This window comes from Psychrobacillus psychrodurans (assembly GCF_050209195.1).
Lineage (GTDB): Bacteria > Bacillota > Bacilli > Bacillales_A > Planococcaceae > Psychrobacillus > Psychrobacillus psychrodurans.
Genome location: NZ_CP189791.1, coordinates 634386 through 749728, shown reverse-complemented (window position 1 = coordinate 749728; position 115343 = coordinate 634386). Strand labels below are relative to the sequence as shown.

116 protein-coding genes and 1 riboswitch (2 of these 117 cut by a window edge) are annotated in these 115343 nt (G+C 38.3%); of the genes, 19 read left to right on the top strand and 97 right to left on the bottom strand.

Features of this window, described 5'->3' with window-relative positions; all coding sequences use genetic code 11:
• The 11 genes from ACQCPR_RS03690 to ACQCPR_RS03640 form a co-directional block, all read right to left on the bottom strand.
• On the bottom strand, positions 1-28 hold the 5' end (the start) of the coding sequence (locus ACQCPR_RS03690) for a hypothetical protein (RefSeq protein WP_340928603.1). It extends 347 nt beyond the left edge of the window; only the first 28 of its 375 coding nucleotides appear in the window; the start codon lies at positions 26-28; the stop codon falls past the left edge of the window.
• 185 nt (positions 29-213) lie between these two features.
• A complete protein-coding gene (locus tag ACQCPR_RS03685) occupies positions 214-1116 on the bottom strand; it encodes a DMT family transporter (RefSeq protein ID WP_340928601.1) in 903 nt (300 codons plus the stop codon).
• A 15-nt stretch (positions 1117-1131) separates the two neighbouring features.
• Positions 1132-2580: a sodium/pantothenate symporter gene (gene panF, locus ACQCPR_RS03680; RefSeq protein WP_241595183.1), complete on the bottom strand. Its 1449-nt coding sequence runs from the start codon at positions 2578-2580 to the stop codon at positions 1132-1134.
• Entirely contained in the window at positions 2580-2837 is a 258-nt protein-coding gene (locus ACQCPR_RS03675) for a YhdT family protein (protein ID WP_427138207.1), read from the bottom strand. Before ACQCPR_RS03675 ends, panF begins: the two co-directional genes overlap by 1 nt.
• 625 nt (positions 2838-3462) lie before the next feature.
• Positions 3463-4722: an efflux RND transporter periplasmic adaptor subunit gene (locus ACQCPR_RS03670; RefSeq protein WP_427138206.1), complete on the bottom strand. Its 1260-nt coding sequence runs from the start codon at positions 4720-4722 to the stop codon at positions 3463-3465.
• Positions 4719-5399, bottom strand: coding sequence for a hypothetical protein (locus ACQCPR_RS03665; protein WP_427138205.1), 681 nt, complete (start codon positions 5397-5399; stop codon positions 4719-4721). Before ACQCPR_RS03665 ends, ACQCPR_RS03670 begins: the two co-directional genes overlap by 4 nt.
• Positions 5400-5415: 16 nt before the next feature.
• Complete coding sequence (locus ACQCPR_RS03660; protein WP_427138204.1) at positions 5416-6789, bottom strand: S41 family peptidase; 1374 nt, start codon at positions 6787-6789, stop codon at positions 5416-5418.
• 116 nt (positions 6790-6905) lie between these two features.
• Positions 6906-7718, bottom strand: coding sequence for a flagellin (locus ACQCPR_RS03655; protein WP_427138203.1), 813 nt, complete (start codon positions 7716-7718; stop codon positions 6906-6908).
• A gap of 628 nt (positions 7719-8346) precedes the next feature.
• Positions 8347-8787 (bottom strand): transcriptional regulator, encoded by a 441-nt coding sequence (locus ACQCPR_RS03650; RefSeq protein WP_427138202.1) that lies wholly within the window; start codon positions 8785-8787, stop codon positions 8347-8349.
• A gap of 280 nt (positions 8788-9067) precedes the next feature.
• Complete coding sequence (gene ltrA, locus ACQCPR_RS03645) at positions 9068-10342, bottom strand: group II intron reverse transcriptase/maturase (RefSeq protein ID WP_427138201.1); 1275 nt, start codon at positions 10340-10342, stop codon at positions 9068-9070.
• A gap of 541 nt (positions 10343-10883) precedes the next feature.
• A complete protein-coding gene (locus ACQCPR_RS03640; protein WP_427138200.1) occupies positions 10884-11264 on the bottom strand; it encodes a hypothetical protein in 381 nt (126 codons plus the stop codon).
• A 159-nt stretch (positions 11265-11423) separates the two neighbouring features.
• Between ACQCPR_RS03640 and ACQCPR_RS03635 the strand changes: the two genes are divergently transcribed.
• The 3 genes from ACQCPR_RS03635 (at position 11424) to ACQCPR_RS03625 (ending at position 16252) form a co-directional block, all read left to right on the top strand.
• A complete protein-coding gene (locus tag ACQCPR_RS03635) occupies positions 11424-11822 on the top strand; it encodes a helix-turn-helix domain-containing protein (protein WP_427138199.1) in 399 nt (132 codons plus the stop codon).
• A 141-nt stretch (positions 11823-11963) separates the two neighbouring features.
• Positions 11964-13544, top strand: coding sequence for a hypothetical protein (locus ACQCPR_RS03630; RefSeq protein WP_427138198.1), 1581 nt, complete (start codon positions 11964-11966; stop codon positions 13542-13544).
• The gene (locus ACQCPR_RS03625; RefSeq protein ID WP_427138197.1) at positions 13541-16252 is read left to right on the top strand and encodes a DEAD/DEAH box helicase; all 2712 of its coding nucleotides are present in this window, start codon (positions 13541-13543) and stop codon (positions 16250-16252) included. The genes ACQCPR_RS03630 and ACQCPR_RS03625 overlap by 4 nt, the downstream gene beginning before the upstream one ends.
• 88 nt (positions 16253-16340) lie before the next feature.
• Here the strand turns inward: ACQCPR_RS03625 and ACQCPR_RS03620 are convergent, their stop codons facing one another.
• Positions 16341-16739 carry a single-stranded DNA-binding protein gene (locus tag ACQCPR_RS03620; protein ID WP_090565586.1) on the bottom strand — a complete coding sequence of 133 codons (399 nt, stop codon included), beginning with the start codon at positions 16737-16739 and terminating at the stop codon, positions 16341-16343.
• 257 nt (positions 16740-16996) lie between these two features.
• Between ACQCPR_RS03620 and ACQCPR_RS03615 the strand changes: the two genes are divergently transcribed.
• Positions 16997-17425, top strand: a complete 429-nt coding sequence (locus ACQCPR_RS03615) for a YwpF family protein (protein WP_090565588.1) — start codon at positions 16997-16999, stop codon at positions 17423-17425.
• Between the two features lie 614 nt (positions 17426-18039).
• On the opposite strand, the gene ACQCPR_RS03610 is transcribed toward ACQCPR_RS03615, so the two are convergent.
• The 6 genes from ACQCPR_RS03610 to ACQCPR_RS03585 form a co-directional block, all read right to left on the bottom strand.
• On the bottom strand, positions 18040-18450 hold the full coding sequence (locus tag ACQCPR_RS03610; protein WP_427138196.1) for a hypothetical protein: 411 nt from the start codon (positions 18448-18450) through the stop codon (positions 18040-18042).
• 152 nt (positions 18451-18602) lie between these two features.
• Entirely contained in the window at positions 18603-19043 is a 441-nt protein-coding gene (gene fabZ, locus ACQCPR_RS03605; protein WP_427138195.1) for a 3-hydroxyacyl-ACP dehydratase FabZ, read from the bottom strand.
• A gap of 25 nt (positions 19044-19068) precedes the next feature.
• Positions 19069-19359 (bottom strand): DNA-directed RNA polymerase subunit beta, encoded by a 291-nt coding sequence (locus tag ACQCPR_RS03600; RefSeq protein ID WP_427138194.1) that lies wholly within the window; start codon positions 19357-19359, stop codon positions 19069-19071.
• A 24-nt stretch (positions 19360-19383) separates the two neighbouring features.
• On the bottom strand, positions 19384-20223 hold the full coding sequence (locus ACQCPR_RS03595; RefSeq protein ID WP_427138193.1) for a flagellar hook-basal body protein: 840 nt from the start codon (positions 20221-20223) through the stop codon (positions 19384-19386).
• Between the two features lie 44 nt (positions 20224-20267).
• A complete protein-coding gene (locus ACQCPR_RS03590) occupies positions 20268-21107 on the bottom strand; it encodes a flagellar hook-basal body protein (protein WP_427138192.1) in 840 nt (279 codons plus the stop codon).
• Positions 21108-21182: 75 nt separating this feature from the next.
• A complete protein-coding gene (locus ACQCPR_RS03585; protein WP_427138191.1) occupies positions 21183-22175 on the bottom strand; it encodes a rod shape-determining protein in 993 nt (330 codons plus the stop codon).
• A gap of 423 nt (positions 22176-22598) precedes the next feature.
• On the opposite strand from ACQCPR_RS03585, the gene ACQCPR_RS03580 reads away from it, so the two are divergent.
• Positions 22599-24086, top strand: a complete 1488-nt coding sequence (locus ACQCPR_RS03580; protein ID WP_427138190.1) for a methyl-accepting chemotaxis protein — start codon at positions 22599-22601, stop codon at positions 24084-24086.
• A gap of 512 nt (positions 24087-24598) precedes the next feature.
• Here the strand turns inward: ACQCPR_RS03580 and ACQCPR_RS03575 are convergent.
• From ACQCPR_RS03575 to ACQCPR_RS03415, 33 genes are all read right to left on the bottom strand, one after another.
• Entirely contained in the window at positions 24599-24871 is a 273-nt protein-coding gene (locus ACQCPR_RS03575; RefSeq protein WP_090565602.1) for a sporulation transcriptional regulator SpoIIID, read from the bottom strand.
• 68 nt (positions 24872-24939) lie between these two features.
• Positions 24940-25602, bottom strand: a complete 663-nt coding sequence (locus ACQCPR_RS03570; RefSeq protein ID WP_090565604.1) for a M23 family metallopeptidase — start codon at positions 25600-25602, stop codon at positions 24940-24942.
• A 31-nt stretch (positions 25603-25633) separates the two neighbouring features.
• Positions 25634-26578, bottom strand: coding sequence for a stage II sporulation protein D (gene spoIID / locus ACQCPR_RS03565; protein ID WP_427138189.1), 945 nt, complete (start codon positions 26576-26578; stop codon positions 25634-25636).
• Positions 26579-27121: 543 nt separating this feature from the next.
• Entirely contained in the window at positions 27122-28417 is a 1296-nt protein-coding gene (gene murA, locus ACQCPR_RS03560) for a UDP-N-acetylglucosamine 1-carboxyvinyltransferase (RefSeq protein ID WP_090565608.1), read from the bottom strand.
• 319 nt (positions 28418-28736) lie between these two features.
• Complete coding sequence (locus ACQCPR_RS03555; RefSeq protein WP_427138188.1) at positions 28737-28973, bottom strand: DUF1146 family protein; 237 nt, start codon at positions 28971-28973, stop codon at positions 28737-28739.
• 245 nt (positions 28974-29218) lie between these two features.
• A complete protein-coding gene (locus tag ACQCPR_RS03550) occupies positions 29219-29623 on the bottom strand; it encodes a F0F1 ATP synthase subunit epsilon (protein WP_093493840.1) in 405 nt (134 codons plus the stop codon).
• A 24-nt stretch (positions 29624-29647) separates the two neighbouring features.
• Positions 29648-31063 (bottom strand): F0F1 ATP synthase subunit beta, encoded by a 1416-nt coding sequence (gene atpD / locus ACQCPR_RS03545; protein ID WP_427138187.1) that lies wholly within the window; start codon positions 31061-31063, stop codon positions 29648-29650.
• A gap of 34 nt (positions 31064-31097) precedes the next feature.
• The gene (locus tag ACQCPR_RS03540; RefSeq protein ID WP_090565615.1) at positions 31098-31958 is read right to left on the bottom strand and encodes a F0F1 ATP synthase subunit gamma; all 861 of its coding nucleotides are present in this window, start codon (positions 31956-31958) and stop codon (positions 31098-31100) included.
• A gap of 44 nt (positions 31959-32002) precedes the next feature.
• Positions 32003-33511, bottom strand: a complete 1509-nt coding sequence (atpA, locus tag ACQCPR_RS03535; RefSeq protein ID WP_093493838.1) for a F0F1 ATP synthase subunit alpha — start codon at positions 33509-33511, stop codon at positions 32003-32005.
• A gap of 27 nt (positions 33512-33538) precedes the next feature.
• A complete protein-coding gene (locus ACQCPR_RS03530; RefSeq protein ID WP_427138186.1) occupies positions 33539-34075 on the bottom strand; it encodes a F0F1 ATP synthase subunit delta in 537 nt (178 codons plus the stop codon).
• A complete protein-coding gene (gene atpF, locus ACQCPR_RS03525; protein ID WP_090565621.1) occupies positions 34072-34596 on the bottom strand; it encodes a F0F1 ATP synthase subunit B in 525 nt (174 codons plus the stop codon). Before atpF ends, ACQCPR_RS03530 begins: the two co-directional genes overlap by 4 nt.
• Before the next feature lie 143 nt (positions 34597-34739).
• The gene (atpE, locus tag ACQCPR_RS03520; protein WP_090565623.1) at positions 34740-34964 is read right to left on the bottom strand and encodes a F0F1 ATP synthase subunit C; all 225 of its coding nucleotides are present in this window, start codon (positions 34962-34964) and stop codon (positions 34740-34742) included.
• 63 nt (positions 34965-35027) lie between these two features.
• Positions 35028-35744, bottom strand: a complete 717-nt coding sequence (gene atpB / locus ACQCPR_RS03515; RefSeq protein ID WP_427138185.1) for a F0F1 ATP synthase subunit A — start codon at positions 35742-35744, stop codon at positions 35028-35030.
• Positions 35745-35770: 26 nt separating this feature from the next.
• Positions 35771-36145 carry an ATP synthase subunit I gene (locus ACQCPR_RS03510; protein ID WP_427138184.1) on the bottom strand — a complete coding sequence of 125 codons (375 nt, stop codon included), beginning with the start codon at positions 36143-36145 and terminating at the stop codon, positions 35771-35773.
• A 449-nt stretch (positions 36146-36594) separates the two neighbouring features.
• Entirely contained in the window at positions 36595-37224 is a 630-nt protein-coding gene (upp, locus tag ACQCPR_RS03505) for a uracil phosphoribosyltransferase (protein ID WP_090565628.1), read from the bottom strand.
• 1492 nt (positions 37225-38716) lie between these two features.
• Positions 38717-39976 (bottom strand): serine hydroxymethyltransferase, encoded by a 1260-nt coding sequence (glyA, locus tag ACQCPR_RS03500; protein ID WP_245402334.1) that lies wholly within the window; start codon positions 39974-39976, stop codon positions 38717-38719.
• Positions 39973-40518 carry a TIGR01440 family protein gene (locus ACQCPR_RS03495; RefSeq protein ID WP_241595147.1) on the bottom strand — a complete coding sequence of 182 codons (546 nt, stop codon included), beginning with the start codon at positions 40516-40518 and terminating at the stop codon, positions 39973-39975. The genes glyA and ACQCPR_RS03495 overlap by 4 nt, the downstream gene beginning before the upstream one ends.
• Positions 40519-40533: 15 nt before the next feature.
• Entirely contained in the window at positions 40534-40974 is a 441-nt protein-coding gene (gene rpiB / locus ACQCPR_RS03490) for a ribose 5-phosphate isomerase B (protein ID WP_090565634.1), read from the bottom strand.
• 380 nt (positions 40975-41354) lie between these two features.
• Positions 41355-42659 (bottom strand): methyl-accepting chemotaxis protein, encoded by a 1305-nt coding sequence (locus tag ACQCPR_RS03485; protein ID WP_090565635.1) that lies wholly within the window; start codon positions 42657-42659, stop codon positions 41355-41357.
• On the bottom strand, positions 42656-43102 hold the full coding sequence (locus tag ACQCPR_RS03480; protein WP_090565637.1) for a low molecular weight protein arginine phosphatase: 447 nt from the start codon (positions 43100-43102) through the stop codon (positions 42656-42658). The genes ACQCPR_RS03485 and ACQCPR_RS03480 overlap by 4 nt, the downstream gene beginning before the upstream one ends.
• A gap of 59 nt (positions 43103-43161) precedes the next feature.
• Complete coding sequence (locus tag ACQCPR_RS03475) at positions 43162-43665, bottom strand: manganese efflux pump (RefSeq protein ID WP_241595145.1); 504 nt, start codon at positions 43663-43665, stop codon at positions 43162-43164.
• 63 nt (positions 43666-43728) lie between these two features.
• On the bottom strand, positions 43729-44757 hold the full coding sequence (locus tag ACQCPR_RS03470) for an L-threonylcarbamoyladenylate synthase (RefSeq protein WP_241595143.1): 1029 nt from the start codon (positions 44755-44757) through the stop codon (positions 43729-43731).
• Between the two features lie 68 nt (positions 44758-44825).
• Positions 44826-45356, bottom strand: coding sequence for a stage II sporulation protein R (locus tag ACQCPR_RS03465; protein WP_241595141.1), 531 nt, complete (start codon positions 45354-45356; stop codon positions 44826-44828).
• A 318-nt stretch (positions 45357-45674) separates the two neighbouring features.
• Positions 45675-46538: a peptide chain release factor N(5)-glutamine methyltransferase gene (gene prmC, locus ACQCPR_RS03460; RefSeq protein WP_427138183.1), complete on the bottom strand. Its 864-nt coding sequence runs from the start codon at positions 46536-46538 to the stop codon at positions 45675-45677.
• The gene (gene prfA, locus ACQCPR_RS03455) at positions 46531-47610 is read right to left on the bottom strand and encodes a peptide chain release factor 1 (protein WP_090565648.1); all 1080 of its coding nucleotides are present in this window, start codon (positions 47608-47610) and stop codon (positions 46531-46533) included. Before prfA ends, prmC begins: the two co-directional genes overlap by 8 nt.
• An 852-nt stretch (positions 47611-48462) precedes the next feature.
• A complete protein-coding gene (locus ACQCPR_RS03450) occupies positions 48463-49035 on the bottom strand; it encodes a thymidine kinase (RefSeq protein WP_241595137.1) in 573 nt (190 codons plus the stop codon).
• 128 nt (positions 49036-49163) lie between these two features.
• The gene (gene rpmE / locus ACQCPR_RS03445) at positions 49164-49382 is read right to left on the bottom strand and encodes a 50S ribosomal protein L31 (RefSeq protein ID WP_090565653.1); all 219 of its coding nucleotides are present in this window, start codon (positions 49380-49382) and stop codon (positions 49164-49166) included.
• 158 nt (positions 49383-49540) lie between these two features.
• Positions 49541-50824: a transcription termination factor Rho gene (gene rho / locus ACQCPR_RS03440; protein WP_090565655.1), complete on the bottom strand. Its 1284-nt coding sequence runs from the start codon at positions 50822-50824 to the stop codon at positions 49541-49543.
• Positions 50825-51615: 791 nt separating this feature from the next.
• Positions 51616-52578: a class II fructose-bisphosphatase gene (glpX, locus tag ACQCPR_RS03435; protein ID WP_090565657.1), complete on the bottom strand. Its 963-nt coding sequence runs from the start codon at positions 52576-52578 to the stop codon at positions 51616-51618.
• Positions 52579-52849: 271 nt separating this feature from the next.
• The gene (locus tag ACQCPR_RS03430) at positions 52850-54127 is read right to left on the bottom strand and encodes a UDP-N-acetylglucosamine 1-carboxyvinyltransferase (RefSeq protein WP_090565659.1); all 1278 of its coding nucleotides are present in this window, start codon (positions 54125-54127) and stop codon (positions 52850-52852) included.
• Between the two features lie 19 nt (positions 54128-54146).
• A complete protein-coding gene (gene fsa / locus ACQCPR_RS03425) occupies positions 54147-54794 on the bottom strand; it encodes a fructose-6-phosphate aldolase (protein ID WP_090565661.1) in 648 nt (215 codons plus the stop codon).
• Positions 54795-54879: 85 nt separating this feature from the next.
• A complete protein-coding gene (locus tag ACQCPR_RS03420; protein ID WP_427138182.1) occupies positions 54880-55737 on the bottom strand; it encodes a class II fructose-bisphosphate aldolase in 858 nt (285 codons plus the stop codon).
• Between the two features lie 207 nt (positions 55738-55944).
• The gene (locus ACQCPR_RS03415) at positions 55945-56301 is read right to left on the bottom strand and encodes a response regulator (protein WP_090565666.1); all 357 of its coding nucleotides are present in this window, start codon (positions 56299-56301) and stop codon (positions 55945-55947) included.
• A 172-nt stretch (positions 56302-56473) separates the two neighbouring features.
• On the opposite strand from ACQCPR_RS03415, the gene ACQCPR_RS03410 reads away from it, so the two are divergent.
• Positions 56474-56989, top strand: coding sequence for a DUF2529 family protein (locus ACQCPR_RS03410; RefSeq protein WP_427138181.1), 516 nt, complete (start codon positions 56474-56476; stop codon positions 56987-56989).
• A 1062-nt stretch (positions 56990-58051) separates the two neighbouring features.
• Here the strand turns inward: ACQCPR_RS03410 and ACQCPR_RS03405 are convergent.
• The 24 genes from ACQCPR_RS03405 to ACQCPR_RS03290 all read right to left on the bottom strand — a co-directional run bounded on the left by ACQCPR_RS03405 (position 58052) and on the right by ACQCPR_RS03290 (position 85510).
• Positions 58052-59647: a CTP synthase gene (locus ACQCPR_RS03405; RefSeq protein ID WP_090565671.1), complete on the bottom strand. Its 1596-nt coding sequence runs from the start codon at positions 59645-59647 to the stop codon at positions 58052-58054.
• A gap of 218 nt (positions 59648-59865) precedes the next feature.
• Positions 59866-60399, bottom strand: a complete 534-nt coding sequence (rpoE, locus tag ACQCPR_RS03400) for a DNA-directed RNA polymerase subunit delta (RefSeq protein ID WP_241595131.1) — start codon at positions 60397-60399, stop codon at positions 59866-59868.
• 337 nt (positions 60400-60736) lie between these two features.
• Positions 60737-63994, bottom strand: coding sequence for a fused isobutyryl-CoA mutase/GTPase IcmF (gene icmF, locus ACQCPR_RS03395; RefSeq protein WP_427138180.1), 3258 nt, complete (start codon positions 63992-63994; stop codon positions 60737-60739).
• 39 nt (positions 63995-64033) lie between these two features.
• Positions 64034-64651, bottom strand: coding sequence for a TetR/AcrR family transcriptional regulator (locus ACQCPR_RS03390; protein ID WP_093493806.1), 618 nt, complete (start codon positions 64649-64651; stop codon positions 64034-64036).
• 9 nt (positions 64652-64660) lie between these two features.
• A complete protein-coding gene (locus ACQCPR_RS03385) occupies positions 64661-65800 on the bottom strand; it encodes an acyl-CoA dehydrogenase (RefSeq protein WP_090565677.1) in 1140 nt (379 codons plus the stop codon).
• A gap of 126 nt (positions 65801-65926) precedes the next feature.
• Positions 65927-67063, bottom strand: a complete 1137-nt coding sequence (locus tag ACQCPR_RS03380; protein ID WP_090565679.1) for an acyl-CoA dehydrogenase — start codon at positions 67061-67063, stop codon at positions 65927-65929.
• A 14-nt stretch (positions 67064-67077) separates the two neighbouring features.
• Positions 67078-67929, bottom strand: a complete 852-nt coding sequence (locus ACQCPR_RS03375; protein ID WP_427138179.1) for a 3-hydroxybutyryl-CoA dehydrogenase — start codon at positions 67927-67929, stop codon at positions 67078-67080.
• Positions 67926-69134 (bottom strand): acetyl-CoA C-acetyltransferase, encoded by a 1209-nt coding sequence (locus ACQCPR_RS03370; RefSeq protein ID WP_427138178.1) that lies wholly within the window; start codon positions 69132-69134, stop codon positions 67926-67928. The genes ACQCPR_RS03375 and ACQCPR_RS03370 overlap by 4 nt, the downstream gene beginning before the upstream one ends.
• 157 nt (positions 69135-69291) lie before the next feature.
• The gene (locus ACQCPR_RS03365; protein ID WP_090565685.1) at positions 69292-71448 is read right to left on the bottom strand and encodes a (Fe-S)-binding protein; all 2157 of its coding nucleotides are present in this window, start codon (positions 71446-71448) and stop codon (positions 69292-69294) included.
• Positions 71449-71907: 459 nt separating this feature from the next.
• Positions 71908-72570 (bottom strand): hypothetical protein, encoded by a 663-nt coding sequence (locus ACQCPR_RS03360; RefSeq protein WP_427138177.1) that lies wholly within the window; start codon positions 72568-72570, stop codon positions 71908-71910.
• On the bottom strand, positions 72563-73045 hold the full coding sequence (locus ACQCPR_RS03355; protein WP_427138176.1) for an ECF transporter S component: 483 nt from the start codon (positions 73043-73045) through the stop codon (positions 72563-72565). The genes ACQCPR_RS03360 and ACQCPR_RS03355 overlap by 8 nt, the downstream gene beginning before the upstream one ends.
• A gap of 6 nt (positions 73046-73051) precedes the next feature.
• On the bottom strand, positions 73052-73642 hold the full coding sequence (locus ACQCPR_RS03350; RefSeq protein WP_090565691.1) for a cob(I)yrinic acid a,c-diamide adenosyltransferase: 591 nt from the start codon (positions 73640-73642) through the stop codon (positions 73052-73054).
• On the bottom strand, positions 73626-74027 hold the full coding sequence (locus ACQCPR_RS03345; protein WP_427138175.1) for a bifunctional adenosylcobinamide kinase/adenosylcobinamide-phosphate guanylyltransferase: 402 nt from the start codon (positions 74025-74027) through the stop codon (positions 73626-73628). The genes ACQCPR_RS03350 and ACQCPR_RS03345 overlap by 17 nt, the downstream gene beginning before the upstream one ends.
• Positions 73979-74578 (bottom strand): histidine phosphatase family protein, encoded by a 600-nt coding sequence (locus ACQCPR_RS03340; protein ID WP_427138174.1) that lies wholly within the window; start codon positions 74576-74578, stop codon positions 73979-73981. The genes ACQCPR_RS03345 and ACQCPR_RS03340 overlap by 49 nt, the downstream gene beginning before the upstream one ends.
• Positions 74548-75282, bottom strand: a complete 735-nt coding sequence (cobS, locus tag ACQCPR_RS03335) for an adenosylcobinamide-GDP ribazoletransferase (RefSeq protein ID WP_427138173.1) — start codon at positions 75280-75282, stop codon at positions 74548-74550. The genes ACQCPR_RS03340 and cobS overlap by 31 nt, the downstream gene beginning before the upstream one ends.
• Positions 75283-75293: 11 nt before the next feature.
• A complete protein-coding gene (locus ACQCPR_RS03330; protein WP_427138172.1) occupies positions 75294-76124 on the bottom strand; it encodes a cobyric acid synthase in 831 nt (276 codons plus the stop codon).
• A 9-nt stretch (positions 76125-76133) separates the two neighbouring features.
• On the bottom strand, positions 76134-76664 hold the full coding sequence (locus ACQCPR_RS03325; RefSeq protein ID WP_427138171.1) for a bifunctional adenosylcobinamide kinase/adenosylcobinamide-phosphate guanylyltransferase: 531 nt from the start codon (positions 76662-76664) through the stop codon (positions 76134-76136).
• Complete coding sequence (locus ACQCPR_RS03320; protein ID WP_427138170.1) at positions 76637-77713, bottom strand: pyridoxal phosphate-dependent aminotransferase; 1077 nt, start codon at positions 77711-77713, stop codon at positions 76637-76639. The genes ACQCPR_RS03325 and ACQCPR_RS03320 overlap by 28 nt, the downstream gene beginning before the upstream one ends.
• The gene (cbiB, locus tag ACQCPR_RS03315; RefSeq protein ID WP_427138169.1) at positions 77700-78659 is read right to left on the bottom strand and encodes an adenosylcobinamide-phosphate synthase CbiB; all 960 of its coding nucleotides are present in this window, start codon (positions 78657-78659) and stop codon (positions 77700-77702) included. Before cbiB ends, ACQCPR_RS03320 begins: the two co-directional genes overlap by 14 nt.
• A 2-nt stretch (positions 78660-78661) precedes the next feature.
• Positions 78662-80131: an adenosylcobinamide amidohydrolase gene (locus tag ACQCPR_RS03310; protein ID WP_427138168.1), complete on the bottom strand. Its 1470-nt coding sequence runs from the start codon at positions 80129-80131 to the stop codon at positions 78662-78664.
• A gap of 1 nt (position 80132) precedes the next feature.
• Entirely contained in the window at positions 80133-81116 is a 984-nt protein-coding gene (locus ACQCPR_RS03305; protein ID WP_427138899.1) for a FecCD family ABC transporter permease, read from the bottom strand.
• 4 nt (positions 81117-81120) lie between these two features.
• Positions 81121-82089: an ABC transporter substrate-binding protein gene (locus ACQCPR_RS03300; RefSeq protein ID WP_090565711.1), complete on the bottom strand. Its 969-nt coding sequence runs from the start codon at positions 82087-82089 to the stop codon at positions 81121-81123.
• 123 nt (positions 82090-82212) lie between these two features.
• Positions 82213-82353: riboswitch (cobalamin riboswitch) on the bottom strand.
• A 1069-nt stretch (positions 82354-83422) separates the two neighbouring features.
• Entirely contained in the window at positions 83423-85090 is a 1668-nt protein-coding gene (gene argS, locus ACQCPR_RS03295) for an arginine--tRNA ligase (RefSeq protein WP_427138167.1), read from the bottom strand.
• On the bottom strand, positions 85091-85510 hold the full coding sequence (locus ACQCPR_RS03290; RefSeq protein ID WP_427138166.1) for a DUF1934 domain-containing protein: 420 nt from the start codon (positions 85508-85510) through the stop codon (positions 85091-85093).
• 216 nt (positions 85511-85726) lie between these two features.
• Here ACQCPR_RS03290 and ACQCPR_RS03285 point away from each other — a divergent pair, with 216 nt between their 5' ends.
• Positions 85727-86800 (top strand): diguanylate cyclase, encoded by a 1074-nt coding sequence (locus tag ACQCPR_RS03285; RefSeq protein WP_427138165.1) that lies wholly within the window; start codon positions 85727-85729, stop codon positions 86798-86800.
• 189 nt (positions 86801-86989) lie between these two features.
• On the opposite strand, the gene speB is transcribed toward ACQCPR_RS03285, so the two are convergent.
• Positions 86990-87862, bottom strand: a complete 873-nt coding sequence (speB, locus tag ACQCPR_RS03280) for an agmatinase (RefSeq protein WP_427138164.1) — start codon at positions 87860-87862, stop codon at positions 86990-86992.
• Positions 87863-87866: 4 nt separating this feature from the next.
• Positions 87867-88700, bottom strand: a complete 834-nt coding sequence (gene speE, locus ACQCPR_RS03275) for a spermidine synthase (RefSeq protein WP_093493763.1) — start codon at positions 88698-88700, stop codon at positions 87867-87869.
• A 167-nt stretch (positions 88701-88867) separates the two neighbouring features.
• Here speE and ACQCPR_RS03270 point away from each other — a divergent pair, with 167 nt between their 5' ends.
• A complete protein-coding gene (locus tag ACQCPR_RS03270; protein ID WP_427138163.1) occupies positions 88868-90934 on the top strand; it encodes a transglycosylase domain-containing protein in 2067 nt (688 codons plus the stop codon).
• Between the two features lie 314 nt (positions 90935-91248).
• Here ACQCPR_RS03270 and ACQCPR_RS03265 read toward each other — a convergent pair whose 3' ends face one another.
• A complete protein-coding gene (locus ACQCPR_RS03265) occupies positions 91249-91764 on the bottom strand; it encodes a YwhD family protein (protein ID WP_340928550.1) in 516 nt (171 codons plus the stop codon).
• 66 nt (positions 91765-91830) lie between these two features.
• Here ACQCPR_RS03265 and ACQCPR_RS03260 point away from each other — a divergent pair, with 66 nt between their 5' ends.
• Positions 91831-92016, top strand: a complete 186-nt coding sequence (locus tag ACQCPR_RS03260) for a 2-hydroxymuconate tautomerase (protein ID WP_090564533.1) — start codon at positions 91831-91833, stop codon at positions 92014-92016.
• Between the two features lie 1129 nt (positions 92017-93145).
• Here ACQCPR_RS03260 and ACQCPR_RS03255 read toward each other — a convergent pair.
• The 3 genes from ACQCPR_RS03255 to ACQCPR_RS03245 form a co-directional block, all read right to left on the bottom strand.
• On the bottom strand, positions 93146-93661 hold the full coding sequence (locus tag ACQCPR_RS03255) for a YwgA family protein (protein ID WP_090564536.1): 516 nt from the start codon (positions 93659-93661) through the stop codon (positions 93146-93148).
• 30 nt (positions 93662-93691) lie between these two features.
• Positions 93692-94987 carry an HD domain-containing protein gene (locus ACQCPR_RS03250; protein WP_427138162.1) on the bottom strand — a complete coding sequence of 432 codons (1296 nt, stop codon included), beginning with the start codon at positions 94985-94987 and terminating at the stop codon, positions 93692-93694.
• Positions 94988-95071: 84 nt separating this feature from the next.
• Positions 95072-95299: a DUF1450 domain-containing protein gene (locus ACQCPR_RS03245; protein WP_090564542.1), complete on the bottom strand. Its 228-nt coding sequence runs from the start codon at positions 95297-95299 to the stop codon at positions 95072-95074.
• A 210-nt stretch (positions 95300-95509) separates the two neighbouring features.
• Between ACQCPR_RS03245 and ACQCPR_RS03240 the strand changes: the two genes are divergently transcribed.
• Positions 95510-96133 (top strand): RsfA family transcriptional regulator, encoded by a 624-nt coding sequence (locus ACQCPR_RS03240; RefSeq protein ID WP_090564544.1) that lies wholly within the window; start codon positions 95510-95512, stop codon positions 96131-96133.
• Between the two features lie 252 nt (positions 96134-96385).
• Here the strand turns inward: ACQCPR_RS03240 and ACQCPR_RS03235 are convergent, their stop codons facing one another.
• Positions 96386-97225, bottom strand: coding sequence for a lipoate--protein ligase family protein (locus tag ACQCPR_RS03235; RefSeq protein ID WP_427138161.1), 840 nt, complete (start codon positions 97223-97225; stop codon positions 96386-96388).
• An 11-nt stretch (positions 97226-97236) separates the two neighbouring features.
• On the bottom strand, positions 97237-98181 hold the full coding sequence (gene pta, locus ACQCPR_RS03230; protein WP_427138160.1) for a phosphate acetyltransferase: 945 nt from the start codon (positions 98179-98181) through the stop codon (positions 97237-97239).
• Between the two features lie 154 nt (positions 98182-98335).
• Between pta and hemQ the strand changes: the two genes are divergently transcribed.
• From hemQ to gerQ, 3 genes are all read left to right on the top strand, one after another.
• Positions 98336-99085, top strand: a complete 750-nt coding sequence (hemQ, locus tag ACQCPR_RS03225; protein WP_427138159.1) for a hydrogen peroxide-dependent heme synthase — start codon at positions 98336-98338, stop codon at positions 99083-99085.
• 525 nt (positions 99086-99610) lie between these two features.
• A complete protein-coding gene (locus tag ACQCPR_RS03220; protein WP_090564552.1) occupies positions 99611-100030 on the top strand; it encodes a cell wall hydrolase in 420 nt (139 codons plus the stop codon).
• A gap of 18 nt (positions 100031-100048) precedes the next feature.
• On the top strand, positions 100049-100387 hold the full coding sequence (gene gerQ, locus ACQCPR_RS03215; RefSeq protein WP_090564554.1) for a spore coat protein GerQ: 339 nt from the start codon (positions 100049-100051) through the stop codon (positions 100385-100387).
• A 135-nt stretch (positions 100388-100522) separates the two neighbouring features.
• Here gerQ and ACQCPR_RS03210 read toward each other — a convergent pair whose 3' ends face one another.
• Genes ACQCPR_RS03210 through ACQCPR_RS03190 form a run of 5 tightly spaced genes read right to left on the bottom strand, consistent with a single transcriptional unit; the run spans position 100523 to position 102798 of the window.
• Positions 100523-100903 (bottom strand): DUF423 domain-containing protein, encoded by a 381-nt coding sequence (locus ACQCPR_RS03210; protein ID WP_090564556.1) that lies wholly within the window; start codon positions 100901-100903, stop codon positions 100523-100525.
• Positions 100904-100922: 19 nt separating this feature from the next.
• Positions 100923-101174, bottom strand: coding sequence for a YwdI family protein (locus tag ACQCPR_RS03205; RefSeq protein ID WP_269920779.1), 252 nt, complete (start codon positions 101172-101174; stop codon positions 100923-100925).
• On the bottom strand, positions 101171-101350 hold the full coding sequence (locus tag ACQCPR_RS03200; protein ID WP_090564560.1) for a uracil-DNA glycosylase: 180 nt from the start codon (positions 101348-101350) through the stop codon (positions 101171-101173). Before ACQCPR_RS03200 ends, ACQCPR_RS03205 begins: the two co-directional genes overlap by 4 nt.
• Before the next feature lie 37 nt (positions 101351-101387).
• Positions 101388-102041: a uracil-DNA glycosylase gene (locus ACQCPR_RS03195; protein WP_427138158.1), complete on the bottom strand. Its 654-nt coding sequence runs from the start codon at positions 102039-102041 to the stop codon at positions 101388-101390.
• A 7-nt stretch (positions 102042-102048) separates the two neighbouring features.
• Positions 102049-102798 carry a DUF4230 domain-containing protein gene (locus tag ACQCPR_RS03190; protein WP_427138898.1) on the bottom strand — a complete coding sequence of 250 codons (750 nt, stop codon included), beginning with the start codon at positions 102796-102798 and terminating at the stop codon, positions 102049-102051.
• Between the two features lie 104 nt (positions 102799-102902).
• On the opposite strand from ACQCPR_RS03190, the gene ACQCPR_RS03185 reads away from it, so the two are divergent.
• From ACQCPR_RS03185 to ACQCPR_RS03165, 5 genes are all read left to right on the top strand, one after another.
• Positions 102903-103160 carry a hypothetical protein gene (locus ACQCPR_RS03185; protein ID WP_427138157.1) on the top strand — a complete coding sequence of 86 codons (258 nt, stop codon included), beginning with the start codon at positions 102903-102905 and terminating at the stop codon, positions 103158-103160.
• 69 nt (positions 103161-103229) lie between these two features.
• Complete coding sequence (gene thiD / locus ACQCPR_RS03180) at positions 103230-104063, top strand: bifunctional hydroxymethylpyrimidine kinase/phosphomethylpyrimidine kinase (protein WP_090564568.1); 834 nt, start codon at positions 103230-103232, stop codon at positions 104061-104063.
• Positions 104064-104189: 126 nt separating this feature from the next.
• Positions 104190-104540, top strand: coding sequence for a YojF family protein (locus ACQCPR_RS03175; protein ID WP_427138156.1), 351 nt, complete (start codon positions 104190-104192; stop codon positions 104538-104540).
• A gap of 13 nt (positions 104541-104553) precedes the next feature.
• A complete protein-coding gene (gene bshB2, locus ACQCPR_RS03170; protein WP_090564572.1) occupies positions 104554-105240 on the top strand; it encodes a bacillithiol biosynthesis deacetylase BshB2 in 687 nt (228 codons plus the stop codon).
• A 110-nt stretch (positions 105241-105350) separates the two neighbouring features.
• Positions 105351-106691 (top strand): YjiH family protein, encoded by a 1341-nt coding sequence (locus tag ACQCPR_RS03165; protein WP_427138155.1) that lies wholly within the window; start codon positions 105351-105353, stop codon positions 106689-106691.
• Positions 106692-106707: 16 nt separating this feature from the next.
• On the opposite strand, the gene ACQCPR_RS03160 is transcribed toward ACQCPR_RS03165, so the two are convergent.
• Positions 106708-107667 carry an L-threonine 3-dehydrogenase gene (locus tag ACQCPR_RS03160; RefSeq protein ID WP_090564575.1) on the bottom strand — a complete coding sequence of 320 codons (960 nt, stop codon included), beginning with the start codon at positions 107665-107667 and terminating at the stop codon, positions 106708-106710.
• A 166-nt stretch (positions 107668-107833) separates the two neighbouring features.
• Between ACQCPR_RS03160 and ACQCPR_RS03155 the strand changes: the two genes are divergently transcribed.
• A complete protein-coding gene (locus ACQCPR_RS03155) occupies positions 107834-108472 on the top strand; it encodes a hypothetical protein (RefSeq protein ID WP_427138154.1) in 639 nt (212 codons plus the stop codon).
• A gap of 100 nt (positions 108473-108572) precedes the next feature.
• On the opposite strand, the gene ACQCPR_RS03150 is transcribed toward ACQCPR_RS03155, so the two are convergent.
• The 8 genes from ACQCPR_RS03150 to ACQCPR_RS03115 all read right to left on the bottom strand — a co-directional run.
• Positions 108573-108845, bottom strand: a complete 273-nt coding sequence (locus ACQCPR_RS03150) for a hypothetical protein (RefSeq protein WP_427138153.1) — start codon at positions 108843-108845, stop codon at positions 108573-108575.
• Positions 108846-108848: 3 nt separating this feature from the next.
• On the bottom strand, positions 108849-109037 hold the full coding sequence (locus tag ACQCPR_RS03145; RefSeq protein ID WP_427138152.1) for an NUDIX domain-containing protein: 189 nt from the start codon (positions 109035-109037) through the stop codon (positions 108849-108851).
• Positions 109038-109411: 374 nt separating this feature from the next.
• Positions 109412-110979, bottom strand: a protein-coding gene (locus ACQCPR_RS03140; protein ID WP_427138151.1) for an IS3 family transposase whose coding sequence is annotated in 2 segments (ribosomal slippage) — positions 109412-110328 and positions 110328-110979 — 1569 coding nt in all. Because the reading frame shifts where the segments join, the coding sequence is not laid out codon by codon here.
• A gap of 97 nt (positions 110980-111076) precedes the next feature.
• Positions 111077-112267, bottom strand: coding sequence for a glycine C-acetyltransferase (locus ACQCPR_RS03135; RefSeq protein ID WP_427138150.1), 1191 nt, complete (start codon positions 112265-112267; stop codon positions 111077-111079).
• Between the two features lie 141 nt (positions 112268-112408).
• Positions 112409-113470 carry a hypothetical protein gene (locus ACQCPR_RS03130; RefSeq protein WP_427138149.1) on the bottom strand — a complete coding sequence of 354 codons (1062 nt, stop codon included), beginning with the start codon at positions 113468-113470 and terminating at the stop codon, positions 112409-112411.
• Positions 113471-113548: 78 nt separating this feature from the next.
• Positions 113549-114196 (bottom strand): YczE/YyaS/YitT family protein, encoded by a 648-nt coding sequence (locus ACQCPR_RS03125; protein WP_269920789.1) that lies wholly within the window; start codon positions 114194-114196, stop codon positions 113549-113551.
• 89 nt (positions 114197-114285) lie between these two features.
• Positions 114286-114768 (bottom strand): Cys-tRNA(Pro) deacylase, encoded by a 483-nt coding sequence (gene ybaK / locus ACQCPR_RS03120; RefSeq protein WP_427138148.1) that lies wholly within the window; start codon positions 114766-114768, stop codon positions 114286-114288.
• 16 nt (positions 114769-114784) lie between these two features.
• Positions 114785-115343: the 3' portion of a hypothetical protein gene (locus ACQCPR_RS03115; protein ID WP_427138147.1), read on the bottom strand. It continues 122 nt past the right edge of the window; the window shows 559 of its 681 coding nt (coding positions 123-681); its start codon lies off the right edge, out of view; its stop codon occupies positions 114785-114787.

Here is a 115343-nt window from a genome sequence, read left to right as displayed (position 1 = left end):
GTTGTTTTAATAGTTCTTGAAAGTCCATTTTCTTGCTCGCCCCTTTTGCAAAGTAGCCTTTATGTAAGTATAGGCTATAAGATTCCTTGTGTATATGGACACTTTGCACCTAGAAGGACACAAAATATAACCTTTCAACATGATTTCGTAATTCTAACTCGATACTATTGAATTACATTTAAGCTCTATTAATAGGGTCAAAGTATCATTTTTTCAACTTTGTTTTCGTTTTTTCCATAAATCTTCTACGGCTCCTGAACCTAGCATGACACCCGCTACGATTAAGACAAGTCCGAAGAAATGATTAAGGTGTAACACCTCTCCCAAAAATAACGCAGAAAGAATTAATGCAAACATAGGGTTTAAATTCATGAATATCGCTGCTTTTGTTGCACCAGCTTGTCCTACAGCATAATTGTATATAAGATGGCCAATTGCCGTACATACGATAGCAGAAGCAAAGAAAATCCACCAAAAGGACGGTGTGGTTTCTGCAAATAGTTTAATTGCACCGGGCTCTTGAATGAGACTAATGATAAGTAGGATTACTGCACCGATTAATAGCATATAAGCTGTGAGTAATCTTGGGTCCAGTGTTTTAGAAGCTTTACTTACCACCATAAAACTTAATACTTGAACAAATATCGCTAGGAATACATAGAAATCTCCTAGATTTGCTCCCATAGTTTCACTTCCAACTAGGATCGATACTGCAATGCCAGCTAGACCAAACACTAGTCCTAACCACTGCAATTTTGAAGGGAAATATTTCAAAATGATCGCTGCTGATATTGCTGTCAGCATAGGTCCAGTTCCTAATATTAATCCGCCGTGGGTTGCACTTGTAATGGATAATCCCATATTTAAGAAATAGTGATGAGCTACTACATTGCTGAATGCTCCGAGTAAAATGTATTTCCATTCACTGGACGTTGGTTTACGCAGTAGTTTCATTTCCCATAAAATTGGCACTACTACTAAGCCCGCCGTTAGTATTCTAAATGCAGTCAGTGTTACGGGTGGGACTTCTTCCACCATAAACTTGAGTAATGGTACGTTAGCTCCCCAAGCGAACATGACAAATACAAGCATTACGTATATTTTCCAGTGTTTCATTTGAGGATCTCCTTATTAGTATATATATTTTTTTCTATTGATCAATAAACTGAATGACACATAGGCAATTAGCGATAGGACAACCGGTATTACCACCGTATGTATGTCAAATAGATTGCCGTATGCTTCGTTGTAAAAATGGAGTGCAATATAGGAAACGATTCCAGTAATCATCGATGCGATTGCTCCGTATTTATTGCCGTATGACCAATACAAGCCTAGCACAATTGGCCAAATAAAGGCTGCCTCAAGTCCACCAAAAGCAAATAAGTTTAAGAAGATTAATAGTTCTGGTGGGTTCAATGCTAATAAAAAGACGATAGTACCTAACAGTGTTGTTACTCCAAAACTTAAGTTTTTTACTCTTTTCTCGGTTGCATTTGGGTTTATATAGTTAATATATACGTCTTTTACAATAGAAGAACTCACTAGAATGAGAAGGGAATCTACCGTTGACATGATTGCAGCAAGTGGAGCAGCAAGTACTATCCCAGCAAGCCATGCAGGTAATACTTTCAGTGCAACAAGCGGAATCACTGTGTCTGCCACTTCAATCCCCGGCATTACCGGGCGAGCAAAAATTCCGATAAGATGCATATTCAGCATAATAAAACCAGTGACAAGTGTTCCAATTACTAGCGCGCGGTGCATCGACCGTGTATTTTTATAAGACATTGCACGGACTGCCATTTGTGGTAGTCCCACAACCCCGACTCCTACAAGTATCCAAAATGATGATACATAGGCGGCAGATAAATTGCCTTCATTACCGTATGGAGTAACCAAGTTTGGATTTTCGTTCAAAAGGTCTTGCATAATATTCGGTATTCCTCCGCCGGCGATAATGACTGCGATCAGTAGCACGAGCGTCCCAATGACCATAACTCCACCTTGGACAGCATCCGTCACCGCCACTGCTCGGAAACCACCGATGACTACGTAAACGAGTACTGACACAGCGAAAATAAATAATGCTGTTGTATACTTCATGCCAGTTAGTGACTCGATTAAACGACCGCCACCAACCCACTGAGCTGTCATTGCGGAAAACAAAAAGATAATGATACTAGCAGCTGCAAGTAATACAACCGCTTTACTATTGCTGTAGCGCACTTTCAGAAAATCGATTAGTGTAATGGCATTATATTTTCGAGCTAGAATTGCGAACTTTTTCCCTAAAATAAGCAGGACAAAATAACTCGTCACTACTTGAGTCATCGCAAGTAATACCCAGCCAAAGCCCATTGTGTATGCAGTTCCTGGTCCCCCTAGGAAACTCGAGGCACTACCATATGTTGCAACCATTGTCATGGCCAACACAAATCCTCCAAGCTCACGCCCACCTAAAAAGTACTCCTGTAAAAAGCCACCTGACGACGATTCTAATTTCTTACTTGACCAAAAGCCAATGAAAAAAATAATCGCAAGAAAGATAACCATTGGGATGATTACTTGTATATTCATCATTCATCCCCCTCTTCTTCTAATGAAACATCCTTCAACACAAATTTCACAAGTACAATAACGGTAATTGCCACAAGGATAAAACCAACTATACAGCTATAAAAAAACCAATCTGGAAAACCAAGAATATACGAATACTCCTCTACCGGCTTTGAACCAAGCCCATAAGCAAAGCCAAACCACCATATAAAATGCACAACCGCGAGCGCAACACCAATCAGTGCCTCCCGATGTGCAATCTTAAATCTAGGATCCATCTCTACCACTCCTACCGTTCATATTGATTCACTCTAGTATAACTAAGATAAATTCAGTTGTTAATAGGGGGAGGTGAAAAGATGGAGGATGGAGAGGATTTAGTCTTTTGTGTAAACACCAATTTCATAGTTTACTTGCTCTCGATGATTGTTTACTTGCGTTCACCGTATGTTTACTTGCATTCGATATTAAATACTTGCGGATTGACTCTGATTACTTGCGCTCGTATCGAGTTTACTTGCGTTCAGGATAATTATTCCATAAAATTGCTCACACCGAGATCGAGATGTGGGACACTCACTTATAACCGTTGCATTCTCATTTGGATTGATTCGCTTTCGTAAAAACACCAATTTCATTGTTTACTTGCTCTCGACTGTTGTTAACTTGCTCTCGACTGTTGTTAACTTGCGTGCAACGTATGTTTACTTGCTTTCAAATATTAAATACTTGCGGATGGACTTTAATTACTTGCGCTCGTATCAAGTTTACTTGCGTTCAGGATAATTATTCCATAAAATTGCTCACACTGATATGTGGGACTCTTGCTAGGTTCCCTTGTATAAACGTAAGTCCCTCTCATACAGATTAAAACCGGAAAGCGTAATGCTCTCCGGTTCGTATTTATTTATAAGTTAAGTATTTTACGTAGTCTTTCCAGCTGACAGATTTTATACTGTTCCAGGTCGGAAGGTCTATTGGAAATGGTAGGAATACTTCTGCGTCGTCTGTTTTTTGGTCTGCATTGAGGACGACATTACCATTGCTTAGTCCTTCAGATAGGATGGCATGTTGTTTTAGATCGAATGGGACGGTAACAGGAGTACGGGCGATTTTTCCGTCACTTGTGAGTATGTATACTTCTGCTACTTTTTTGGAACGGTTTAGTAGCCAATTCGATTTTATTTGTACTGCATTTTCTGCATGGTTCGTTATGATTACTGAGTTAAGATTTGCCGCAAAAGGCAAGGTTTCTAGTTGTTCTGCTAGCTGAACACGAACTTCGTAAACAGGTTCGTCAATTTTATGTTCAAATTGTTCGTATGCTGTGAGCCATTTGGATGCGTTTGCGGGTACCTGTGTTTTGCTCGATACGCTTCCTTCTACTACTCCTTCACGATGGGTTGAGTAGTTTTTCACTAAATGACCTTCTTGAATGTCGTGCCATTCGGACTCTTTTACGTAAGTAATGACGGATTTTTCATTTGCATATAAGTGTATGAAATATTTTCCGTTGCGTTCTTCGATAGTCGAAACAGTACCACTTATTGGGCTTAACAAAGAAAGTTGGGATGAATCTTGTGCTAGTTGTGCATCGACGATTTGAAGTTTACGTTCTACTTCAGCCAGTTTTTGCTTTGCTTCAGCTATACCATGAGCAAAGTTACCGTCTTGGGTTACATTGACGTCGACTTGAACATTTACATCCACGATCTCATCTGCCGTTCCTCCAGTTACTTGACCATCTCCTGAGGAACTTGAATCTGCTCGAGAACGCTCTGATTCCAAATCACTAATGATGGTCTGCAGCTCTGACTGCTCCTGCATAAATGCCTGTTGCTCTGTTTCCCATAATAAACGTTGGTCTTCAGCAGAATCAGTCCGCAGTGTAGCAAGGTCAGTACCTTCCTCCACAGGGTCCCCCTCCATGACAACGAAATCATCAATAGCTTCAACATCTATCGTAACAGTTACCTCATTTGTAGGAACTACTATAGCTTCTTTTTCTAGTTCTTGTGCATACGTATTTTCATGCACAACGTTATATTCACTAACGTAAAATGTTCGACTGATTTGGCTTTTATCGGAATAGATTAGGATTGCATTCGCGCCGATAAAGGTAGAGACAACTATGGATATACCAATAGTTAACCATTTATTCATTTGGTTTGCCCTCCTTCAATCCATGATTCAATTGGGAGTACTTCAAAGCCCGCTGTGATTAAGGCCAAAATCACTTGAATTCCTAGTAATAGCAGAAATAGATTACGAGTGGACATCGCAGTAAAAGACCGTAAAAAGTGAAACTGAATAGCGACTATTAACCCTGTAATTAGGGATAATTCGTTAAAGAAATAATTGACATACGACTGTTCTATAAATGTTGCTGCTAGTGGACCAAATGAAAGGACCGAATAATCCGTTGCATAGCCTACAACAGCATATAAGAAATAGTTGAATGCTTTTTCCATTAATAGAAATGCTACGACGAATAATTGTAATATAGCTACTTTTGATAATTCCACTTGTGTAATTTTATGTAAGATAAACGCAATTACAAAGAAATGAAAGCCCATGTATAGTAAAGACCAAAAGATAGTTCCTATTAAAGATATAATTCTAGCGATCGTAAAAGTATCTTCGTAGCCGTTGACAAAAAGAGCCGTTAGTTCTTCCGTATGTAATCCCCAAATGTCTCGTAGGGCAAATAATAGGATTCCAAAGATGGCGACGAACCATACGCGACTCTGAAATCCTCGCATCGTTGCATCTTCTTTTAACGATACAATGAGATCATTTCTATTGAAAAGGTATTTCCAAAATCGAAATTCAAAAAACATTCCAGTGTTCCCCCTCTTATGGTTGAACAGTTACTTCCACATAAGCACCATTTTTCATCATGATTCCTGCATTCGTTTGGAAAGTCGGATGGATGAGTAGTAGATAGGCTGCCCCTTTTTCTAGCGGTGCTGTTGGTGTGACAACGAACTGTTTCGATGATTTTAGTTCAATTGTGACAGGAACTGTATCGGTAGTTCCTAGTTTTACTAATTCCACTTTTTGCTTTGCATTTTGTACTACGTTGCTGGAAAAAGTAATGGTAAATTGTTTCGTTGTCGATACATTATGTAATGCGGACATCTTTTTATAATTTTTATTTACTTCCATTAGTGCATCTCGATGTGCTTTTATTAATTCGTGTCCAACTTCTGTTACAAAGTGCGGCTTTACGCCAGTTTTGTGAATAAGTGTGTCTTTTGGTCCTGTGAAATTTGCAATCGTCAGCTTTAATATAGATCCGTCAGAAAGACTAAAAAATGATTGCATCGAACCTTTTCCATAAGTCTTCTGCCCGTATAGAGATGCTGAGTTTTGGTCTAGTAGCGCTGCTGCAGTCATTTCGGACGCACTCGCGCTATACCCGTTTACTAGGACTTTCGTATTCGCAGGAAATAATGAGTGTTGCTTCGTCGATTTAGTTAAAGTAGACTCACTAGTTGTAACGATTTTGAATGCATCAGGGCTGTTAGGAAATAGTCCAATAAGTTCTTCTGCTGTATGTACATATCCTCCACCATTATTGCGCAAGTCTAATATAAACGAAGTCGCTCCAAGCTTTTGAAGTTCAACTTTTGCCTTTTGAACAAGGTCTGCTCCATTGTCTGAAAATGAATTCATCCCTATATACCCAATATTGCCTGCTAAGAGTTCATTTGTTACGACAGGAATCGTAAATTTCTTACGCATTATGTTATACATTTCTTTCGTATTATTGCTTTTCAAAACCTGTAGCTGGACTATGGTTCCTTCTTTACCCGTAATGATCGAGGAAGCTTGTTGAATTGCCATACCAATTGTAGATATACCATCGATTGAAAGAATAATATCACCAGGTGATATACCAGCTTGCTGTGCTGCTCCTCCTTCAAATGTGCTGACAATTTGAATTCCAGTCACATGTTCTTCAATCGTCACACCAATTCCAGTCGTTGTGTTATTAATAGAGTTCGTGTACGCCTCAAATTCTTCTCTCATAAAATAGGTAGAGTATGGATCTAACTGTTCCATTATATCATCAATAGAATCTATTTCTTCTATACTAGAGGGTATTTCTCCTTTATAGTGCACTCTAACTATATTTTTTACTTCATCTAGCGGTTTCGCTAATGAAGAAATCGGCGCTGAGATCAATCCGATAATGATTACCGCTAGGACAGTAAACCTCTTCATCCCATTTCCCCCTTTTATGTATCTATAAACCTATCTTAACTGAAACTTACTAAAACTGCATAAATTTCTATACAATTAATAAAACAACCGTCAATAACAACGGTTGCCTCACCTGATTATTTGAGTAGTTGCAGAACACCTTGTGCTTGTTGCATATGCAAGCTTAGAACATATTGACTGGCTTGCATTAATATATTAGCTTTAGTGAGCGCCATCATTTCTTTTGCAATATCTACATCTCTAATTCTAGATTCTGCTGCAGTCAGATTTTCTTCCATATTAACTGCATTGTTGTAGGCGTGTTCCATTCGATTTGCATATGCTCCCATTTTAGAGCGTTCATTCGATACTTTTTGAATCGCTTTATCTAGTTCCCCCATCGCCTTATCTGCATCATCTCTCGTGGAAATGGACAAATCCTGTATACCAATACCGGTGGACCCCATATTGCCAAATGACAATTCGATATATTGTCCGGTATTTGCACCAGCCTGAATTTTAAGAGAAGTTTGAGATCCATCTAATAACGGCTTTGTATTAAACTCAGTATCTTTTGAAATTCTAGTTACTTCTTTTTTTAGTTCTTCGAATTCTAATGCTAATTGATCTCGATCTTTGTCGGTTAACGTATCATTTGCGGATTGAACACTTAGTTCTCTCATCCTTTGTAAAATAGAATGAGTTTCATTTAGAGCACCCTCTGCAGTTTGGACAAGGGAAATCCCGTCCTGGATATTCCTTGCTGCTTGTCCCAGTCCGCGAATTTGGGCACGCATTTTTTCTGAGATAGCTAGACCTGCAGGATCATCACCTGCTCGGTTGATACGATATCCAGAAGAAATGCGTTCCATCGACTTATTTACCTGTGACCATTGAGAGTTCATGTTCCGTAAAATAGATAGTCCAGTAGCATTCCAATTTCCAAGCATGATATCAGCTCCTTTTTGGTCCGGTTATCCCGTATGATAACGGTCATTTCTATTTAATTAACCACGTTCTTTAGCAACAATACGTCCTCTTTATAGTAAGACTCACACTTCAAGGGTTGAGTTTACGATCAACTCACCGTAAAATCCAAACTTATTCAGACTACCACGAAGTTGGTCGCTCGAGTATTGCCACACGATGCGATGCTATTTGTCAGAGTTTAAATTAAGAAAAATCTGACTGTTGTTTCCCTTTATTCATTATATCGTCTTTATTGAAAATTCTTTTAACTTTCTAGAACTCTACGAAATAATTTGTCTGATAACGATTAATTCTTTACGGAATTGGGGAGAATAAACGTAACTTTTGAGATAGCTTTACGACAAATATAATAATCGAGTTATTTCCCGGGAAATTGACAGGAAAGGAGCTTTTGTAAATGAAAATCGACAAGTTTGGATTAAATTGGGGGGACATTTTGTTTGGGGTACTTGGATCAAGTGGTTTTGTGTTGTTCCTTTACTTCTTCTCATCTCTTTAAATTGGAATGCACATAAAAACACCTATCGAAATATTCCTATTCGCTAGGTGTTTTCTAATTGATAATGTTATACAATGTAACAGCCCCCATTAGTGTTCTTTATACATTAGCAGTGTGTTGAATAATGACTCATCTCTAGTTGTCAAAGCAAAGTCAATCATGCGCTCTACGTTTTGTTGTACTAGTAATTTGATGACTTCCTCGGTTCCTTCAATTGAGACTTCCTGTGAATCGACTTGGTTTGCTTCTTCTAAAATTGTTTGTAAATGTGTATGAATATCTGACACAAGTAATAATTGATAGAGCGGCAATCTTATAAACCTGTTCCCTTTTTGAAATACGAATACTTCCGACAAATTCTCCACCTGCAACGTTTGTGCATTTAAAATAATTTCTTTGCCCTCCACTGGTATAAAATGAAATAGCTCATCATCTTTCCTTATGGAAAAATACTGATAGGCAAATACCATTTTAATGCTGTTTCCTTCAAACTTCGTATAAAATGGTTTCATTAGTTGTACTAGTATCATATTCTCCTCTCCTTTAATAGAATTTTCTGATTACTCTTAGTTTATCACATTTTCTAATTTTCGTGTAGTTAATGGCATTAAAAATATAATTAGCAAGCAAAATATGATTTACTTGTTTTCCCCACCTAGATACTTCCCCCTATCACTATTTGCTTGCTAAACTGAAGAGTCTTCCACATTGGCATCGAGATGTTTCTCAATCGAGTAGAGGGAAAATAAGTTAATTATTTTCGCCCCTCTCACACCACCGTACATACGGTTCCGTATACGGCGGTTCAATTTATATTACAGAGTGTACTTTTAGATAATGTTCTAAAGCAGATGGAAGTCCTCTTTGCTTAAGCCTTTTATTGGAGATTGCTCTTTGGATGACTTTGGATAGTCCGATGTACCGGTAGCCTTTTCGACAGTAAGTTAGTCCTTTTGCTTCTTCCTTCGGAATTCCTAATTGAACAAGCGATTTGATTTGTTTCTTCGATACCTTCCATTGCTTCCAGATGATAACTCTGATTCTGGAACGAAGCTTCTTATCTATCCCAGTCATCGCTTTTTTCATATTCGAAATTCTAAAGTAATTAACCCATCCAAGTATGACTTGTTTTAGTTTTAAAATTCGGAAGTCCAGCCGGACACTCCAATTTCGTTTGGTTAATTTTCGGAGATTCCTTTGAAATTTTTGTATGGACAGAGTATGAGGTTTAACTTGATATTTGTTATTTAGAAAATCGTAGTAATACCCAAATCCCAAGAATTTTAAGTCTTTTGGACGGGAGATTTTACTCTTTTCTACGTTGACTATCAGTCCTAATTTCTTTTCTATAAATCTCACGAGTGATTCCTTCACTCTATTTGCGGCTTTTTCACTCTTCACAAAGATTAAGGCGTCATCAGCGTATCTCACGAAGTGGAGTCCTCTACTTTCTAGTTCCTTATCCAATTCGTTTAACATAATATTACTCAACAACGGGCTTAGGTTTCCTCCTTGCGGAGTTCCAACTGGTGTTTCTTCATATTTTCCATTCACCATAACCCCACTGGCAAGATATTTTCTTATAAGAGAAATGACATCTCCGTCGTCTATTGTATTAGAAATGATTCGCATGAGTTTATCCTGGTGGACTGTATCGAAAAATCTTTCCAGGTCAATATCCACAACCCAATCATGTCCATCATTCAGAAATTCCAAGCTCTTTATAATTGCCATTTCACAACTTCTTTTCGGTCTAAAGCCGTAACTGAATTCGCTGAACTGCTTTTCGAATATCGGACTGAGTACTTGATGAACCGCTTGTTGAACTACCCTATCCACTACTGTTGGTATTCCCAGTTTGAGCATCTTTCCATTTTCTTTTGGGATTTCCACTCGTAAGGCAGCTTGTGGTTGGTATTTTCTAGTTCTGATGCGCTGACGTATCTCATCCTTGTTCTCTTTCAGATATTGTTTCAGCTCATCAACAGTTATTCCATCGACACCACTTGCCCCCTTATTTCTATAGACACGCAAGTAGGCATCATTCATGTTTTGATTACTAAGGATCTTTTCTAAAAGTTCCACACTCGTTTCTCCTTTCCTCTCACGTAGTAAATGATATCTCCGTTTTGGTTATCCTCTGAGTTACGCTCATACTTTTACCATTAACACATTCGGAGTTCGTCACTTACGCATTCGTGGCGTTGAAACACTATAAATTGTTCAGCCCTTCATGACCTTAGGTCATTACTATGGCTTCTGCTGACTTCTTGCGACTAACCTTTTTCGACTGTACATATGTACATCCGCAAGACCTCCCAGGGTAAGACAGCTATCTTTCCTCTTTTACTCGCCTGATTTACCCTACAAAGTTACGCACACCTTTTGGACTTTAACTTGTTTAGGAGCCTTATCCCTTTGTAGAGCCTTTGTATCAGATTTCTGTTCGTCGAGCCAAGATTTTATTCCACGCTTCCTCTAGCCCTTACCTCACGATAAACACCTTGCGCTTCCTTAGTGGTTGGTCGATGTGTACCCCCACAGTGGACTTTCACCACCTAGATAGTTGCCATGCCTGGCACACTAAAAAAAGGAATGCAATATGCATCCGCTTTTGAAACATAATTTATTTCGCTAGAGTTCTAGGTCTATGCTTTCCTTTTACTATTGTGAAATAGCCGAAAGATTGCTCATTGTATTCAAAGATAAACGTTTGAAATACTTTTTCAAGTATTTTTGTTTGGTTTGACTGCTCTTCATGTTCTAAATAAAAAGATAATAGGTTAGCGTCACAATCTAGTAGTAAATCATAAACAGTAAAATCTTCCGCAACAATTTGATCAATATGTGTCATTTCTTTTTCACGATATCCACTAAAATACTCAATATACTTTTTCTTAACACCAATGACTTTTATTTTTCCCTTCTTTTCCCTTGAATGATTATCCTGAAACTCAAATAAAGACGGTATGTAAAATTGTATTCTTTTGATAGCTATCACTCCCATTTATATTGTATTTATTCCTATATTTCTCATTTATGTTATTCGATGTATATATCTTATACTATATTTGCTTGTACTTTTCACGAATATCTCCAATTTAGCGATTTTTATTCATTTCGCTTCTAATTTCGCTATCCTTGCATTGTATATGGGGGGATGAATATGGCATTTGGAGAGCAGTTGCGTGCTTATCGTGAAAAGCTAGACATAACACAAATGGAAGCTGCTAAAATTCTAGGTATTGATCACTCAGCATTATCAAAATATGAAAAAGGTGATCTTGGTATTTCCATTGAGTTATTAATGAAGATAAAAGACAAATATAATATCCCAGATGATCAATTTTTATATATGCTCCAAGATAAACGCTATAAAAGCAATGATCCTATTTTGGAGGCTAAGGAGAGTAAAACAAGATACATAGAAACTTTTCAAGAAGAGTATGTGAAGGAAATAATTCACTTAAAAGAATATCGGGATTTTACCATGGATATTGTTAATTTTGCCGAAAGTGACAAAGACCGAAGAAGATACATTTTAAATCGGCTGAAAAAAGATTAAAGCTTTTACTTACATCATGATAAGTAAAGGCTTTTTCTATTATTACTATCCTTTTAGTCAAATTGTTTTAGGTTCGGCTTTTAATCAGCAGGTTTTATAAGTATAATGGAAGGAAAGCCTTTTTTCTTAGGAGAGATCCGTTTGAACCCTACTTCTTATCAAAAACTTGCAACCCATTATAATAAACAGATTCACCAGTCTATGGATACGATTGCGAAGAAGCTACATCCTGCTTTATTGGACGATGAGGAGCTTGTCCGTCGTGCCGCTTTTTTTGTGCGTAACGGTGCTGTTTCTATTACTAATTATTTCCCCCAGGAACATCGGGTCGATTTTACGATACGCGATGTTACAAATATTGAAGTGAACTATCATATCTCAAAAGATAACTTTCACTGCCCTTGTCCTATACATAAGCCGTGTAGACATATTGTGGCAGCTGTTTTTTATTTGTATCAACAAAATGATTCTTTGTCTACTTGGATTTCTGAATGGCGTTCGCAGGCTGACCAGGTCCAATTGTCTTTGCTAAAAGATGAGCGTAGTCCAAGAAGTTGGGATATTATTGTTGAAAACTTTTTCCGTAAATTTATTGCTAATTACCCACCTACTAGTTTTTATTTACTTGAATTTGCTATTCATGATTTGAAATCTCAAATTCGGAAGTCTCGTCCATTTGAACGCGAGTGGCAACCTATTTTTGACGTGTATGTGGAACTTTCTATACTCATAAAGTCCTGGTCTTATATTGAACCTCTTGCTCAGTCGAATATGCAAAATCGAGTCCTTCATTTTTTAAACGAATACCTTGAGGAGTTGAATGATCATTTAAACCAACTATCATCGAAGCCTCGTATGTTCGCAGCAGATCCATTTTACGAAGAAATAATGGTTCGAGTTCATCATTTTTACTTCGATATGGAAAACCTTGTACACTATCGAAAGCAAGTATATCTTTCCTTTTGGGATGCGCTCGTAACAGACAAGAATACAAGAATGAAGGAAGTAAAATATTTAGAGGCACTGGAGACTATAGAAGATGATACGCCATTAAATATGGTGCTACCATACTTTTACTTAACCTTGTCCATGACCGATGAGCTATTGTTAGCTGCGGAAAAAATGGAAGGAAACCAGCTACTTGAGTGGGTAGAAGTATGTGAAAAGGCACTTCAGACTGGCAAAAAAGAATTAGGTACTAACCTAGCTCGAAAACTACTACCTCATGTTTCTTATTACTTAAACGAGGTAATACTAAATCCATCTCGTGTTATGCTCATTCGTCGATTAGAGCTATTATTTGAGATGGTTCAATTACAGCCTACGGAGTTAGAAAAAGTATATCAATCATTTGGTCTGTATGGCCTACAGTCTTATTCGAACCTACTTATTAAGGAAAAGCGTTATTACGATTGGATGGCTCTCCATCAATCGGCCAATTCCTCAATAGAATATGCGGAAACTTGTGGACTATCTATTATTAAAGAAGAAGCTCCAGATGTTTTACTTCCACTTTATCATGACTATGCAATGCGTTTCATTCAAGAAAAAAATCGCTATAGCTACAAACAAGCTGTTCGGATCTGGAAAAAAATGAAACAAGTTGCTAAGAAATCGAATAACACTGACTATTGGAATGCTTACGTCGAAAATGTTCGCGAAAAGTATCGCCGTCTTCGTGCACTGCAACAAGAAATAGAGAAAGGAAACCTACCATTATGACTCAGCCTTTATCTATTACAAAAGAATTTTCTTTAAATATTCTTCCGTTAGAAAACGGACAGTTTCGATTAATTTCGATAAATATACCTGCAGAGAAGTGGGTGCCATCCTTATATTTGAATCACCGAGAAAGCTTTTTCGGTCTCAATGCTCAAATTGAGGATAATGCACTTATCGCTTCTCCTGTTGAATTAGTTGAACTTTTTTCTAGAAAAATGAATCCATTCACATTATTTGACGGTGTCAATGAAGATTCAAATAAATGGTTAGAAACATTTAAAGATACAGCAAAAGTTTGGGCAACGCCTGATTTATGGAATTTCATAAACGTAGAAGGAAATGACCTCAAAGTTACTGCTCCAATAGATCATAGTGGGCAAATGCTTCTTGTTAATGCTGTTAAACAAAAGCTGTTCCAAGCTGGGCTATCTATGGAAGACATAGAACCCCTTATACCGTTTTTCCAACAAGGTGGCTGGCCAATCAAATCTCAGGCTACTCATCCAAGCTTATTAGTCGCACTTAGATTGTCAGAACCGGAAGCTATGGAAGATACATGGTTGTTAGAGACGGTAGTTCGAGGGAAAAAAAGCAGTGTATACTGGACACCAGCATACCGAAAGAAATCATTATCCATTAGTAAAGCTCTTCCAGATAAATGGGTTGAATTTAGTGATTTTATAGAGGAAACACAGTCGAAAATGTTTTCTCTTATTTCTTCAATTGATCAAACGAATCCAAAAACATTCTATTCTTCTACATTAACTGATGAAGAAGTGAGGATGTTTCTTCGTGATGACTTAGTGAAACTGCAAGCACTCGGATTCGAGATTGTTCTTCCCGCTTGGCTGAAGGCGGTAAAAGACACAAAAATGCGTGTTAAAACAGTCGCTAAAACGGCCAATTCATATAAAACTACTGCAGGTCTAAATGAAATACTACAATTTAACTGGAGTTTTTCTTTGAACGGACAGGAAATTTCAGCCGATGAGTTTCAACAGATGGTCAATGAAAATCGTTCCTTTATACAGGCTGGCAATGAATGGTTCCGTATCGATTCCGCTTGGATGCATGAAGTTCGAGAGCTTATAAGAAAATCAGAGGATGAGAATTGGACTGTGAAAGAATTGCTGTTCCGCGAAATTCCTGAAGAACTTGCACTTGCGCTTGATGAGGAAGAAGAAACTGATGTGGATCCGTTATTTGAATTTGAGATGCAGAAATCATTGCAAACGATTATGACACAGCTCTCGGAGAAAAAAGGTTTCCCTTCCGTGGAGATTTCTCCTAATTTGTTGACGACTTTACGCCCTTACCAGCAACAAGGATTAGAATGGCTCGTCTTCATGAGAAATGAAAAGTTTGGAGCTTGCCTTGCAGATGATATGGGACTAGGAAAAACAGTACAGTTGATATCTTACTTACTGCATGTCCATGAAAATACTGAGCAGCCAACACCTTCGCTTATAATTTGTCCTACTTCCGTGTTAGGAAACTGGCAAAAAGAAATAGCAAAGTTTGCACCTTCACTTAAAGTGCAGACACACTACGGTTCTACTCGAACAAAAGAAATTGATATGACATGTGATGTTGTACTCACTACTTTTGGAACTGCTATGCAAGATGTTGATTCGCTTTCTGAAATCGTATGGACTAGTATTACGCTGGATGAAGCACAGAACATTAAAAATATGCATACAAAGCAATCACGTGCTATTCGAAGGTTAGCAGGTGCGCATCATATTGCGCTAACTGGTACACCTGTGGAAAATAGATTATCAGAGCTATGGTCTATATTTGACTTTATTCATAAAGGCTATTTAGGTTCGTTCCGTAAATTCCAAGAAAATTATATAGCACTTATTGAACGAGATAATTCTGATGCAACGAAACATAAATTAAGACTTAAAATTCAACCTTTCCTATTAAGAAGAACGAAGCAAGATCCTGAGCTCCTACTTAACTTACCAGAAAAATTGGAACAACGAGAGTACTGTGCACTTACTACAGAGCAGGCTGCTTTATATGAATCACTTATACAAGAAACTGTTAGTAAGCTTGACACACTGACTGGTTTTGAGAAGAAGGGTCTCATTCTGAAAATGCTAAGCAAGCTGAAGCAGCTTTGTAACCACCCTGCTCTCTATTTAAAAGAGCCCTTTGATGATGCCGAGGATATGCTTGAACGTTCCGAGAAGCTAGCTCAAATTGTTACACTTGCTGGAGAAATTGCAGCACGAGGTGAGCAATGTCTAATCTTTACTCAGTATATCGGGATGGGACATTTACTACAGCATTGTTTAACAGAGTTATATGAAATAGATGCCCCATTTTTGACTGGTAGCATGCCTAAAAATCAACGGGATCATTTGGTGGAAGCATTCCAAGCCAATGAGTTTCCCGTATTCCTATTATCTTTAAAGGCTGGTGGAACTGGCCTAAACTTAACTGCGGCAAGCCATGTGCTCCATGCCGATCGGTGGTGGAATCCTGCAGTAGAAAACCAAGCAACCGATCGTGCATATCGTATCGGACAAACAAACTTTGTTCATGTCCATAAGTTCATTACGATCGGAACGATTGAAGAAAAGATTGATAAACTCTTAGTTGAAAAACAGTCGCTATCGGAAGAGTTAATACATTCTAGTCAATGGATCACTGAAATGTCGGATAATGACATAAAAGAGTTGCTTACACTGTCTCTCTAATAGTTTTATTAAAACCCTGACCAAGAAAATTTCGGTCAGGGTTAACTCTTTTGATAATCATTGAATAAGATTGCGGCCTTATCAATCATTAAACTGGTAGTTGGTTTGGTGGTGTTACTGGAAATTCAAAATCACTCTCATTATTCTTATTTGGCTGTTGTACTGGTTGTTCTTCATCTCGTTTCTTTGTTGCTAAAAATCGGATGTCCTCCACAACTATTTCTGTAACGAATACCCTCTCTCCCTCTGCCTTCTCATACGACCTTGTATTAAGCCTACCTGTTATCCCTACAAGAGACCCTTTACCACAATACTTGACGGTTGTTTCAGCGAGCTTCCCCCAAATCGTACATAACACAAAGTCCGCTTCATCACTTTTATAGCTTTTATTCACCGCAACTACGAAACTAGTTTGCGTCCTCCCTTCTAACAAATGCTTTAGTTGTGGAGATTTCGTCATACGTCCGATTATCGAAACAGTGTTCAATCTGTCACCTCCTTTTCTAAAGTTAGCCCAATCATACTGGCAGTTTAAATTGTTGGCAAAAGCTCACAATTCAATTTTAAAGTCCTTTTTAATTACAAAATGAATTTCCTGAAATCTACTTTCTTATAAATTACTTCTATAACAGCTTTTCTAATTTTTCAATTTGCTATTTTTGTAGTTTAGCCTATTATTTTTTCCACCTAAGTCACTATGTTATAATGGATACTAATTAATGCTTTTCCAAAGGGGATTTGTACATGAAAACATTTAAAATGATATCAGTCAGTATTATTTCGGACAATGAAGAAGTTCCAATAACAATAGAGGATGGCATCGTGATTAACCAGGAAAATTCTAGCCGTTCTTGGATATTAGAGCTATTCACTGATCAAAAATACGAAAACTATTTTAATGAATTAAAAACTTCTAATAAGGTATATGATGTGAAAGTTATTATCTCTTATCCAGAAAATGAACCGGCTCATTTTGAAGTGGTAACCTATTCTGTTAAACAAATTGGCAATCACCTCTCCGTTTTGCTTAGAGGTACATTGAAACGAGTTAGAAGAAAATACGCTGAATCATTGCTATCAGAACTAATCGAGGAAGGATTAACTGGGGAAGATTTACTTTCTAAATTTGAAAATGATATGAAAACTCGCCCTGCCTTGAAGAAAGATCAATAAAATCATCAATAAAAAAGGGTTCTTTGTCAAATAACGTTGGTGAACAATTTTAAATGTTGAATTGATGATCATTGAATTATATTAAGGCTGATTAGAAGAATGTCAGGGAAAACTGGCTTTCTAAACAATCTTTTTTTATAGTGAATCGAATACCCTGTTTCTTTCCGTTCCAGATGGCGCTTTCCGCGGGCACGGCTTCAGCCTCCTCGTCGCGAAAACCGCGCTCCTGTGGGGTCTTCAGCTCGCGCTGTTCCCACAGGAGTCGCCATCTTTCACTCCAAGAAACCTAAAGTGTACTTTAAATTGAGTGAAAACTTATAACCTAAAAAGGCAGACTAAGCTACTTCTAAGTGTGGTTGCCTTAAATCAGATTCAACTGGCTTGAATTTTAAAGTGATTTAATCTTGAGTCTTGAACTGAGCATTCTAATATTATTAGTAATTGACAAGTGGGTTCCCTCCAAGATGATGGTTTTCGACGACTTTAGTTCTACGGGGAGCTTCACTTGTTTTCTATTTAAAATAGTTAGTGAAGTTCCATCACCAACGTTATAAAATATAGAACGAAAAAAGATGCTGGCCCTAATTTTTAGGTGCCAGCATCTTTTTCAATTATTATAAATTATTGTCTTTATCATTTGTCATTTCGTCATCATCGTGTTCAGTGCTTGGTTCTTTAATCCATTTACCGTCTGCATTTGGTACATTTCCATCTCCTGTACCTGAGCCAGCACCGCCAGTACCATTCCCACCATCAACATTATCATTGATACCTGGTTGGCCTTCAATTGAACCGTTATTCGTTGTTCCGTTATTGTTTGTTCCATCGTTCATGGTTCCATTGTCTAAGGTCCCATTCCCACCATCATTCATTCCGTTATCTGTGTTTGGCGATTGTGTATTTACATCGTTTCGCACATCCTCCATTGGAGTTTCATTGTTGTCAGGGATGGCATCATCTGTATTATTACACCCAACTAATAAAAAAGAGCATAAAGCTACAGCAGGAACGGCTTTTTTCCACATAAAAAAATTCCTCCTTTCTTAGATATCGTCATCACTTTTTTGTGACTTACGATAGGTTATCCAAGAAAAAAGGAACTATCCTATGGCATTTATGCCTGTTTTTGCAAGATATAATTTAGAGTATAAGTTGAAAAAAATGTGAAAAACTATTATTAGTCGTTATTAACTATTGGACCTAAGGCAAATAATATATCTGCCTCACAAACTAATTCTCCATCTACTGTTGCAATTCCGTGGCCTTTTCCCATAGCTCCGCGGAGTTTGGTCAATTCAACTTCTAGTTTTAATTGGTCTCCTGGCTTCACTTGTCGTTTAAAACGACAATTATCAATTCCAGTAAAGAAAGCAAGTCTTCCTTTATTTTCTGGGATTTGAAGGACAGCCACTGCTCCTACCTGAGCAAGCGCCTCTACAATCAGTACTCCTGGCATTACTGGATATCCTGGAAAATGACCATTGAAGAACTCTTCGTTAATCGTTACATTTTTTAATCCTACCGCACGCTTTCCTTCTTCGATTTCTAGAATTTTATCTATCATGAGAAATGGATAACGGTGAGGTAAAATTGCTTGAACTTGCTCTGTTGTTAACATGGAATCATCCTCCAAAAGAACATTATTATTTGCCATCTTTAATATCAATCATATGCTGGTAAGTATCCCATTTTAATGCGTCCGTTGGTTCACCATCACCTAGTACGCCATAGCCAATCATTAAACCTGCCATAGCTGCTCCAGCAATAAAAAGAATTACCAGTAGTATACGCAACCATATTGGGAACATGCGGATCTGGACCCATTTGGTTGTCCCAGTTGATGTTGCTTGTTCATGTTCCTTTTCTTGTTCCTTTTCTTGTTCCTTTTCTAATCTTCGCTGTTGTCTAGCAGAAATTTTACTTTCTTCTGTCATAAACACAACTCCTTACACAAATAATTATCTAATGCCATTAATAAGACCCAGCATTTGGTCCGCAATTGTAATGGAACGGGCATTGAACTGATAAGAACGTTGTGCTGTCATAAGATCCGTCATCTCTTTAGATGTATCTACATTTGACAACTCTAACATACGATTTGCCATAGCGATTTCTCCACGATCTTCCCCTAAAAGATCAGTCATAATATCTTCTGCATTTAAACCTAGTTCTTCTAGATTATCTGGCATGCCAATATATGTTGCAGATAAATGCTCCACTGCATTCGGCTTTTGAAGCACAGAAACTGCTAATTCACGTTGTTGTGTAGTACCGTCTGGATAAGTTGCTGTAAGAATTCCTGTTTCATTTACAGAGAAATCCGTAACACCGTTAGGAATCGTAATTACTTGTCCATCTGCATTTGCGACTGGATAACCATCACTGTTCACTAACATAAGCTCTCCATTTTCCACTGGTGATACATAAAAGGCACCTTGACGAGTATAGGCCGTCTGTTGTCCATCTACGCCATCTGGCATAATCACTTTAAAATATTGCTTAGGCTCTTGAAAAGCAAAATCTAAATCGCGGTCTGTAGATTGGAGACTACCTTGCTTCCAGTTCATTTGTGTCTGTGCAAGTGTTGCACCAACGCCATAACGAATTCCTGTAGGAGAATCTCGTTCTACTCTATCTAATTTATCATTATTAAATTGTTGATATAATAATTCTTGGAATTTAGCATCCTTAGCTTTGTAACCATGTGTACCCGTATTGGAAAGATTATTCCCTATAATATCTATTTGGCTTTGTAGTTGCGACATTGTATTTGTCGCTGTAATCATCGTGCGTAGCATTTAAGCCTACCTCTTTTCGTTGTTAAAGATTGAAAAAGCTATATTTAATTTACACGGCCCACTTCGTTAACAGCTTTCTCCATACTTCTATCGTATGCTTGCAGTACTTTTTGGTTTGCTTCAAATGCACGATAAGCCGTTAGCATATCTGTCATTGTTCTAGCAGTGTCTACATTTGAACCTTCAATATATCCCTGTTGCATCGAAAAAGTAACATTATCTAAACCATAAGCAGATGGTAAGTCAGTTCCGTCTACTGTTTGGAATAAACCGTTATCCTGCTTTACAAGTGTATTAGGTTGCGTAGAAAATGATACACCAATTTGAGTTACAAAAGCATTGTCTACAAAGATCTGACCACTTGAGTCTACTTGGAAATCATCATTTTGTAGCTGAATCGTTTGTCCCTCGGAATCCAATACATACAGACCTTGGGGATTAGTTAAGTATCCTTCACCATCTAACGTAAAATTTGCATTTCGGGTATATGCTTCCCCTTCAGTGGGATGCTGCAAACGGTAAAATACTGCTCCTGTTTGCCCAGTTTCTTCATCAACTGGTAATGAACCATCGATTAATGCAATATCTGTATTTAAATCTGTTTGCAGGAGTTGTCCTTGGGTCATTAATGCCATTGTTTCTTGCATGTATACACCCGTACTAATTGCACCAACTTCAGAAATATATTTCCCGGTAATTGGATCTTTTGTAGGGATTTGAGTAGGTCCTAGTCTAGACATTAGCATATCTGGGAACGAGCGAATCGTCGATTGATCTGCCTTGAATCCTGGTGTGTTTGCATTGGCCATATTGTTTGTTAAAAGTTCTGTTCTACGCTGTTGTGCAATCATTCCTGATGCAACTGTATTAAATCCACGAAACATAAGAAAGCCTCCAGTTCGGTTTAATGCAAACTTAGTATACGGGTATTATTTTTGCACTCCGTAAACATTTCGCATTTATCTTCTTGATATTTTATCAATATTATCTAACATAATCCCAGTTCCTATTGCAACACAATCCATTGGGTTTTCTGCTACAAATACCGGTACTTTTAACTCTTCCATCAATAAATGATCCATACCATGTAAAAGTGCTCCGCCCCCTGTTATGATAACTCCACGATCAATAATATCTGCGGATAGCTCAGGTGGTGTATTTTCTAACACATTCTTTGCAGCCTGAACAATACCTGTAACGGATTCTTTCAAGGCTTTTTCTATTTCTTCAGATTTAATAGTTATCGTTCTAGGAAGTCCTGTCACCATATCACGTCCACGAATGTCCATTTCCTCGTGACGACTATCAGGAAAAACGGTTCCTATCGAAATTTTAATATTTTCAGCAGTACGTTCCCCAATTAGAAGCTTGTACTCTTTTTTAATATACTGAAGAATGTCATTATCAAAAACATCTCCCGCAATTTTAATCGATTCACTTGTTACGATATCGCCCATGGAAAGTACTGCAACATCTGTTGTACCCCCACCAATATCGACAACCATGTTACCACTCGGTTGGAAAATATCCATCCCTGCTCCGATTGCGGCTACTTTTGGCTCTTCTTCTAGATAAACTTTTTTCCCACCAGATTTCTCAGCTGCTTCGCGTATTGCTTTTTGCTCTACACTAGTAATATTTGTAGGACAGCAGATTAAAATGCGAGGTTTTGATAAGAATCCTTTAACATTTAATTTATTGATAAAATGCTTTAGCATTGCTTCCGTCACGTCAAAATCAGCAATTACACCATCTTTAAGTGGTCGAATTGCTATAATATTTCCTGGAGTTCTTCCGACCATTTTTCTAGCTTCTTCTCCAACTGCAAGTAGCTTTTTTGTACTTCTATCTATAGCAACGACAGAGGGTTCGTTTAAAACTATCCCTTTTCCTTTTACATGTATCAAAACATTTGCTGTACCTAAATCAATTCCAATATCCTTTGCAAACATTACTGTTGTTTCTCCTTCCCAGCTAAACCCATTATGTATATTATTCGATACGTCTCTAACTTTATATTTTATCATAGTTTTAATTGAAATACACTTTATTTAGCAATAATATTTGAGAAAAAATGGTATGTGATTCGTGTCTAAATAACTATTATTTGTGCTACTAAGTATATACACAAGATTTATGTAGGTTTTTAAGAATAAGTACTTTCTGAAACTAATGTACTTCTTAGATATAAGGAACTCTTACTAACCTAGAGTTCCATTCTATCTCCCTGGAGTTGACTTCTGTAAAACTAGAATGTTCGAGAACTGACAGACCACATTCCTCCTAAAGAATATGAGCAAAGCACCGATATATTTAATTAATACTGGATTTAGCGAACAACAAAAAAGTAATACCTTACGAAGAGGAGATAAAAAATGAATAAAATTCAACAGATGCTCGCAGAAGATAACAAAAAGAAAAACACCTTAATGTTTATTGTCTTTACAATTTCTTTATCATTAGCATTAATAAAATCATTATTTTCAGATGAACAAAATACTATTTTTTTATATGCTACAGAGGTTATTTTGTTTGCTGTGGCCTATTTTTTGCTCAGAAAATATAAAAAAGGAGCTTACCTTTTTCCATATATCGCTGTAATCATGGCCAACTTATTTTCCGGTGTTGCCGTTTTTATTACAGGTGGAGGCATCACACTCGTCATTATTACCTTTTTCCTAACAATTTTCGCAGCCATTCACTTTAATAAAAAAGTCTTTACGATTGGATTTACATTAGGACTTATTGTAATAGTTTTGACTGTATACAAAGGAATCAATGATATTGAGGTACTACAAACAAACTTTGGCGCAATGATGCTTCTATACATTTTATCAGGATTAATGCTAAGTGTGCTTATCCATTTAAACAACAAGCAGGAGAAAAAAATTGAACAACTCATCCTTGAGTCCGAACAAATTGCGGTAGAACAAAGAAATCAAAAAGAGCTAATTCAAGAGAATCTGAGCAATATACTAAAAGAAGTGGCCTTCTCGAATGAAAGAATTCAAAATAACCTAATAGCCCAAAATGATATGAGTACTAGCCTAATTGAAGTTTCTGTAGCGAGTCATCAACAGAGTGAGCAGATTGCTAATATTTCAGGTAATGCTAGCGAGACTTATCAGGTTATGCATCAACTACAAAAACGTCTGGATGATCTTTTATCAGAAGCAGAGAAGACACAATCGATAACTACTAATGGTGAGAAAAAGGTAATCTCCTTCAGCAATGAAACCGGCGACATTTATACCTTTGTTGATGATTTAAATAAGACGCTAATCGAATTGACGATTAATATTAAAGAGACCAATTCTTACTCAGACAAAATAAAGGAAATTTCTGAACAAACAAACCTTCTAGCCTTGAATGCATCAATTGAAGCAGCAAGAGCAGGTGATGCAGGAAAAGGTTTCTCTGTTGTGGCAGAAGAAATCAGAAAGCTTGCAGAATCTACTAAGCAGACGGCGGACAGTATTACCGTAAACCTTCAAAAGGTGAATAATGATAACAATGCTTCTCTGAAAAAAATGGAAGTAAGTCAGCAAAGCTTTAGGTCGGTAATGGACTCTTCAGAGGAAATTGTAACGTACTTTAAACATTTAAAAGACGTGTTCGATTCCTTAAAAACAGATTTACAAGCTTCTAAGAGCCTTGCTAATAATGTCTTAGAAAAAAGCCAATCCGTGGAAAAATCCACAATTGACCTAGCAGCTATACTTGAAGAAACAAGTGCAAGCCTTGAGGAAATGAGTGCAACAGTAGAATCGGTCACATGTGATAATGAAAAAATTGCTGTTTCAATGAATACAACTACACTTAATGCCAAAGGACTTTTAGCTGAAACTTCAGAAACCAAATAATTTCAACAAAAGCATAGATGAAAATTTCATCTATGCTTTTCTATTTGAAAAGTATATTCCACCTCCTCGCTCATCATTTCAAAATTCATAACTGCTAACAATATTAAGTAGCTGCCTTTAAAGCTAACAAAATGGTTTGAGTTGCTGCTCAGTGATAACTTCAAGAATTTTATCAATTTCCCGCGTGACGAGTGCCTATCCCTTATACAACTTCCCTTAAGCATAAACAGTTTGATTTGATAAGTTTATTCGTTTAACGTCTGTTCGTATAGTTGAGCCATCCTCTTCCCTTCGTTTCGACTGCTGTTGTTGAAAACTCTTTGGTGATGTCTCTGTTGGTTGAATATGACAGATGAGCTATCTTGTCGGTACCTATGCGATAGCTATTGTCTTCTCTAACGAAAGCATTCCACCCTGGAACAGAAATCAATATTGTCACGATTCACTATTTAATTATTATTTATGAAAATGACTCAGTTTAATAAACAATAAGAAAAAGCCGTGATCAATTACTAATCACGACCTCTTCTATCTTCTTTTTTCGTTTTCCACTTTCTTTTCGTCGCTTCTCCACCTCGTAAATGCCTGACCGATTTATGATACGCTAAAATTTCTTTTACTTCTTTTGCCAGAAGCGGATCTACTAAGTGGAGTCTTTCCGTCAAATCCTTGTGCACAGTGCTTTTGGAATGACCGGTTGTGCTTGCGATAGCACGGACAGTTTTTTTGGTCTCAATGACCATCTCACCTAAACGTATGCATCTATGACGAATCGTTTCGTGCACTAACTCTTCCTTTCGTTAGTAAAGGAACACTTTCCATCAATTTATGCATACGTCTTAGTTATTATGAATTAAAATGCTAGTAAGGTCTCTGGATTTACTAAAACACCATCTTGTAGTACTTCAAACTGTAAATGAACACCAGCAGTCGGGTTCCATTCATTTTCTGTTGCCGTTGCAAGCGAATCACCTTGTTCTACAACGTCTCCAGCTTTTACTAGAATACCAGTGACAGAGCGATATTTAGTTACCATACCATTTGCATGTGACAAGACGATTTCATCTCCAACAAATGGATCTAGATTGACTTCCTCTACTTTTCCACTCATTGCCGCAACTACTTCAAATGGCTCACTATTCATAGATAGAGATACGCCAGTATTCATCACATAACTATGATCGAATACGAGTATCGACTTTTCACGAGTCGACTCATCTGCTTCCATATCGTAATAATGCTGTACGATTTCAACACTATCTAGCAGAGTCTCTTTAAAAGGGTATTTCATCGATTCTGCTTGGGCATTGGTTTCAATCGTTACTGAATCAGGGTCCTTACTTGCATCTGTCCATTCTGAATCCTTGACAGAATCATCACTGACATACACATTGTAGCCCCAAATCATACCTACAAAAGCTACCGAAAATCCGGCATAAATTAGTGGCCAAAACCATGGCTTTTTCGGGTTATTGTTCTTCTTCTGAGAAGTATTGTTCTTTTGTTCTTCTCTCATTTTCATCACCTCTATTTGCATTGTTTGCAAATCAAGGAGATTTTAAACATGGTGAGAATTTTTTTATTTCTGTACCTTTATAGTAATGAAGTAAAATGTCCGCAGCCAGTAAAGATTCGTTGGCGAGTACCTCGGCACCATACTGACTCATCCCTACCCCATGGCCATATCCTACTGTTTCTACTACTACTTTATCAGATTGAAACGTTATGGTGAAATCAGTAGAGGGTAGACCCAAGAGTGTTCGAACTTCTCGGCCTGTCCACGATTTTCCATTCATTTCAACCAATTCTACTCGGTTCGTATCCGACTTTAGTACTTTGATAGTTTTAGGTATGTTTGAATTCCATTTCATATTAAAGGCTTTTGACCATTCCCCATGTGTGAATTCAAACTGCTTTGTCCTATTTGGAGCATACATTTCCTCCGATTTACTTGGCACAGATACTAAGTAAGGAATCACATTCCCACTATAATTTTCCGCACTTTCCGTTTGACCGTTGCTGGAAGAAAAGAACATTGCTGTGATTAGTTGATCTTTGTAGACGATAATTTCTCCTTCTGTCGCTGCAATCACCTTTTTAAGTTTGTCCTCATATTGAGCGAAGGAATCCCCCCACTTCTTTTTCCGATCTTCCTCACCAACATAAACCTGCTTTAATACTGTTTTATCTATTGGTTTTTGACCGTAATTCGTATCTCTTAATACATATGTCCTTGCTGCTATAGATTGTGCCTTCAATGCCTCTTCATGAAACGTAACTGGCATTTCAGCTGCCACCACTCCAAGAACATAAGTTTCTAATGGAATCTTCTCCTTAACCCCTTTCACTTCGATTAGTATTGGACAAGCAATTTCGAGTTCCGATGTTGGCGCTGGCACCGTTTCTTCTTGTGTTGTTTTTTCTTTTATTAATAAAAACGGTAAAAACAAGAGGGCTACGCATAAGATTATAAATAGTATGTTTTGTTTCATAGAGATACTATATGCTCGTTTGGACGGGCTGATGATTTTATTTAGGAGATAAACTACTTATAAGGTAAGTACTCAGATAGATAAGAAACGATGGCTAATTTAAGAGTGAGGAACGTTTACTTGCTTTCGAATGTGCTTTACTTGCGCTCCATAGGAACATACTTGCTGTTTGTTATAAGTTACTTGCCCTCCACGTTCGTTTACTTGCTTTCAATCTTGATTTACTTGCGAAACGTAAAATTTAACCATTTAGAGTGTCAATTTGAAGATAACCATTGGATATGTGAACATCGCCCATCTGTTTGAAATATATATAAGGTGAGATTACATCTTCCTAATCATTTACTTGCTCTCGTATTTAGATTATTTGCGTATATCGGACTTTTACTTGCTCTACTTTCTAAGTACTTGCAATTCTGTATCTTTTACTTGCTCTTATGGACCATTTACTTGCGGAGCGGCTAATTTCGACAAAAATTGCAATTTGTGGAAAATGAAAAAAGCACTACACATGTATACATGCGTAGTGCTTTACATATAGTATTAAACCAATTGAACTTTTTTCTCAGCAGTTTCGCTACCGATGCGTTCAATATCAGCGCCTAAAGCTGCTAATTTTTTGTCAAAATCGACATATCCCCTATCTAGGTGATAAAGCTCTGTAACGCGTGTGATTCCTTCTGCAACTAAACCAGCTATGATAAGTGCTGCTGCCGCTCTAAGGTCTGTCGCTGCAACTTCTGCACCTTGTAAATCGGATGGGGACTCCATAATGACCGAACGTCCTTCGATTTTCATGTTACCATTCATTCTGCGGAATTCTTCCACATGCATGAAGCGATTTTCGAAAACTGTTTCCGTTATGATTCCTGTTCCGTGAGCAGTCATCATCAATGCCATCATCTGGGATTGCATGTCTGTTGGGAAACCTGGATGCGGCATCGTTTTAATGTCCACAGATTTTAGATTTCCTTCAGAGCGAACACGAAGACCTTGTTCCTCTTCGGTAATTTCAATGCCCATTTCTTGCATTTTAGATATAAGTGCTGTCATATGTTCAGGTACTGCATTTTCAATGAGTACATTACCTTTTGTTATTGCTGCAGCAACCATGAATGTTCCAGCTTCGATACGATCTGGTATGATATGGTGTTCTGTGCCGTGTAGTTCTTCCACACCTTCAATACGAATTGTGTCGGTTCCTGCACCTTTTACCATTCCACCCATTTCGTTGATAAAGTTAGCTAAATCGACAATTTCAGGTTCTTTTGCTGCATTTTCAATAATTGTTGTACCATCTGCTAATGCTGCAGCAGTCATAATGTTCTCTGTTGCGCCTACGCTTGGAACGTCTAAATAAATTTTGGCTCCCTTAAGTCGTCCGTTTGTAGTTGCCTCAACAAATCCATGTCCAAAGGATATTACTGCACCCATTGCTTCGAAACCTTTTAAATGCTGATCAATAGGACGTGAGCCTATTGCACAACCTCCAGGAAGTGCTACTCGAGCAAATCCATTTCTCGCTAAAATAGGACCCATAACAAGTATAGATGCACGCATTTTACGCACATACTCGAATTGGGCTTCACTTGATAATTTCTTTTGTGAATCAATGATAACTTCATTCTTTTCTGGATTATAACTGACTTCTGTATTTAAACTTTTCAATACTTCATTTATTGTCAAAACATCTGCAAGTGTTGGTACATCTTTAATAACGTTTTTGCCTTTAGTCGCAAGTAGAGCTGCAGCTAATACTGGTAGGACTGCATTTTTCGCACCTTCTACTCGTACTTTCCCGTTTAACGTTTGGCCACCTTTTACAACGATTTTGTCCACTACTTTCCCTCCGCGTTCATTATCCATTTGCTTTATATAAAAGAATATGTATGATGTCAATTTTAGGTATTCAAAACAATATTCATCATACAATGTAATTCGACTATATACAAGCATCTAAAACACTATTTTTGACCTTTTCCATAATTTTTCTTGTTCTATTATACGTATTACCCAGTCTTTTCGTGTAGATAATTTTAAAATACCCCTAGCATATGCGGGTAAACCTGTTTAAATAAAAAATTTCCCAGGAAATATGTGAAGATTCTACATGCTCATACAAACTTTTCCATAATTTGCATGAGCATATAGGATCTTTTCACTCGAATAAGAATGGCAATTGGTTTGACCAGCTCGTTAAATCCAAGAAAAAGTTTGCAACTACTGAGCCAATCATAATACTAGTTAAAATATAAAATAGTTGAGCTTGAAATACACGATTTTTCTTTATTATTTTGTCCATCATTAGTGCCTGTAACGCATAGAAAGATATTCCAATAAAAAAGATATTGGCAAGTATAGCAATTAATGCTTGTTCACTATTTAATAATCCCATGATAATCCTCCTATTTTAGGCAATAGTAAAAAAAGCAGACAGAATTTTATTCTGCCGCTTCATTTAAATCAAAATCGCCTAGGCATTTAGCTAAGATTTATGTAAGGAGATTAGCCTATGTCATATACACTTCCATAGGCTAATTAACCTTCATCGAGCCACTTTCGTGCTAACACGATAAATTGCCTTTTAAATTCTGTCGCTTCGCCAGAGGCATTAAGATTATCCTATAAAAAGAAATAAGCTTAAATATTACCCTCATGAACGTTGATACGATTCATCGCACGTTTCAAGGCAAGCTCAGCACGGTTGAAGTCAACCGAGTCTGATTTACCTTGAAGACGTTCTTCAGCACGTTTCATCGCTTCTTTAGCACGAGCTAAATCGATACTTGAAGCAACCTCAGCTGATGTTGCTAAGATCGACACCTTTTCAGGTCGAACTTCCACAAAACCACTGCTTACTGCTACGTACTCTGTTTTTGCCTCTTTTTTCAATTTTATTGCACCTGCTACAAGTGGTGCAACCATTGGAATATGGCCAGGTAAAATACCGATTTCACCAGATGCTGTTTTCGCGATAATCATGTCTACTTCAGAATCGTATACCGGGCCGTCGGGAGTGACAATATTGACTGTAAGTGTCTTCATATTTTTACCTCCTGGTCCGATTTATTATACTTCTACGCCCATGCTTTTCGCTTTTTCTACAACTTCTTCAATGCGTCCAACTAAACGGAATGCATCTTCTGGTAAATGGTCATATTTTCCATCAAGAATTTGTTTGAATCCTTCTACAGTTTCTTTAACTGGAACGTATGAACCTTTTTGACCTGTAAATTGTTCTGCAACATGGAAGTTTTGAGATAGGTAGAACTGAATACGACGAGCACGGTTAACTACTAGCTTGTCTTCATCTCCTAATTCATCCATACCTAAGATTGCGATAATATCTTGAAGCTCTCTGTAGCGTTGTAATGTATATTGCACTTGACGTGCTACATCATAATGCTCTTGACCTACGATTTCCGGAGAAAGCGCACGTGAAGAAGAAGCTAAAGGATCAACCGCTGGATAAATACCCATCTCAGATAATTTACGTTCTAAGTTAGTAGTCGCATCTAAGTGAGCGAATGTTGTTGCTGGAGCTGGATCCGTATAGTCATCGGCTGGTACATAAATCGCTTGGATAGATGTAACTGAACCAGTGTTTGTTGACGTGATACGCTCTTGTAATTGACCCATTTCAGTTGCAAGTGTTGGTTGGTAACCAGCAGCTGAAGGCATCCGACCTAAAAGTGCTGAAACCTCAGAACCTGCTTGCGTGAAACGGAAGATATTGTCGATGAATAGAAGTACGTCTGCACCTTGCTCATCACGGAAATATTCTGCCATTGTAAGACCAGTTAAAGCAACACGCATACGTGCGCCAGGTGGTTCATTCATTTGACCGAATACCATTGCTGTTTTCTTAATAACGCCTGAATCACTCATCTCATGGAATAAGTCATTTCCTTCACGCGTACGCTCTCCAACACCAGCGAATACAGAAATACCGCCATGCTCTTGAGCAATGTTATTAATAAGTTCTTGAATAAGAACTGTTTTACCTACACCGGCACCACCGAATAGACCGATTTTACCACCTTTAATATAAGGAGCTAATAGATCTACTACTTTAATACCTGTTTCAAGAATTTCAACTTCTGTAGATAGGTTTTCAAATGTTGGAGCTTGACGGTGAATTGGATCACGACGTTCTCCAACTGGTACTTCTTCCCCTAAGTCAATAACTTCACCAAGTACGTTGAAAACACGTCCTAAAGTTACATCACCAACTGGAACAGAAATTGCTGTACCAGCATCAAATACCTCTGTACCACGCTTAAGGCCGTCCGTAGATGACATTGCAATAGTACGAACTGAGTCATCTCCTAAGTGTAACGCTACTTCTAATGTTAAAGTTGTAGGCGCTTCGTTTGGACGTTCAATCGCTACAGTTAGTGCATTATAGATAGCTGGTAATTGGCCGTTGTCAAACTTAACGTCAACAACTGGACCCATTACTTGTAGTACTTGTCCTTTGTTCACTACTGTTCCCTCCTGTCTTACTTTCTATCTAAAACTATTCTAATGCCGCTGCGCCGCCGACAATTTCCGTAATTTCTTGCGTAATTGCTGCTTGACGTGCTCGGTTGTATACTAATGTTAAATTGCTGATCAAATCAGCTGCATTGTCTGTCGCGGATTTCATCGCAGACATACGAGAAGCATGCTCACTGGCTTTACCATCGAGTAATGCACCGAAAATCAGGCTTTCCGCATACTGTGGAAGTAATACTTCTAGAATTGCTTCAGGTGAAGGCTCAAATTCATAAGAAGCAGTTGTGCCTGTTTCTACTGCAATATCCGTAAGTGGCAGTACCTTTTTCTCCGTTACTTCACTGGAGATAGCACTGACAAAGTGGTTATAGTACATATAAAGTTCATCATATGTACCATCCGTGAACATACCAACAGCTTTGTGCGCAACTTCTTTGATATCAGCAAAAGCAGGTTGGTCTGGTAAGCCGACTACTTCCCCAATTACGTTAGAACCACGCTTTAGGAAGAAATCACGTCCCATACGACCAATTGCGAAGATTACATACTCTTCTTTTGAAGAATGTCTTTCAGCTATTGCATTAGCTACAGCACGAATAACATTACTGTTATATGCGCCAGCCAAACCACGATCAGCTGTGATGACAAGATATGCAGTCTTTTTAACAGGACGAGAAGTTAACATTGGATGTCCACTATCACTAGTACCTGATGCAATTGCACCAACTACTTCTTGAATTTTAGACATGTAGGGAACATATGCTTTCGCATTTTCCTCCGCACGGTTCAATTTAGAAGCAGAAACCATTTGCATAGCTTTTGTTATCTGACTTGTTTTCTTTGTTGACGTAATTTTACTTTTAATGTCGCGTAATGATGCCACTGGTATTTCACCACCTTATTGTTTTTTTCACTTAGACAAAGGAATTATTCAGATATAGCGAAAGTTTTTTTGAATGCAGAAATTGCATTGCTCAAATCTTCATCTGAAGGAAGGTCTTTAGTCGTGCGAATATGATCTAAAACATTTGTGTGGTTTGAATCTAACCAGCTTCCAAGTTCTGCTTCAAAACGAGTAATATCTTTCACTGGAATATCGTCTAAATGGCCACGTGTTAGAGCATATAAAATCATTACTTGTTTTTCCACTTTAATCGGGCTGTTCAAGTCTTGTTTTAATACTTCTACTGTACGCACACCACGGTTAAGTTTAGCTTGTGTTGCAGCGTCAAGATCTGATCCAAATTGAGAGAATGCTTCAAGCTCACGGTATGCAGCTAAGTCAAGACGTAGTGTACCCGCAACTTTTTTCATTGCTTTAATTTGTGCTGATCCACCTACACGAGATACGGATAATCCGGCATTGATCGCTGGACGTACACCCGAGAAGAATAAATCAGATTGTAAGAAGATTTGACCATCTGTAATTGAAATTACGTTTGTTGGAATGTAAGCAGAGATATCTCCAGCTTGCGTTTCAACGAATGGTAATGCAGTGATTGAACCTGCACCAAGTGTTTCATTTAACTTCGCAGCGCGCTCAAGTAAACGGCTGTGTAAGTAGAATACATCCCCTGGATATGCTTCACGGCCTGGAGGACGGCGTAGAAGTAATGAAAGTTCACGGTATGCAGCTGCTTGTTTAGATAAATCATCATAAACGATCAATACATGCTTACCATCGAACATAAATTCTTCTGCCATTGTTACACCAGCGTAAGGAGCTAGGTAAAGTAATGGAGCTGGTTGTGATGCAGATGCAGTTACAACGATTGTGTAATCTAAAGCACCTTTTTTACGAAGTGTTTCTACTACATTACGTACAGTCGATTCTTTTTGACCAATAGCAACGTAGATACAAATCATATCTTGGTCTGCTTGGTTAAGAATAGTATCGATTGCAACTGATGTTTTACCAGTTTGACGGTCACCGATGATTAACTCACGTTGGCCACGTCCGATTGGTACAAGTGCATCAATCGCTTTAATACCTGTTTGAAGTGGCTCATGTACAGATTTACGTGCCATAACCCCTTGTGCAGGACTTTCGATTGGACGAGATTTTGTAGTTGCTATAGGACCTAGTCCGTCAACTGGTTGGCCAAGTGGATTGACAACGCGGCCAATCAATTCTTTACCAACTGGAACTTCCATAATACGGCCTGTTCGACGTACTTCATCGCCTTCTTTGATGTCCGAGTATGGTCCAAGGATAACGATACCAACGTTGTTGGCTTCCAAGTTTTGCGCCATACCTAAAACACCAGTTGAGAATTCTAAAAGCTCTCCAGCCATGACATTGTCGAGGCCATGAGCACGCGCGATACCGTCACCAATCGTGATTACCGTACCAACGTCGCTAACTTTCATCTCAGATTCGTAATTCTCAATCTGCTGCTTAATCAAGACACTGATTTCTTCAGCTTTGATGCTCATGTATGTCACCTCTCATAATTCATAATATTAACCGATCAAGTTACGTTTTAAGCGATCTAATTTAGTACTTAGAGTGCTATCGTAAATGCGGTTTCCGATTTGAACACGCATTCCACCTATAATTGATGGATCTACAATGTTTTGAATATTTAAAGATTGTTTACCTACGTTTTTAGCAAATGCAGATGATACGTTTGCACGTTCTTCTTCTGTAAGTGCACGTGTAGTATATACTTTCGCTTCAGCAATACCTTGTGCTTCATTCGAAAGAATCATAAATTCAGAAATAATGTCGGATACTTCTGCTAATCTCTTCTTATCAATTAGCACTAAAAGTGTATTGATAACAATAGGTTTCGCATTAGCAAAAATTTGACGTACCAACTCTTTTTTCTTGTCTAGAGATAACTTTGGAGAAGTGAATAAAGTTTTCACATCTTTGTTACCATTCCAAACAACTTTAAGTTCACGTAAATCATTTTCGACTGCTTGTACTTCATTCTTTTTTGTTGCTAACTCGAACAAAGAGATTGCATAACGCTTAGCTACAGTTGAATTACTCAATTAACCTCGCCTGCCTTCGCAATCGTTGCCTCGATTAGCGCACGATTATCTTCTTCCGAAACTTCTTTTTCAAGAACTTTCGACGCTGCAAGTACTGAAAGTGAAACGACTTCTTCACGTACTGCTGCAATCGCTCTTTCTTTTTCTGTATCAATTTCACGGATAGCAGATTCTTTCAAACGGATAGCTTCAGTACGAGCAGTTGTGATAATTTCCTCACGAGATGCATCGCCTTGCTTTTTCGCATTTTCTACAATCGCTAAAGCTTCCGTACGTGCTTCTTTAAGTAAGTCACGTTGTTCTTCCAGTAAACGCTGTGATTCTTGGCGACTATTTTCAGCTGCTGCGATTTCACTTGCGATTAACTCTTCACGTTGAGTCATAATCCCCATAAGTGGACCCCAAGCTACTTTCTTTAATAGAGCCATAAGTAAGATGAAGAAGAATAATGTTGCTAAAATATCCCAAGTATTCAATCCATCATGGCCACTAGCACCAAGTACAAGGTAATCAAAAGACACGATTGTTTCACTCCTTTCAAACGCTAATAAGAGATATTGCTTCTATTATTTAAATAGTGATCATTGTTTTCTAGTTCATATGTTTTGTTACTCATAAAGAGAATGGCGGATTAGGACCCGCCATTAAGACTTGCTTGTACTTATTATTTGTTTAATACGATGAACGCGATAACTACTCCGATAATTGGAATCGCCTCAACTAATGCTACCCCGATGAACATAACTGTTTGTAAAGCTCCACGTGCTTCTGGTTGACGAGCGATACCTTCTACTGTTTTTGAAACGATTAAACCGTTACCAATACCTGCACCAAGTGCTCCTAAACCTACTGCTATAGCTGCTGCTAAAAGACCAACTGAACCTACCATTGTGTAATTTCCTCCTTGGAATGTTGTTTTTATTTTTTCTGCTTAAGAATCTAAACAGTTATATTAATGGTCTGCTGACACTTTATGTGACATATAAACCATTGTTAACATAACGAAAATGAATGCTTGGATTCCGCCTATAAATAGTGAGAAACCTTGCCATGCCATTGCTGGGATAATTGCCCCAACAAAACCGAAAGCACCATAGCCTGTTGCTAAACCTGCGATTAGCCCTAAAAGAACTTCACCTGCATAGATATTACCGTAAAGACGAAGACCGAGTGTCAACGTATTTGCGAATTCCTCGATAATTTTTAATGGGAATAAAAACGGCATTGGCTTTAAGTATGTATCTACTGCGTAGCCCTTCATACCTTTCATCTTTATTCCATAATAGTGCGTTAAAATGATAACCATTACTGCTAGCGTCATCGTAACTGTTGGATCTGCCGTTGGGGATTTCCACCATAGAACTCCATCATATGAAATGGAGAATGGAAGCCCTAATACGTTCGCTACTGCGATAAACATAAGAAACGTTATTCCAAGAACATGGAAACGTCCGCCAGTTTGCCAGTCAAAGTTACTTTTAATGATCCCTTTCACGAAGTCCATTATCCACTCCATGAAGTTTTGCATACCAGTGGGCTTCATCTTTAAGTTTCTAGTTGATAAAAAGGCGATCAAAAATACTATCAGTGAAGTCACTGCTAACATTAAAATGTTGGACCAGTTCCCTGTCATCCCTAGAAACTCAAATGTGGGATTTGCATGTTCCACGATTAATTCACCTCTCTTTCACATTCTCATTGCTGATTTTTTACAAGAAACATAATACGTTCTACAACAAGTAAAACATAGGGAATCATTAATCCGATAACTGTACTGATGAGATGGAAATACTCTGGAAGGGCAAGTGCAATTGCTACAGCGGCAACACCCGAAGCGAATCGTAATGTTGTACCTAAACCTGCTCGTCCTTTTCCACTTTCAAGCACACGATCAAATTTCTCCATTCTACGGACTAGAATCCAGAAATTATACAAACCAAATAAAGAACCAAGTGCCAAGCCTGCAAAAATTGTCGAATAAGGTGTTAAACCCCAACCTAGCGCACAAACTGCAAGCGAAAAGAACATATACTTCTTTTGCTTCGTAAATATACTTTGCATTTCTAGCATTGATCTTTAATCTCCTGAATCATATTTTCGAATGGTAGCAACTACTGTTAACTTGCAACTGTAAAGTTTACAAGAAAACATATTACTAGTATTACTGGAGTGGTTCTATTATCCCTTTCATTCACATCTCAGTGAATGAGTTAGAACCGATAAGCTGTGAGAGAATCGCAGAATACAATGCTTTCCCTTTAAATAGGACGTCTAAGTACGACGTAAAAAGAATCCTCACAGTTTTTCCTTATTAAGTAAAAACTGTGAATCTAGTAGAAAGTTAATCTGACGAGTGTTTCAAGCATGAAACCCCTATCATGATTATCCTTTGTAAGCATACAATAGGGGCAAAATGATGTCAATTGCTTAGTGAGAAAAACTTAGAATAGTAAATCTTCCCGACATTTTATTGACAAATTTAAAAATTTCACTACAATTGGATAATTTTTGAAAAAATATTATTTTGTACCAAACAAACGGTCACCGGCATCCCCTAATCCGGGAACAATATAACCGTGATCATTTAGTTTTTCATCTAGAGCTGCGATATAAATATCTACGTCTGGATGTGCTTTTTGAAGAGCTTCCACCCCTTCAGGTGCTGCGATTAAACACATAAACTTGATGCTAGTCGCTCCACGTGTCTTAAGAGAGTTAACCGCTTCTATTGCTGAACCTCCTGTAGCAAGCATAGGATCAACTAAAATGAAATCACGTTCTGCTACATCTGCAGGAAGCTTCACGTAATATTCCACCGGTTTTAGTGTTTCCGGATCGCGGTAAAGACCAATATGCCCTACTTTTGCAGCAGGAATTAACTTAAGAATTCCATCGACCATCCCTATTCCAGCACGTAATATAGGAACTATCCCTAATTTTTTCCCTGCAAGCACTTTAGATTTTGTAAGTTGAACTGGAGTTTCTACTTCTGTTTCCTCCAATGGCATTTCTCGCGTAATTTCAAACGCCATGAGTGTAGCAACCTCATCCACTAATTCACGAAACTCTTTTGTACCTGTTTTTACATCGCGAATATATGTAAGTTTGTGTTGGATAAGAGGGTGATCAAATACAAATACTTTTGGCATACAGCAGCATCTCCTTCTGTTTTATTTAAATTCTATTAATTATACCAAAAAACGTGAGATACAAACAGTAATCCCACGTTTTTAATATTGCGTCTATTTTCTCCAAGTCTAGACGTTTGTAAACCACCATTGAGAGTAAGTTAAAGGTCTTAGTAATATTTTATTCATGACTATGCGCTGCTCAAATCCTAGTGCCTATCTTCTAATGGAAATAACTATTTATAAAGATGAGTATTTTTTTGTAGCATAGAGGATAATGGTGGATTAGAAAAGGTTCTCAAGTATATTTCTATTGAGAGCAAGTAAACAACACAGCACGACAATAAATTATTATCTCGAAGTAAAATTTCTTCTTATTAACACTTCCTGATGGGGTATCCGCTGTCAAAAATCTAGTCACGTTAGAATTAAAGAGCTCAGAGAATAGAGTTACTTTTGTAATAAATTTCCGTTTCGCAAGTAATACCTCTTCGAGAGCAAGTATTTGAATAAGGAAAGCAAGTATCTGATAGGGGAGGGCAAGTAAACTCCTAATGAGAACAAGTAAACAACACGACATCGCAAGTAAATGATTTTTTTGCAATAAAATATCCTATTGGCACCACCTTTTGTGTGCTGCCGCAAATCTAGGGTCGGAATGATTAAATAGCATAGAGAATAGAATTATTTTTGTAATAAATCCCCACTTCGCAAGTAATACCTCTTCGAGAGCAAGTATTTGAATAAGGAGAGCAAGTATCTGATAGGGGAGGGCAAGTAAACTCCTAATCAGCGCAAGTAAATGTTTCTGTTTCAGTAAAATATCCTTTTTGCACTTCCTAATCGGTTTGTGCTGACGCAAATCTATTGACGGAAGGATTAAATAGCATAGAGAGTAGAGTTACTTTTGTAATAAATTTCCGTTTCGCAAGTAAAACCTCTTCGAGAGCAAGTATTTGAATAAGGAAAGCTAGTACCAGCTAGAGGAGGGCAAGTAAACTCCTAATCAGCGCAAGTAAACAACACGGCACCGCAAGTAAATGGTTCTGTTGCAATAAAATATCCGCTTGACACTTCCTAATCGGTTGTGTGCTGCCGTAAATTTATTGACGGAATGATTAAATAGCATAGAGAATGGAGTTACTTTTGTAATAAGTTTCCGTTTCGCAAGTAAAACCTCTTCGAGAGCAAGTATTTGAATGAGGAAAGCAAGTACCAGATAGAGGAGAGCAAGTAAACTCCTAATCAGCTCAAGTAAACAACACGGCACCGCAAGTAAATGATCATGTTGCTATATAATCTCTCCTTATAGATTCAGACTTTCTATAATTAGTAAGGAAATTAGGAAAAAAATGAATAAATTGTCGATTACGCGGTTTCTTCAGGTATTCTGGTGACTTACCTGATTGTTCAGGTGGTTCTCCCCTAGATCCTTCATAACGTTTACCAGCAATATCAGTACACAAAAAAAGCCAGCTACTGTAGTGAAGTAGCCGGCTTTAATACTATTTATTTATTCGTATAATGGGAAGTTGCTTGTTAATGTGGCAACTCTTTCTTTTGCTTCTTTTAGGACTTCTGCATCCTCAGTATTTTTTAATAGTTTTGCAATGATAGATGCGATTTCTTTCATTTCTGCTTCTTTAAATCCACGAGATGTAACAGCTGGTGTACCGATGCGAACACCTGAGGTGATGAACGGACTTGCTGTATCAAATGGAATTGTATTTTTATTGACTGTAATACCAACCTCGTCAAGTACATGTTCTGCTACTTTCCCAGTTAACTCAAGAGCAGATACGTCTAGTAACATAACATGATTATCTGTACCACCAGAAACGATACGGATTCCTTCTGCAGTTAGACTGTCTGCTAACGCTTTAGCATTAGCAATTACTTGTGCTTGGTAATCTTTAAATTCTGGTTTTTGAGCTTCACCAAACGCCACAGCTTTAGCTGCAATTACGTGCATTAATGGGCCACCTTGAATTCCCGGGAAAATCGTTTTATCAATTTTCTTCGCGAACTCTTCTGTAGTTAAGATCAATCCACCACGTGGTCCACGTAATGTTTTATGTGTTGTAGATGTTACGAAATGCGCATGTGGTACTGGGTTCGGATGAAGACCAGCAGCTACTAAACCTGCGATATGAGCCATATCTACAAATAGGTAGGCACCAACTTCATCTGCGATTTCACGGAATTTTGCGAAGTCAATAGTACGAGAATATGCACTTGCTCCAGCAACGATCATTTTCGGCTTATGCTCTAACGCAATAGCACGAACTTCTTCGTAATCGATTAGTTCCGTTTCTTTGTTAACACCGTACTCGATAAAGTTATATTGAATACCACTAAAATTGACTGGAGAACCATGTGTTAAATGCCCACCATGAGACAAATTCATCCCTAGGATTGTGTCGCCCGGCTGTAGTGCAGTCATGTAAACTGCCATATTAGCTTGAGAACCTGAATGTGGTTGCACATTGGCGTGTTCAGCACCGAAAATTTCTTTCAATCGATCGCGCGCAATATTTTCTACTACATCGACATGCTCACAGCCACCATAGTAACGTTTACCAGGGTAACCTTCTGCATATTTATTGGTCAGTACAGAGCCTTGAGCTTCCATTACAGCCTCTGATACGAAGTTTTCTGATGCGATTAACTCAATATTCGATTGTTGACGCTTTTTCTCTGCTAACATTGCCTCATATACTGCTGGATCTTGTGATAAAATTTTCTCCACTATTCGTTCCTCCTCCAAATTCATCCGTAAAATGCACGCTCTCCGCCAATTAGCTTAGGACGTGTTTTCGCAATCGATACGATTGCTTCCCCAATTTTTTTTATGGACAAGCGAATTGGTACAGCTACTGGCTGAAGCTGCATACCAATCAAGGTTTGTCCTATATCAATGCCTGCATGTGCACTTACATGCTCGACTACAACAGGGTCATTAAAATGTGTGTATGCAAATGCAGACATAGAGCCACCTGCACGAACTACTGGAATAACTGATACTTCTGGTAATCTATATAGTAATTGAGTTTTTCTTTCCATTGTTATGGCGCGATTAATATGTTCGCATCCTTGAAAAGCCAAATGGATATTGTTGCGGTTTGCAAATGCTTGTAAAGGGGTGAATAAAACCTCGGCAACTTCTAAACCGCCCGCAGTTCCAATTTTTTCACCAATAATTTCTGAAGTCGAACATCCAACTACAAACAAATCATTTTCATGAAACACTATTTGCTGCTCCACTTCTAAAAGAAGCTGTTCGATTTGTTCTACCCACAAACTTTTTGCTTCCATAAGGAACCCCTTCTTCTATGCGTTTTCTATTTCTGTAATTTTTTCTACTCGACGTAAATGACGTCCACCTTCAAAATCCTGCGCAAGCCAAGTTGAAACTATTTCTCTTGCAAGCCCTGCTCCAATAACACGCTCACCCATTGCAATAATGTTAGAATCGTTATGATTTCTAGTAGCCTTTGCAGAAAATACATCATGAACTAATGCACAACGGATACCTTTTACCTTATTTGCAGCAATAGACATTCCTATACCAGTACCACAGATTAAAATACCACGATCGAAACTACCATTTGCCACACCTTCTGCTACTGGCATTGCAAAGTCTGGAAAATCAACAGAATCATTACTTTTTGGTCCAAAATCTTCATATGATAATCCTAATTCTTCAAGAAGCTGCATAATTTCCTGACGAAGATTATTTCCGCCATGATCGGAAGAAATTGCAATTTTCAACTCGTTCCCTCTTTTCTGTTATCCCGGTTTAACAGTCTGTAGAATCCCCACAATTTTTCAAAAGAAAATTAAAAGAAACAGGTGAAGGATAAACAGCCTGTAAATCCAGATTGATTTAACTAACCATCAATGGAAGATGAAGAAAAATCCACTGTTGGAAGTTTCACTTTATTACTCCTTAACATCATACCATTTTTCTATATAAAAAAACACAACTCACACAAAGTGAGTTGCATTATTTTCGTTAAATTTGACTAGTTTACGAAAGTTTTAATGAAAAAATTTAAAAGAACAAACAATAATCATTAAAAACCGAACATTATATTGTTTTAACCTAATTAAGTTCGTGTTTCATTTCTAACTTTAAATTCCATTCAGAATTAGTTTGTTTTCCGATCAAATTGAGATATTACTTTAAATAACTCTTCCGATTGTTGCTTTAATCCGAATGATACGGATTCAATTTGCTCAATGGAACGAGCTTGTTCATCCGTAGCACTGCGAACCTCTTCTGCTCCTGCGGATGTTTCTTGGGCAATAGCTGCTACTTCTTGTGACTGGCGCGCCGTACTTTCTATATTTGTTAATTGTTTTTCCACTAGAGAGGAAATTTCAACCACCGATTCCGCCATCTCATGAATCTTTGCAGACATTCCTTCAATTGCTTCATTTGTTTCGGAAACACGTTTAGCTTCCCCAACAGCAAAGCTTACTTGGTCCGTCATCTGATGAACGACTGTTTGTACATCTGTTTGTATTGCTAATATCAATTCAGAAATACCTTGTACTGCTTTAGCACTTTCATCCGCTAATTTACGAACTTCCTCAGCAACGACAGCAAATCCTTTACCGTGTTCTCCAGCACGTGCTGCTTCAATAGATGCATTTAGTGCAAGCAAATTCGTTTGTGCCGCAATATCTCCAACCAACTGTATAATACTTTCTACTTTCCCTGCATTCTCTTCTAATTGATGAACATTTCCAAGGGCAGCCTCATTACCAGAAGCAATTTTTTGAATCCCGTTTACTAACGATTGAATAACATCCGTAGTTTGAGATAAACCTGTTATCATTTCTTTAGATTGTTCAGAAGATTTTTCTGCACGAAGATTTACCTCTGAAGCTAATACTCGTACGTCTTCTACTGATTCAGCTGTTTCTTGAACTGCTACTGCCGACTGCTCAGCGCCTTCTGAAATTTGGGCTATCGTATGTGCGATTGCTTCTGCTTGCTCTGAAGCCGCGGATGATTCTACTGAAAGCTGTTGTACTGTTTTATTTGTTTTGTCAAAGTTATCTTCAATACTTTGCACCATTTCTCTTAAATTCACTAACATAGACTGAAATGCGATAGCTACCGACTGTATCTCATCTTTCGATTTCGGTACCTCGACATCAACACCAATTTTTCCTTCTGAGGCTAATATTGCGACTTTTTCTAAGTTGAATAAAGGCTTGATAAGAAGACCACTGAAGAAATAAGCTAGAATACCAGACCATAAAATTCCAAGTGCATATGTCGCAATTTCAAATCCCCAAGAATTTGTTGCTCCATCAAACAATAACGGTTGTATAAAGCGGATAAATAAAGCACTTGTTGTATACGTAATTAATGCCAAAATAGCTACAAATAGCACAATCTTCTTTTGAAGACCAAAACTGTGCTTTTTCTTTTTTTCGTTCATCCCATTTCCCCCTGTAGTTTTTTCACTAGTTCATCTGTTAATACTTGTAGTTCTCGCAAAGTATTTTCATATGTAAACAAATCTCCCCCATATGGATCTGATACATCCTTGACATCATCAGGGGTTACAAACTCTTTGTACATATACACTTTTGAAATTGCATGAGGGAAACCTAAAATAATTGCGTGTTTGTGAGAGGCAGTCATTGTTAGGATAAGATCTGCCCAGTCTACTAGCGTCTCATCTACCGCAGATGAAGTATGCGTAAATGGAATCATTTCCTTTTCTAATACTAATTGGCTGTTCCGAGATATATGTGCGCCTTGCGTAGCATAGATGCCAGCAGAGCGAACCCCCATACCATCGATGTTTCGAGACTTTAATAACGCCTCGGCAATTGGACTCCGACATGTGTTACCTGTACAAACAAACAGAATATTCATAGATCTATTTCCTCATCTCTAGTATATATTAATTAGTCCTATAATTGTTTTAAAAATTGTTAAATATTTCGTAACGTGATAATACCCATCAACAAAATAAGCACTCCTGCAAGTCTTAAAATAAGCGCTCGGTTCATAAATGTATGTTTAAATATAACCTTTTGCGCTATAAATACGGCAATATAGGAAAAAAATCCGGCACTTAATATAAATACAAACTTTTCTAATTTAAGCATACCAAACGAAACACTTACTGAAAAGGTATCTAAACTCGCAAATACCGCAAGTAAGTAAGGAGACAGAAGTGGTACCTGTTTTGGAGATTGAGCTAAAATCATTTGTAATCCTACTAGCGACAAAAGGATACCCGATAAGTAAGGACTTGCATACGCCAAATAGTTCTGAACGACCACACCTGCATAATATCCGATTAACGGAAAAAGCATATGTAATGATGCCACCCATGCAGCCAGTGTAAAAATTTGCTTACGATATACGACCAATGAAAATAAAATAAGTACGTCTACAGACATTAAGGCGCCTGCTAAAATTTCACGCCACAAAAAAATCTCCCCCGTCTATTTGCATATTTAAATGTATGCAAGTAGACGAGCGAGAATACGATATTAGATATGAAACCATTTACCATTTGCTGCTTTTTCTAGACGATTCATAATTGCCATTCCGACTCCTTCTTTAGAGAGAACTGGCACTAGAATAATATCGACATCTGTTTCATCACAATTTCTTAAAGCCTGATACAGTAAGTGTCCTGCATCACCCAGTTGATTTTCTTTACCTAATGAAAAGAAGTAGTCTCCTTTTATCTGACTAAATAAATCACTAGCGATTATCGCTATTTTTTTCTGTTCACTATGTATTTTTTTTACTGCTTGTTGGACTTTCGTTATAGAATTTTCTATTAAATAGACCGGAGAATCAGGTGCATAATGTGCATATTTCATACCTGGCGCCCGAGGTGCGTCCTCATGATCTGTTGATTTTGCTACACTAACTTGCCCAATCACTTTTTCTAACATTTCTTTCGTCACTCCACCTGGACGAAGAATTGTAGGTGTTTCACTCACAAAATCTATTACAGTAGATTCTAATCCTATGCCTGTTGTTCCACCGTCTAAAATAAGGGGTATCTTTCCAGCTAAATCATGGAATACATGCTCCGCTTTTGTGGGACTTGGTTTTCCACTTTTATTAGCACTAGGAGCAGCAACAGGTTGCTTTAATTGTCTCAATAACTCTAGAGCTACACTATGTTCTGGCATTCTAACTCCTACTGTTTGTAGACCAGCTGTCACATTTTTCGCCAAAGTATCTGGTTTCAGTGGCAGGATCAGTGTTAATGGACCTGGCCAAAACATATCCATACATACTTCTGCAAGTTTTGGTATATCGTGAGTAAATGCACTTATCTCCTCTTTGGAACCAATGTGGACGATGAGTGGATTATCTTGTGGTCTGCCTTTAGCTTCAAATATTTTAGCTACAGCTTCTTCGCTTGTGGCAATCGCACCCAATCCATATACAGTTTCAGTTGGAAAAGCTACTACTTCCCCTTTTGTTAATAAATCCACAGCCTGTGTATAACTCGACTTATTTGTTGATAGATTATCCACAATTGTAATTGTAGTTTTCATGTTAGTTTTGCTCCTTCCCTCTGCACTTATCCACAAAATGTTGATAACTTTCAGAAAATTGTTAGTAACTATGTGGAAAACTTCTTTTTTAACCATTCCCATACCCAGAATTTAGGTTTTTCCTCTTTCACTTCTTCTTTATAGCATACCTTTGGAAAAAGTGCGCACCACCAATTATCCCCTCTTGCATTACCAATAGATATAACAATCGATTCTGTCATCACTTGGGAAGAGATTCCTTCGTTCCAAACTTTCGGCGGAAAACTTGCCAGTCCTTTAGTAATTGTAATATTAGTGTTTAAAGAACTTGATAGTTTCTCAATAGCTTGCTCTAAGTCGTTATACGTTTTTTGTGGATTATTTTCATAGTTTAATAAAATTGGTTCTATGTGGTGTTTCACGTCATTTTTCACTTGTTGGTCTTCGATTGTATTGCTATTAGCTATTAGTCGGAAACGAATACCTTCTACTTCTTCTCCTTGTTGAAATAGTAAAAACAAACAGAATTGAATTAGTAATAGCATCCATACGAAGAAAATCACTGCATCTATTTGTTTTCCAATGCTCGGTGCTTTTTTAATCTCGTAATCTGGTAACATATAACATTCCCCCTTAGGAACATTGTTACCAGTAGATTCATATTTTATTCAGTGATTGAGTGAAATCTTAAAAATTAATTATTACTAATTACCGAAATCCCAAAAAAAGTTGATTCTCACTCCAACGAACTTTCATGTTTTGAACCAAGTTTAACAATGTGGAACAGGCGGACACCTTCCTGCTGGGCTTTTAATTCGTGCACCTATCGCTTCGCTATCGATGCAAAAAAACATTTGCTGTTCCCGCTAGAGTCGTCACCTTGCGTTCCAATCAACAATGGGACCATTGAGGGCAAAATTAATAAATGTTCGCTTTAATTATGAGTTTGACTTTATTGTACAAAAAACAAAGCGATTTTTTTGATTAATATCCTGTACGATTTCCACATCTGATAACGGGAAGGCATTTTGAAGCATTTTTTGGACAGCTGGACCTTGGGCATAGCCAATTTCAAAACCTATGAAACTTGGAGCATTCATTATTTCAGGAAGCTTTTCTGTCATTTTTCTATATAACTGTAGACCATCCTCTGCAGCAAATAGAGCAAGATGTGGTTCATAATCTATCACAGTGTCCGACAAGCTTTCAGCTTCATGTGATCCGATATATGGAGGGTTAGATAGTATAATATCCCATTTTTGATCTGCTATAGGTGCTATTAAATCCCCTTGCTTAAATTCTACTTTCGCCTTTAGGCGTTCAGCATTCTTTTTAGCAACGACCAAAGCTTCAGTGGAAATGTCTGTTGCAGTCACCTCAGCACTTGAAATTTCCTTCTTGACTGTTAAAGCTATAGTACCACTGCCAGTTCCAATATCAGCAATTTTTAATGTTTTATGTTCCTCAAATAACCTAGCGACTCTTTTTTTGACTTCTTCAATCAGTTCTTCTGTCTCTGGTCTTGGAATCAACACATGCTCATTAACTAGAAAATCACGACCATAAAAAGTCTCTTGTCCAGTGATATATTGGAAGGGACGACCAGTTGCGTGTTCTTCTATATAAGCCCAGAAGGTTTGATAGGCTTCTGGAGTTATTTCATCGTATATAGTCATCATTAACTCGGAGTAGTTCTTCTGCAAGACATGCTGCAATAAGTAGCGAGCAACTTCTTTTTCACGTTTATTTTCCTCTAAAAAAGAAGAAGCCCGTGTTAGGGCCTCAAAATTTGTTTTACACATTTGTATCGTTCATTCTCTCTAATTTCTCTGCTTGATCTTCCATTATTAATGCATCGATCACTTCATCCATCTTACCTTCTAGGACCTGATCGAGTTTTTGCAAGGTCAATCCTATGCGGTGATCCGTTACACGATTTTGTGGATAGTTATACGTACGAATACGTTCAGAACGGTCACCAGTTCCTACTGCTGATTTACGTACTGCATCATATTCCGCTTGCGCTTCTTGACGGAATTTATCCGCTACGCGGGCACGCAGAATTTTCATTGCTTTTTCTCTATTTTTGATCTGCGATTTTTCATCTTGCATGGAAACGGTAATTCCTGTAGGTAAATGCGTCATACGAACCGCAGACATTGTTGTATTTACTGATTGTCCCCCAGCACCTGATGAAGCGAATGTATCTACACGAACGTCCTTCTCATGAATATCCACGTCTACTTCCTCTGCTTCAGGTAGTACTGCAACAGTAGCTGTAGAAGTATGAATACGACCGCCAGATTCTGTTTCTGGCACACGTTGTACTCGGTGTGCACCATTTTCATATTTCATTTTTGAGAACGCATTTTTTCCATTAATCATAAAAATGATCTCTTTGAAACCGCCAAGACCAGTTGGATTAGATTCCATAATATCTATTTTCCAACCCTGAGTTTCTGCATATCTGCTATACATGCGGAACAAATTCCCTGCAAATAACGCAGCTTCATCTCCACCAGCAGCCCCTCGAATCTCCATAATAACGTTTTTATCATCATTTGGATCCTTTGGAATCAACAACAGTCTTAGTCGCTCTTCCAATACTTCGATTTGGTCTTCTAATTCACCCACTTCTTCTTTTACCATATCTCGCATATCTGCATCTAGCTTTTCCTCAAGCATTTGCTTCGAGTCTTTATATTGGCTTTTAACTTCTTTGTATTCACGATATGCATCTACAGTGTCTTGCAAATCCGATTGTTCTTTTGAATATTCTCTTAGCTTATTAAGATCATTGACCACTTCTGGATCACTAAGCAATTCATTTAAATTATTGTAACGATCTTCTACCGATTGTAATCGATCAAACATCGAGCTCACCTCGTTCGTTTAAGTCTATATCATTCCTATTATAAAGAAAAAGTAACTTTCTCGCTACTTTTTCTGTAAAGGTTGGTTGGAAGTCTTCCTATTTTTAAGGAAAACTGGGCAAAAAAGACACTTAATCCTCTAAAAACAGAAACGTAGATATGCCGTTGATTGTAGCAAAGGGTAGAAGCTTTCCGTGGGCACGGCTTCAGCCGCTTCGCTCAGTCCAGGGTCTTCAGATCGCGCTATTCCCACTAGAGTCGCCGCCCTGCGCTCCAATCCCCTAGGTCCACTTTAATCAGATAATTGGATATAAAACCACCTAAATATACAAGTTTTATCTTAAAATAAGTAATAATGAAATGAACTCTGTTAAAAGATAATCTACTTGCTTCTTCCATAATAAAATAGTATACCTAATCGGACAGACGGTTTTATCACTAGATTAACTTTAATTGCTCTTCTTATCAAAGCGATAAGCTATGCTATATCTTCGAGTATAGTACTACGCATTATCTTGATTGTAGTGGACGGCGGCGACTCCAGCGGGATGAGTGAGACAGATGAGAGATCACAACGACGCAAAGCGACGGTGATAACTCATCGCTCCCCCCGCGGAGGCCAACAGGAAGTTGGTCACGAAGGCGTTGTGGCCCACAGGATGTGGGTTAGCAATCGTTGCTGCAGGACGCAGCGAACTTAGATTGCCTTCCTTTTGAGAGGTGGCGCTCTTAGCCTTCGTTCCTTTGTAACCGACTGAAACGGAAATCAGTAGTATTATTTAAATCTTTAAGAATTCATACATTCTTTTAAAAATCCACTTCACAGAAAAAAGTGAAGTGGATTTACCGTATCTTAAAGTGGTGGATTACCGTGACATTTTCTGCATACCGGATAGTAGGAGTCGTTGCCGCCTATATGGATTTGTTCGCCAGTGTAAACTGGTTTGCCGTGGTCGTCTACCCGTAGGTTCATGATTGCTTTTTTGTGACAGAACCAGCATATAGTTTTCATTTCTTCAATTTTGTCTGCGTAAATAAGCATGTAACGGCTACCTTCGAAAAGTTCATTTTGGAAGTCATTTTTCAGTCCGAAGCCCATTACCGGAATGTCTAATTCATCGACTATTTTGGTTAGTTGTAGAACATGTTCCTTTGTTAAAAACTGCACCTCGTCAATTAAAACGCAGTATGGCTTTGTGGATTCTGCCTGAACTAATTCAAGTAGGTTCGTTTCATCATAAATAGCTGTTGCTTTCCTTTTCAATCCAATTCTACTAGACACATGACCGACTTCGTCACGAGTATCTATTCCTGGTGTGAATATTAAAACAGGCTTGTTTTGTTCCTCGTAATTATGAGCAACTTTTAAAATTTCGATTGATTTACCACTATTCATTGCTCCATGTTTATAAAATAATTGCGCCATGATTTATCTCCTTGTGTACTATGTATTTCTTCTATTCATTTATAACATACACTTACTGTTATCGGAAATCATATTAGCCTTAAAACAAAAATACCTGTAAAGCATGAAGCCCTACAGGTATTTCGGTATTAGTTTTCTTGGTTTTCTTCTTTAATGCCGTATTTTTTGTTGAAGCGATCCACACGGCCATCAGCTGCTGCGAATTTTTGACGCCCAGTGTAGAATGGGTGACATTCGTTACAGAACTCGACTTTAATGTCATTTTTTACAGAACCAGTTGTGAATGTGTTACCACATGAACATGATACTGTTGCTTCTTTGTAATCGGGATGAATTCCTGCTTTCATCTCTATCTCTCCTCTCGCCCTGAACCATCTGGAACAGAGTTGGTTATGATACTGATACCTTACACGATCCGATTGATGTCAATCGCATATGTAGCAGAAAATTGTGATGTTACGATAAATATAATATCATCTTTGGATATTAAATGCAATTGTTTAGTTTAGAGTGTTACTTTTCCACTGCGATGTGCTTTCATTTCTACAGCTAATTGTTCAAAAAATCCTTCGTTTGTTTTTGATTGGCGAAGTTTTCTTAAGAAACGTTCTGCGAAGTCAGATGAATCGGAGAATGTCTTACGAATTGCCCAAAGTTTGTCCAGTTGTTCTTTGGGAATTAGTAACTCTTCTTTTCTTGTTCCGGATCGACGAATATCGATTGCTGGGAAAATACGACGTTCTGCAAGGCTTCTATCTAAATGAAGTTCTAAGTTACCCGTCCCTTTAAATTCCTCATAAATAACTTCGTCCATACGAGATCCAGTATCAACTAATGCAGTAGCAAGAATTGTTAAGCTTCCACCTTCTTCAATATTGCGTGCTGCTCCAAAGAATCTTTTTGGACGATGGAATGCTGCTGGATCAATACCACCTGACAGTGTACGACCACTTGGCGGAATAACTAAGTTGTACGCACGAGCTAAACGTGTGATGGAGTCCATCAAAATAATCACATCGCGTTTATGTTCAACTAGTCGCATTGCTCTTTCAAGTACGAGCTCTGCCACTTTTACGTGATTTTCTGGAACTTCATCGAATGTAGAGCTTACTACATCAGCTTTAACGGAACGCTCAATATCAGTTACTTCTTCTGGACGCTCATCTATTAATAAAACAATTAGCTCTGCATTTGGATGATTCGTTGTAATTGCGTTGGCAATTTCCTTAATAAGTAATGTTTTACCAGCTTTCGGTGGTGCCACAATCAATCCACGTTGCCCATAACCAACAGGAGCTACCAGATCCATGATGCGAGTCGATAGTTTATCAGGAACTGTTTCCAATACGATATGACGATCTGGATATAAAGGTGTTAACCCTGGAAAATGTACTCTTTCCTTCGCTACCTCTGGATCTTCCCCGTTTACTAATTCTACATGCAGCAGTCCATAATAGCGTTCACTTTCTTTTGGCGGTCGCACTTTACCCGTTACTTTATCCCCGTTTCGCAGATCAAATCTTCTAATTTGAGAAGCAGAGATATAGATGTCTTCTGAACTAGGTGAATAGTTAATCGGACGTAAGAAACCGAAACCCTCTTGTTGAATAATCTCTAGTACGCCTTCCATGAAGAAAAATCCTTCTTGTTCAGCACGAGACTTTAGAATTGCAAAAATAAGTTCTTTTTTTGAAAGTTTACTATATGCGGCTACTTTAAATTTTCGCGCAAGTGCATATAGTTCTTTCAGAGTCATGTTTTCTAACTCATTAATTGTTGTTTGTGTCATATGGAATGCACCACTCTTTATTATATTTTATTGTTTAACTCAATTTGATAATAGTATTGTAAATTATGAAATTCGAATAAGGTTGATCCCCGCTTCAACGCACTTTCATGTTTCGAAGCTAGTGTATCATTGCAGAAACAGGCAGACGGCTTTTCCGTGGGCACGGCTTCAATCACCTCGGACCAACAGGATGTTGGTTACAAAGGAGTCTCCACACGTGACATACTTTGCCTTTTGTTTCTCTTAAACGTTCCTGCTGGGCTTTCAGTTCCTCCTGTACTCACTGGAGAAGCTATCTTAAGCTCCAATCAACAAAATCGAATTTTATAAAAACGAAAAAACAATTATATTATCACGTAAATACTAGTGTTTTTTAATTGAATTAAGTAATTATGAAATTGACTCGTTTTCTAATAATTGAGATGTTGAAGAAAGAAGTTTTATAAGAGGTTACCCGACGTCCTTGGATTGGTCACAGGGTAAAACATAAGGAAAGATTCTTATTTTACATATTTAGACAGTATATACTTATTAATAATTATCTGTCCAGCTTCAGTCTTGCGTACAAAGGAAAAGAACACCTTTATTGAATACTTCTAGCGCTTTTCGAGTGGTCACAGGATGTGCTTCAAACGTTCGGCGCGACACGATGTTGCGAACTTAGTCTGTACTCCTATGTAGGCGCTTACGCTTACTCGCTACCAAGCTCCAGACTTTAAGAAAAGACCTAGGGCGTCTTTTCTTAAAGTCTTCCAGTGTTTTTCACTGCTGAGCGGCATCTGACGCTTTTCTTATAGAACTAAATTTGGTTTTTTATTTAAGCTGTGACGACCTTCAACAAATCGAACTGTACCTGATTTAGCACGCATAACGATAGAATGTGTTGAACTGAAGGCACCTTTGAATTGTACTCCACGAAGAAGTTCTCCATCGGTAACACCTGTTGCCGCAAAAATGGCGTCATCACCTTTAACTAAGTCTTCCATACGTAAAACTTTATTTACGTCAAGACCCATCTTGATGCAACGCGCTAGCTCTGCCTCGTCTTGTGGTACAAGTTTCCCTTGAATTTCTCCACCTAAACATTTTAATCCGACAGCAGATATAACTCCCTCTGGAGCCCCACCCATTCCGAATAAAATATCTACACCTGTATCATCGAATGCTGTATTAATAGCCCCGGCAACATCACCATCTGTAATTAGCTTTATACGTGCTCCAGCTGCTCTAATTTCATCAATGATTTTTTGGTGACGAGGACGGCCTAGAATAGTAGCCACAACATCTTCAATGTTTTTATTTTTTGCACGAGCAACTGCTTTTAGATTATCTAAAACTGATGCGTTAATATCAACTAAACCTACAGATTCAGGCCCTACAGCAAGTTTATCCATATACATATCTGGAGCATGAAGTAAGTTTCCACGATCGGCAACTGCAAGTACCGCAAGTGCATTCCAACCGCCTGACGCTACGATATTTGTACCTTCTAAAGGATCAACTGCGATGTCTACATGAGGACCATCACTTCCAAGACCAAGTTTTTCACCGATATATAACATCGGCGCTTCGTCCATCTCTCCTTCTCCGATTACAACTACGCCTTCCATGGGAATTGTGTCAAAAACTGTACGCATTGCAGTTGTTGCTGCATCATCCGCTTCATTTTTTAACCCTCTACCCATCCAACGTGCAGATGCGATTGCTGCTGCTTCTGTTACTCGAACCAATTCCATTGATAAACTACGTTCCATAATAATATAAGCCTCCAGTTTTGCGATATCCGAATTCCGAACTGTATTTCTTCCTGTACCATTGTAGCATATTTGTCAAATTTAATAAGTGACAATTATCAATAAAATGCATCTATATCACACGAATACAAGAAATCTAACCTTCGACATTGACAATTGCTTTTTCGTTCCAGCATACACAACAATTACGGCTAATTAAAAAGTCACAAGCAAATATATGTGTAACTATTTAGTGCATCCTATATATGTGAATCAAATTATCGATAGAATATTAATCGGTATTTACTTCAATTTCTTTTATTTCTACCCGTCTAATATCTGCACCTAGTCCTTGAAGCTTATCGACTAATGAGCTATACCCACGTTCTATATGAAAAATATCTTGAATTTCAGTTTCCCCATCGGCGATTAACCCCGCAAGAACAAGCGCTGCGCCAGCACGAAGATCACTTGCACGAACGGTAGCAGCTTCTAAGCTTACTGGGCCTGTAATGATTGCTGTTCTTCCATCCACACGACCATTAGCATTCATCCGACGCAGTTCATCGATTTGTTTAAATCGAGCAGAATAAATAGTATCTGTGATTACAGAAGTACCTGTTGCTTGGGTCATCAATACAGAAAAGGGTTGTTGTAAATCAGTCGGGAAACCTGGATATACCAATGTTTTTACGTCGACAGGTAACATTTCTTCCACTTTTGGGATTACAATCTTTTCTTCGTATTCTTCCACCTTCACACCCATTTCGCGAAGCTTGGCAGTTAACGCCTCCACGTGAAAAGGAATCACATTGTCAATGGTCACGCCGTCTCCAGCGACTGCTGCCATTATCATAAATGTGCCGGCTTCAATACGATCGGGAATAATCGTGTGCTTTGTACCATGTAATTCTTCTACACCGTCAATCCGGATAACATTAGTCCCAGCACCCTTGATATTCGCACCCATATTAGATAGTAAAGTTGCTACATCAATAATTTCTGGTTCTTTTGCTGCATTTTCAATAATCGTACGACCTTTTGCTTTAACAGCTGCCAGCATAATATTAATGGTAGCACCTACACTTACAACATCTAAATAGATTTTTGCGCCAACTAAATTTTGCGCACGTAGATAAATAGCTCCATGTTCATTTGACACCGATGCGCCCAATGCTTCGAAGCCTTTAATATGTTGATCTATAGGTCTTGGTCCTAGGTGACAACCGCCAGGTAACCCTATTGCTGCTTTGTTGAATCTTCCAAGCATGGCACCCATCAAATAGTAAGACGCACGAAGTTTCTTAATGTTACCATTCGGAAGAGGCATATCCTCCACATTTGTCGGATCAATCGTCATTGTTCCATTCTCAAATGTTACTTTAGCTCCTACTTCTTCTAAAATTTCTTTTAACGTCCAAACGTCTAAAATTTCTGGTAAACCTTCAATAGTTACAGGGGAATTTGCCAATAAAGAAGCAGGTATAAGTGCTACTGCACTATTTTTTGCACCACTTACTTTAATGGTTCCTTGAAGGCGTTGTCCCCCTTTTATTTTATAAACTTCCATACAGTTCTCCTTCGTCTTGTTACTCGCTTTTACGATTGTTCCAATCCGCTAGAAATCCTTCAATTCCTTTGTCTGTCAAAGGATGATTGAATAGTTGTTTTAGTACCTTTATAGGTGTTGTTGAAATATGTGCACCGTTTAAAGCAGCATCCGTAATATGTTGTGGATGTCTAATTGAAGCTGCAATAATTTCAGTATCGATATTATGAATATCAAAAATCTGTGCAATTTTTGCGATCAATTCCATCCCATCATGACCGATATCGTCTAAACGTCCTAAAAATGGTGATACATAAGTTGCCCCGGCACGTGCAGCAAGCAGTGCTTGGTTAGCACTGAAAATAAGTGTTACATTCGTTTTAATACCTTCAGAACGGAATACAGAACAAGCTTTAAGACCTTCTGGAGTCATCGGTAGTTTTACAGTAATGTTCGGTGCAATGGCAGCAAGTTCTCTACCTTCTTTAATCATACCTTCAGCATCTAGAGCTATTACTTCCGCACTCACTGAACCATCTACTAACGCGGTAATTTCACGAAGGCGATCGTGGAATGAGATATTTTCTTTTGCTACTAGCGATGGATTCGTCGTTACTCCTGATAGAATACCCCATGCGTGTGCTTCTTTTATTTCGTCAAAGTTGGCTGTGTCGATAAAAAATTTCATATGAATAATATCCTCCTCATGATGGAAAAACAGGAGAAGGTTCTTTTGAACACTTCTCCCCTGTAGCTATTTTTCTTACTTATTATTAGGCTTTGTTTGAGCTTCCAAATTCACGCATTTTGCCAATTACTGTTGCTTTAATAGCATCACGTGCAGGTGTCAAATATTTACGTGGATCATATTGCTCTGCATCAGAAGCTAAAAAGTCACGAATCGCTTTAGTTGCAGCAATTTGGTTTTCTGTATTTACATTGATTTTCGCAGTTCCAAGTGAAATAGAACGTGTTATATCATGTGTTGGTATACCTGTTCCACCGTGTAAAACAAGTGGAAGATCAGCAAGTTTTGAAATTTCTTCCATTTCTTTGAAACCTAAGTTTGGTTCTCCTTTATATGGTCCATGAACAGAACCTAAAGCGGGAGCTAAACAGTCGATTGCTGTACGTTTTACAAGCTCTGCACATTCTGCAGGATCAGCGTAAATAACTCCATCCGCAATAACGTCATCTTCTTGTCCTCCAACTGTTCCCAGTTCAGCTTCCACAGAAACATTGCGCGCATGTGCATATTCTACAACTTTAGTTGTAATTTCAACGTTTTCTTCAAACGGATGATGAGAAGCGTCAATCATTACAGATGTGAACCCAGCATCAATTGCTTCTTTACATTTTTCAAAGCTAGAACCATGATCTAAATGAATAGCCACTGGTACGGAAATTTTATAAGACTCGATTAGTCCTTTTACCATATATACGACTGCAACGAAGCCACCCATATATTTTGCAGCACCTTCAGATACACCTAGTATTACTGGTGATTTTTCTTCCTCAGCTGCTAACAGGATTGCTTGTGTGAACTCTAAATTGTTAATGTTAAATTGCCCTACAGCGTATCCTTCTCTTTTCCCTTTTCCCAGCATTTCTTTCATCGAAACTAAAGCCATTGAAATGGACCTCCTCTATTTGCTTTTGCACTCCAAAATTATCTTTATTTCTATTTGACTTACTGCGGACACCAGTAGACTGAAGTAGGAATTTCCCTGTGTAAAACAAGCAACAGCAGTCCTATGTAGTAACTAAATGGTATCTTCTACTTTCTTCCTACATCATAACAAAAACAGGCGATGTTTTCCACTGCCTGCTGTTCCAACTTATTTCAGGAGATTATTAACAGAATCTCTTAGTTCAAAAACATCAAATGGCTTAGTGAAATAAAGAGAGGCTCCTAATCTCTGTGCTTGTTCTATGAAATTCAACTCTCCGTATGCGGTCATCATCATGACGGGGAGATCGCTCCATTGTTCTTTGATTAATTTTAGAATTTGAATTCCATCCATACCTGGGATTTTCATATCTAGTAAAACTCCATCAATTTTGTGCTCATTTATAAGTTCTAAAGCTTCATACCCATTTGCTGCTAAACTGACTTCATATCCTTCTTGTGTAAACACTTCTTTCAACAATAATCGTATTCCTAACTGATCATCCACTATTAAGATATGTTTCATGACATGCAAACCCTTTCTTTATTAATCCCATATTGTATTATACGATATCGGCTAGTGCTTTCCCTCTTTTTTTTAAAAAAATTTCCATTTCTTTCTGTTTTATTACCCACAAAAAAGTAATAGCATACGGAATGACAAACTTTGTTTTATAATAAATGAGAGGTGAATTACGATGAAAATGTTAACAACGCAACTTTCTGGATTAATGCAAAGAATCTCTAGTTCAGAGGAAGAAAGTATTGAGGAAACTGCTCGTCTACTTGCACAAGCCGCTGCTAGAGAGGGAACAGTTTTTTTCGCTACTTTTGGAGAAATGAAAAGTATTTCGATTAATGCACAACATGCAGCTGAGCCTTTTCCATCAATGCAAACCTGGTTACCCGAAATCGAACTAACTAGCACTGACCGTGTCTGGATTCTTACTCGTTCCTGTTATGACGAAGAAGCTTTAGCCTTAGCTAAAAAATTGAGTGAGGAATATATTCCTTTTGGTGCATTAGCAGCAGAACCAGAAGGCCATGATAATAAGCTAGCTGATCTTGCCTATACATATATTTCAACAAAACTCACAAAAGGACTCCTTCCCGCCGAAGATGGAACCCGTATTGTGCTCCCCCATGCTTTAAGTGGTTTATTTGTATACGAAGCAGTAAAGATGAAGTTAAACGAGATGTTAATAGGTGAATAGTTCACAAAAACGCCTAAAGAGTTTTTTCTTTAGGCGTTTCTTTGTATAGTTTTCCCATTTCGCAAGTATTTACAACTTCAGCGCTAGTATTGTTAAATCAAACGCAAGTAAGGAAGTTCTGAGAGCAAATATTTTCTCGTTGAAAGCAAGTAAACAATAGTTGTAAGCAAGTAAAGCTTTTGACTATTGTAGGAATTGTATATTGTTTAATTTATTTTTAGAAATATAAGATGTACACATTCAATGCGCATGAGGAAGAAGAATGAGACTATTAAAATGGGATGAAGATGCGCATACCTAGCTAGTGGTAACATGAGAAAATCATATACATTATCATTTACTTGCGGTGTCGTTTCGTTTACTTGCTTACATTAGAAATTTACTTGCTGTCCTACGTTAGATACTTGCTTTCCTTCTTCATTTACTTGCTCTTGATGAAGATTTACTTGAGAAATGGAAATTTCATACAATCAAACTCAATTCTTTTGGAGGCTAATGCGTACTTGTGGCAGCACACATTCGTCCAGAATATACAGAATCTGTTAACCAATTAACTGAGTAAGTAAAAAAAGAGGATTACTCATTAACATGAGTAATCCTCTTTTATAATCTATATTGGCACTTCTGCTTTTCGTAGCTAAACGGCGCCCTCCACATTGCTAGATTGGCCAGTTACAGCGCCTAGCACCTCGAGTCGTTTCAGAATACCCGATAAAGTCAAAGGACGCCTTTACCGTTATTCTTCCAACGCTTGCTCCTGCGCAAAGTTCGTCGCAGAAGAACGTTGTCGGGGCTGACATAGGCGCTTCCGCTTTTCTACTTTGTCCAGTTCCAGACTCCAGCTGCTCGATCGCTTCAGACTTTTAGTTAAGGCAAAATACGCCTTTCCTTTCAAGTCCTCCAGCGCTTTTCGCAGCTAAACGGCGTCTTTCACATTTCTAGATTGGCCAGCTATAGCGCCTAGCACCTCGAGTCGTTTCAGAATACCGGATAAAGGCAAAGGCCGCCTTTACCGTTATTCTTCCAACGCTTATCGGTGCTGACATAGGCGCTTACGTTTTTCTACTCACCAACTGATGCTTTGATGAAGTCGCGGAATAGTGGTTGTGGACGTTGTGGACGCGACACAAATTCCGGGTGGAACTGAGAAGCTACGAAGAATGGGTGATCTGGTAGCTCGATGATTTCGATTAGGCGACCATCTGGGCTTGTACCAGAGAACACAAATCCTGCTGCTTCGAATTGCTCACGGTACTCGTTGTTGAACTCGTAACGATGACGATGACGTTCGTATACAAGTTCTTCTCCGTATGCTTGATGAGCTTTTGAACCTGGCGTTAATTTACATGGATATAATCCTAAACGAAGTGTTCCTCCAAGGTCCTCTACATCTTTTTGTTCTGGCAATAAATCGATAATAGAATGCGGAGTTGTTGGATCTAACTCTGTAGAATGTGCTCCTTGAAGTTCTAGAATAGAACGTGCAAATTCAACTGTTGCCAATTGCATACCTAAACAAATACCTAAGAATGGCACATTGTTTTCGCGCGCAAATTTAGTAGCAGCAATCTTTCCTTCTACTCCACGGTCTCCGAATCCACCAGGGACAAGAATTCCGTCTACATCGCCAAGGATTCCCCCAACATTTGCTTCATTCACTTCTTCAGCATTTACCCATTTCACTTCAACGTCTGCATCAAATTTGTAGCCAGCATGTTTCATTGCTTCTACTACTGAAATGTATGCATCTTGAAGCTCTACGTATTTACCAACTAAACCAATACGAACTTTTTTCGACAATGATTTTACTTGGTCTACTAAGCCGATCCAATCTGTCATATCTGCTTCAGGTGTTTGAAGTTTGAAATGATCCACTACAATTTGATCTAAATGTTGTGCCTGTAAATTTAATGGGATTTCATATAAAGAATCCGCATCAATACATTCAATTACTTCTTCTGGTTTAATATCACAGAAAAGCCCGATTTTATCTTTCATATCTTGAGGAACTGGCATTTCCGAACGAAGTACAATTACGTTTGGTTGAATACCTAGACTACGCAATTCTTTAACACTATGTTGTGTCGGTTTTGTTTTCATTTCTCCTGCAGCTTTGATGAATGGCACTAAAGTACAGTGAATATACATTACATTATCGCTACCAACGTCACGTTTCATTTGACGGATAGTTTCTAGGAATGGAAGAGATTCGATATCTCCTACTGTTCCACCGATTTCAGTAATAACGATATCTGCATGCGTTTCTTTTGCAGCTAAGAATAAACGCTCTTTGATTTCATTTGTAATATGTGGAATTACTTGAACTGTTCCACCATTATAATCTCCACGACGCTCTTTTCTTAATACAGATGAGTACACTTTACCTGTTGTAATATTAGAGTATTTGTTCAAGTTGATGTCGATAAAACGCTCGTAGTGACCTAAATCTAAATCTGTTTCTGCTCCATCATCTGTTACGAAAACCTCTCCGTGTTGATATGGACTCATTGTTCCAGGATCTAAGTTGATGTAAGGATCGAATTTTTGGATCGTTACGTTTAGTCCTCTATTTTTTAATAAACGACCAAGTGAAGCAGCCGTGATCCCTTTGCCAAGTGAAGATACAACCCCACCAGTAACAAAAATAAATTTAGTCATTATGTGTTCCTCCTAATGTAATATCTAGTCCTCCACCACAACCGATGAGAACATTGTCTTATTTAGTATGCGTTAAACATTCAAATAAATAAGAGTGTAGCAATAACAAAAAAACGCTCCGCCTGCTTCTTCGCAGGGGAGCGCATATGCACATGAGTAATGTCTCTTCAAAAAGAGCCCAATAAAATCTTATAGCGTTTAAGAAAATAAGTCAAGAATTATTCTTCGTCTTCTTCGTCTAATTCCTCATCGATTTCAAACTCATCATCGTCTTCATCGATTAAGTCTTCTTCAATCACTTCATCAATGTCTTCTTCTACAAATTCGATAACTGGTTCGTCGTCATCGTCATCGTCCTCATCGTCATCTTCTACAAACTCGTCGAATTCTTCTTCGAATACGATTTCGTCCTCATCTAAATCTTCTAAATCATCATCTACTACCTTATCTTTCTTTTTACGAACTTTTACGGTAGGCGCTGATTCTTCTTCAATTTGTTCTACTGGATACCATTCTCTAAGGCCCCATTGGTTTTCAGCAATTGCCAAAAAGCGCCCATCAATATTCATATCTGTATAGAATTGAGGTTTGCGAGAAGCCATTTCCTCATCAGTAAGCCCATTATAATGTTGAATGTCATCAAATAATTCTTTTAATGTTAATGAGTTTTTTTTATCTTCTAAAATCGCAAATGCTAGATCGATTAACGATTCTTCTTGTAGTTGTGTTGTTGTCATTTCACGAAATTTCAAATCGTGCACGTCCTTTCTATGTTCGTTTGCATACTTTTCATTATATACACACAAGTATGTTATATGCTACATTCATTTATTCTTTTTGAAAAGAGAAATTTTACTTCCTACAACAGTAAACAAATAAAACGATATTAAAAGCAATGGAATTGAGGCTAGTTGTTTGTTATATAGAAAAATAGTAAGTAGTAAGAGAATTATAATGACCAAAATGTGAACAGGTTTTTTCATCCAACTTCTCCTTTACTACATACTAGGTATATTATACAAAAAAATAGGAAAAAAGTGTTCCGATATTCATCGGAACACTAAACTTTATTTTTCTGTAACCAATCGTTTACATATTTCGACGATATTGTCCGCCAACTTCATACAAAGCATGCGTGATTTGACCAAGACTTGCCTTTTGAACAGTTGTCATTAACTCTTCAAAAATGTTACCTCCAGTAACAGCAACTTGCTTCAAGCGAGCAAGAGCTTCTTCTGCCTCAGTATCATTTTTTTGTTGGAAATTTCGAAGATTGCTTATTTGTGTTTCTTTTTCTTCTTTTGTTGCGCGGGCAATTTCCATATTATTAATATCCTCTTCGGAAGCAGGATTAGGATTTAAATAAGTATTTACCCCGATAATAGGCAGCTCGCCAGTATGTTTTTTCATCTCGTAGTGCATAGATTCTTCTTGAATCTTTCCTCTTTGGTATTGCGTTTCCATTGCACCAAGTACACCACCACGGTCATTAATACGATCGAATTCAGATAGAACAGCTTCTTCTACTAGGTCTGTCATTTCTTCTACAATGAAAGCACCTTGTAGAGGATTTTCATTTTTCGAAAGTCCATGCTCCTTTGTAATAATCATCTGAATCGCCATTGCACGACGGACTGATTCTTCTGTAGGAGTTGTAATTGCCTCATCATAAGCATTCGTATGAAGCGAATTACAGTTATCTTGAAGTGCCATCAATGCTTGTAACGTCGTACGAATGTCGTTAAAGTCAATTTCTTGAGCGTGTAAGCTTCTACCAGATGTTTGTACATGGTATTTCAGCTTTTGACTGCGTTCATTTGCGCCATATTTGTCACGCATTACAACTGCCCAAATACGACGAGCAACGCGTCCAATAACAGTATACTCTGGATCCAATCCATTCGAGAAGAAGAACGATAAGTTAGGTGCAAAGTCATCTATATGCATGCCGCGGCTTAAATAGTACTCTACATAAGTAAAGCCATTCGACAGCGTGAATGCCAGTTGCGAAATTGGGTTTGCCCCTGCTTCTGCAATATGATACCCCGAAATAGACACTGAATAATAATTACGAACCTTTTGGTCAATAAAATATTGTTGAATATCCCCCATCATTCGAAGTGCAAATTCCGTTGAGAAAATACATGTATTTTGACCTTGATCCTCTTTCAATATATCTGCTTGAACAGTTCCTCGAACAACCTGCAATGTAGTAGTCTTAACCTGTGTAAACTCCTCTACAGTAAGTGTACGTCCCAGTTCTTCTTCCTTTAGAAGTACTTGCTGATCAATCGCTGTATTCATGAACATCGCTAGAATAATTGGAGCTGGACCATTTATCGTCATTGAAACAGATGTAGAAGGTGCACATAAGTCAAAGCCATCATATAACTTCTTCATATCCTCTAATGTACAAATACTAACACCAGACTCTCCAACTTTTCCGTATATATCCGGACGATGATCAGGATCTTCTCCGTATAGTGTTACCGAGTCAAATGCAGTCGATAAGCGTTTCGCATCGTCATCCTTCGATAAATAATGGAAGCGGCGATTTGTTCGTTCAGGTGTTCCTTCGCCTGCAAATTGACGTTTCGGGTCTTCTCCTTCTCGTTTAAACGGAAAAACACCTGCCGTATAAGGAAATGAACCTGGTACATTTTCTTTATATACCCAGCGTAGAATCTCTCCAAAGTCTACGAATTGAGGAAGTACTATTTTTGGAATTTTTATTCCTGATAAGCTTTCTGTACGAAGAATTGTACGAATCTCTTTATCTCGAATCTTTGTGATAAATTCGTCCCCAGTATAAGCTTCTTTTAAAGTAGCCCAGTTTTCTAGAATACGTTTAGATTCTGCAGTCAGTTCATCCCGAACACCTGTAGCTAATGATTCGAGAGATTGGACTAGTACGTCGTCTGAAGCTTTTTCCTTCACTTGCTCGATTGCACCTTCAAGCTGGAAAAGTCTTCTTGCAAAGCCAACCTGTTCTTCAGACTTGCGATGATATCCTCGGACAGCATCCGTAATTTCACGTAAGTAATAGCGGCGATCATTCGGTATGATAACGTTCTGCTTTTGTGTTTTTACAAATTGGTCGTAAGATGTCTCCCAGGCAGATCCTGTCTTTTCATTTAACGTAGCAACAAGTGCTGCAAATAATGAATTTGTTCCTTTATCATTAAACTGACTTGCAATGGTTCCATAAACAGGCATCGTATCTAGATCATCATGCCAAAGCTCTCGACTACGTTGATATTGCTTTTGCACTTGGCGAAGTGCATCTTCTGACCCTTTACGCTCAAATTTATTGATAACGATTAAATCAGCATAGTCAATCATGTCTATTTTCTCTAATTGAGAAGGTGCTCCGAACTCGCTGGTCATTACATACATCGATACATCCGATACATTTGTAATTTCCGCATCCCCTTGTCCGATTCCACTAGTTTCTACAATAATCATGTCATATCCAGCAACTCTTACAACGTCTAATACATCAGCAAGTGCTCCTGATAATTCTGTACGAGAGCCTCTAGTAGCTAGACTTCTCATAAATACACGCTTGTTGAATATTGCATTCATACGAATTCGGTCTCCCAATAGGGCCCCACCTGTTTTTTGCTTTGTTGGATCAATAGATAGAACAGCAATTTTTTTATCTGGAAGCTCTTGTAGGAAACGGCGAATTAATTCATCAGTGAGCGAACTTTTTCCCGCTCCACCAGTACCTGTAATACCAAGTACTGGAGTACCTTTGGATAATTGCTTTGCTTGCTTTAGCATTTCAACCGCTTCTTCATTATGCGTTTGATGTGCCTCTTCTGCTACAGTGATTAAATGGGCAAGTACCTCTGGATTCTCCGTAGTAACGTTTGCAATTTCTTCTTTTACCCCTTTTGGTTCTGTTGCTACATCACATTCCATTAGGATTTGATTGATCATTCCTTGTAATCCTAATTTACGGCCATCCTCTGGTGAGAAAATTCCGGAAATACCATATTCTTGTAGTTCTTTTATTTCTTTCGGAATAATTACTCCGCCGCCCCCGCCAAAAATACGGATATGTGGCGCACCACGCTCGACGAGTAAGTCTTTCATATATTTAAAATACTCAACATGCCCTCCTTGATAGGAAGATATGGCGATTCCTTGTACATCCTCTTGAATTGCAGCATTTACTACTTCCTCTACAGAGCGGTTGTGTCCTAGATGAATAACCTCTGCTCCGCTAGCCTGTAAAATGCGACGCATTATATTAATGGATGCATCATGTCCATCAAAAAGACTGGATGCTGTAACGAATCGCACATGATTTTTTGGACGATATACTTCTACAGTAGACATGCTGATATTCCCCCTTGTTTGTATGTGAACGTGTTTGTTTTATTTCATCCCATGAAGTAATAATTCGATTTGTAGCTCTGTGAATTGGTCAATCGTATATTCCTTGCGCAGTGCCCATCTTCTGAATGCCCACATTTGTCCTTGAACGACTAATGTATGTGCGTAAAGATGTGCCTGTGCATCTGTTAATTCAAGTTCCCGTGCTTGAATACAGCCAATAATTATTTTATGGAAGATTTCGACCATTTCTAATTCTTTCGCTAGTACATATTCCAGCGCACCTTTTGGGAGTGACTTAGATTCTTGATACATAACTACGAACTCGTCTGACATATCATCGATTACGCCATAGTAGTGACGGATAGCTGTTTTTAAGTCTTCTGCAGTACCATTTTCTAAAGTAATTTGCGACAATCTGTTGTGCACTTCATTGTAAATACTGTCACAAACCAGATAGAGAACGTCTTCCTTTGTACGAATATATTCATACAAAGTCCCTATACTAAAGCCAGCCTCTTTAGCTATTTCTCTTGTAGTTGCGCGGTGAAACCCTTTTTCTTTGAATAAAGTAACAGCTGCACGAATCATTTGCTCTCTTCTTTTTTCAATAAGATTCTCATCTTTCACCGATGTCTTTACTTCATGTTTCTTTTCCATAGACATCGATTACTTAGTTAACATACGAGAAATTACTAATCTTTGAATTTCTTGTGTTCCTTCGTAAATTTGCGTAATTTTTGCATCGCGCATATAACGTTCTACCGGATAATCTTTCGTATAACCGTATCCGCCAAATACTTGAACAGCTTCAGTTGTTACCTTCATCGCAGTATCACCAGCCATCAGTTTAGCCATTGCCGACTCTTTGCCATATGGTAGACCATTTGACTCTAACCAAGCAGCTTGATATGTAAGTAAACGAGATGCTTCTATTGATGTTGCCATATCTGCAAGCTTGAAAGATACCCCTTGGTTTGCAACGATCGGTTTACCAAATTGAACACGTTCTTTCGCGTAATTTACCGATGCATCTAGTGCACCTTGTGCAATTCCTACAGCCTGTGCAGCAATGCCATTACGTCCGCCATCTAATGTTTTCATAGCGATAATGAACCCTTGCCCCTCTTCACCAAGAAGATTTTCTTTAGGAATGCGGCAATTATCGAAAATAATTTCAGTTGTTGGAGACGAACGAATTCCTAATTTTTTCTCTTTTTTACCAACAGAGAATCCTGGGAAATCTGCTTCTACGATAAATGCACTAGTTCCTTTATGCTTGGATTCAGGATCTGTTACTGCAAAGACAACGTATATGTCAGCAATTCCACCATTCGTAATAAATATTTTAGAGCCATTTAATACATAATGGTCGCCATCTAATTTTGCAGTAGTTTTCATACCGCCTGCATCTGAACCAGAACCTGCTTCAGTTAAACCATACCCACCAATTTTTGAACCTTCAGCCATTGGACGAAGATACTTTTGTTTTTGCTCTTCATTGCCATATTTGAAAATCGGCCAACCTGCAAGCGATGTATGTGCAGATAAAGTTACGCCTGTAGACGCACAAACACGTGAAAGCTCTTCTACAGCGATACAATATGCAAGATAATCGGAACCGATTCCACCGTACTCTTCAGGCCAAGGAATTCCTGTTAAACCTAACTCAGCCATTTTGTCGAAAATCTCACGGTCAAAACGTTCCTCTTCGTCTCGTTCTGCAGCTGTTGGCGCTACTTCATTTTCTGCAAAGTCTCTTACCATTTTACGAATCATTTCATGTTCTTCCGAAAGTTGAAAATTCATTGTATATCCCGCCTTTTTTGGTTTAAGTTTGGTTGTTTTTTGGAGCAACTTGATGGGTCTCTCGGATTCTTATGTTCTTCCGAAAATCTCTATTTTATAGAATAGAATTGCTTTTCAAATTTTAGTTTAATGAGTTAAGTGCTTCGCGATTACGATGCGTTGAATTTCACTTGTGCCCTCGTAAATTTCGGTGATTTTTGCGTCACGGAAATAACGTTCTACTGGGTAATCCTCTGTATAGCCATAACCACCAAATACTTGAACTGCTTCAATCGCAACGTCTACTGCTGTTTTGGAAGCGAATAGTTTTGCCATCGACGCTTCTTTGCCGCAAGGAAGTCCTTGTTCACGAAGGCTAGCTGCGCGGTAGACTAGTAATCTTGCTGCTTCCACTGCAGTTCCCATGTCAGCAAGCTTGAACCCTACCCCTTGATTCGCTGCGATTGGTTTACCGAACTGCACACGCTCTTTTGCGTATCCAACAGCGGCTTCGAAAGCGGCTTCTGCAATTCCTAGTGCTTGTGTTGCAATTCCAATACGCCCGGTGTTTAGGTTGGCCATCGCTATTTTAAAGCCTTCACCTTCTTCACCAAGTCTATTTTCAACTGGTATTTTCATATCTTCAAATGTTAGCTGGACAGTTCTAGATCCATGGAGACCCATTTTTTGTTCATCTTTTCCAACGATGAATCCCGGTGTATCCTTCTCGACTATAAATGCCGTAATACCTCTTGAACCAAGTGATGAATCAGTCGATGCAAAAACAATATTTACATCTGCTTCTCCCCCATTTGTAATAAATACTTTAGAGCCGTTTAATACATAGTAGTCATCTTTTTTGACAGCTTTTGTTTTCAAAGCGCCTGCATCAGATCCCGCAGATGGCTCCGTCAAGCAAAACGCGCCTAAATATTCACCAGTCGCAAGCTTCGGAATGTATTTCTCTTTTTGTTGTTCATTACCAAAATATAATATTGGATTTGTTCCAACTGAGGTATGAACGGAAAGTATTACCCCTATTACCGCACTCACTTTTGAAAGTTCGTTAATTGCAATTACATAGCTTGTAAAATCCATTTCAGAGCCACCATATTGTTCTGGAACGGTGATGCCCATCAAGCCTAGTTCTCCCATTTTTTTCAAAATATCTCGAGGGAACTCTCCCTGCTCCATTTGTTCAATAAAAGGTTCAATTTCTGTTTTAGCAAAATCCCTGACCATGTTGCGCATCATTAGTTGTTCTTCAGTAAATTTTAATTCCATCTTAAATGCCCCTTTTATTCGTAGATATAAAAACCTCTACCTGTTTTCTTTCCTAGCCATCCGGCTTTCACATATTTACGTAACAACGGACATGGACGATATTTACTGTCACCAAATCCTTCATGTAAGATTTCCATAATGTAGAGGCAAGTGTCTAGACCTATAAAGTCCGCTAGTTGTAGGGGTCCCATTGGGTGATTCATCCCCATTTTCATCACATCATCAATAGCTTCTTTTGTTGCAACACCCTCATATAGCGTGTAGATCGCTTCGTTGATCATTGGCATTAAAATGCGGTTAGATACAAATCCAGGAAAGTCATTTACTTCTACTGGAACTTTGTTTAGTTTCTTCGTCATTTCTTCAATTGCTGTATATACTTCATCCGATGTAGCGAGTCCACGAATGATTTCCACTAGCTTCATTACCGGAACAGGATTCATGAAATGCATCCCAATTACTTGCTCTGGACGATTCGTTGCAGCAGCAATTTCTGTAATCGGTAAAGAGGAGGTATTTGTAGCCAAAATTGTATGAGCCGGTGCAATTTCGTCTAGTTGTTTGAAAATAGACTGTTTGATTTCCATATTTTCGACCGCAGCTTCAATCACTAGGTCAACATCGTTAGCATCTTCTATAGATAGTGACATTGTAATTTTATTTAGAACTGATTGTTTTTCATCTTCCGTCATTCGACCTTTTTCAACAGTGCGAGAAAGATTTTTAGTAATTGTTTGGATACCACGATCGTAGAATTGTTGTTCACGATCATTCAGTTTTACGTCAAATCCTGCTTGAGCACATACTTGAGCAATTCCAGATCCCATCTGACCTGCTCCTATTACCAATACTTTTTGGATATTCATGCTTTATTGCCTCCTGTTTTTGGAACTTCGATCATGATGGCATCTCCTTGACCGCCACCGGAACAAATTGCTGCGATACCGATACCACCGCCACGTCGCTTTAATTCATATGCAAGAGTTAATATGATTCGTGCACCAGATGCTCCTATTGGATGACCAAGTGCAACTGCTCCACCATTTACATTTACTTTTTCTTCGTCTAAACCAGCTAACTGGTTACTCACTAATGCAACAGCTGCAAATGCTTCGTTTATTTCAAATAGATCGATATCCTCTAATGTTTTACCTGTTTTCTCTAGGATTCTATTAATTACTAATCCAGGTGTTTGAGGGAATTTTTCAGGTTCAATTGCTACTTCTGCATGCCCAAGAACATACGCTAGTGCTTCTTTTCCAAGTGACAGCGCTTTTTCTTCGCTAGTTAATACGATTGCACAAGCACCATCATTAATACCGGGTGCATTACCTGCAGTGATTGTTCCTTCTTTTCCGAATGCTGGCTTTAGATTAGCAAGGGATTCTAATGATGTATTACGACGTGGTGATTCGTCTTCTTTTACAACGATTGGTTCACCTTTGCGCTGTGGAATTTCGACTGGAACAATTTCTTTTTCCAAAACTCCATTATCCATAGCTTTCAATGCAAGATCATGGCTTCTAAACGACCAAGCATCTTGTTTTTCACGAGATAGCTCAAACGCTTCTGCTGTCGAATTTCCGTATGTCCCCATATGAACATTTTTAGGATGGAATGAACAAGACAGACCATCATAAACCATACCGTCGACCATAGTCGCATCCCCCATGCGCAAGCCGAATCTACCTTTTGGTAAATAGTAAGGTGCATTGGACATCGATTCCATACCCCCTGCTACAATTATTTCCTCGTCACCAAGTCTGATCAGTTGATCTGCAAGTGTGACACTTCGCATTCCAGATGCGCATACTTTATTGATTGTTTCTGTTTTTACTGACCATGGAATTCCTGCTTTAGTTGCTGCTTGTCGAGAAGGTATTTGCCCTTGGCCTGCTTGTAGAACAGTTCCCATAATTACTTCATCTACTTGCTCAGGGTTAATGCCTGTACGATTTAGTGCCTCTTTAATTGCTACTCCGCCAAGATCTGAGGCAGTTAAAGCACTCAATGCTCCTCCAAACTTACCAAAAGCCGTACGTGCTCCATCCAAAATAACTGTTTTTGTCATGTAGATCCCCCTTTTCGTTGTATGCGCTTTCAACTTTGTAAAAAATAAAAAACGACTGAACGCTCGCTCGATTTCATTAGTAAGAAAAAAGGGAGTAAAATTTACTCCCTTGCTATTTAATAATAGTTTACGAAACTATAAGACTATTTGCAATATACTATTGAACGATAGGCTCTAAATCTTCCTCTTCCACAGGTGGAATGAATTCTCCAAATACCGATTTCTCCAGAAGTTCAGCAATATCATATGTGCCAACTGTTTCTTCAACTTCCTTCGCTTTCGTTCCATCTGATAACATTGTTAAGCAATAAGGACATCCAGAAGATATAATTGTTGGATTTACTTCTAATGCTTGTTCTGTACGAGCTACGTTCACACGGTTTCCAACATGTTCTTCCATCCACATCAGTCCGCCACCAGCTCCACAGCACATACCCGTTTCGCGATTGCGATCCATCTCGACTAACTTAACGCCAGGGATTGCTTTTAATACCTCACGAGGTGCATCGTATACATCATTGTAGCGTCCTAAGTAACATGAATCATGGAAAGTAATGGTTTCTTCCACTGCGTATTGCGGTTTCAAGCGACCTTCTTGCACTAAATCATATAGCATTTCTGTATGATGGAGCACTTCTCCGTTCCATCCAAAATCACCATATTCATTTTTAAAGATATTATATGCATGTGGGTCGATCGTGACAATCTTCGTTACCCCTGCTTTTTCAAATTCTGAAATATTTGATCCTGCAAGCTCTTGGAATAGAAACTCGTTCCCTAAGCGACGTGGTGTATCCCCAGAGTTCTTTTCTTTATTACCAAGAATAGCAAATTTCACTCCTGCTTCGTTCATCAAATGTGCGAAAGATAATGCAATTTTTTGCGAACGGTTATCAAATGATCCCATCGAACCAACCCAGAATAGGTATTCAAATTCTTCTCCCGCTTTTGAAACTTCTTTCACTGTTGGAATATGGATATCTGGACGAGCATCTCTCCAGTTTTCTTTCTCTTTACGATTAAGTCCCCATGGATTTCCTTGGCGCTCGATATTCGTCATTGCGCGTTGTGCATCAGGATTTACTTTTCCTTCTGTCATTACTAGGTATCGGCGAAGGTCGATAATTTTATCTACATGCTCGTTCATAACCGGACATTGGTCTTCACAGTTACGACAAGTTGTACAAGCCCAAATTTCTTCTTCAGTAATGACATCTCCAATTAGAGATGGGCTATAAATATCTTCAATTACTGCACCTTCTGCTCCAGCAGCCATCGCAAGCTGATTGCCTTTTGTTCCTTGGAAAGCTAGTGCTGGTACCCAAGGTTTTTTCTTCGTTTCTACTGCTCCAGTAAATGTTAAGTGATCACGCAGCTTCACGATTAAGTCCATTGGAGATAGCATTTTCCCTGTTCCAGTTGCGGGACACATATTCGTACAGCGTCCACATTCCACACAAGCGTATAAGTCAATCATTTGTGCTTGTGTAAAGTCTTGAATACGACCAACCCCGAACGAAGGCATTTCTTCTTCAGCTTCTGGGTCTTCGTTTTCCTCTTCTTCAAAATTGATCGGACGTAATCTACCAACTTTGTCTAAACGATGGAAGTATACATTTGCTGGTCCTGTGATTAAATGGAAATGCTTTGATTGTGGTACATACACTAAGAATGACAGTAGGAATAATAAATGTACCCACCACATGATATAAAATACCGTTATTGCAGCAGCTTCAGGTAACCAGCCAAAAATAAACGCCATAGAAGATGCAACTGGCTCTGACCAAGTTGCTTCGTGACCATGCCAAATCATTGCCATACCGTTACCAACTAAAACGGAAACCATCAATCCGCCGATGAAAATTAGCACCAAGCCACTTTTCCACCCGCGCTTTAAGCGAACTAACTTTTCAATATAACGACGGTAAAATGCCCAAACGACAGCAACTAAAATTACTAATGTAACAATTTCTTCAAAAAACGTAAACGCTGGATACAATGGTCCAAGCGGTAAATGTGAACCAGGTGCTAAGCCTTTCCAAATAAAATCAATAGCACTTAGTTGTACAAGTAAGAAACCATAGAAGAACATAACGTGAATTGCTCCACTCTTTTTATCTTTTAATAGTTTCTTTTGACCAAAAACATACACCCAAATTTTGCGAAGTCTTTCCTTCACATTATCTTCAAATTCGACTTTCTTCCCTAGTTTGATGTACGTATATCTTGTTTTCAACAAATATGCGAACAATCCTAAAGCATACAAAACTACTGCGATGAACAGTACCCAGTTTGCGATTAACAATGGATTCATCTTATTTCTCCCCCTCTGAGTTGTAAAATGATTTTATGAATAGAATAATACATTAGATTCTTTAACTAATATATAAGTAATTCCATATTAAAACTGAATGAGCATTCAGTCAACAGTTATTTATTCGGATTGATGCGAATTTTGTATTTTTTTCTGTAAATTGGATGTTTACTGAAGTTAAAAATTTATCGTGTAGGAATACGTTCTATACTAAAGTAATGCCAACTTAAACGAGAGATTCCCACTTTTCAAGATCAAAATTATGGAATAATTATCCTTAAAGCAAGTAAATTCAATACAAGCGCAAGTAATCATAGTCAATCCGTAAGTACTTCTATATTGAAAGCAAGTAAAGCAACGGTGAACGCAAGTAAATGACTGGCGAGAGCAAGTAAATTATTAAATATCATCCTTATACGAAAGAGGGAGCATATTTCTCCAAAACAAAAAGCCATCTCCTTATGAGATAGCCTCAAAATAATCGCCAAAATGAAGTTTTGCTTCTTTTTCTTTAATAATATCAATTCCAAGTAACACAGTTGTAGCTGGTCCTGCAGATTTTTCTACATCCCAATCAACTAAATAGTCTTTCAGCCCAAGTCGTTCACATTCGCCTTTTATTCCGGTAGATCCTACTGGCCACACCTGATGCACTAGCCCTCGACTTATTGCTTCACTAATTTTTTTCAAGTCAGCGATTTTATCGCCATCGCTAATGACTTCTTCACCGACACTTGGCTTGCCATAAACATACCAGCGAATTTCATTAGAGTTTTCAATTTGTTGCTCACCTAGTATTGTCACAGCGATTGCTGACTGTAGCGTTTCCATATTGGTCTCACTGCTGCCGGTAATTTCCGGGCACTTTACACCGACTTCGTTAAATAGCTTTTCTATTCCGACGACATATTTGCCCCAGCTTTGATTTCCTGAGAAGTTATGAACTACTATGGATACTGGAGTTGCACCAGCTGCCCATTGTTCTAGTAATGCGACTCTTGCTGCGAAATAGGAAACGATTTCGTCTGGTGTTGAAACTATGTCAGCCTTTTTTTCGCCGATGCCTGCGGAGTTATCCGTCGTCAAAACGAAGCCATTTGGCAATAAAATAGCATTACGCATGAGTTTTCATCCGTTTCATTACTCGCTCCACCACTGGTGAGACAATCATAGCAATTGAAGCATTTAGTATAGTCGCAAGTGTGATACCTGGAAGTGCCGCCGCAAAGAATGCCGGTGAAATGATCCAGTAAAACGGAAGGGTTGCTAGCACACTATTTGCAAAAATAAAGAATATCCACTTCCATGCATGATGCCCTGCTTTGTGTAACTTAGTGTATACGAATAAAATGACGAACATTTCTGCAGCAATGATTAAATGCAATGGACCTAACGGAAACCCTGCAAATAAAGAGGAAGATAAATGACCAATTAACGATGCTGCTCCCGCATAAATTGGAGGCAGAAAGGATACTGATATAAGTGCAGGTACTGTATCCATGGCTGCACTTCCAATGCCAACAGGAACCTTAATAAATGCCCCGATTGCGCATAGTGCTGCAAACATTGCTGCAAGTGTTAGTAATCGAAGTTTCATATATTGTTACTCCTTTTCTTTCTTCTCGCTTCCTACGTTTTTAAATACTTTTGCACTGCGCACGTATTCAACGTCCGATACGTTTTCTCTCACATTTGCCACGCGAGCTGCTGCAAATAAATAATCGGACAAACGATTTAAGTAGCGTTGTACTACTGTTGGTACATCCTCTTGTGTTTTCGTTAACGTCACCGTCAAACGCTCTGCACGTCTAGTAATTGTGCGAGCTATATGAAGTGTTGCAGCAGCGGGTGTTCCGCCTGGTAGGATGAATCTCTCCAAAACTGGCCCTTCTTCTACTAGTACATCGATTCTTTTTTCCATTGCATCGATTGCTTCGTCCGTCATTTTATATAGACGACGATTTGAAACATTTGCAAGGTCTCCACCACAGTCAAATAGCTCATGCTGGATTGTTTCTAAATCCTCTAAAATATCCGCAAATTTCGCTGGATCTAGCTCTGTTACTGCTTTTCCAATAAATGAATTCACTTCATCAATTGTTCCGTAAGCTTCCACTCGGATATCGTCTTTGTCCGTTCTTCCCCCGATCAAACCTGTTTGTCCTTTGTCTCCAGTTTTAGTGTAAATTTTCAATTTGCTCATCTCCCTTTAATGTTTGTGAAATACCGTACCAAATTCGTGTTACACGTGATGCCTTTGTAAAAAGCTGCTGATAAAATCGACCAACATCATCCCGAAGTTTGCGCATACTTGCATCCATCGGTACAATTCCTCGTCCGATTTCCGTTGCTATGACTATTACTTCCGCTTGTTTATCCCATATTTCCAATTTTCCGATTAACTTTTTGCCTTTTGATTTTAGCAGATTTTCAACTCCAAGAATAACAACCACTTCTACATCTGGTAATAAAACAAGCACATCTAATTCTGCATCTATCCACTGGGCTTTACGGCCTTGTATCATATTCTCTACATACGCTCGTTTTCCATTAAATGCTCCACCGAAAATGACATGCATCGTTCCCCCTCCAATACAGCTTTTTTATCCGGCCAATGCAATGTAAACATAATCCCGTGAGGTACTTCCCAATCCCAAAAACTCTTTTCTATATTTGCAAACTTGGTCAGTATAAAACGAATAGGTCCACCATGCGTAACGATTATCGGCTGCTCTACCTTTTCGACTGTTTCTAATAAGGCTTCTAGCACCCGTTTTTCCATTGCTTGCATTGACTCTCCATTTGGTGGGGCTATTTGCCTCGGATCATCAAGCCAATTTCTGTATTGAGCTTCATCTTTTAATTCATTATATGTTTTTTGTTCCCAATCACCAAAGGAGCATTCTCGAAAGTTTGAATTCTCTATATAAGGAACTCCACTAAAAATTTTCGCTGCTGTTTGCTTGCAACGCATTAAGTCGCTGCCAATTATTTGTTTAGTTTCAAAAGAAATTTTTTTCGTTTTCATTCTAGTAATGATTGGTTCGTCAGTCCAGCCGATATACTTTTTTTCTCGATTTCCTTTTGTTGGAAAATGCCTTACGAGAACAATAGCAAAAGGGTTAGCCATAGCACCACCTCCGAAATTTCCACGCTTGCACCAAGTAAATCCCCAGTAACTCCACCGAAGTTTTTCAATACCCAACTGCGGAACAAACAAATAAATGCAAATAACACAGCGGCTGTAGTGACAGCAACCACCCAATTGGTCATCCATCCTAAAACTACTAGGCCAATAAAAAAGTGACATGCTGTTGTAATTGTAACGACATTGGCATTCATTTTTCCCTTGAAATAATAAGCCAGTCCACTCGTTTTAGCACTGTTCGTTACTGAAAATAGGATTCCAAGTAGAGCTCTAGAGAAAAATGGGATAAGCATAACGAAAATCCAGTGAAAGGATTCTGTCGATAATACTTCAGATATAATAATTACTTTACCAATAACTAAGAACACAACCGCCATTACACCAAAAGCACCCACTCGCGGATCCTCTAGTATTTCGAATCGCTTCAATCGATCTTTGTAGGAAAAGAATGCATCCGATGTGTCGATATATCCGTCCATATGAAGTCCTCCAGATAGTACAACCCCTAGAAGTACAATACTAAACCCTGTCATTAGTGGACTCCATTCAAAGTAGAGGACTAAACAAGCAATCGCTCCAATGCCTGCCCCTATCCAAGGAAAAATACTGTACATCCCTGTAATCGCTCGTTTTTCCATCGGCAGGTTTTTATTTACTGGAATGACCGTAAAAAATTGAAGTGCCAACAAAATGCTCCTCATTTTCCCACCACATCATTCTTTAATAGGCTTAATACTTTCTCCCATTTTACATGCTTTTTAAAATGGTATGCCCATTCATTAATTTGTTCATCTGATGCCATTTGCCCTCTTTTTTCTTCGCCGTCTTCTTCTTCGAATTCATTTAAAAAATAAGGGATGACTCCTAAAACATCGATACCTGTGTACGTTTCGATGAAATCGATTCCGTCCTGAAACAACGAAATGTCTCCTTGAAACTTGTTGATAATTATTCCTTTTACACGTGCTCTTTGTACTTCTGGAAGTAGTGCAAGCGTACCGACAATGGATGCAAACACGCCGCCATACTCAATATTGGCTACTAATATTACCGGCACATCTGCCAGATCAGCAACACGCATATTTACTAGTTCACGATCACGTAAATTTACTTCAACAGGACTGCCAGCACCTTCTAATATCAAATACTCATAGGATTCAGACAGCAAATTCAAACTATTTTTAATGAGTTCTTGCCCTTTTTCAAAAAATTGTTCCCTGTAGCGCATGCCACTCATTCTATCCAACTTTCTTCCTAAAACAATTATATCCGACTCCAAGTTCCTCGCTGGCTTTAATAATATGGGATTCATTTCGGCTAAATAAGAAATTCTTGCAGCTCTTGCTTGCAAAGATTGCGAGACACTTATTTCCAACCCATCTTCTGTATGGATGCTCAAGCTCGACATGTTTTGCGATTTAAAGGGGGCTACTTGCTTTCCTTCATTAGCAAGTAGTCGACAAATAGCTGTACAAACCAAACTTTTCCCTACACTAGAAGCAGTACCTTGGACCATTAAGCCCTTCATCTATATCCCTCATTTCCACTGATGACTGACGCCATATTCCATTTCGAAGGCATGATCTGCCTTCGAAACAAGCTTTTGATGGATTTGCCCAATCCACGCTTGATATAGAACTGTAAATTCATACTTTGATACAGGTTCATCGAGTACTTCATTTGAAACAATTACGACTATCTTTGTTTTTTTTAATAGCTGGTCTATTGTCTCGTATAGCTGCTGCTCTACTTTCTCCATTTGCCCTTCATACAGTTCATTAGCTAGCCAGGTCGTGACACAATCCCATAGGATGCCATCATCTTTTTGGATTTTGGGAATGATTTGTTCGAGATTACGCGGTTGCTCAATCGTCACCCACTCGACTGGGTAGCTTTTACGGTCAACTTGATGTCTTTTTATGCGCTCTTTCATTTCTTTATCCACTGCAACGCCAGAAGCTATATACACATTTCGGTTTGCCCGCTTATCCATTAAGTAATATTCAGCGAAGCTGCTTTTTCCACTACGTACACCGCCCGTTATGAAGACAAGTTTTCCACGAACCATGCGGTCATCTCCTTTTGCAAATGCTCCATTTGAGAAATCTCTTTCATGCCCACCCGAAACCATTTTCCATCTAGCCCTTTGAAATTTTCTGTATGGCGGAGCACGCACCCTTTGGCTAATAAACTCTCGAAAAACTCTTTAGAACGTGAAGAATCTGGTAGTTGAAAACAGAGAAAGTTAGTCGCTGATGGTAACACAATACAGTTCCATTTCACTAGAAACTCCGTCAATTGTTCACGCATTTCTTTTGCGAATGCGATTGCTCGCATTCGATAATCTTCCTCTAGCAAACACTCTGCTCCAATTGTCGCCGCAATCGCATTACTATTCCAGTGTGGCATTCTCGAGCGTATATCGTTTACGATGGATTTATTAGCTAAAGCGTATCCAAGTCGAATACCAGGGATTGCATACATTTTCGTCATTGAGCGTACGACAATAACATTTGGAAATTCCTTTAAATACGGGATAAAAGATTCTTTTTCATCTATAAAATCTAGAAATGCTTCGTCTAATATAACTTCACATTTATATCTCATCGCAAATTTTGCTATTTGAATAATTTCTTCCAGTGGGATTAAATAACCGGTCGGATTATTAGGTCTACAAATGTAGATTACTTCCGCAAACTCTACTTCATCGAGAACTTCGTCCAAAGGGACTTTCCCAGTCGCAATTATCTCTTTTATGTATACATTGTAAGGTGCAAGTGTTGCTTCATATTCGGAAAAAGTCGGATGAATCAATACTGCACGTTTATTTTCATACCGTTTTGCAAGGCTCGCAAATATTTCCGCCGCCCCATTTCCAACAACCGTATTTTCAACCGAAATACCGTGATATTTTGCAGCTGCCGATAAAAATGGTTCTCCCTGTGGATCCGGGTATTTTGTGATTAGCTGTGCATAGGTTGACCATTTTTCATTCACAAACGTCGGTACTCCTAATGGATTCACATTTTCACTATAGTCAATAACCGTTTCGGGCATTTCGATTCCTAGTCGCTCATATACATGATGAGCATTTGCACCGTGATTAGGTAATGCCAAATAAAACCCCTCCAATGACCATCATCCACAGCCAAAATAGAACTACAGCAGTATTCATATGAGAGATGGTGCTTAATATATGGTTTGGCGATAATGGAACCTCTCCAATTCCCATGAGTGCTCGGTTGGAAATGATTCCTTTATATGTATTGATACCTCCAAGTTGAATGCCTAGCTGATAAGCAGTCGCTGCTTCTAAATAGCCACTATTTGGACTTGGATGTTTTTTCGAATCCTGCCACCAGCCTTTCATTCGTTTGCTAAAAGACAATCCACTCTCTTTTTTGCCCCACAGCATGATAATATAGCCAGTTAATCGGCTTGGTATATAGTTCGCTATGTCATCCAGCTTTGCGGCTGCAAATCCGAAGTCCTCGTATTTTTCATTTTTATAACCGACCATTGAATCGAGCGTATTTATCGCTTTATATAACCAAAGTCCAGGCGCACCAGCAAACACAAATGCATAAAAAAGTGGCGCAGTTATTCCGTCACTAATATTTTCTGATACTGTTTCTACGACGCCACGAGTAACTTCTTGTTCATCTAACTTTTCTGTATCACGACCGACAATCCAGGAAAGCTTTTGTCTTGCGGACGGTAAATCTTTTGCTACTAACGGTTTATATACATCTAATGCTGCCACTTTTAAACTTTTCTGTGCAAGCCCAGATGCGATTAGTATACTTTCTACTGCAATCCCCACCCATATATGTATGGAGTATGAACCTATTAGTAAAGCTAGTGTGACAGAGAATGTTAAACCAACGACTATAAAAACAAGTAAAAACCCTTTCGCCTTGCGTGCTCTACCTTTATTCAACCAAGCTGTTAGTTTCGAAATAAGCGTTCCAATCAATTTAACTGGATGCGGCCAACTCGGTGGATCGCCAATTATTCTATCCAGTATTAAGCCTATCGCTATTGCAATTATATGTGGACCCATGCCTACTCCCAACCTTTTGCTTTTTTGTAGACTTTAATAGCTTCCACTGTGCATTCATACACACCGAGTCCTATTTTTTTCCCTATTTCCGTGATTGGTCCTGCATATGGAATATGTGTCCCTTTTTGGGTCGCTGCTATTAGTACACTATCCGTAGATGTTCCGGTAGCAATCGTTCCAGTACGAGGGTCCTTTACCTGTTCAAAAGCGAGTGCTTTCGTTTTTGATTCGGTAGCTGTAATAACTGATTGAATAAAAGCTTCGTCTGAAAGTTCTCCATTCACAATTATCCATGTATTAATGGTACCAATTGCTGGAAGCATCTCTACTTCATGTGTTCTAGAGACGTCCACTGCATTCCCTACTCCTGCAGTAACCATAATGACGATGCTTCCAAAAGGTGTGTCATATTCTTTAATGACAGCATCCGTAGTCTTTACTGCGGTCATCATTCCTACTGTATCTGCTTCAGAAAAACCGTTGTCCGCTAAGTATTCAAGCATTTCTTCTTTTACATTATCGCAAGCATAGCTAGCGTCCACTCTTCTATTGACGAAGTTTTTGTACCAGCCACTTCCTGCATTAATCACTGCGGATGACCATGTTTTGAGTTGCGTTTCAGCTTGAAAAATAACCAATTCTGCCGTAACTTGAAAGTTCTCTGCTGTGATAAGCTCATCATTCTGCTTTTCATTTACATCCGGAAGAATTGTAATTTGAGGCTTCGGACGTTCAGGGTGAGGATTTGTACTAATACGGGCTTGATACACCGATTCAATTTGATCTTTCTTCACTACTTCCTGAGGTGCACCTATTACTTGTACCTCCCCGTGATCCATTAATAGCAGACGATCACAGTATAGAGATGCGAGATTTATATCATGAAATACACTAATAATAGTGATTCCTTTTTCAATCGCCTGTGTTTTAATCGTATCAAGTAATTGTTTTTGATGTGCAATGTCTAGATGATTGGTCGGTTCGTCCAGTAGGAGTAAAGGTGCTTGTTGAGCAAGTGCTTGGGCAACAAATACACGTTGTTGTTCCCCACCAGATAATAGGTCTAGCATTTGATGCTCGTATCTTTCCATCGCTGTTAGCTGCATCGCTTCAACAACCGCCGTTTCATCTCCATCCGACCATGAAGAAAATAATCCACTTTGATGGGGATATCGGCCAAGTGCGATCGTGTCTCTCACAGAATGAGAAAATGCATGACTATGTAATTGTGGTAAAACCGCCATTTTTTTTGCAAGCTCTTTCGATGAATGAGACCTTAACGATTTCCCTTCAATCAAAACTTCTCCAGCCGCCATATGTAAAATACCGCTTATTACTTTTAGCAATGTAGATTTTCCGCTTCCATTTGGTCCAAGAATCCCAAGCATTTCACCTTTTCCAACTTCAAATGAGACGTTTTTAACGATTAATTTGTGATCATATCCACCCGATACATTTCTCACTTGTAACATATTAAATGCCTCCTTTTTTCCGTTGTCTAAAGAAAATAAATGCAAAAACTGGTGCCCCAATAAATGCAGTTATCACACCAATCGGTAGTTCAGTTGGAGAAATAATCGTACGAGACACTAAATCACAGATGATTAATAATGCTGCTCCATTTATGAAGCTAAGTGGTAACACGTGACGGTTATCGGAACCAAATAATAGCCTTGTCATATGCGGAACGACAAGCCCTACGAATCCAATCGTTCCAGATACAGCGACCGCTGTTCCTGTCAGCATGGAGCCGCCAATTAAAATCATCATTTTCCGCTTTTTCACATTGACCCCTAAATGCTGTGCACGTTCTTCTCCAAATAACATTGCATTTAACTCTCTTCTGTTTAACCACAATAAAATCGTGCCAATAACCACAAACGGCAATGCCATTTGAACAAAACTCCATCCGCGCATTGATACACTTCCGAGTAGCCATCCAATAATTTGTCTCAATTCTTCTCCTGTCAATGCAATCATTAACGAAATTACAGAACCTAAAAAAGAACTAAAAATAATTCCAGTCAAAATAATTGTTTCCATTTTCATCGAACGATCGACTAGCTTGGCAAATGTAATAACAAGTAGCATCGTAACTAGAGCCCCAATCATACTGAAAACAGGCAATGTGAATATTCCTAAAAACGGCACCGAAATACCGAAAAAGAGCGTAGCCACGGCGCCAACTGAGGCACCGGACGACACTCCTAACGTATAAGGATCGGCAAGCGGATTTTTTAATAACCCTTGAAATGCAGCACCTGCAATGGCTAGTGATGCACCTACTAGTCCTGCAAGCACCACACGTGGCATGCGAATTTTCCAAACGATATTGGTCGCGATTGCATCTGCTCCCGTATCCCATAATGTGCTGATCGGTACCTTTACGGATCCGACCGATACACCTAGCCAAATTGCTACAAAAAGAGCTATTATGGACAAGATGTAGCCGATCAAGGCTTTACTCACTAAAAGCCTCTGGATAAATTGCTTTCGCTACTTCTTCTAATCCCTCTGCAAGACGTGGACCTGTACGACTTGTTAGGTTTTCATCTACTTGTATAACTTCATTGTTTTTCACAGCTGTAATAGAATCGAACCCGTCACGAGCTTTCACGCTATCCACAATTCCTTCTACATAGCTATACATTACAATAATTACGTCCGGATTACGGTTAACAATTTCTTCTGGTTCTATTTTAAACCAGCCTTCTTGATCCGCTGCAATATTCTCAGCATTCACCATATCTAAGATTTCTTGCATGAACGTTTCTTTACCAGGTGTATAAATTTCCGGAACATCTGAAGTTTCAACGAATACAGTTTTCTTCGTTTCTACTTTTGCTACTTTCTCTTTAACTTCTGCTACTTTTGCTTTCATATCTTCTACAATTTGTTGTGCTTCCTCAGATTTACCAGTAGCACGACCAATTTCCTCAATTGTTGTATATGTTTCATTGAAGTCCGTTGCATTTTTCACTACGTATACTTTTACTCCAGCGTCGCGAATTTGTTGAAATCCAGCTTCACCTACACCCAAGGCAGATTCATGAGCAAATACAATATCCGGATTCATCGCTACGATCTTTTCCACGTTGAATTCCATACCACCGATTTTCTCTTTTTCAAGCGCTTCTTCTGGGTAGTTATCGTAATCATTAACTCCAACAATTTCATCATTTAATCCAAGTGCAAATAAAATTTCTGTATTACTTGGTTGCATAGAAACGATTGTTTTTGGTGCTTCCTCTAATGTAATCTCAGTACCGACTGCATCGGTCATTGTAATTGGGAAAGTTGTTTCATCTACTACTGTTTCTTGTTGTGTATTTCCTGTATTTTCTTCAGGTTTAACTTCTTCTTGTCCGCATCCTACAAGCAATAGAACTGCTAAAGCGGATGTCATCCATAACTGCCATAATTTCTTCATTTTACATTCCTCCTAATTAAGCCAATAAAAAATCTCCCATCCTATTGATGAGAGATAGATAGGTATAAATCTGCACGAAAATACAATGAGCCAGACCTACACCAAACCTATCCTCGTAGGTAACGGGCGTAAAGCATATAGGCAGGTTTTCTGACTTATGATGTGTTGCATCACATACAGTGGCGGGACCGTGCTGGACTTTAACCAGCTTCCCTTTTAACTCTAGCAATCCGTAACTAGAGCACCTCTATGCATTTATTTATTGATGTTGCTTTGTCTTCATTATACCTTATTTTTTATGACTGTCGACTTCGTTTTTTATTGTTGGCGTTTTGGTTTGGAGGTGAGCTCTCTCGTTCATATGCGTATCTCTCTCGTATAGCTAGGGATCTCTCTCGCATAAGAGGTGAGTTAACATATACTTGCTCTCGTTTGTTGTTTACTTGTTGTCACTGGACTTTTACTTATGTTCAAGATAGAAATACTTGCGAAGGGGTTATGAATACTTGCTCTTGAGATGCATTTACTTGCGGTTAGGAAGTTAATTATAATTTTTCAACTTGATAATTTGGAAATTGCTCTGATATAAGAGAGGAATTAACGTCTACTTGCTCTCGTTTGTCGTTTACTTGGTGTCACCGGACCTTTACTTGCGTTCAGGATAGAAATACTTGTGAATAGGCTAGGCTTACTTGCTCTTGAGAGGTATTTACTTGCATTCAGGAAGTTAATTCCAATTTTTCAACTTGATAATTTGGAGATTGCTCTGATATAAGAGAGGAATTAACGTTTACTTGCTCTCGTTTGTTGTTTACTTGTTGTCACTGGACTTTTACTTGCGTTCAAGATAGAAATACTTGTGAATAGGCTAGGCTTACTTGCTCCTGAGAGGCATTTACTTGCGTTTAGGAAGTTAATTCCAATTTTTCAACTTGATATTTGGAGATTGCACTATTATAAGAGAGGAATTAACGTTTACTTGCTCTCGTTTATTGTTTTCTTGCTGTCACTGGACCTTTACTTATGTTCAAGAAAGAAATACTTGCGAATAGGCTAGGCTTACTTGAGATGTATTTACTTGCGTTCAGGAAGTTAATTCCAATTTTTCAACTTGATAATTTGGAGATTGCTCTAATATAAGAGAGGAATTAACGTTTACTTGCTCTCGTTTGTTGTTTACTTGGTGTCACCGGACCTTTACTTGCGTTCAGGATAGAAATACTTGTGAATAGGCTAGGCTTACTTGCTCTTGAGCGGCACTTACTCGCGTTGTGGATATTAATTCCAAATGAACAGCATAAGAAAACCCTCAACCAAGGTCGAGGGTTTAGGATTACATTTGTTCAGGTGCAGATACACCTAGTAGGCGCAATGCATTTGAGATTGTTTGACGTGCTGCTGTTACAAGTGCAAGGCGAGCTTCTGATTGCGTCACGTTATCCGAATTCAGTACTTTATCCGCATTATAGAAGCTATGGAATGTCGTAGCTAATTCTTGGATATAAATTGCAATTCGGTGAGGTGCACGAAGTTTTGCAGCATCTGCAACTATTTGTGGGAAGTCACCAATTTTCTTCAGTAAATCTAATTCTTTTTCACTTTGCAATAATTCAAGTGAATCAGTCGACACTTTCATGCCTTGCGTTTCTGCTGATCGTAAAATTGAACAAATACGTGCATGTGCATATTGAGCGTAGAACACTGGGTTTTCATTAGATTGAGAAACAGCTAAGTCTAAGTCGAAGTCCATATGTGAATCACCTGATCGCATACCGAAGAAGTAACGTACTGCGTCTAGACCTACTTCTTCCACAAGCTCACGCATTGTAACAGCTTTCCCAGTACGTTTACTCATTTTCATTTTTTCGCCGTCTTTATATAGTTGAACCATTTGAATAATTGATACTTCAAGTTTTTCACGCTCATACCCAAGCGCCTCAATTGCCGCTTTCATACGTGGTATATAGCCGTGATGATCTGCTCCCCATATATTGATCAATTGATCGAATCCACGAACTAATTTATCTTCGTGGTATGCAATATCGGGCAATAAATACGTGAAAGAGCCATCACTCTTGATAAGTACACGGTCCTTGTCGTCTCCAAATGTAGTAGAACGGAACCAAGTTGCTCCTTCTTCTTCAAAAATATGACCGTTCGCACGTAATTTATCTAAAGCTACTTCAATTTTACGGTTCTCATATAAAGATGTTTCCGAGAACCAGTTATCAAAACCAACACGGAAATCAGCTAAGTCTTTTTGAAGTTTTGCAAGCTCTACTTTTAACCCATGTGCACGGAATGCTTTGTAGCGTTCTTCATCCGACATGGATACAAATTTTTCACCATGTTCTGCAACAAGAGCAGCTGCGATGTCGATAATATCCTGCCCGTGGTAGCCACCTTCAGGCATTTCTTTATCTAATCCTAAAGCTTGGAAATAACGAGCTTCAATCGAAATAGCTAGGTTATGAATTTGGTTTCCGGCATCGTTAATATAATATTCGCGAGCAACGTCAAATCCAGCAAAATCAAGCACATTACATAAAGAATCTCCTACAGATGCTCCACGGGCATGCCCTAAATGTAAGTCACCAGTTGGATTAGCTGATACGAATTCCACTTGAATTTTTTCTCCCGCACCTGAAGTTGAACGGCCAAAGTTTTCTTTTTCTGTAAGGGCAGCCTTTACTACATCTTGTAAGTAATCTTTACGAACCGTGATATTCATGAATCCAGGACCAGCGATATCAATCTTTTCCATCATTGTTCCTGACATATCAAGATTTTCCACGATTGCATCCGCCACTTGACGAGGATTCTTTTTCGCAAGTTTTGTTAGCTGCATTGCAATATTTGTTGCGTAATCACCATTTGCCTTATCTCTTGGTGTTTCAAGTTGGATTGCAGGAATTTGCTCTTCCGTTACAAGTTCTGCTTTTATAATTGCTTGTTGTAATGCGTCTTTAATGGATTGTTGTAGCTGTTCTACTGAGTTCATTTATTCCGCCTCCGTATAAATTAGTTCTAATGTATATGTACCAGCAACTTCTTCATTTATGATTAGCTCATATTCCACTTGAAAATGGCCATCATCAAAATGTAAATGCTTTGTATTTGTAGTAATTATAAGTGTTCCATATTGAGTATCGTAGCTACCCGTTTGTAGTTCTCCCCGTTCAAATGGCAAGCGCATCTTAACTCCACCACTTCGTAGTATCAACGCGGTCTGTCCACCTAACTTCACAGTCGTTCGAGTTTTCTTTTGATCTTGCATTTCTTCGTAAACTAGATAATACTGTTTACCTTTTAGTGTTAAAGTGCCTTTGATTTCTATGTTGATTGTTTCTTCTTGTACATTCGGATGACGAATTGTAGAAACTAGTCGTATATTTACTGTCTTTTGTAATGGAGTAGACATGCCTATCATCCTTTGTAGAAGTTTTATTTATGATTTCCTAAAAGCGATTATTGACCGCAACTGGAAGACAATTCACAATATCATATATTTTTTTACTATAACCTTCATATTATATCTTAATATTAAGGAATGTGACAACTAATCACTGAAAAAGTAATATACTATTCATACTCGAAAGGTTATAATGGACCGAGATATTTTAAGAAGGTGACCTTTGTGCTTATTGACTTTGTTATTAATTTTTGTATTTTGTTTACTTTTGCAATTCTTACCTATATTCCATTTCAAAATAAATTAAATGTTTATATACCATCTTATAATTACGCCCGATTTATACTTGGGATATTAAGCGGATTTACTGGTTGTCTATTAATGTTAACCTCTGTTAGCATTTCTGATTTCTTTATTGTGGATGGGAGAATGGCGGTTATTGCATTATCCGGTGTCTTAGGAGGGCCGTTTGCACCTATTATAAGCGGAACAATAATCGGGGTCTTCCGCCTATTCATGTACGGATATTCCACGAATGCACTGATTGCTGGTAGCAGCACTATCGTAATAGGACTAGTTATTGGACTTTGGAGTTGGAAGAAAACGATGACCTTTCAAAACGTCCCTTACTTTTTTGGATATTCCATCTTGCAAACTTCTATTGTTTTAGGTTTCTTAGGCAATTGGAAATTTGAAACGTGGTTGGCCATTATAAGCTTTATAGTATTTTCAGTCTTGTCGTTTTCCATTATTTTTGTCATTCTTAAACTACTTAGCTCTCTTTTTGAAAAGATAAAACATATTGAAGAGATGTCTGCAACAGACTATCTAACCGGCTTGAATAATAACCGGAAATTTCAAGAATGCACTCAACAGCTTATAGAAAATAATGAAGTATTTTCACTACTATTGTTGGATATTGACTATTTCAAAAAGGTAAATGATACATACGGACATCCTGTTGGAGATGAAGTATTGAAAGAATTAGCACTCCGAATAAAAGATACAAGTAAACCATTCGGAGGTATTGTTTCTCGAAATGGAGGAGAAGAATTTTCAGTCATCCTTCCAAATACTACAGATGATAAGAGCATAGAAATTGCAGATCTCATTAGATTATCAATTGAGAAAAACTTGTTCCTGATCTCAACAGGAGAAAAACTGAGTATAACTATTTCAGGCGGTATTAGTACTTACCCAGAAGATGCTATAACAACTCATGAATTGTATAAGCTTGCTGATGAAGCCCTTTACTTGGCTAAAACTTCTGGAAGAAATAAAGTAATACATATCAATTAGAATTAATAATGGAATGAAATTTTCAATTGAAACCACGAGTATATTGTTCACTAAAGTGACACTTATACTTGTGGTTTTATTTTCCCTAATCAAGTGATACTGATGGAGAGAAATAGTTAAGGCAGAATCCAGACTCATATTTAATCAATAAAAACGTGATGTCCTAATGACATCACGTTTTTATGTTTTCTATTTAACCCATCCTAAGATCATTTCGCGCAGAAGCTTCGAAGCTGTATTTACGGTCTGTTCCGAAGGATCATAATTCGGTGCTACTTCTACTAGGTCAAAGCCTACAACGTTTACACCAGAATTTGCAATTGCGTGAATAGAAGCCAATAGCTCACGGCTTGTGATTCCTCCGCAGTCTACTGTTCCTGTTCCAGGTGCGTGCGCTGGGTCCAGTACGTCGATATCGATTGTTACATAGACAGGACGCCCCTCTAATGTTGGTAGCACTTTTTTCAAAGGCTCTAATACTTCGAATTTATGAATTTGCATGCCGTTTTCTTTCGCCCAATCGAACTCCTCTTTCATACCAGAGCGAATTCCGAATGAGTAGACGTTTTTTGGACCGATGTATTCGGCGATTTTACGGATTGGTGTGGAGTGAGAAAGCGGTTCACCTTCGTATTCTTCACGTAGATCTGTATGCGCGTCCATATGAATAATCGCAAGATTGTCATAGTTATCTGCCACTGTTTTCATGACAGGCCATGACACTAAATGTTCGCCTCCCATGCCTACAGGGATTTTCCCATTTAGCAATAGTTGACGAATAAAACCCGATATTAAATCTAAGCTCTTTTCTGCATTACCGAATGGTAGTGGAATATCCCCTGCATCAAAATAGTTCACGTCATCTAGCTCGCGGTCAAGATACGGGCTATATTCCTCTAAGCCGATTGATGCTTCACGGATTCGCCCAGGGCCAAAACGCGAGCCAGGACGATAGCTTACTGTCCAATCCATTGGCATACCGTAGATAACTGCCTGTGCTTCATCATAATTTTGTTTACTTTTTATAAATACATTACCTGAGTATGCTTCTTCGAATCGCATGGGCTTACTCTCCTGCAAGGTCTTTCACAAATTTTGGTAGTACAAATGCCGCTTTGTGAAGCTCTTTTGTATAGTATTTTGTTTCAATATCAAAAAATTGCTCATCTGGCACTTGTAATGGATCATACTTTTTAGATCCGATTGTAAAGCACCATAATCCACTTGGATATGTTGGAATATTCGCCAAATACATATTTGTAATTGGGAAAATTTCTTTCACATCTTTTTGAACTTGGCGAATTAAATCTGCCTTGAACCAAGGGTTGTCCGATTGCGCAACGAATAGACCGTCTTCTTTTAACGCTTTAGAAATTCCAGCGTAGAAGCCTTTTGTAAATAGGTTTACTGCAGGTCCAACTGGCTCTGTAGAATCTACCATAATTACATCATATTCATTTTCAGACTCAGCTATATGCATGAAACCATCGCCTACTTGAACATCTACACGAGGGTTATCTAATTCACATGCAATTTCCGGTAAGTATACTTTTGAGTACTCAATTACTTTTCCATCTATATCAACAAGCGTTGCTTTCTTCACTTTAGGATGCTTCATAATTTCACGAATTACTCCACCGTCTCCACCACCAACTACTAACACATTTTCAGGGTTAGGATGTGTGAATAAAGGAACATGTGCAACCATTTCATGGTATACAAATTCGTCTTTTTGAGAGGTCATTACCATGCCATCTAAAAAGAGCATATTTCCCCATTCTTCAGTTTCTGCCATTTCTAACAATTGAAAATCTGTCTGCTCGGTATGAAGAGTGCGTTTCACCTTCATTGTGATGCCAAAATTCTCGGTTTGCTTCTCTGTAAACCAAAATCCAGCCATTTATCTATCTCCGTTTCTATAATGGGTTTTGTTATTTATTAAAAAAATAAATACATTGAAAGTATAGTGCTTTTTGACAAAAGTGCAATACTTTTTTGTTTTTCCGTTTAATTTGAATCTATTGTTCTCATACTAATGAAAATATCAATTAGAACGGAGTTGATTTCATGGGGCGTATTCAATATAGAAAAAAGGCCATACGAACTAAAAGATGGAAAAGGCTGTTACTTTTAAGTATTGCCGCTATTTGTGCACTTTTTAGCGCAGTCATCACGCTCCGAATATACGCTCAAATCGTTGGTGCCCCTATGATTCAAGTGCCAATTTCTTCTGTCTTCTTAGACAGTCAAGGGAATGTTATCGGTGATCGTTTTAAGGAGCAACGCAGATATTGGATTTCATTGGATGAAATGTCCCCTTTTCTACCGCAAGCTACTGTAGCAGTTGAGGATCAGGAGTTTTATGAGCACCACGGGTTTGATTATTCTCGAATTGCTTCTGCTATTTTAAAGGATATAAAAGCCGGTAAAAAAGTGGAGGGTGCCAGTACAATTACGCAGCAATACGCTCGGAATTTATTTCTTACTCATGAAAAATCTTGGACCAGAAAAATAAATGAAGCATTATATGCGTACCGACTAGAAATTTTCTACGATAAGGATGAACTGTTAGAAGGATATCTGAATACGGTATACTTTGGCCACGGTATGTATGGCGTCGAGGCAGCAAGTAGATTTTATTTCGGAAAGAGCGCCAAATCTTTAACTCTAGCTGAATCCGCACTTTTAGTCGGAATTCCGAAAGGTCCTACCTATTATTCACCTTTAGTAAATGAAGAAAAAGCAGTCACTCGCCAGCAGCTCATCTTGACATTGATGGAAAACCAACAAAAGATAACTACCGAGCAAAAGGAACGAGCGTATAACGAAAATTTCGTATTAAAGGCAGAGGACTCATTAGTTAAACAGAAAACCGCTCCTTATTTTTTAGAGGAAGTGTGGAAAGAGGCTACAGATATTGCCCTAGAAAAAGGTCGCCGTATTGAGGAAGGTGGCTGGACGATTGAAACTACGTTAAACAAACAGCATCAACAAGTAGCAGAACAAATGATTGAAAAGTGGATGCCAGAAGGAGAATTACAAGTAGGATTCGTCAGTATGGAACCAGATACTGGTTTTGTGACAGCAATGGTAGGCGGACGAGATTTCGCGGATAGCCCATTTAACCGTGTTACGCAGGCTAAGAGACAGCCTGGTTCTACCGTAAAAGCATTATTATTTGCAGCAGCTTTGGAAAATGGATTCTCCCCCCTTACTTATATGAAAAGTGAACGAACTATTTTCACATATGATAACGGCCGCCAAGAATATGAACCGAAAAATGTGAACGGTGAGTTTGCAGGTCACCCTATTTCTCTGGCACAAGCTCTCGCTATTTCTGATAATATTTATGCAGTTAAAACGTTGGAGGAAATTGGATATAAACCATTTCAACAATTAACGGAAAGATTTAATTTGGATATGACTGTCAAGGATACTCCCGCTACAGCGCTGGGGACAACGGAAGTTTCCTTACTAGAAATGACAAAAGTTTATAACACCATATCCGCTGGAGGCATCCAGAAAAAACCTACGTATATTACGAAAATAACAGATAAAAGTGGAAACGTTATTTATGATATAAAGGAAAATGATATAAAAGGGAAAAAGGTATTAACCGAACAAGATTCATTTATATTGTCTCATTTACTAACAGGCATGTTCGATCCTGTTTTCAATGACTATTCTCCTGCAACAGGTATTAGTATTCGAGCAAAACAAACGAGACCTTATGCTGCAAAATCTGGAACTACAAACACCGATCAATATTTGATAGGCTACTCTCCACAGTTAACAACCGGTGTATGGAATGGGTACGATCAAGGTAAACAAGTGAGTGATGCAGAAGCGAAACAAGTAACAAAACAAGTATGGATTGAATTTATGGAGGCTGTTCATCAAGGACTCCCAGTCGAGCCATTCGTTGCTCCAGACGGTGTGCAAGGTGTCATTGTCGATATAGAGACAGGTGGAATCGCTACATCTGCCTGTGAAAAACAGCGATTAGTATATTTAAAGGAAAAAGATGTGCCAACTAAGCTTTGCACCGATCCAAAATTGAAGCAGCAAACTTTCGAGGATAAATCTGAAGATTCTCCTCCTTGGTCTATCTTCCCATTTAATTTATTTGAATAAGGTAGAAAATGGAAAATAGGTCAGACTAGATTAAAAACCCATCGTATTTCAAACATTATCGGCTAATTAGGATATCAATAAAAATAAAATAAAAAGCATTCTACTACCCATCTTTAGGTAATAGAATGCTTTTTCTTAGCTTGGCTTTCTGTAAAAAAATGCGTTTATAGGATTGGGTTGTCCATTCACACAAACAATTTACATATTTGAGTCCACTAAGTGTCCTAGCATTACATGGAAGTAAGCTTTAACTAAATTGTACTTTCTTTTTGCTTTTAATTCAACCACCTAAACAGACTATTTGATTAGTTGGCTTAGACAGATAGATCTTGGTGTAGCTTTTCTTCGCTTCTTTCCCACATTTCTTTGTTATGACTCTGTAAGAATTCACGTAAAATAATTTTGGAGCGGTCATCCATAAAATCTACCAGAATTTGACGTTTCATTGATTTGTCCATACGATTTACATGATCTGCTAAGATTTTATACCCACGACGTTTTTCACGGTTGATAACCATTTCACAAGCACTAACTCCAGCAAAATAAGGTCCTTCTGGATTATAATCTATTGTCACCCAGACAAGCCAATACGGTTTTCCTCCAGCGGAGTCTTCTCTGTTTGTCGTAAATTTAATGCCTCGCTCGGTGTCACTTCTGGCATGCATTGCCCCAATTTCGACTCTCGCAACGTCTTCTTCTATATCAATAATGACTGGTGATACATTCTCTAATGAAAGAGAACCTACACCAAATCCCTTATGTCCATCGGTCGGATCATTTTTAATAATCGTGAAGCCAATTTTTTGTTTTGGTTTTTCTTCGTTAGTCATTCGATAGTCCCCTCCGTTCTGGTATGATACTAGTATACAGAAAATTTCACTTAAGGAGGAAATGAAATGCCATATGTAACAGTAAAAATGCTAGAAGGACGTACGGACGAGCAAAAAAGAGCATTAGTTGAGAAGGTAACTGCAGCTGTTTCCGAGACAGTTAATGCACCTGTAGAGAATGTTACTGTATTCATCGAAGAGATGCCGAAAAATCATTATGGAACTGCTGGTAAGTTGTTCAGCGATAGATAAGAAGATTGGAAACGAGCCTTTTTTGAAGGGTTCGTTTTTTTATTCCATTCATGGTGCCATTCGGAAGGTTACTTGCTCTCTCCTGCCGTATATTTGCGCACAATTGTGATTTACTCGCTCTCTTTATTAGTTACTTGTGCTACTTCTCAGTTTACTTGCTCTTAAGTAACTTTTACTTGCGGAAAGGATAATTTTTACATAAGAAAAACCGTGCAAAAAACGCCAGGTCCTTTAAGTTCAAAACCTGTTTCTAACGTTTTCGAAGTGCTTTGGACAGACGTTTTGCTATATGATTACCGAGTGAATTTTTAGTGATATTGGTTGTGACATCCGTCACAACCAATATCACTTTTTTCGGTAATCTTATGGCGTTTGCCTGTCCGACGCCCTCCTAAACGCTAAGAAACAGATTAGTGCATTTTTGGATAACTAGAGATAAGATACTTTCCTATTCATAGAGGAAGCTCACGAAGATGCAACTTCGTGAGCTACTTCGCTTCTTTATAAGGCAAATACTTACTACTTCTCTTTATTTCCACTGGTAAAAAGAAAGTCTGATTCCTTCATCCATCATGAAATAATAGCATTTCTAATTCAACAGTGATTACAAATGGTTTTTCCCTACATTAACTTGGACTAATCTTATTATCTAAGCGATATGCTTTGCCAAATTTAATAAGGGGGACTACTCACATAGTTGATTGTAGTGCAAGGTGGCGACTCCAGTGGGAAAAGCGTTAGGCGAAGACCCCGCAGCGAAGACATTGGCCAAACTTTGTTTGGGTAATGTCTTTGCGACGAGTAACCGCAGGAGCATTTGTTTTCCAGCGAGGAGGCTGAGGCAACGCCCACGGAAAGCGTCCACCTGAAACGGAAATCAGCAGGATTATTCTCTCTTAAAAGTGTCGAGAACCCAGTGTTCACGGGACATTTTTATATACTTTCTTATCGTTTAAGAAAAACCGGAGAGAAAAACGTCCGGTCCTTAAAATCCAAACGCATTTCTAGGGTTTGTGAAGGGATTTGAATAGACTTGTTGCTATTTTATTACCGAGTGAATCTTTAGATGCGCAAACCATGTGTTCATAGTATATTTTTATAAACTTTCTTATCTTTAAAAAAAGCCATCCTACTGGATAGCTCGTTCATTCATGAGATTCATGACAAATGTAAATGCCTCGTCGATCTCTTCTTTTGTGAAGTTAAGTTTACCTTTTACAACATGAAGTTTTTCGATTTGTTCCTCTTTTGGTAGATAATCGAAATACAATAATGTCGATACTAGTTCTAGGAAACGAGAACTTTTATCTTTCATTTGGTTAATACACTCTACTAAATCTCGTGTTGCTTCAGGAACTTGTGCCATTTGAGTGAAATGTTCGCCTGCATCGGTCATTTGGTATTTATATTGTACGTATGAGCCTTTATCTTGTCGTTCTTCTTGTAAAAAACCCATATTACATAATTCTTCAATTCGTAAGGTAAGCTCTTCTGAATAAGGGCCATAAAAATGGAATTCGTATTTTTCCTTGTATGGATATTGAAGTTTTTTTGCGATGTAAATCATTTTTTGCAGTTTTTTTCTTCCTGTTATGCCGTTAGCTGCTCCAATAAATTGCACAATTTTTGCATGTTCTTCTATCAAAATTAGACCCCTCCTTTACTTTCAAGTACATTAAGTCAATAAATCGAGTATTTGCTTTTTCAGCGCTTTTTTCTTTCCATCCTTAGTTAAAATATCTTCTGGGAAATACAATTTATGATCCGTTCTTCTTTTTCCGGAGATTGCCTCCACTATTTCTGATTCGCGTGATAGTTCTCGAATTTCTCCATTTGGTTTTAACAAGTGAATTGGTATACGCTCACCTTCTTCTCCAGGACGATAAAAGTCATACGGTAAGTCTGAAGAGGAATCGAAAACTAAGTAATACTCTGGGTCTATACCCGCTTTTTTAAATAACAACTCCAACTCTTTCATTTTCATATAATCTTTTGCCAAATCAAATTCAATATATTGGAATAATTTTCTATTAACAAAACGATTACTTAAGTCTGATAGAATTGGATCTTTCTCTGTCATCCATAGCTGAAAATAGGTCAATAAAACCCCTTCATCTAAAGCTAGATACTCGTTCAAAGTATATGTACCATCAAAGAAACCTCTAAAATGTGTCGGTTGTTGTTCAAAATCATAACCCATTTCACTTAATGCTTTTGCTCGATGCAAGATTTTCGTCAAAATTACCTCAGCACTGCGGGAAACTGGATGAAAATATACTTGCCAATACATTTGATATCTGCTCATTATATAGTCTTCAACAGCATGCATTCCGCTAGATTTGATGACCACTTGATCTTCTCTTGGACGCATCACACGCAAAATTCTTTCCATATCGAAGTGTCCATAGCTTACTCCAGTAAAATACGCATCTCTTTGTAAATAATCCATGCGATCGGCATCAATTTGACTGGATATTAAACTAACTACCTGCTTGTTTGGGTATGTTTTACCGATAACGTCGGCAACTCTTTGTGGAAAATCTTCACTCACTCTTTTTAATATCTCATTTACATCCGTATCGCCAAGTATTATTTGTTGTGTGAAATATTCATGGTCTAATCCAAACACATTTTCAAACGCATGAGAAAACGGGCCATGTCCTAAATCATGGAGAAGAGCGGCACATAGCACTACTAGCCTTTCAGAATCGTCCCATTCCGGTCGGCCACTGAAACTATCATCTACAATTCTTCGTACAATTTCGTACACACCTAACGAGTGATTGAAACGGCTATGTTCGGCACCATGAAAAACTAGATACGTAGTTCCAAGCTGTTTAATGCGGCGAAGTCGTTGAAATTCCTTTGCTCCGATAACATCCCAGATAACCTGATCGCGAACATGGATATAGCGGTGAACTGGATCTTTAAACACTTTTTCTTCTGCTAGCTTTTGTGTCGCATAGCTCATTTTTCCACCTCCGTAATGCTAGTTATAACTTTGTATCCATTATAAAGAAAAAAGCCGCATATTGAAAGGCGGCAAAAGGTCTTATTAATCTGCTATTTTGGCACGTACTTTTTCCATTAATTCGTCTTCAGTTAGCGCTGCAACTGGACGGTTATTGATAAATGCGAATGTTTTTTTACGTCCGGGACCGCAGTATGACTGACATTCGTTCACTTCAATTTCCGCCTCGGGATCAATTGCTTTTAATTTTGGAATCAATGTTTTTAAATTGACCGCCTGACACTCATCGCAAACTCGAAAATGATTTGCCATAGTCCACAACCCCTTTCATTCAACGGAAGCATTCACATAATTTAGTATTTTTTTAAACCAAATGAATTATTTTAAAAAGTAATAGTCTACAGGTCATTGTATCTTAAAGTTTATATTGCTATCAAGTGTATATTACGTGAATAAAAGAGGGATAAGTTGACCATTATGTTAATAGAACAACGAAACTATGAACATGGTAGGAGGAAGAACATGGTAAAAATTAGACAGGACGCATGGATGACAGAAAATGATGAGATGCTAGCAGAGATGGTATTACGTCACGTTCGAGAAGGTAGCACTCAACTAAATGCATTTGAAGAAGCTGGTGATGAATTAAATAGAACTGCAGCCGCTTGCGGATTTCGCTGGAATGCAGTCGTCCGCCATCAATACGAAAGTGAATTAAAGGAAGCTAAAAAAGAAAGAAAAGAAAAGCTACGTATATTAGGAAAGGATTATAGACGAAGAGGAAACGGAATTTATCTAGCTAAACCTCAAGAAGATGGCGATCGTGCACAATCTATTCCAGTATCTGCATTATCAATTGATATTATCATCGCGTATCTCGTACGATTGCAACACAGTGATTCAGATATTTCTAGATACCGTCACCTTTCAACTATTTCAAATGAAAAGATTCGTAAATTAGAAAGTGAACTTGCAAAACTTGAAAAAGAGAACGCAGCTATTAAACAAGATTACGAGCAATTTGTACAAATCATGAACCGAGCTAGACGTCTTGTAACATTAAACGAAGAGGAAATCCCAGCAGTACCCGTTTTTCAAATGGAGAAGAACGGTAACCTAGTATCTAAAGAACCACCAATCGTTTAGAAGATTGGTGGTTTTATCTGTAAAAAAACTCAAAACTTGATTAGAAATAGAGTCATATATTAAGTACAGCAAGGACCACCACTTTCTTTTCCATGGGCTCGGCTTCAGCATACTCGTCACTGTTCCTGCGAGGGTCATCTGCTCAAGCTATTCCCACAAAGTTCTTCGTGGTGGTCCTTTTCTTATGTTTCAATTTAAAATATCTATTTTTTTCTTATAGTTTGATGAAAAGACATCTAAGAAAGTATATTATCATTTTTCTAGCATTTTCTTATTCCTGTCTACTACTCGTTGCATGTAGAAGAGGTACAAGTCCATTTCATCTGGTGTGACGGATTGGTTGATAACAACACTCGATAATTGTTGGAGCATCTGCTGGATACGAATGACGATATCCTCTACTTTGAACGATGTACCAAGCAGCTCATTCATCGATGCCATTACTCCTGGTTTAATATCGGGATATGTAAACTTTGTGTTTTCTCCTTGTAAGCCGATTTCGTAAAATTTACGAATTAGTTCTGCTCGTTCACTTCCACTACCTTCAATACATAGATACACTTGCACTGCGATTCCCTGACGAAGTCTACGCTGAGAAATTCCAGCAAACTTTTTACCATTTATACTTAAATCATATGAACCTGGACAATACGATCCAATAATCTCATAAGCTTCTATTTTCCCACCTGCCTCGGGGAATAAAAGCTCTACAAATGCAAGCATCACTTCATAGCCAGTAGGTATATCAATTGCCTGCTTTGCTTCAGGCAAAATAATAGATACATTAAGTACACCTTCATCTAAGACAACAGCTAGTCCTCCCGAATTACGAACGATTGGGGAATATCCCTGTGTGCGAAGAAAATCCTGTGCATCTTCAACGAACGGTAGTCGGTGATCTTGTATACCCAACACAACAGTTTGGGAATGGACCCACGTACGAACGGTTGCAGGTGACTGCCCTTGTCCTACTAGATGACAAAGCAAATCATCCGATGCGAACGATTCGAGTGCTGATCTACTTTTACCACTAAGTGATTGATCCCAAAATCGCCACTTTTCTTGTTGCAATAAATCTTCTATTTCTGACATGTAACTTCTCCTCAAATAAGTGCTTGTGCAGCCGTAATATAAGCTAGTTTATATACATCATCTGTAGAACATCCTCGTGATAAATCATTTACTGGTACATTCAATCCCTGTAAAATAGGACCAATTGCTTCAAATCCACCTAAACGCTGTGCAATTTTATAACCAATATTCCCTGCCTCTAATGAAGGAAATACAAATATCGTTGCATCCCCTTTTACTGCTGCATCTGGAGCTTTTTTTGCTGCTATTGCTGGAACAATACTCGCATCGAATTGTAGCTCTCCCTCTATTATAATACCTGGATCCATCTGTTTTGCTAATTCAGTAGCTCTCACTACCTTTTCTGTTTCCACCGATTGGGCAGAGCCTTTTGTAGAAAAAGATAACATTGCGACTTTTGGTTTTATTCCAAAGGCTGCAGCTGTTTTAGCACTTTCAACTGCTATTTCCGCTAAGTCTTCACTCGTTGGTGCAATAGTAATTGCACAATCAGCGAATACATATCGAACATCATCTTTCACCATGATGAACGCTCCACTTGTTTTCGAGATTCCTGGCTTTGTTTTAATAATTTGTAATGCAGGGCGTACTGTTTCAGCAGTTGTATGTGCTGCTCCACTAACCAATCCATTTGCTTGCTCCATATAAACTAACATTGTTCCAAAATAATTGACGTCTTGTAAAATTTCACGCGCTTGTTCTTCTGTTACTTTACCTTTACGGCGTTCTACGAATGCAGAGACAAGCTTGTCCATTCCTTCATAATTTTGGGGATTAATAACGGTTAGAACAGAAGGGATCTCTTCTTTATTTCCAATAATAATGGGATGAATGATACCTTCTTCCTGCAATTTCAGAGCTGCCGTAATAATTCGCTCATCATTTCCCTCAGGTAATATAATAGATAAATTGGCATCCCTTAATTTTTCTTTTATTTCTTGAAAAAAATCCGCCATTTTTTCTCCTCCTACGCTCATTTTTGTTACTTCAAGCATACACGAGTTTGTCACAGATTGTCATGTCAAAGCCGTGTCATTAGAAGAAAAGTTCGAATGTATATGATACACTGAATATGCGATTATTGTTTAACTTAAAGGAGTGTCATAAATAATGAATGAAGCAGCAATTACATTAGATGGTTGGTACGTATTACATGATTTCCGCCAAATGGACTGGGCATCTTGGAAACAAGTAGATCCTGAACTACGCAAACAAGCTACAGAAGAGTTCGTAGCATTTTTGGATGAAATGCAACTTGCTGATGATGCAAAAACGGGAGCTCATGCTTTTTACACAATTGTTGGGCAAAAAGCAGATTTTATGTTAATGACATTACGTCCAACAATGGATGAACTTCAAGAATTAGAAGCAAGATTTAACAAATTAACAATAGCTGACTTCACAATTCCTGCTTATTCATACGTTTCAGTAGTAGAATTGTCTAATTACCTAGCAGGTGAATCTAACGAAGATCCATATCAAAATCCACATGTACGCGCACGTTTATACCCAGAGCTTCAACGTTCTCAATATATTTGCTTCTATCCAATGGACAAGCGCCGTGATGGAGATGACAACTGGTATATGCTTCCAATGCAAGAGCGTAAAGATTTAATGCGAAGCCATGGTTTAATCGGTCGCAGCTACGCAGGAAAAGTGAAACAAATAATTTCTGGTTCAGTTGGCTTTGACGATTTTGAATGGGGCGTAACACTATTCTCAGACGATGTTCTTCAATTTAAAAAGTTAATATACGAAATGCGTTTTGATGAAGTAAGTGCTCGTTATGCAGAATTCGGGTCATTCTTCACAGGTACTATTCTTGCCGGTGAAAAGCGCTCTACATTCTTTAATACTTAATAGGAAAAGGCTGCAGCTATGCAGCCTTTTTTTTAGATTAAAAAGTATATAAAGATGTCCTGTGAATACTGGATTCTTGGGGCTTGCGACTGAAGCCGTCCGCAAGGAAAGCGTCCGCTCTTCGCTACAACCAACGGAAAAACTAGGTTTCTGTTGAGAGAGGACTGGGCTTCTTTTTTTATTTTCTTCACAATCTACTTCCAATATCCCCCTATTCGCAAGTAAACGTTGAGTCAGAGCAAGTAAATACGACATAAGGACAAGTAAACCTCAGTAAAGAGCAAGTAATTCAAGCACTAGAGCAAGTAAAAAGGTATTGAAAGCAAGTAAGAAGGCTTTTGACATATACTCAAACGAAGTAAACACCTTTTATCGGAATATAGTTGCGTTTGTTGCCCTCTAAGTCTTGTGTAATCCCCTATTTGTTTCAAAATCCATAAAACGGAAAAACGTTCGCTATTTTCAGACAATCTTTGTTCATCATTTTCTAGCTGGATGCATAGTGTATGGGTAGGAGGTGATGCAATGGCAGTCGTCAAATCCAACACGAAACAAATGGAATTACTTGCACGGCTGATGCGAGCAGAAGCGGAAGGTGAAGGCGAGCTCGGCATGCTTATGGTTGGAAACGTAGGAGTAAATAGAGTTCGTGCTGCCTGCCTAGATTTCAAAAATATACGTACGCTAGAGGAAATGGTTTTTCAAAGCCCCGGAGGATTTGAGGCAACACAGAAATCGTACTTCTATCAACGTGCACGTGAGCAAGATAAAAGGCTTGCCCAAAGAGTTATTAATGGTGAACGTTTTCATCCTGCAACCCGTTCTTTGTGGTTTTTTGAACCACCTGGTGAATGCCCAGCGCAGTGGTATAACCAATGGAATTCTGGTCGTTTCAAATCGCATTGCTTTTACTCTCCTTCTACCGCAGATTGTCCTGAAATTTAATTCAGAAAGGATGTATGAATGGTTCAATATTATTGGCACCCTGGAGGTTTTCCCCAACAGCAACAACAGATGCAACAACCGATGACCCCACCTAGCGTACAATTACCTGCAGCTACTAGACAACAGGAAGAATCTTATATTGAAAATATTTTAAGAGCGAACAGAGGCAAGTTAGGTACATTCTATTTTACGTTCGAGAACAACCGAGAAAGAAATAATTTAGTAATTACCGGCTATGTGGAAGCAGCTGGTCGAGATCACGTCATTATTAGTGATCCAAATGGTAAACGATACTTAATGCTTATGATTTACTTAGACTATGTAACATTTGATGAAGAGATTAATTATTTCACATGATGCCTAGAGCTTATTCGTATTTGCGAATAAGCTTTTTTAATGATTGAGTGCTCCACAATTCTAGATAAAACTCGCACCACCTAAGCTTTTTCTCAAAATAAAAAAGCCGAACCCACGTGAGATTCGACTTTCCAACTAGTTTGCGTATTTCACTGCAGCTACTATGAGCATAATCCATCCTGCTAAAAATGCTACTCCACCGATTGGCGTTATTGCACCTAAAATACTAATTCCCGTTAAACTCAAAACATATAAGCTACCAGAGAAAATAACGATTCCTGCAAGTATTAAATACCCTGCAGTATTCAAGGTAGAGAGTGGGCCAAGCACTTTACTGCTCATCAATATACCTATAGCTATTAAAGCTAACGAATGGAACATCTGATACTGAACTGCTGTATCCCATGTCGCCAAATATTTGTCGGCCACCTTGCCTTCTAATAGATGAGCTCCAAATGCTCCAAGAGCAACAGATAAAAATCCATTAATAGCACCTGCTATAATAAAAAATTGCACAAATTTCTCCTTCTTTCTCTTAGAAATCGAATAGGGAATCCCCATTTGCATCTTCTTCTTTTAAAGCGACTGGTTGTGTTGGTAGAATAGCTGAAGACGTCTGTACACTTCTAGTAATAGGAGCTGGTGACGGAATTTGACCTTCTAAACCAGCATCACATAGCGCCTTGATTGCCACAAGCGATTCTCTGACAGATTGTTCAGTTCCATTATTTTTTGCGTACTTTAGATGTTTATCTATTTGCATTAAAAGTTGCTCATTAGAAATCATCGTCTATGACCCTCCACTTGCTTTGGTTCAAATTTCAAGCATTCCATACCCGAAGAACGCTTAACTACTACAGAGGGAAGTTCCTTTGTTTTAAATCCATATGCTTTACATCCACGGGGATTTCGCGCATCCCATGTCGTAAAAAAGTGTCGACATTTGAAACAATTTACAGGCAATGTCCTCCCCCACTTTCCACTGACTATCGTAGCATATTTATAGGCAAAAATCGATGGGTTGCTCACCCCATGCTGCTAATTGGGTATTAATCCTGGAATATGGCTTACTCCCAAAAAATCCTCGATGCGCACTTAGCGGGCTAGGATGTGGTGCTGTTATAATCATATGTTTTTCGGTATCTATTAGTTTTATTTTGGACTGTGCTGGCTTGCCCCATAAAACGAAAATAATAGGTTTTTGACGATCAGAAAGCTTTTGAATGACAGCATCTGTATACGTTTCCCAACCCATACCTTTATGTGAATTCGCTGCTCCAGTTCGAACAGTTAACACTGTGTTTAATAGCAGAACACCTTGCTTCGCCCACTTCTCTAAATATCCATTAGTTGGAAAAGGGCAGCCTAAATCATCCTCTAGTTCCTTCAGCATATTCCTTAAGCTCGGCGGTATGCGTACACCTGGCTTCACCGAAAAACTCATTCCATGGGCTTGGCCATTCCCATGGTACGGATCTTGACCCAAAATCACTACCTTGACATTATCGTAGGCTGTAATCCTAAATGCACTGCCAATTTCGTTACGTGCAGGAAAAATTGTTTGAGTAGCATATTCCTTATCTAAAAATAACTGTAGCTTTTTAAAATAAGGCTTCTCCTGTTCCTCTCTTAACACATCTTTCCAACTAGGCATGTCCATGTCACTCCTTAAAATCCACTTCTACTTCATAATCCACTAACTGGAACATTTCTTTCACCGACTTAGCAGAATTTTCTTGTGCTAATTGTAAAATCCCCTGTCCAGTTGTTTCTTCAATCATCATCTCTTTTGCAGTCTCTGCAAGTTCATATGCTTCCTCGATATCCGCTTTTTCGCGGAATAACCCTTCATATGAGAATACTTCAACCTGGTCAAATAAAATCTCTGGTCCTCCTAAAAATTCTGGATGTGGCAATGTTAACTTGGCCGTCTTATTCTCATCATTTACTACTATATCTGATTCGGTTACCTGTGAAAAATCGACACCAGCTTTGACAGATCCTGGTACAACAACAAGGAGCTGTCTTTTCGTTCCAGGTAAATCAATCCCAATCTCTTTTCCAAATACTGCATTATCTTGTCTTTCAATAATTACTTTTGTATATGCCTGTGCTGTAGACAACTCATTCAAAGCTTGTACTTGTTCGACGAATGATCCTTTACTTTCGGTGAACGTACTTCCTTTAATAGCCCAAAAGGCTGCAAATGGAAGTGCCGCTAATAATAAGAGAATGAGAAGCCCAATGAGTAGAAAGGACTTCGAGCCAAATTTATATAAAACACGGGGCATCTTCCAAAAGTTAATACCTTTACGGGAAGGACTTTCCGCAATAGTTGCAGCTGTCTCATCTTGCGCTTTTAACTCCTTCAAAAGCTTTTCCATTTCACGAATCTTGTCCTCTTTTCGCATATCATCCCTCTTTTCCTCTGTTTCTATTACGTTTACAATAGCGAAAAGTTTCGCTATTAACAACTAATCTACCATGATACGATGAATAAAAGGAGATTTTTCATATGGCACATTTTCACTATCGAGAGAAGTTAAAACAAATTGAAAAAGCAGCAAGTAAGAATATGTTGTCAGAAGGCGCTAAAAACATTGGAATGGGATGTTTTGTTTTTGTATTCATCTTACTAATCGCATTTCTTATGTTTTTATCCGTTTCATTATGGATAAATGATATTATTGTCGGTTCTCTTTTAACGGGTATTGTAGTTCTCATCTGTCTATTTGTTTTATATAAACTTTGGACAGCTACCAAGATTCCATAATGTAAATATCCGACAAAATCTGATACAATAAAATAATTATAAGCAGTATAGAAAAAGGAGAAAAGTCCAATGTCTATCAAAAAAACACTTACAATAGCTGGTTCCGATACTTCTGGTGGAGCTGGAATTCAAGCAGATTTAAAAACTTTCCAAGAACACGGTACATACGGCATGAACGTTTTAACAGTTGTTGCTACTATGGATCCCGATAACGGTTGGAGCCACGGAGTATTTTCATTGCCAGTAGACGAGATTAAACGCCAAGCAAAAACCGCATTGTCTACAAACGTTGATGCTATTAAAACTGGAATGTTAAGTACAGAAGATATTATAGAAACTGCAGGGAACATTATAGAAGAAGCAGGAGTTCAAAGTGTAGTTATTGACCCTGTAATGGTATGTAAAGGCGAGGATGAAGTACTAAACCCTGGAACAGTGGATGCAATGATTACGTTCTTACTTCCACGTGCATTAGTAGTTACTCCTAACCTATTTGAAGCTGGACAACTTTCCGGAATTGGAGCTTTGAAAACAATCGAGGATATGAAAGCAGCTGCCGAAAAAATTCACGCACTTGGTGCTAAAAATGTAGTCATCAAAGGAGGAAAACAGTTAAAACATGAAAAAGCTGTTGATTTATTCTTCGATGGTCAAACCCATACACTTTTAGAAACAGAAAAAACTGAGACTACTTATAATCACGGTGCTGGTTGTACGTTTGCCGCAGCAATAACTGCAAACTTAGCTAATGGCTTATCTGTTGCCGATTCAGTTTTTGAAGCGAAGGAATTTGTTTCGGCAGCCATCGCTCATGGTTGGAAGTTGAATCAATACGTTGGACCAGTCCTACATGGTGCTAAAGGTAAATTTGGTGCACCAGAAGTAACTACCACAACTGTTTAATAAGCTCTTATTAACTCGTAAGGTCATCTATGACTTACGAGTTTTTTTATGTTAAATTCAATCATTCGCTTCATATAGTTTTTTTCATTATACTAATAGCAGACAGTATGTTAGGAGGCAATACAAATGGAACTTGTTCAAGTAGATCGCTTGCAAGAGCTTTTAAATAACTTTGCAAACGAAGATGTATATATACATTTAGAAACGACTAATGGTGCATATGCTGCCCATTTTAACGAGAATGTTTTTAATGCAGGGGCATTTATTCGAAATGTAATGATTCGTTATGAACTTGGGAAAATAGCTGGAGAAGCACCACATCGTATAGGTTTGAAGCTACCTCATGGTTGGGTTTATGCGCAAGGAATTACCCATTTCGATCTAGATGAACACGGTCGGTTACTGATGGCCGGTCATGACCAAAGTGGAAAATTAGCGGTTGCACTACAAATTAGTAAAACACCATTTACTTATTAAGGAGGACAAATAAATGACATTACCAATGGAACGACATGTACTAGTTGTATTCCCTCACCCAGATGATGAAGCATTTGGAGTATCAGGTACAATTGCTACTTATATTAATCAAGGAATTCCGGTTACATACGCTTGCTTAACACTAGGAGAAATGGGAAGAAATTTAGGAAACCCTCCGTTTGCCACACGTGAAACATTGCCTCAGATACGTAAAGAAGAATTACTTGCATCAGCTAAGGCAATGGGTTTGACAGACCTTCGTATGATGGGATTACGTGATAAAACGATAGAGTTTGAAGACGATGAAAAAATGGTTGAGATGATGCAAAATCTAATATCTGATACGAACCCTTCACTTATTATTACATTTTATCCTAATTATGCAGTACATCCCGATCATGATGCGACCGGACGTGCAATGATTCGTGCGGTACGACGTATGCCAGAAGAGCAACGACCGACGATTTATGCACTAGCATTCTCTAATGATTCTAAGGAAGTTCTAGGAGAACCAGATATTGTTCATAATATAAAAGAAGCAGCAGTCCAAAAAATGGGCTCTATGCGTGCCCATATTTCACAAACTGCATGGATGTTAGAGGAAATGGATAAACGTCTAGCAGATGGGGAAACTGAAGCAGAGAACTGGCTAAACTTTGAACGTTTTTACACCTATGATTTCTCCAAAGATTTCGAATAAAAAAACTTTTCGATAACTATAGACTTCTCTCTGTATTTGAATTATTATTTGTAAGCGTCATCATTACACTACATGAATAAATATTCAAATATAGAAAGTTGGTCTGTTTCATGAAAAAGTTTTCCTTATCCACATGGCTATTGTTCTTACTCCCGTCTATAGCGGGTGTTATACTTTTTATGATTCCTCTACCATTTGATGGTGGATTTAAAATACCGATAGCTTGGCTTGCGAGCATTCTTTCAACAGTACTTGAGCCTGTTGTACAATGGCTCGCTTTGATAACTCTTTTAATCGCTGCAGTTGGTTCGACAATTTTTCTATTCAAGCCTAAAGAAGAAACCTTTATCAATAACTTGTTTAAAGTAACTCCTTTTTGGACAGTAACACGGATTGTTGGTGCAGTGTTTTCCATCTTAATCATTTGGGAGATTGGACCTGAAGCAATTTGGAGTGAAAATACAGGTGGAATGTTATTAAGTCCGACTGGTTTAGTGTCCTTCTTATTTACCATTTTCTTATTCGCCGGATTGTTGCTACCTCTTCTTTTAAACTTCGGATTACTGGAGTTCTTTGGTACGATGATGGTGAAAATTATGCGTCCGTTATTTAAGTTACCTGGTCGTTCCGCAGTTGACGCCCTTACGTCGTGGGTTGGAGATGGTACAATCGGTGTATTGCTTACGAGTAGACAGTATGAAGAAGGCTATTACACGAAGAAAGAAGCAGCAATTATTGGTTCTACCTTCTCTGTAGTTTCAATTACATTCTGTATTGTTGTATTAGAAGAAGTAGGTTTAGCTAAATACTTCATTCCGTATTATTTAACTGTTTTACTTTGTGGTATAGTACTTGCGTTTATCATGCCAAGAATTTACCCACTTGCTGGAAAAGAGGACGTACATATTGATGGACGTCCACTTGACTTAGAAGCAGAAAAGTTCCCTGAAAATTATAATGCTGTTACACATGGTTTAGAAAATGCATTAAATACAGCCAATAAAAACCGCTCGATTAGTAAGTTTTTACTTGATGGTATAAAAAACGTGGTGGATATGTATATCGGGGTTGCACCTGTAGTGCTTGCATTCGGTACAATTGCATTAATGCTTGCAGAATATACTTCGGTATTTGCTATTTTAGGCAAACCATTTGAACCTTTGCTTATGCTTTTCGGAATTCCAGAAGCAGCAGCAGCAGCGCAAACTATGGTTGTTGGTTTTGCAGATATGTTCCTACCATCAATACTTGGTGCGTCTATTGAATCGGAAATGACTCGTTTCTTTATCGCTACAATGTCCGTAACACAATTGATCTATATGTCAGAGGTAGGCGGATTGTTATTAGGCTCGAAAATTCCGGTTAATATTAAAGATTTAATCGTTATTTTCTTATTACGTACGCTTATTGCATTCCCAATCATTGCTGTAGTAGCACATATATTGTTTTAAATAAAAACAGCGAACCTTATAGAAGGTCCGCTGTTTTTTTTGTTGCTAGTTTAGTTAACATATCCTTTGTCATTGCATCTAAATCGTATTTAAACGAAAAGCCCCACTCTTCCTTCGCAGCTGTTGCATCAATCGAATCTGGCCAGCTGTTTGCTATTGCTTGACGAACTGGATCCACCTCATAGTTCATGGCGAATGTAGGTATTTCTTTTCTTATTGATGCTGCAATTCCCTCAGGTTCGAAGCTCATCGCTGTTACATTGAACGCATTACGGTGTATTAGTTTGCTTCCGTCTGCTTCCATTAAGTCTACAATCGCCTGTAATGCATCAGGCATATACATCATATCCATATATGTTCCAGCTGCAATATATGATGTATATACTCCATCTTGTATTGCTTTATAGTAAATATCCACTGCATAATCGGTTGTTCCGCCACCCGGTAAAGTTTCATTGGAAATTAGCCCTGGGAAACGTACTCCACGTGTATCTAAACCAAACTTGTTAAAATAGTAATCACATAGTAGTTCACCAGATACTTTGTTCACACCATACATGGTTGTTGGACGCTGTAATGTATCCTGTGGAGTATCCTTCTTAGGTGTAGATGGACCAAATGCTCCTATAGAGCTTGGAGTAAAGAACTGTAAGCCTAGCTCTCTAGAGGCTTCTAATGCATTCACTAACCCACCCATGTTCAAATTCCAGGCAAGTAAAGGTTTTGCCTCCGCTGTTGCTGATAATAGAGCTGCCATATGAATCATCGTATCAGCTTTAAAATCCTTTGCGAGCTGATGCATTTTTTCTCCGTCAGTCACATCCAAAATTTCAAATGGACCACTTTCCGATACAGGAGAAGCTATATGTCTAATATCTGTTGCTAATACATTTTCCGAGCCATATTCTTTTCGCAATTTGGTTATTAACTCTGAACCAATTTGACCTAAAGCACCAGTAACCATAATTTTTTTCATAAAAATTCTCCCTTTCAAAAACAATTGTATTTTTGAGAAGTACATTATTATCCTTCAAACCATTGATATGACTAGTCTTTCACGAGAATCATTATACAATGTTCATTCACTAAATACAATACCTTAGTTTAAGGAGTTTTGTTATAATAAAATAAAGGAGAATGATATGAGACTATTACCACTTATATACATATTTATTTTTGGAGTTGTACTAACTGTAGCTTTGCTATTTTTAAACCTACCATTTTGGTTAATTTATGTAGTAATTATAGTTGTATACGTTGTATTACTTGTTTTACCTCAAATGTATACGATTTATAAATCTAACAATTTGAAAAAGATTGAGCGCTTTTTGGAGAAAAATAAACAAAAACCTATATTTGCATACCCACTTGCGGTAAAGAACGGCGATCGTGAAGAAATAATCTCTTCCATTCAACTTATTTTATCGAAGTACAAACAACCTTATATGCAAGAGGTATATAAAACAAATTTAGCTTTATTTGAAAATAATGTATCACTGTTTGAACAACGCGCTAACCAAATAAGTAAAGAACCACTTCATACATACTACATTGCATATTCCGAAGCTCGGAAAGGGAATTTTGAAGAAGCTCATTCTTTAAAGGGGAAGTTGCCTGTTGGTTGGATGCCCTATGCAATAGATGCAATTATCGCTCTGGAAAAAGGAGATTTGAGCGGTTTTCGTATAGCCACTGAGCAGTGTATTCATTTGGCTAGTGGAGTTCAGAAGTTTAATCTTTTTTATTCGTTTGAATGGATGGAAAAAGAGTATGCAAACTAAACAAAAAAACGCTGAAAACTATCAGCGTTTTTTTCCACTATTTTTTTCTATAATTAAGTTCTTCGGTGTGCTACCGACTATATGGAAAAAGTACAATTCTTCATAAGCACAGTATATCTCCAATATAAACAGGAGCTTCCCTATTATTTAAATAAGAAATTATATGTACTCTCATAGCTTTTTGGAAAAAATTATATTCCATTAATTTTTGTATAGGTATCCATTCTATTCTTACTTGTCCTCGGTCAGGCATTTCACCGTTTTCAAATTGATTCCGATTCAAATCTACGCTACATGAAAATATAAGTTCTATTTGATGATAATGACTATGTTTTGCAGACAATTCATGGTTTTTTCCAATATATTCACGCACAAATTATAGTTCACCAATTGTAATCTTTGCACCCACCTCTTCCATACACTCCCTCTCAAGAGTTTGATGAAGATTCTCACCTGGTTTTTGACCCCCACCTGGCAAAATATAATATGTTTTGTCGTTTTCATGTAATTTAATAGTCAACAATTTATCGTCTCTGATTATAACAGCTTTTGATGAGTTTCTCATAAACATCTTTCTATCCCTTTTTACTAACCTATACTAATCATTCTACTTTCATCATCTTTAAACCTCTTTCCTTAAGAAAAACAAGGATATGATATGCACGGTCCTTTTTGGTCAAAACCTGTTCCCCCACAGTGAATAATTCATAGAAGGCTAAGAGCACAACCTTTTGTGGCAACATCCTGTTGACCTGAGGTGGCTAGACCTTCCCACGTAACATGTCACTTGAAACGGAAATCAGCTGTATTATTCAGTCTTTAACCCTCCATTAATCCAGTGTTCACAAGCATCTTTATAATAGTCTTCCATAAAAAAATAGCTATCAAGTACTTTGAACTGCCCCCTGTCAAGTAGACAGTGGAAATAAATAAAAGACATTAGGCGGCTTTAACCCTGTATTCTAAGGGACTAAGGCCGCTTAATCTTTTTTGTAATCTTTCAGTATTATAAAAATGAATATACTCATCAATATCTTCCTTCAACTCTTCAAACGTACTGTACTTGTTTAAGTAATACTTCTCACATTTCAATGTTCCCCAAAATCCCTCCATTGGTCCATTATCAATGCACCTTCCCACTCTTGACATACTCTGTACTATTTCTGCTTTCTCTATTTTCCTTTTAAATGTAGGGGAAGTGTATTGATATCCTCGGTCACTGTGAAGCAGTGGAGTTGCTCCTGTGTTAACTTCCAAAGCTAAATCGAGGGTTTTAAAAACCAATGAATTATTATTGGAAGTACCTAGTACATAGCTCACAATTGATCCATCATATAAATCCAAAATCGCACTCAAATAAGCTTTCTGTGAGACTCCGTATTTCATTTCGGTCACATCAGTTAGCCATTTTTCATTTGGCTTGTCGGAGTTGAATTTCCTGTTCAACACGTTTTCAGCCACATGCCGTGGTGTACTTGATTTATACTTCTTGCGCTTACATCGAATAACCGCCTGGATTCCAGCAATCTTCATCAGTCGGTAAACACGCTTATGGTTAATAGACTTCGATAAGGCACGTCTCAGATTCATCGTTATACGGCGATAACCATATATACCATCCACCTTATTGTGTAGGAGTAATATCTCCTCAAGAATTTCCTCATTCAACTTCTCATTTTCTGAAGGGGCACGATTAAGCCACTTGTAGTAGCCAGAGCGTTGAATTCTTGCAATCCCGCATATTAGCACAATGGAAAATTTCTCTTTCTCATGAAGTTCCTGGATGGCTATATATTTATCGATTAATCGAACTTGGCTTAAAGACGTCTCTTTCAACGCCTCCTTTCTAGTTCCTCCAACTTTTTTAAGAATGCAACTTCTGCACGAAGACACTTATTTTCCCGCTCTAACTTCTTCATATCACGCTGGTACTTCTCATCGGGAGTTAACTCTAGCTCTGCCTTAGTCCGGCCACGCTTGTCTTTAAGACCGTCTTCTCCTTCTTTCTCAAACTTCTTTACCCATTGATACACCTGTTGATAGGAAACATTAAACTGTTCCGATGCCTGATGATAATTTTTTCCATTCTGAAAGTAGTACATAACTATTTCCAAACGTTCTTCAAGTGCAGTGGACCGACCTTTAATCATAGAGTTATTCATCCTTTTCATCTCTTTTAAATCTCTATGATCATTATAAATCTTTATCCACCTTCGTAACACTGATCCACTGGAAATTTCGTACTTGCGTACAATCTCGCCTTGAGAATAGCCATTGGAAAGGTAGTCAAGGACCGCTGCCATTTTTACATCTTTAGAATACCTTTTCCATCCATCGGGATTATTAAGCCCGTCCATTCCATATGTTTGAAATTGGTAAATCCATTCTTTAATTGTTTCGTCAGAAACATTGTATTGGCGACAGAAGTCACTAATTGAAGTTTTTCTGTCCTCATAAGATACAATTACCTCATACTTTTGTTGTGCAGTAAAAGCACTTTTACCCATAGAAAAAAACCCCCAATAAAGGAAACAGATTTTTTATTATTTCATCTGTCTACCTTATTGGGAGCATATCACTTAACTTGATAGCTACTTTTTATTATTATTTAATTACCCCAAGTTCTTTACCAACTTTTTCATAAACAGCGATGGCTTCGTCTAGCATTTCTTTTGTATGGGCTGCAGTTGGCATGTTGCGTACGCGGCCAGTTCCTTTTGGTACAGTTGGGAAGACAATAGATTTTGCGTATACGCCTTCTTCGAATAGTCGTTTTGAGAATACCTGAGTTAATTTTTCGTCCCCGATAATACAAGGAGTTATCGGTGTTTCAGATGCACCGATGTCAAAGCCTAGTTTCGATAAACCAGCTTTTAGGTAGTCACCGTTTTCCCAAAGTTTATCGTGTAACTCTGTAGAATCAATGATCATTTGAACTGCTGCCGTTATTGCTGCTACATCACCAGGTGGTAGCGCTGTGGAGAATAAAAATGGACGCGAACGAACCTTTAACCAGTCGATTAAATCCTTTTTACCTGCAACGTATCCTCCTACGACACCTATTGCTTTGGAGAGGGTACCAATTTGAAAGTCGATTTCTTTTTCTAAACCAAAATGCTTAACAGTTCCTTTTCCTTTACCAGTCACACCTGAACCATGAGCATCGTCTACATAAGTAATAAGATCAAATTCTTTTGCAATTGCTACGATTTCTGGAAGCTTTGCAATATCTCCATCCATAGAGAAAACCCCGTCTGTAATTACCATTACTTTGTTGTATTGCCCAGATTCAGTTGCAGCTTTCGCTTTTTCACGTAAATCATCCATATCAGAGTGATTGAACGGTATTATTTTCGCACGTGATAGACGACAGCCATCAATAATAGATGCATGGTTTAGTTGGTCTGATAGTATTGCATCGTTTTTATCCATCACAGCAGAAATCGCTGCCATATTACAGTTAAAGCCTGATTGATACGAAATTGCAGCTTCTGTTCCTTTGAATTCAGCTAGCTTTTGCTCTAACTTAACATGAAGATCCAGCGTCCCGTTGATCGTACGAACTGCTCCTGCCCCAACTCCATACTTGTCCACTGCTTCTTTGGCAATTTGTTTAAGTTCTGGATTTGTTGCAAGACCTAAATAGTTATTAGAAGATAGGTTAATGAGCTCAGAACCTTTTACACTGATTTTCGCTCCATTTGGACCTTCTACAGGGTCGATTTCGTTATATAAACCTTGGCTTTTTAAATCATTTAAGTTTTCGGATAAAAAATTATTTAATACATGAGACATGTTCCTCATCCTTTCGCGGGTAATATTCTACTCTATCTTACCATGCTAACTGGATTGAGGAAAATAAAGCTGCCACTAAAAGCCCCACAGACATTTGTCATGGGGCTTTGCATTTGCTACATCCTGTTAAAATCTCTATATTTACCTTATCGTTTCAACCATTTTTTCCTGCAATTCACTCCATTTATCTTCTTCAATGGCAGAATCATAAAGCATCTTGATCATTTTCGATTCTCCAGCATATGTGCATAGATAATCTTGAGCAAGTTCCATTTCGTTTGAATAACGATTTCTCACTTCTAATATTTTATCCTCATTTAGCTTTGTTTGATCGATATGTGGGAAGAAATCTATAATTTCGTCTCCATCTCGCTCTGGTTCATAGATATGAGGGCTTGTTGCATCTACCACACATAACTGGAGTTGCGGAAGTACTACCCCGTCTACACTATTAGCATCAAGGCCACACCAAATATACCGAACATCTAAACCATGTAATTTAGCCTCTTCCCCAAACTTCTTCATAAAAGAAGATTTCCCACTACCTGGTAACCCTTTTATATACAATCTGGTTTTTAAATTTTTTGAAATTGACTCTAGTGTATCCTTTGCCCCAAGCGGGGTTAGCGATCCCATTAAACGATGTGTTACCTTCGGATTCTTTTGGAGTTGAATATTACCGATATTATTCTTTGTACAATCTTCAAGCAGTGCTGTAATCCCATCCCAGCTGATAGCTACCTGGATAAGCTGTTCCCATTCATCGTGTATCTTTTTTGCTCGGGACAATGCTTGAAGCCCTTTTGTTAGCCATACATCATTACTAATCTGTTTTTCTTTTACTATTGGACCAATGTCGCGGAGTTTCCGATCATTATAGGCTTCATAATACGGTACCCATTCATGGCCAGCCCCATAATAAGTGGGATCTACGGTGTCAGCTTGTAAGTAAAGGGTTTTAGTTTCATTAATATATAACCCCTCCAATAGATCTTCATGCATCGGATCATAAAACCACTCCATATTTTTACCTCGGCGTACGGCATTATAGCCTATTTCCTTAAATATATCCGTCAATCGATAGGTAGTGGGTCCTTTAAAGAAATATACTTTGTTCGCTTCTTGAATAATTTCTTTGTAAAAGCTTTTTACACCTTGTCCAGTATATGACCTTCCCATATAATGAGTAATTATTCCGTTCATAGCTTCATCCTCCCTATCATTCCTTCAAGAAATACTATATGCACTGCCCAGGTGAAATATGAAAAAGAGTGCGGAAAATCAGGATTGATTTTCCACACTCTTCTTCATATACGGCAATGTATAACCGGAAATCTTAAATAATAGTTTTTGGGATAATGGCAATGAATAGTGAACAATCTGCCCTAGCAGTAAAGCAATAATAATAGTACCGATTCCCACGGGACCACCAAGTGCCCAGCCCGCAAGTGCAACAATTATTTCAATACCAGTTCGCACCTTTTTAATACTCCAGCCCGTTTTCGCCATAAGCAGGAGCATAAGAGAGTCGCGTGGACCTGCTCCAACGTTCGGAGACACATACACCCCTACACCTATTGCCGTTATAGCAATTCCTATAACAAATATAATCAGTTGACCTATGTAACTTGTAATCTCAGGCAATAGCCAGTTAAACACATCAATAAAGGACCCTATAAAAAGAATATTTAACCATGTTCCAAGCTGTGGAAATTTCTTTGTTCCAATCATCGTGATCAGCACAATGATAATACCTGTCAAAATTGCCCACGTGCCAATAGTTAAACCAAGATGATTATATAAACCAACATGAAATACATCCCATGGTCCAATTCCAAATTGCTGTCCTTTAATGGTCATCGAAATTCCCAAAGCCATCGTTGTGACTCCGGCAACAAAAAATATCCAACGCCAAACTAATTGCTTCATTTTATTTCACCTACTTCCCGTTTCTGAAAACTACATATAAAGTCTCCAGTATATAGTAGGTCAATTATAACGATGTTTTAAAGAAACGATTACATTTTAATTATTGTTGCAATTCGACCATTCGTGAGTTGAAGTAAATCTTTGACGCTTAGTTTTATCTGAAGACCGATTTTCCCACCACTAACTAGGATAAAATCAAGGCTCTCTGCGCTTGTGTCTATCCATGTTGGAAATAGTTTCTTCATACCAATCGGGGAGCATCCGCCTCTAATATACCCAGTGGTCGGTAACAATTCTTTTAACGACAAAAGCTCCACTTTTTTCTCACCGACTGCTTGAGCTACTTCTTTTAAATTCAACTCCTTATGTACAGGAATAATACAAACAAAATGCTTATTAGTTCCAGCAGTAACAAGTAATGTTTTATACACAACAAAAACGGGATAGCCTATTTTATCCGCTACAGTTACCCCGTTTACTTGATCTCCAGTGAGCTCGTATTCAATTAATTCGAACGTAATTTTCTGTTGCTCTAATTTCCGAACTGCATTTGTTTTTTGTTTTTTGCTCATGTTCGAATGCTCCTTCTTAAGCTATAAGGAAGAAACTTGGCTGTTGGTCAGTGAAGCCATACTTTTTCATGTGTACTTGTAGTGAGTATTTCGCAATAGCTTGTTCTTTAAATCTTCTTTTCTGCAGATTCTCCAAATTTTCGCTCGGTATTTTAGGAGATTGAAAGTCGGATTGAACAGAAAGATTGGATACCGCTGCCTCATTTTCCCTTTGCCTCTTAGCTTCAACCTCAACCTGTCTAGTCGCTTGTTGGTTTAATGAGATTTGTGATTGGACTGTCTGAATTTTCGCAGTAGCACTAGCTGCCACTCGCAGCTCATTTGGAGACGGTTCATTAGAAGCAAGAGCTGCACTTCGAACTTCTTCCAGTAGTTCAATCGTTTTCTCGGGTGTTGGTCCACCAATTGTTTGTACAGGCATAGAAGGGCCTTTAATATCTAGCATACTTTTGTTTTTTTCAAGTTGCTGAAATTCTTTAACCGCCGCACGTACTTCTGGAGAATCGTTTTCTTTTTCTTTTTTCCCAAGTAGTAAATGCTCCAACTCATCTAAGGTTCGATTCTGTTTAGGCTGA

Excerpts from the sequence above, each read along its gene's own strand:
- ACQCPR_RS03365 (WP_090565685.1), bottom strand. The coding sequence starts at position 71,448 with ATGAATCCATTGTTAATCGCAAACTGGGTACTGTTCATCGCAGTAGTT.
- speE (WP_093493763.1), bottom strand. The coding sequence starts at position 88,700 with ATGGCTGGATTTTGGTTTACAGAGAAGCAAACCGAGAATTTTGGCATC.
- ACQCPR_RS03205 (WP_269920779.1), bottom strand. The coding sequence starts at position 101,174 with ATGATTTCTAATGAGCAACTTTTAATGCAAATAGATAAACATCTAAAG.
- ACQCPR_RS03220 (WP_090564552.1), top strand. The coding sequence starts at position 99,611 with ATGGCAGTCGTCAAATCCAACACGAAACAAATGGAATTACTTGCACGG.
- ACQCPR_RS03610 (WP_427138196.1), bottom strand. The coding sequence starts at position 18,450 with ATGTGGAAAAAAGCCGTTCCTGCTGTAGCTTTATGCTCTTTTTTATTA.
- rho (WP_090565655.1), bottom strand. The coding sequence starts at position 50,824 with ATGACACAAACAACAATTAATGAGTTAGAAAACATGACTCTGAAAGAA.
- ACQCPR_RS03665 (WP_427138205.1), bottom strand. The coding sequence starts at position 5,399 with ATGTTTTTTGAATTTCGATTTTGGAAATACCTTTTCAATAGAAATGAT.
- ACQCPR_RS03165 (WP_427138155.1), top strand. The coding sequence starts at position 105,351 with ATGAAAAAGTTTTCCTTATCCACATGGCTATTGTTCTTACTCCCGTCT.
- ACQCPR_RS03640 (WP_427138200.1), bottom strand. The coding sequence starts at position 11,264 with ATGGGAGTGATAGCTATCAAAAGAATACAATTTTACATACCGTCTTTA.
- glpX (WP_090565657.1), bottom strand. The coding sequence starts at position 52,578 with ATGGAACGTAGTTTATCAATGGAATTGGTTCGAGTAACAGAAGCAGCA.
- ACQCPR_RS03660 (WP_427138204.1), bottom strand. The coding sequence starts at position 6,789 with ATGAAGAGGTTTACTGTCCTAGCGGTAATCATTATCGGATTGATCTCA.
- ACQCPR_RS03345 (WP_427138175.1), bottom strand. The coding sequence starts at position 74,027 with ATGCATGTCATTTTCGGTGGAGCATTTAATGGAAAACGAGCGTATGTA.
- ACQCPR_RS03585 (WP_427138191.1), bottom strand. The coding sequence starts at position 22,175 with ATGTTTGCAAAGGATATTGGAATTGATTTAGGTACAGCAAATGTTTTG.
- fabZ (WP_427138195.1), bottom strand. The coding sequence starts at position 19,043 with ATGTTAACAACAGAGCAAGTTCAAGCAATTTTACCTCACCGTTATCCA.
- ACQCPR_RS03590 (WP_427138192.1), bottom strand. The coding sequence starts at position 21,107 with ATGTTTCGTGGATTTAATACAGTTGCATCAGGAATGATTGCACAACAG.
- ACQCPR_RS03550 (WP_093493840.1), bottom strand. The coding sequence starts at position 29,623 with ATGAAGACACTTACAGTCAATATTGTCACTCCCGACGGCCCGGTATAC.
- ACQCPR_RS03510 (WP_427138184.1), bottom strand. The coding sequence starts at position 36,145 with ATGCTAGAAATGCAAAGTATATTTACGAAGCAAAAGAAGTATATGTTC.
- ACQCPR_RS03480 (WP_090565637.1), bottom strand. The coding sequence starts at position 43,102 with ATGAATATTCTGTTTGTTTGTACAGGTAACACATGTCGGAGTCCAATT.
- ACQCPR_RS03390 (WP_093493806.1), bottom strand. The coding sequence starts at position 64,651 with ATGGAAAAGAAACATGAAGTAAAGACATCGGTGAAAGATGAGAATCTT.
- ACQCPR_RS03325 (WP_427138171.1), bottom strand. The coding sequence starts at position 76,664 with ATGGTTCGTGGAAAACTTGTCTTCATAACGGGCGGTGTACGTAGTGGA.
- ACQCPR_RS03355 (WP_427138176.1), bottom strand. The coding sequence starts at position 73,045 with ATGAAACTTCGATTACTAACACTTGCAGCAATGTTTGCAGCACTATGC.
- ACQCPR_RS03465 (WP_241595141.1), bottom strand. The coding sequence starts at position 45,356 with ATGTTACCAGATTACGAGATTAAAAAAGCACCGAGCATTGGAAAACAA.
- ACQCPR_RS03380 (WP_090565679.1), bottom strand. The coding sequence starts at position 67,063 with ATGGAATTAAAATTTACTGAAGAACAACTAATGATGCGCAACATGGTC.
- ACQCPR_RS03470 (WP_241595143.1), bottom strand. The coding sequence starts at position 44,757 with ATGAAAACTACAATTACAATTGTGGATAATCTATCAACAAATAAGTCG.
- ACQCPR_RS03685 (WP_340928601.1), bottom strand. The coding sequence starts at position 1,116 with ATGAAACACTGGAAAATATACGTAATGCTTGTATTTGTCATGTTCGCT.
- ACQCPR_RS03195 (WP_427138158.1), bottom strand. The coding sequence starts at position 102,041 with ATGCCTAGTTGGAAAGATGTGTTAAGAGAGGAACAGGAGAAGCCTTAT.
- rpmE (WP_090565653.1), bottom strand. The coding sequence starts at position 49,382 with ATGAAAGCAGGAATTCATCCCGATTACAAAGAAGCAACAGTATCATGT.
- speB (WP_427138164.1), bottom strand. The coding sequence starts at position 87,862 with ATGCGATTCGAAGAAGCATACTCAGGTAATGTATTTATAAAAAGTAAA.
- bshB2 (WP_090564572.1), top strand. The coding sequence starts at position 104,554 with ATGACATTACCAATGGAACGACATGTACTAGTTGTATTCCCTCACCCA.
- ACQCPR_RS03555 (WP_427138188.1), bottom strand. The coding sequence starts at position 28,973 with ATGGGATTATTAAATAGTGAACAAGCATTAATTGCTATACTTGCCAAT.
- ACQCPR_RS03265 (WP_340928550.1), bottom strand. The coding sequence starts at position 91,764 with ATGACTAACGAAGAAAAACCAAAACAAAAAATTGGCTTCACGATTATT.
- prfA (WP_090565648.1), bottom strand. The coding sequence starts at position 47,610 with ATGTTTGATCGATTACAATCGGTAGAAGATCGTTACAATAATTTAAAT.
- ybaK (WP_427138148.1), bottom strand. The coding sequence starts at position 114,768 with ATGAGCAAAAAACAAAAAACAAATGCAGTTCGGAAATTAGAGCAACAG.
- ACQCPR_RS03675 (WP_427138207.1), bottom strand. The coding sequence starts at position 2,837 with ATGGATCCTAGATTTAAGATTGCACATCGGGAGGCACTGATTGGTGTT.
- ACQCPR_RS03635 (WP_427138199.1), top strand. The coding sequence starts at position 11,424 with ATGGCATTTGGAGAGCAGTTGCGTGCTTATCGTGAAAAGCTAGACATA.
- ACQCPR_RS03415 (WP_090565666.1), bottom strand. The coding sequence starts at position 56,301 with ATGAAACATATCTTAATAGTGGATGATCAGTTAGGAATACGATTATTG.
- ACQCPR_RS03595 (WP_427138193.1), bottom strand. The coding sequence starts at position 20,223 with ATGCTACGCACGATGATTACAGCGACAAATACAATGTCGCAACTACAA.
- ACQCPR_RS03450 (WP_241595137.1), bottom strand. The coding sequence starts at position 49,035 with ATGGCGCAATTATTTTATAAACATGGAGCAATGAATAGTGGTAAATCA.
- glyA (WP_245402334.1), bottom strand. The coding sequence starts at position 39,976 with ATGAATTTGGAGGAGGAACGAATAGTGGAGAAAATTTTATCACAAGAT.
- ACQCPR_RS03485 (WP_090565635.1), bottom strand. The coding sequence starts at position 42,659 with ATGAACGAAAAAAAGAAAAAGCACAGTTTTGGTCTTCAAAAGAAGATT.
- ACQCPR_RS03235 (WP_427138161.1), bottom strand. The coding sequence starts at position 97,225 with ATGTCAGAAATAGAAGATTTATTGCAACAAGAAAAGTGGCGATTTTGG.
- argS (WP_427138167.1), bottom strand. The coding sequence starts at position 85,090 with ATGAACTCAGTAGAACAGCTACAACAATCCATTAAAGACGCATTACAA.
- ACQCPR_RS03290 (WP_427138166.1), bottom strand. The coding sequence starts at position 85,510 with ATGTCTACTCCATTACAAAAGACAGTAAATATACGACTAGTTTCTACA.
- ACQCPR_RS03360 (WP_427138177.1), bottom strand. The coding sequence starts at position 72,570 with ATGCGTAATGCTATTTTATTGCCAAATGGCTTCGTTTTGACGACGGAT.
- cbiB (WP_427138169.1), bottom strand. The coding sequence starts at position 78,659 with ATGGGTCCACATATAATTGCAATAGCGATAGGCTTAATACTGGATAGA.
- ACQCPR_RS03385 (WP_090565677.1), bottom strand. The coding sequence starts at position 65,800 with ATGAATTTTCAACTTTCGGAAGAACATGAAATGATTCGTAAAATGGTA.
- atpE (WP_090565623.1), bottom strand. The coding sequence starts at position 34,964 with ATGGTAGGTTCAGTTGGTCTTTTAGCAGCAGCTATAGCAGTAGGTTTA.
- ACQCPR_RS03420 (WP_427138182.1), bottom strand. The coding sequence starts at position 55,737 with ATGGCTTTAGTTTCGATGAAAGAAATGCTGGGAAAAGGGAAAAGAGAA.
- ACQCPR_RS03340 (WP_427138174.1), bottom strand. The coding sequence starts at position 74,578 with ATGGCTAACCCTTTTGCTATTGTTCTCGTAAGGCATTTTCCAACAAAA.
- ACQCPR_RS03160 (WP_090564575.1), bottom strand. The coding sequence starts at position 107,667 with ATGAAAAAAATTATGGTTACTGGTGCTTTAGGTCAAATTGGTTCAGAG.
- panF (WP_241595183.1), bottom strand. The coding sequence starts at position 2,580 with ATGAATATACAAGTAATCATCCCAATGGTTATCTTTCTTGCGATTATT.
- ACQCPR_RS03405 (WP_090565671.1), bottom strand. The coding sequence starts at position 59,647 with ATGACTAAATTTATTTTTGTTACTGGTGGGGTTGTATCTTCACTTGGC.
- fsa (WP_090565661.1), bottom strand. The coding sequence starts at position 54,794 with ATGAAATTTTTTATCGACACAGCCAACTTTGACGAAATAAAAGAAGCA.
- upp (WP_090565628.1), bottom strand. The coding sequence starts at position 37,224 with ATGCCAAAAGTATTTGTATTTGATCACCCTCTTATCCAACACAAACTT.
- ACQCPR_RS03240 (WP_090564544.1), top strand. The coding sequence starts at position 95,510 with ATGGTAAAAATTAGACAGGACGCATGGATGACAGAAAATGATGAGATG.
- ACQCPR_RS03190 (WP_427138898.1), bottom strand. The coding sequence starts at position 102,798 with ATGCGAAAAGAGGACAAGATTCGTGAAATGGAAAAGCTTTTGAAGGAG.
- hemQ (WP_427138159.1), top strand. The coding sequence starts at position 98,336 with ATGAATGAAGCAGCAATTACATTAGATGGTTGGTACGTATTACATGAT.
- ACQCPR_RS03155 (WP_427138154.1), top strand. The coding sequence starts at position 107,834 with ATGAGACTATTACCACTTATATACATATTTATTTTTGGAGTTGTACTA.
- prmC (WP_427138183.1), bottom strand. The coding sequence starts at position 46,538 with ATGTGTAAAACAAATTTTGAGGCCCTAACACGGGCTTCTTCTTTTTTA.
- ACQCPR_RS03185 (WP_427138157.1), top strand. The coding sequence starts at position 102,903 with ATGGCACATTTTCACTATCGAGAGAAGTTAAAACAAATTGAAAAAGCA.
- ACQCPR_RS03135 (WP_427138150.1), bottom strand. The coding sequence starts at position 112,267 with ATGTCTCATGTATTAAATAATTTTTTATCCGAAAACTTAAATGATTTA.
- ACQCPR_RS03245 (WP_090564542.1), bottom strand. The coding sequence starts at position 95,299 with ATGGCAAATCATTTTCGAGTTTGCGATGAGTGTCAGGCGGTCAATTTA.
- atpA (WP_093493838.1), bottom strand. The coding sequence starts at position 33,511 with ATGAGCATCAAAGCTGAAGAAATCAGTGTCTTGATTAAGCAGCAGATT.
- ACQCPR_RS03570 (WP_090565604.1), bottom strand. The coding sequence starts at position 25,602 with ATGAGAGAAGAACAAAAGAACAATACTTCTCAGAAGAAGAACAATAAC.
- ACQCPR_RS03250 (WP_427138162.1), bottom strand. The coding sequence starts at position 94,987 with ATGAGCTATGCGACACAAAAGCTAGCAGAAGAAAAAGTGTTTAAAGAT.
- ACQCPR_RS03370 (WP_427138178.1), bottom strand. The coding sequence starts at position 69,134 with ATGACAAAAACAGTTATTTTGGATGGAGCACGTACGGCTTTTGGTAAG.
- spoIID (WP_427138189.1), bottom strand. The coding sequence starts at position 26,578 with ATGAAACAAAACATACTATTTATAATCTTATGCGTAGCCCTCTTGTTT.
- gerQ (WP_090564554.1), top strand. The coding sequence starts at position 100,049 with ATGGTTCAATATTATTGGCACCCTGGAGGTTTTCCCCAACAGCAACAA.
- ACQCPR_RS03600 (WP_427138194.1), bottom strand. The coding sequence starts at position 19,359 with ATGACAGAAGAAAGTAAAATTTCTGCTAGACAACAGCGAAGATTAGAA.
- ACQCPR_RS03330 (WP_427138172.1), bottom strand. The coding sequence starts at position 76,124 with ATGAAGGGCTTAATGGTCCAAGGTACTGCTTCTAGTGTAGGGAAAAGT.
- ACQCPR_RS03375 (WP_427138179.1), bottom strand. The coding sequence starts at position 67,929 with ATGAATATCCAAAAAGTATTGGTAATAGGAGCAGGTCAGATGGGATCT.
- ACQCPR_RS03270 (WP_427138163.1), top strand. The coding sequence starts at position 88,868 with ATGGGGCGTATTCAATATAGAAAAAAGGCCATACGAACTAAAAGATGG.
- pta (WP_427138160.1), bottom strand. The coding sequence starts at position 98,181 with ATGGCGGATTTTTTTCAAGAAATAAAAGAAAAATTAAGGGATGCCAAT.
- ACQCPR_RS03430 (WP_090565659.1), bottom strand. The coding sequence starts at position 54,127 with ATGGAAGTTTATAAAATAAAAGGGGGACAACGCCTTCAAGGAACCATT.
- ACQCPR_RS03495 (WP_241595147.1), bottom strand. The coding sequence starts at position 40,518 with ATGGAAGCAAAAAGTTTGTGGGTAGAACAAATCGAACAGCTTCTTTTA.
- ACQCPR_RS03580 (WP_427138190.1), top strand. The coding sequence starts at position 22,599 with ATGAATAAAATTCAACAGATGCTCGCAGAAGATAACAAAAAGAAAAAC.
- ACQCPR_RS03615 (WP_090565588.1), top strand. The coding sequence starts at position 16,997 with ATGAAAACATTTAAAATGATATCAGTCAGTATTATTTCGGACAATGAA.
- ACQCPR_RS03655 (WP_427138203.1), bottom strand. The coding sequence starts at position 7,718 with ATGCTTGGAAATTGGAATGCTACTGGACTATCTATTTTACGGAACATG.
- ACQCPR_RS03310 (WP_427138168.1), bottom strand. The coding sequence starts at position 80,131 with ATGTTACAAGTGAGAAATGTATCGGGTGGATATGATCACAAATTAATC.
- ACQCPR_RS03650 (WP_427138202.1), bottom strand. The coding sequence starts at position 8,787 with ATGATACTAGTACAACTAATGAAACCATTTTATACGAAGTTTGAAGGA.
- ACQCPR_RS03670 (WP_427138206.1), bottom strand. The coding sequence starts at position 4,722 with ATGAATAAATGGTTAACTATTGGTATATCCATAGTTGTCTCTACCTTT.
- icmF (WP_427138180.1), bottom strand. The coding sequence starts at position 63,994 with ATGTCTACTGTAGAAGTATATCGTCCAAAAAATCATGTGCGATTCGTT.
- ACQCPR_RS03125 (WP_269920789.1), bottom strand. The coding sequence starts at position 114,196 with ATGAAGCAATTAGTTTGGCGTTGGATATTTTTTGTTGCCGGAGTCACA.
- ACQCPR_RS03260 (WP_090564533.1), top strand. The coding sequence starts at position 91,831 with ATGCCATATGTAACAGTAAAAATGCTAGAAGGACGTACGGACGAGCAA.
- thiD (WP_090564568.1), top strand. The coding sequence starts at position 103,230 with ATGTCTATCAAAAAAACACTTACAATAGCTGGTTCCGATACTTCTGGT.
- ACQCPR_RS03625 (WP_427138197.1), top strand. The coding sequence starts at position 13,541 with ATGACTCAGCCTTTATCTATTACAAAAGAATTTTCTTTAAATATTCTT.
- ACQCPR_RS03410 (WP_427138181.1), top strand. The coding sequence starts at position 56,474 with ATGAAAATGTTAACAACGCAACTTTCTGGATTAATGCAAAGAATCTCT.
- ACQCPR_RS03145 (WP_427138152.1), bottom strand. The coding sequence starts at position 109,037 with ATGAGAAACTCATCAAAAGCTGTTATAATCAGAGACGATAAATTGTTG.
- ACQCPR_RS03130 (WP_427138149.1), bottom strand. The coding sequence starts at position 113,470 with ATGAACGGAATAATTACTCATTATATGGGAAGGTCATATACTGGACAA.
- ACQCPR_RS03300 (WP_090565711.1), bottom strand. The coding sequence starts at position 82,089 with ATGAAGAAATTATGGCAGTTATGGATGACATCCGCTTTAGCAGTTCTA.
- ACQCPR_RS03175 (WP_427138156.1), top strand. The coding sequence starts at position 104,190 with ATGGAACTTGTTCAAGTAGATCGCTTGCAAGAGCTTTTAAATAACTTT.